Annotated in this window: 119 protein-coding genes, 2 tRNA genes and 1 pseudogene (1 of these 122 running past the window's edge); 12 read left to right on the top strand and 110 right to left on the bottom strand. The window is 41.5% G+C overall.

Going from position 1 to position 115,343, the window contains the following annotated elements:
- The 25 genes from ACESPO_RS09155 to ACESPO_RS09035 form a co-directional block, all read right to left on the bottom strand.
- A protein-coding gene (locus ACESPO_RS09155) for a S8/S53 family peptidase (RefSeq protein ID WP_499788733.1) crosses the window boundary here: on the bottom strand, window positions 1–62 show its 5' end (the start). Its footprint begins 2,641 nt before the window's first position; the window shows 62 of its 2,703 coding nt (coding positions 1–62); the start codon lies at window positions 60–62; the stop codon falls past the left edge of the window.
- Window positions 63–72: 10 nt separating this feature from the next.
- A complete protein-coding gene (locus ACESPO_RS09150) occupies window positions 73–822 on the bottom strand; it encodes a hypothetical protein (RefSeq protein ID WP_116441725.1) in 750 nt (249 codons plus the stop codon).
- Window positions 804–1,358 (bottom strand): hypothetical protein, encoded by a 555-nt coding sequence (locus tag ACESPO_RS09145; protein WP_116441724.1) that lies wholly within the window; start codon window positions 1,356–1,358, stop codon window positions 804–806. The genes ACESPO_RS09150 and ACESPO_RS09145 overlap by 19 nt, the downstream gene beginning before the upstream one ends.
- Window positions 1,355–1,819 (bottom strand): hypothetical protein, encoded by a 465-nt coding sequence (locus tag ACESPO_RS09140; protein WP_116441723.1) that lies wholly within the window; start codon window positions 1,817–1,819, stop codon window positions 1,355–1,357. Before ACESPO_RS09140 ends, ACESPO_RS09145 begins: the two co-directional genes overlap by 4 nt.
- A gap of 13 nt (window positions 1,820–1,832) precedes the next feature.
- Window positions 1,833–2,801, bottom strand: a complete 969-nt coding sequence (locus tag ACESPO_RS09135; protein ID WP_499788732.1) for a phage tail tip lysozyme — start codon at window positions 2,799–2,801, stop codon at window positions 1,833–1,835.
- Between the two features lie 41 nt (window positions 2,802–2,842).
- Complete coding sequence (locus tag ACESPO_RS09130) at window positions 2,843–4,654, bottom strand: phage tail spike protein (RefSeq protein WP_499788731.1); 1,812 nt, start codon at window positions 4,652–4,654, stop codon at window positions 2,843–2,845.
- 50 nt (window positions 4,655–4,704) lie between these two features.
- Window positions 4,705–5,385 carry a distal tail protein Dit gene (locus ACESPO_RS09125; protein ID WP_499788755.1) on the bottom strand — a complete coding sequence of 227 codons (681 nt, stop codon included), beginning with the start codon at window positions 5,383–5,385 and terminating at the stop codon, window positions 4,705–4,707.
- Window positions 5,386–5,400: 15 nt separating this feature from the next.
- Window positions 5,401–8,388 carry a phage tail tape measure protein gene (locus ACESPO_RS09120; RefSeq protein ID WP_499788730.1) on the bottom strand — a complete coding sequence of 996 codons (2,988 nt, stop codon included), beginning with the start codon at window positions 8,386–8,388 and terminating at the stop codon, window positions 5,401–5,403.
- A gap of 292 nt (window positions 8,389–8,680) precedes the next feature.
- Window positions 8,681–9,100 (bottom strand): hypothetical protein, encoded by a 420-nt coding sequence (locus ACESPO_RS09115; protein WP_499788729.1) that lies wholly within the window; start codon window positions 9,098–9,100, stop codon window positions 8,681–8,683.
- Window positions 9,101–9,112: 12 nt separating this feature from the next.
- On the bottom strand, window positions 9,113–9,703 hold the full coding sequence (locus tag ACESPO_RS09110) for a major tail protein (protein WP_499788754.1): 591 nt from the start codon (window positions 9,701–9,703) through the stop codon (window positions 9,113–9,115).
- A gap of 11 nt (window positions 9,704–9,714) precedes the next feature.
- Entirely contained in the window at window positions 9,715–10,035 is a 321-nt protein-coding gene (locus tag ACESPO_RS09105) for a hypothetical protein (protein WP_499788728.1), read from the bottom strand.
- The gene (locus tag ACESPO_RS09100; protein WP_499788727.1) at window positions 10,032–10,412 is read right to left on the bottom strand and encodes an HK97 gp10 family phage protein; all 381 of its coding nucleotides are present in this window, start codon (window positions 10,410–10,412) and stop codon (window positions 10,032–10,034) included. The genes ACESPO_RS09105 and ACESPO_RS09100 overlap by 4 nt, the downstream gene beginning before the upstream one ends.
- Window positions 10,405–10,755, bottom strand: a complete 351-nt coding sequence (locus ACESPO_RS09095; protein WP_499788726.1) for a hypothetical protein — start codon at window positions 10,753–10,755, stop codon at window positions 10,405–10,407. The genes ACESPO_RS09100 and ACESPO_RS09095 overlap by 8 nt, the downstream gene beginning before the upstream one ends.
- Window positions 10,742–11,026 (bottom strand): hypothetical protein, encoded by a 285-nt coding sequence (locus ACESPO_RS09090; protein WP_499788725.1) that lies wholly within the window; start codon window positions 11,024–11,026, stop codon window positions 10,742–10,744. The genes ACESPO_RS09095 and ACESPO_RS09090 overlap by 14 nt, the downstream gene beginning before the upstream one ends.
- 2 nt (window positions 11,027–11,028) lie before the next feature.
- On the bottom strand, window positions 11,029–12,474 hold the full coding sequence (locus ACESPO_RS09085) for a phage major capsid protein (protein WP_499788724.1): 1,446 nt from the start codon (window positions 12,472–12,474) through the stop codon (window positions 11,029–11,031).
- A gap of 11 nt (window positions 12,475–12,485) precedes the next feature.
- A complete protein-coding gene (locus ACESPO_RS09080; protein WP_499788723.1) occupies window positions 12,486–13,211 on the bottom strand; it encodes a head maturation protease, ClpP-related in 726 nt (241 codons plus the stop codon).
- A 46-nt stretch (window positions 13,212–13,257) separates the two neighbouring features.
- Window positions 13,258–14,406, bottom strand: coding sequence for a phage portal protein (locus ACESPO_RS09075; protein ID WP_499788722.1), 1,149 nt, complete (start codon window positions 14,404–14,406; stop codon window positions 13,258–13,260).
- Window positions 14,407–14,454: 48 nt separating this feature from the next.
- The gene (locus tag ACESPO_RS09070; RefSeq protein WP_499788721.1) at window positions 14,455–16,140 is read right to left on the bottom strand and encodes a terminase TerL endonuclease subunit; all 1,686 of its coding nucleotides are present in this window, start codon (window positions 16,138–16,140) and stop codon (window positions 14,455–14,457) included.
- A complete protein-coding gene (locus tag ACESPO_RS09065; RefSeq protein WP_499788720.1) occupies window positions 16,130–16,408 on the bottom strand; it encodes a P27 family phage terminase small subunit in 279 nt (92 codons plus the stop codon). The genes ACESPO_RS09070 and ACESPO_RS09065 overlap by 11 nt, the downstream gene beginning before the upstream one ends.
- Before the next feature lie 170 nt (window positions 16,409–16,578).
- The gene (locus ACESPO_RS09060; RefSeq protein WP_499788719.1) at window positions 16,579–16,917 is read right to left on the bottom strand and encodes an HNH endonuclease; all 339 of its coding nucleotides are present in this window, start codon (window positions 16,915–16,917) and stop codon (window positions 16,579–16,581) included.
- 14 nt (window positions 16,918–16,931) lie between these two features.
- A tRNA-Arg gene (locus ACESPO_RS09055) sits at window positions 16,932–17,004 on the bottom strand.
- 104 nt (window positions 17,005–17,108) lie between these two features.
- A complete protein-coding gene (locus ACESPO_RS09050) occupies window positions 17,109–17,309 on the bottom strand; it encodes a chemotaxis protein (protein ID WP_499788718.1) in 201 nt (66 codons plus the stop codon).
- A 418-nt stretch (window positions 17,310–17,727) separates the two neighbouring features.
- Window positions 17,728–17,799, bottom strand: a tRNA-Ile gene (locus ACESPO_RS09045).
- Window positions 17,800–17,887: 88 nt separating this feature from the next.
- On the bottom strand, window positions 17,888–18,370 hold the full coding sequence (locus tag ACESPO_RS09040; RefSeq protein WP_320853229.1) for a hypothetical protein: 483 nt from the start codon (window positions 18,368–18,370) through the stop codon (window positions 17,888–17,890).
- A gap of 58 nt (window positions 18,371–18,428) precedes the next feature.
- Window positions 18,429–18,614: a hypothetical protein gene (locus ACESPO_RS09035; RefSeq protein ID WP_499788717.1), complete on the bottom strand. Its 186-nt coding sequence runs from the start codon at window positions 18,612–18,614 to the stop codon at window positions 18,429–18,431.
- A gap of 80 nt (window positions 18,615–18,694) precedes the next feature.
- Here ACESPO_RS09035 and ACESPO_RS09030 point away from each other — a divergent pair, with 80 nt between their 5' ends.
- Window positions 18,695–18,877, top strand: coding sequence for a hypothetical protein (locus ACESPO_RS09030; RefSeq protein ID WP_317344554.1), 183 nt, complete (start codon window positions 18,695–18,697; stop codon window positions 18,875–18,877).
- A 61-nt stretch (window positions 18,878–18,938) separates the two neighbouring features.
- Here the strand turns inward: ACESPO_RS09030 and ACESPO_RS09025 are convergent, their stop codons facing one another.
- The 22 genes from ACESPO_RS09025 to ACESPO_RS08920 all read right to left on the bottom strand — a co-directional run bounded on the left by ACESPO_RS09025 (window position 18,939) and on the right by ACESPO_RS08920 (window position 28,978).
- A complete protein-coding gene (locus ACESPO_RS09025) occupies window positions 18,939–19,379 on the bottom strand; it encodes a hypothetical protein (protein ID WP_499788716.1) in 441 nt (146 codons plus the stop codon).
- Window positions 19,376–19,981 (bottom strand): hypothetical protein, encoded by a 606-nt coding sequence (locus ACESPO_RS09020; protein ID WP_499788715.1) that lies wholly within the window; start codon window positions 19,979–19,981, stop codon window positions 19,376–19,378. Before ACESPO_RS09020 ends, ACESPO_RS09025 begins: the two co-directional genes overlap by 4 nt.
- Window positions 19,974–20,147, bottom strand: coding sequence for a hypothetical protein (locus tag ACESPO_RS09015; RefSeq protein WP_499788714.1), 174 nt, complete (start codon window positions 20,145–20,147; stop codon window positions 19,974–19,976). The genes ACESPO_RS09020 and ACESPO_RS09015 overlap by 8 nt, the downstream gene beginning before the upstream one ends.
- A gap of 300 nt (window positions 20,148–20,447) precedes the next feature.
- Window positions 20,448–20,714: a hypothetical protein gene (locus tag ACESPO_RS09010; RefSeq protein WP_499788713.1), complete on the bottom strand. Its 267-nt coding sequence runs from the start codon at window positions 20,712–20,714 to the stop codon at window positions 20,448–20,450.
- A 90-nt stretch (window positions 20,715–20,804) separates the two neighbouring features.
- Window positions 20,805–21,077, bottom strand: coding sequence for a hypothetical protein (locus tag ACESPO_RS09005; protein ID WP_499788712.1), 273 nt, complete (start codon window positions 21,075–21,077; stop codon window positions 20,805–20,807).
- A 3-nt stretch (window positions 21,078–21,080) separates the two neighbouring features.
- Complete coding sequence (locus ACESPO_RS09000; protein ID WP_317344550.1) at window positions 21,081–21,344, bottom strand: hypothetical protein; 264 nt, start codon at window positions 21,342–21,344, stop codon at window positions 21,081–21,083.
- Between the two features lie 79 nt (window positions 21,345–21,423).
- Window positions 21,424–21,687 carry a hypothetical protein gene (locus ACESPO_RS08995; RefSeq protein ID WP_116441700.1) on the bottom strand — a complete coding sequence of 88 codons (264 nt, stop codon included), beginning with the start codon at window positions 21,685–21,687 and terminating at the stop codon, window positions 21,424–21,426.
- A gap of 152 nt (window positions 21,688–21,839) precedes the next feature.
- Window positions 21,840–22,034 carry a hypothetical protein gene (locus ACESPO_RS08990; RefSeq protein WP_116441699.1) on the bottom strand — a complete coding sequence of 65 codons (195 nt, stop codon included), beginning with the start codon at window positions 22,032–22,034 and terminating at the stop codon, window positions 21,840–21,842.
- 77 nt (window positions 22,035–22,111) lie between these two features.
- On the bottom strand, window positions 22,112–22,333 hold the full coding sequence (locus tag ACESPO_RS08985) for a hypothetical protein (protein WP_499788711.1): 222 nt from the start codon (window positions 22,331–22,333) through the stop codon (window positions 22,112–22,114).
- 194 nt (window positions 22,334–22,527) lie between these two features.
- On the bottom strand, window positions 22,528–23,436 hold the full coding sequence (locus ACESPO_RS08980) for a hypothetical protein (RefSeq protein WP_499788710.1): 909 nt from the start codon (window positions 23,434–23,436) through the stop codon (window positions 22,528–22,530).
- A complete protein-coding gene (locus ACESPO_RS08975; RefSeq protein ID WP_499788709.1) occupies window positions 23,436–24,185 on the bottom strand; it encodes a ParA family protein in 750 nt (249 codons plus the stop codon). The genes ACESPO_RS08980 and ACESPO_RS08975 overlap by 1 nt, the downstream gene beginning before the upstream one ends.
- Window positions 24,182–24,706 carry a hypothetical protein gene (locus ACESPO_RS08970; protein ID WP_499788708.1) on the bottom strand — a complete coding sequence of 175 codons (525 nt, stop codon included), beginning with the start codon at window positions 24,704–24,706 and terminating at the stop codon, window positions 24,182–24,184. The genes ACESPO_RS08975 and ACESPO_RS08970 overlap by 4 nt, the downstream gene beginning before the upstream one ends.
- On the bottom strand, window positions 24,657–24,890 hold the full coding sequence (locus ACESPO_RS08965; protein WP_499788707.1) for a hypothetical protein: 234 nt from the start codon (window positions 24,888–24,890) through the stop codon (window positions 24,657–24,659). The genes ACESPO_RS08970 and ACESPO_RS08965 overlap by 50 nt, the downstream gene beginning before the upstream one ends.
- Window positions 24,875–25,306, bottom strand: a complete 432-nt coding sequence (locus ACESPO_RS08960) for an RNase H family protein (RefSeq protein WP_499788706.1) — start codon at window positions 25,304–25,306, stop codon at window positions 24,875–24,877. Before ACESPO_RS08960 ends, ACESPO_RS08965 begins: the two co-directional genes overlap by 16 nt.
- Window positions 25,272–26,018: a rolling circle replication-associated protein gene (locus tag ACESPO_RS08955; protein WP_499788705.1), complete on the bottom strand. Its 747-nt coding sequence runs from the start codon at window positions 26,016–26,018 to the stop codon at window positions 25,272–25,274. The genes ACESPO_RS08960 and ACESPO_RS08955 overlap by 35 nt, the downstream gene beginning before the upstream one ends.
- Before the next feature lie 136 nt (window positions 26,019–26,154).
- Entirely contained in the window at window positions 26,155–26,604 is a 450-nt protein-coding gene (locus ACESPO_RS08950; RefSeq protein ID WP_499788704.1) for a sporulation initiation factor Spo0A C-terminal domain-containing protein, read from the bottom strand.
- A gap of 54 nt (window positions 26,605–26,658) precedes the next feature.
- A complete protein-coding gene (locus tag ACESPO_RS08945) occupies window positions 26,659–26,835 on the bottom strand; it encodes a hypothetical protein (protein ID WP_499788703.1) in 177 nt (58 codons plus the stop codon).
- Between the two features lie 14 nt (window positions 26,836–26,849).
- The gene (locus tag ACESPO_RS08940; protein ID WP_499788702.1) at window positions 26,850–27,002 is read right to left on the bottom strand and encodes a hypothetical protein; all 153 of its coding nucleotides are present in this window, start codon (window positions 27,000–27,002) and stop codon (window positions 26,850–26,852) included.
- Between the two features lie 84 nt (window positions 27,003–27,086).
- Window positions 27,087–27,956 (bottom strand): prohibitin family protein, encoded by an 870-nt coding sequence (locus ACESPO_RS08935; RefSeq protein ID WP_499788701.1) that lies wholly within the window; start codon window positions 27,954–27,956, stop codon window positions 27,087–27,089.
- Window positions 27,953–28,129, bottom strand: coding sequence for a hypothetical protein (locus tag ACESPO_RS08930; protein WP_499788700.1), 177 nt, complete (start codon window positions 28,127–28,129; stop codon window positions 27,953–27,955). The genes ACESPO_RS08935 and ACESPO_RS08930 overlap by 4 nt, the downstream gene beginning before the upstream one ends.
- Window positions 28,130–28,135: 6 nt before the next feature.
- Window positions 28,136–28,321, bottom strand: a complete 186-nt coding sequence (locus tag ACESPO_RS08925; RefSeq protein ID WP_116441689.1) for a helix-turn-helix domain-containing protein — start codon at window positions 28,319–28,321, stop codon at window positions 28,136–28,138.
- 486 nt (window positions 28,322–28,807) lie between these two features.
- Window positions 28,808–28,978, bottom strand: coding sequence for a hypothetical protein (locus ACESPO_RS08920; protein ID WP_499788699.1), 171 nt, complete (start codon window positions 28,976–28,978; stop codon window positions 28,808–28,810).
- Between the two features lie 97 nt (window positions 28,979–29,075).
- Here ACESPO_RS08920 and ACESPO_RS08915 point away from each other — a divergent pair, with 97 nt between their 5' ends.
- Window positions 29,076–29,399 (top strand): hypothetical protein, encoded by a 324-nt coding sequence (locus tag ACESPO_RS08915; protein WP_499788698.1) that lies wholly within the window; start codon window positions 29,076–29,078, stop codon window positions 29,397–29,399.
- On the opposite strand, the gene ACESPO_RS08910 is transcribed toward ACESPO_RS08915, so the two are convergent.
- Both ACESPO_RS08910 and ACESPO_RS08905 read right to left on the bottom strand, forming a co-directional pair.
- Window positions 29,389–29,601: a Thoeris anti-defense Tad2 family protein gene (locus ACESPO_RS08910; protein WP_499788697.1), complete on the bottom strand. Its 213-nt coding sequence runs from the start codon at window positions 29,599–29,601 to the stop codon at window positions 29,389–29,391. The two genes, ACESPO_RS08915 and ACESPO_RS08910, sit on opposite strands and share 11 nt — an antisense overlap.
- Window positions 29,602–29,610: 9 nt before the next feature.
- On the bottom strand, window positions 29,611–29,763 hold the full coding sequence (locus ACESPO_RS08905) for a hypothetical protein (protein WP_165851583.1): 153 nt from the start codon (window positions 29,761–29,763) through the stop codon (window positions 29,611–29,613).
- A 164-nt stretch (window positions 29,764–29,927) separates the two neighbouring features.
- Between ACESPO_RS08905 and ACESPO_RS08900 the strand changes: the two genes are divergently transcribed.
- Window positions 29,928–30,263, top strand: a complete 336-nt coding sequence (locus ACESPO_RS08900) for a helix-turn-helix domain-containing protein (protein ID WP_306306571.1) — start codon at window positions 29,928–29,930, stop codon at window positions 30,261–30,263.
- 10 nt (window positions 30,264–30,273) lie between these two features.
- Here the strand turns inward: ACESPO_RS08900 and ACESPO_RS08895 are convergent, their stop codons facing one another.
- A complete protein-coding gene (locus ACESPO_RS08895; protein WP_278320662.1) occupies window positions 30,274–30,396 on the bottom strand; it encodes a hypothetical protein in 123 nt (40 codons plus the stop codon).
- Window positions 30,397–30,581: 185 nt separating this feature from the next.
- The gene (locus ACESPO_RS08890) at window positions 30,582–30,755 is read right to left on the bottom strand and encodes a helix-turn-helix domain-containing protein (RefSeq protein WP_306306572.1); all 174 of its coding nucleotides are present in this window, start codon (window positions 30,753–30,755) and stop codon (window positions 30,582–30,584) included.
- Between the two features lie 328 nt (window positions 30,756–31,083).
- Here ACESPO_RS08890 and ACESPO_RS08885 point away from each other — a divergent pair, with 328 nt between their 5' ends.
- Entirely contained in the window at window positions 31,084–32,502 is a 1,419-nt protein-coding gene (locus ACESPO_RS08885; RefSeq protein WP_499788696.1) for a recombinase family protein, read from the top strand.
- 32 nt (window positions 32,503–32,534) lie between these two features.
- Window positions 32,535–33,086 (top strand): manganese catalase family protein, encoded by a 552-nt coding sequence (locus tag ACESPO_RS08880; protein ID WP_499788753.1) that lies wholly within the window; start codon window positions 32,535–32,537, stop codon window positions 33,084–33,086.
- Window positions 33,087–33,179: 93 nt separating this feature from the next.
- Here ACESPO_RS08880 and ACESPO_RS08875 read toward each other — a convergent pair whose 3' ends face one another.
- The 20 genes from ACESPO_RS08875 to rfbA form a co-directional block, all read right to left on the bottom strand.
- Window positions 33,180–34,517 carry a S1C family serine protease gene (locus ACESPO_RS08875; protein WP_008976478.1) on the bottom strand — a complete coding sequence of 446 codons (1,338 nt, stop codon included), beginning with the start codon at window positions 34,515–34,517 and terminating at the stop codon, window positions 33,180–33,182.
- Between the two features lie 115 nt (window positions 34,518–34,632).
- Complete coding sequence (gene glmS / locus ACESPO_RS08870) at window positions 34,633–36,459, bottom strand: glutamine--fructose-6-phosphate transaminase (isomerizing) (RefSeq protein WP_499788695.1); 1,827 nt, start codon at window positions 36,457–36,459, stop codon at window positions 34,633–34,635.
- A gap of 243 nt (window positions 36,460–36,702) precedes the next feature.
- Entirely contained in the window at window positions 36,703–37,854 is a 1,152-nt protein-coding gene (locus ACESPO_RS08865) for a hypothetical protein (protein ID WP_117501168.1), read from the bottom strand.
- 46 nt (window positions 37,855–37,900) lie between these two features.
- Window positions 37,901–39,439, bottom strand: a complete 1,539-nt coding sequence (locus ACESPO_RS08860) for a cohesin domain-containing protein (RefSeq protein ID WP_499788694.1) — start codon at window positions 39,437–39,439, stop codon at window positions 37,901–37,903.
- 30 nt (window positions 39,440–39,469) lie between these two features.
- Window positions 39,470–40,852 (bottom strand): LCP family protein, encoded by a 1,383-nt coding sequence (locus ACESPO_RS08855; RefSeq protein ID WP_008976482.1) that lies wholly within the window; start codon window positions 40,850–40,852, stop codon window positions 39,470–39,472.
- A 98-nt stretch (window positions 40,853–40,950) separates the two neighbouring features.
- Window positions 40,951–41,892, bottom strand: a complete 942-nt coding sequence (locus tag ACESPO_RS08850) for a glycosyltransferase family 2 protein (RefSeq protein WP_499788693.1) — start codon at window positions 41,890–41,892, stop codon at window positions 40,951–40,953.
- Between the two features lie 42 nt (window positions 41,893–41,934).
- On the bottom strand, window positions 41,935–43,194 hold the full coding sequence (locus tag ACESPO_RS08845) for an LCP family protein (protein ID WP_499788692.1): 1,260 nt from the start codon (window positions 43,192–43,194) through the stop codon (window positions 41,935–41,937).
- Window positions 43,195–43,208: 14 nt separating this feature from the next.
- Window positions 43,209–44,612, bottom strand: coding sequence for an undecaprenyl-phosphate glucose phosphotransferase (locus tag ACESPO_RS08840; RefSeq protein ID WP_008976485.1), 1,404 nt, complete (start codon window positions 44,610–44,612; stop codon window positions 43,209–43,211).
- Window positions 44,613–44,850: 238 nt separating this feature from the next.
- Window positions 44,851–46,386 carry a DUF4367 domain-containing protein gene (locus ACESPO_RS08835; protein WP_499788691.1) on the bottom strand — a complete coding sequence of 512 codons (1,536 nt, stop codon included), beginning with the start codon at window positions 46,384–46,386 and terminating at the stop codon, window positions 44,851–44,853.
- A 5-nt stretch (window positions 46,387–46,391) separates the two neighbouring features.
- Window positions 46,392–46,907, bottom strand: coding sequence for a sigma-70 family RNA polymerase sigma factor (locus ACESPO_RS08830; RefSeq protein ID WP_320853154.1), 516 nt, complete (start codon window positions 46,905–46,907; stop codon window positions 46,392–46,394).
- Window positions 46,908–47,122: 215 nt separating this feature from the next.
- Window positions 47,123–48,082 carry a glycosyltransferase family 2 protein gene (locus tag ACESPO_RS08825; RefSeq protein WP_499788690.1) on the bottom strand — a complete coding sequence of 320 codons (960 nt, stop codon included), beginning with the start codon at window positions 48,080–48,082 and terminating at the stop codon, window positions 47,123–47,125.
- Window positions 48,083–48,089: 7 nt separating this feature from the next.
- Window positions 48,090–49,931: a glycosyltransferase family 2 protein gene (locus tag ACESPO_RS08820; RefSeq protein ID WP_120091316.1), complete on the bottom strand. Its 1,842-nt coding sequence runs from the start codon at window positions 49,929–49,931 to the stop codon at window positions 48,090–48,092.
- Window positions 49,932–49,947: 16 nt separating this feature from the next.
- On the bottom strand, window positions 49,948–50,526 hold the full coding sequence (locus tag ACESPO_RS08815; protein WP_120105807.1) for a GerMN domain-containing protein: 579 nt from the start codon (window positions 50,524–50,526) through the stop codon (window positions 49,948–49,950).
- 19 nt (window positions 50,527–50,545) lie between these two features.
- Window positions 50,546–51,388, bottom strand: a complete 843-nt coding sequence (gene rfbD, locus ACESPO_RS08810; protein WP_390109636.1) for a dTDP-4-dehydrorhamnose reductase — start codon at window positions 51,386–51,388, stop codon at window positions 50,546–50,548.
- A 25-nt stretch (window positions 51,389–51,413) separates the two neighbouring features.
- Complete coding sequence (locus ACESPO_RS08805) at window positions 51,414–53,900, bottom strand: glycosyltransferase family 2 protein (protein WP_390109634.1); 2,487 nt, start codon at window positions 53,898–53,900, stop codon at window positions 51,414–51,416.
- A 19-nt stretch (window positions 53,901–53,919) separates the two neighbouring features.
- Complete coding sequence (locus ACESPO_RS08800) at window positions 53,920–54,525, bottom strand: hypothetical protein (protein WP_499788689.1); 606 nt, start codon at window positions 54,523–54,525, stop codon at window positions 53,920–53,922.
- Window positions 54,526–54,550: 25 nt separating this feature from the next.
- A complete protein-coding gene (locus ACESPO_RS08795; protein ID WP_016439999.1) occupies window positions 54,551–55,285 on the bottom strand; it encodes an ABC transporter ATP-binding protein in 735 nt (244 codons plus the stop codon).
- Window positions 55,286–55,295: 10 nt separating this feature from the next.
- Window positions 55,296–56,072 (bottom strand): ABC transporter permease, encoded by a 777-nt coding sequence (locus ACESPO_RS08790; RefSeq protein WP_008976496.1) that lies wholly within the window; start codon window positions 56,070–56,072, stop codon window positions 55,296–55,298.
- Window positions 56,073–56,086: 14 nt separating this feature from the next.
- On the bottom strand, window positions 56,087–56,644 hold the full coding sequence (gene rfbC / locus ACESPO_RS08785) for a dTDP-4-dehydrorhamnose 3,5-epimerase (protein WP_008976497.1): 558 nt from the start codon (window positions 56,642–56,644) through the stop codon (window positions 56,087–56,089).
- A gap of 37 nt (window positions 56,645–56,681) precedes the next feature.
- Entirely contained in the window at window positions 56,682–57,551 is an 870-nt protein-coding gene (gene rfbA, locus ACESPO_RS08780) for a glucose-1-phosphate thymidylyltransferase RfbA (RefSeq protein WP_008976498.1), read from the bottom strand.
- Between the two features lie 265 nt (window positions 57,552–57,816).
- On the opposite strand from rfbA, the gene ACESPO_RS08775 reads away from it, so the two are divergent.
- Window positions 57,817–59,043 carry a glycosyltransferase gene (locus ACESPO_RS08775; RefSeq protein ID WP_120091323.1) on the top strand — a complete coding sequence of 409 codons (1,227 nt, stop codon included), beginning with the start codon at window positions 57,817–57,819 and terminating at the stop codon, window positions 59,041–59,043.
- 63 nt (window positions 59,044–59,106) lie between these two features.
- Here ACESPO_RS08775 and rfbB read toward each other — a convergent pair whose 3' ends face one another.
- From rfbB to uvrB, 20 genes are all read right to left on the bottom strand, one after another.
- Window positions 59,107–60,183 (bottom strand): dTDP-glucose 4,6-dehydratase, encoded by a 1,077-nt coding sequence (gene rfbB, locus ACESPO_RS08770; RefSeq protein ID WP_008976501.1) that lies wholly within the window; start codon window positions 60,181–60,183, stop codon window positions 59,107–59,109.
- Between the two features lie 76 nt (window positions 60,184–60,259).
- The gene (locus ACESPO_RS08765) at window positions 60,260–62,377 is read right to left on the bottom strand and encodes a DUF7657 domain-containing protein (RefSeq protein ID WP_336304681.1); all 2,118 of its coding nucleotides are present in this window, start codon (window positions 62,375–62,377) and stop codon (window positions 60,260–60,262) included.
- Window positions 62,367–62,714 (bottom strand): DUF2304 domain-containing protein, encoded by a 348-nt coding sequence (locus ACESPO_RS08760; RefSeq protein WP_120091329.1) that lies wholly within the window; start codon window positions 62,712–62,714, stop codon window positions 62,367–62,369. Before ACESPO_RS08760 ends, ACESPO_RS08765 begins: the two co-directional genes overlap by 11 nt.
- A 10-nt stretch (window positions 62,715–62,724) precedes the next feature.
- On the bottom strand, window positions 62,725–63,414 hold the full coding sequence (locus ACESPO_RS08755) for a glycosyltransferase family 2 protein (RefSeq protein WP_120091331.1): 690 nt from the start codon (window positions 63,412–63,414) through the stop codon (window positions 62,725–62,727).
- Between the two features lie 17 nt (window positions 63,415–63,431).
- Window positions 63,432–64,223: a glycosyltransferase family 2 protein gene (locus ACESPO_RS08750; RefSeq protein ID WP_117576757.1), complete on the bottom strand. Its 792-nt coding sequence runs from the start codon at window positions 64,221–64,223 to the stop codon at window positions 63,432–63,434.
- Window positions 64,213–65,484, bottom strand: a complete 1,272-nt coding sequence (locus ACESPO_RS08745) for a lipopolysaccharide biosynthesis protein (protein ID WP_120091333.1) — start codon at window positions 65,482–65,484, stop codon at window positions 64,213–64,215. The genes ACESPO_RS08750 and ACESPO_RS08745 overlap by 11 nt, the downstream gene beginning before the upstream one ends.
- A 119-nt stretch (window positions 65,485–65,603) precedes the next feature.
- Window positions 65,604–68,606, bottom strand: coding sequence for a glucosaminidase domain-containing protein (locus ACESPO_RS08740; protein ID WP_336304680.1), 3,003 nt, complete (start codon window positions 68,604–68,606; stop codon window positions 65,604–65,606).
- Window positions 68,607–68,634: 28 nt separating this feature from the next.
- A complete protein-coding gene (locus tag ACESPO_RS08735) occupies window positions 68,635–70,794 on the bottom strand; it encodes an N-acetylmuramoyl-L-alanine amidase (protein ID WP_336304679.1) in 2,160 nt (719 codons plus the stop codon).
- Between the two features lie 3 nt (window positions 70,795–70,797).
- A complete protein-coding gene (locus tag ACESPO_RS08730; protein ID WP_117501179.1) occupies window positions 70,798–72,312 on the bottom strand; it encodes an LTA synthase family protein in 1,515 nt (504 codons plus the stop codon).
- A gap of 36 nt (window positions 72,313–72,348) precedes the next feature.
- Complete coding sequence (locus ACESPO_RS08725) at window positions 72,349–73,269, bottom strand: nucleotidyltransferase family protein (RefSeq protein ID WP_117576761.1); 921 nt, start codon at window positions 73,267–73,269, stop codon at window positions 72,349–72,351.
- Between the two features lie 58 nt (window positions 73,270–73,327).
- Window positions 73,328–73,591 carry an HPr family phosphocarrier protein gene (locus ACESPO_RS08720; protein ID WP_009262977.1) on the bottom strand — a complete coding sequence of 88 codons (264 nt, stop codon included), beginning with the start codon at window positions 73,589–73,591 and terminating at the stop codon, window positions 73,328–73,330.
- Between the two features lie 16 nt (window positions 73,592–73,607).
- Complete coding sequence (locus ACESPO_RS08715; protein WP_499788688.1) at window positions 73,608–74,852, bottom strand: CdaR family protein; 1,245 nt, start codon at window positions 74,850–74,852, stop codon at window positions 73,608–73,610.
- Entirely contained in the window at window positions 74,830–75,711 is an 882-nt protein-coding gene (gene cdaA / locus ACESPO_RS08710) for a diadenylate cyclase CdaA (RefSeq protein ID WP_008976514.1), read from the bottom strand. Before cdaA ends, ACESPO_RS08715 begins: the two co-directional genes overlap by 23 nt.
- A 30-nt stretch (window positions 75,712–75,741) precedes the next feature.
- The gene (locus tag ACESPO_RS08705) at window positions 75,742–76,788 is read right to left on the bottom strand and encodes a hypothetical protein (protein ID WP_336304677.1); all 1,047 of its coding nucleotides are present in this window, start codon (window positions 76,786–76,788) and stop codon (window positions 75,742–75,744) included.
- Window positions 76,789–77,184, bottom strand: a complete 396-nt coding sequence (locus ACESPO_RS08700) for a hypothetical protein (RefSeq protein WP_009262981.1) — start codon at window positions 77,182–77,184, stop codon at window positions 76,789–76,791. It lies immediately after the preceding gene.
- A 61-nt stretch (window positions 77,185–77,245) separates the two neighbouring features.
- Window positions 77,246–78,022, bottom strand: a complete 777-nt coding sequence (locus ACESPO_RS08695; RefSeq protein WP_009262982.1) for a ComF family protein — start codon at window positions 78,020–78,022, stop codon at window positions 77,246–77,248.
- Window positions 78,019–80,241 carry an SF1B family DNA helicase RecD2 gene (gene recD2, locus ACESPO_RS08690; protein ID WP_009262983.1) on the bottom strand — a complete coding sequence of 741 codons (2,223 nt, stop codon included), beginning with the start codon at window positions 80,239–80,241 and terminating at the stop codon, window positions 78,019–78,021. The genes ACESPO_RS08695 and recD2 overlap by 4 nt, the downstream gene beginning before the upstream one ends.
- A 266-nt stretch (window positions 80,242–80,507) precedes the next feature.
- Complete coding sequence (locus tag ACESPO_RS08685) at window positions 80,508–81,497, bottom strand: rod shape-determining protein (protein WP_009262984.1); 990 nt, start codon at window positions 81,495–81,497, stop codon at window positions 80,508–80,510.
- Between the two features lie 42 nt (window positions 81,498–81,539).
- Window positions 81,540–84,389: an excinuclease ABC subunit UvrA gene (uvrA, locus tag ACESPO_RS08680; protein ID WP_499788687.1), complete on the bottom strand. Its 2,850-nt coding sequence runs from the start codon at window positions 84,387–84,389 to the stop codon at window positions 81,540–81,542.
- A 25-nt stretch (window positions 84,390–84,414) separates the two neighbouring features.
- On the bottom strand, window positions 84,415–86,406 hold the full coding sequence (gene uvrB / locus ACESPO_RS08675) for an excinuclease ABC subunit UvrB (protein ID WP_336304676.1): 1,992 nt from the start codon (window positions 86,404–86,406) through the stop codon (window positions 84,415–84,417).
- Between the two features lie 247 nt (window positions 86,407–86,653).
- On the opposite strand from uvrB, the gene ACESPO_RS08670 reads away from it, so the two are divergent.
- Complete coding sequence (locus ACESPO_RS08670) at window positions 86,654–87,445, top strand: ZIP family metal transporter (RefSeq protein ID WP_008976529.1); 792 nt, start codon at window positions 86,654–86,656, stop codon at window positions 87,443–87,445.
- Window positions 87,446–87,640: 195 nt separating this feature from the next.
- Here the strand turns inward: ACESPO_RS08670 and ACESPO_RS08665 are convergent.
- The 9 genes and pseudogenes from ACESPO_RS08665 to ACESPO_RS08625 form a co-directional block, all read right to left on the bottom strand.
- Window positions 87,641–88,303: pseudogene (locus tag ACESPO_RS08665) on the bottom strand (aminotransferase class I/II-fold pyridoxal phosphate-dependent enzyme); the annotation flags it as partial.
- 8 nt (window positions 88,304–88,311) lie between these two features.
- Window positions 88,312–89,433 (bottom strand): sporulation integral membrane protein YtvI, encoded by a 1,122-nt coding sequence (gene ytvI / locus ACESPO_RS08660; RefSeq protein WP_016439399.1) that lies wholly within the window; start codon window positions 89,431–89,433, stop codon window positions 88,312–88,314.
- Window positions 89,434–89,477: 44 nt separating this feature from the next.
- Window positions 89,478–90,095, bottom strand: a complete 618-nt coding sequence (gene yihA, locus ACESPO_RS08655) for a ribosome biogenesis GTP-binding protein YihA/YsxC (protein ID WP_120105836.1) — start codon at window positions 90,093–90,095, stop codon at window positions 89,478–89,480.
- 17 nt (window positions 90,096–90,112) lie between these two features.
- A complete protein-coding gene (lon, locus tag ACESPO_RS08650; protein ID WP_336304675.1) occupies window positions 90,113–92,455 on the bottom strand; it encodes an endopeptidase La in 2,343 nt (780 codons plus the stop codon).
- 69 nt (window positions 92,456–92,524) lie between these two features.
- A complete protein-coding gene (clpX, locus tag ACESPO_RS08645; RefSeq protein WP_009262990.1) occupies window positions 92,525–93,802 on the bottom strand; it encodes an ATP-dependent Clp protease ATP-binding subunit ClpX in 1,278 nt (425 codons plus the stop codon).
- A 59-nt stretch (window positions 93,803–93,861) separates the two neighbouring features.
- On the bottom strand, window positions 93,862–94,443 hold the full coding sequence (gene clpP, locus ACESPO_RS08640; protein WP_008976537.1) for an ATP-dependent Clp endopeptidase proteolytic subunit ClpP: 582 nt from the start codon (window positions 94,441–94,443) through the stop codon (window positions 93,862–93,864).
- A 38-nt stretch (window positions 94,444–94,481) separates the two neighbouring features.
- Entirely contained in the window at window positions 94,482–95,768 is a 1,287-nt protein-coding gene (tig, locus tag ACESPO_RS08635; protein WP_009262991.1) for a trigger factor, read from the bottom strand.
- Between the two features lie 142 nt (window positions 95,769–95,910).
- The gene (locus tag ACESPO_RS08630; RefSeq protein WP_336304674.1) at window positions 95,911–96,582 is read right to left on the bottom strand and encodes a hypothetical protein; all 672 of its coding nucleotides are present in this window, start codon (window positions 96,580–96,582) and stop codon (window positions 95,911–95,913) included.
- A gap of 23 nt (window positions 96,583–96,605) precedes the next feature.
- Window positions 96,606–97,163: a DJ-1 family glyoxalase III gene (locus ACESPO_RS08625; RefSeq protein ID WP_016439402.1), complete on the bottom strand. Its 558-nt coding sequence runs from the start codon at window positions 97,161–97,163 to the stop codon at window positions 96,606–96,608.
- 151 nt (window positions 97,164–97,314) lie between these two features.
- Here ACESPO_RS08625 and ACESPO_RS08620 point away from each other — a divergent pair, with 151 nt between their 5' ends.
- Window positions 97,315–97,767, top strand: a complete 453-nt coding sequence (locus ACESPO_RS08620) for a CYTH domain-containing protein (RefSeq protein ID WP_008976540.1) — start codon at window positions 97,315–97,317, stop codon at window positions 97,765–97,767.
- 76 nt (window positions 97,768–97,843) lie between these two features.
- On the opposite strand, the gene ACESPO_RS08615 is transcribed toward ACESPO_RS08620, so the two are convergent.
- The 9 genes from ACESPO_RS08615 to ACESPO_RS08575 all read right to left on the bottom strand — a co-directional run bounded on the left by ACESPO_RS08615 (window position 97,844) and on the right by ACESPO_RS08575 (window position 108,014).
- Entirely contained in the window at window positions 97,844–99,055 is a 1,212-nt protein-coding gene (locus ACESPO_RS08615; protein ID WP_016439403.1) for an aspartate kinase, read from the bottom strand.
- 83 nt (window positions 99,056–99,138) lie between these two features.
- Complete coding sequence (locus tag ACESPO_RS08610) at window positions 99,139–100,374, bottom strand: homoserine dehydrogenase (RefSeq protein WP_008976543.1); 1,236 nt, start codon at window positions 100,372–100,374, stop codon at window positions 99,139–99,141.
- A 3-nt stretch (window positions 100,375–100,377) separates the two neighbouring features.
- Complete coding sequence (locus ACESPO_RS08605; protein ID WP_008976544.1) at window positions 100,378–100,818, bottom strand: ACT domain-containing protein; 441 nt, start codon at window positions 100,816–100,818, stop codon at window positions 100,378–100,380.
- 35 nt (window positions 100,819–100,853) lie between these two features.
- A protein-coding gene (gene prfB, locus ACESPO_RS08600; protein ID WP_147625391.1) for a peptide chain release factor 2 occupies window positions 100,854–101,973 on the bottom strand; the annotation gives its coding sequence in 2 pieces (ribosomal slippage) (window positions 100,854–101,897 and window positions 101,899–101,973; 1,119 coding nt in all).
- A gap of 104 nt (window positions 101,974–102,077) precedes the next feature.
- Entirely contained in the window at window positions 102,078–104,648 is a 2,571-nt protein-coding gene (secA, locus tag ACESPO_RS08595; protein WP_009262995.1) for a preprotein translocase subunit SecA, read from the bottom strand.
- A 264-nt stretch (window positions 104,649–104,912) separates the two neighbouring features.
- Entirely contained in the window at window positions 104,913–105,362 is a 450-nt protein-coding gene (locus tag ACESPO_RS08590) for a hypothetical protein (RefSeq protein WP_270196383.1), read from the bottom strand.
- A 42-nt stretch (window positions 105,363–105,404) separates the two neighbouring features.
- Window positions 105,405–106,178, bottom strand: coding sequence for a 4-hydroxy-tetrahydrodipicolinate reductase (gene dapB / locus ACESPO_RS08585; protein ID WP_009262997.1), 774 nt, complete (start codon window positions 106,176–106,178; stop codon window positions 105,405–105,407).
- 182 nt (window positions 106,179–106,360) lie between these two features.
- The gene (dapA, locus tag ACESPO_RS08580; RefSeq protein WP_009262998.1) at window positions 106,361–107,251 is read right to left on the bottom strand and encodes a 4-hydroxy-tetrahydrodipicolinate synthase; all 891 of its coding nucleotides are present in this window, start codon (window positions 107,249–107,251) and stop codon (window positions 106,361–106,363) included.
- Window positions 107,252–107,366: 115 nt separating this feature from the next.
- Window positions 107,367–108,014 (bottom strand): single-stranded DNA-binding protein, encoded by a 648-nt coding sequence (locus ACESPO_RS08575; RefSeq protein ID WP_120105848.1) that lies wholly within the window; start codon window positions 108,012–108,014, stop codon window positions 107,367–107,369.
- A gap of 261 nt (window positions 108,015–108,275) precedes the next feature.
- Here ACESPO_RS08575 and typA point away from each other — a divergent pair, with 261 nt between their 5' ends.
- From typA to hpf, 3 genes are all read left to right on the top strand, one after another.
- Complete coding sequence (gene typA / locus ACESPO_RS08570) at window positions 108,276–110,099, top strand: translational GTPase TypA (protein WP_008976551.1); 1,824 nt, start codon at window positions 108,276–108,278, stop codon at window positions 110,097–110,099.
- On the top strand, window positions 110,099–110,998 hold the full coding sequence (locus ACESPO_RS08565) for a phosphatase PAP2 family protein (protein ID WP_270665922.1): 900 nt from the start codon (window positions 110,099–110,101) through the stop codon (window positions 110,996–110,998). Before typA ends, ACESPO_RS08565 begins: the two co-directional genes overlap by 1 nt.
- Window positions 110,999–111,209: 211 nt before the next feature.
- Complete coding sequence (gene hpf, locus ACESPO_RS08560; RefSeq protein ID WP_008976553.1) at window positions 111,210–111,746, top strand: ribosome hibernation-promoting factor, HPF/YfiA family; 537 nt, start codon at window positions 111,210–111,212, stop codon at window positions 111,744–111,746.
- Between the two features lie 54 nt (window positions 111,747–111,800).
- Here hpf and ACESPO_RS08555 read toward each other — a convergent pair whose 3' ends face one another.
- Window positions 111,801–112,460: a YigZ family protein gene (locus ACESPO_RS08555; protein WP_499788686.1), complete on the bottom strand. Its 660-nt coding sequence runs from the start codon at window positions 112,458–112,460 to the stop codon at window positions 111,801–111,803.
- 176 nt (window positions 112,461–112,636) lie between these two features.
- On the opposite strand from ACESPO_RS08555, the gene ACESPO_RS08550 reads away from it, so the two are divergent.
- The gene (locus ACESPO_RS08550; protein WP_270665920.1) at window positions 112,637–115,231 is read left to right on the top strand and encodes a transglycosylase domain-containing protein; all 2,595 of its coding nucleotides are present in this window, start codon (window positions 112,637–112,639) and stop codon (window positions 115,229–115,231) included.
- The last annotated feature ends 112 nt before the right edge of the window (window positions 115,232–115,343 follow it).

Genomic DNA, 115,343 nt, shown 5'->3' with positions numbered 1-115,343 from the left:
TTTAGTGATAGTTTTTCTTTATTTGATAAAAGTGAGATACTTCCATGTGTTTCCACATCCATATGATCCTCCTTATTTACATGCAACAGTTTGTTTGCCTAGGTTTGCATTATCGGATTTATAGATATCGTAAGATTCTGTGTGTCCGCTTGCATTTGTAAATTCGATTGTTTTTACTTTTGTAAATCCACCGTCAAATCCTCCAACATTAAATGTTACCTCTCCATATCTTGTAGGTAAGGCGTAGTAAATATGCTGTCCTTCACCCGCAGTGACTGTGAATGTCTTCGCTTTATTAGCTTGCAGCCCTTTTGTTAGTTTTAAGACAAATCCAGTATCAGGATTAAGTGTATTTTCCGCTACCCCCCAGTACACTCCATTCAAAAATGTTACTGCGGTAGTCTTTGTTACCGTTTTATCTCTTTCATCTGTTGCCGAAAGAGTCCATGTCTTATTTGTTTTGATGCTCTGTCCTGCTAGTGTTTTTGTAGTTAAATTCACATCCAAAACTTCATTGTCCAATTTTGCTGATTTCGGTTTTTTGTTGTAATCCCATGTTAATGTGACGTCTGTGACTGTGGATCCAATTTCTACTGTATTCTTGTTGTTTGCAAAGCTGTTGATTGCAATCGGTTTGTAATTCAAATCATCCACAATCTTTTTGTATTCGTCCGTAAAGTCATTTTTTGATAAACCTTTTCCTTCCTCTTGTCGTACATATCTTGCATCATTTTTCTGTACCAGGTGTGCAAGCCCCTCCTGATCCAGATACTTTTTTCCTGCTGCCAGTGCTACAGCTTTTGTTACCTTTCTTCTTTGCATGTTTTTTTCTCTCCTTTCATAATCTCGTCAATCTCCGGTCCGGTGATCGACTCTATCTCCACAGCTGTTCCCCCGCCTTCCGGCAGTTCCACTTCGCTGAGTAGATTCTCCTCACTAAAAAGCTGCAACCGGTTTTCTTCCAGTTGTAGCTTATCTCCTTTTTTATTCAGTTTTGCAATAATCTGTCGCAATAGATCTTGTTCGTCCGGAGCATCATAGTCTTGCGGCTTTGCTCTTCTTTTAACTTCTATCTCCACTTCGTATGTTGTTTTTCCAAAATTCGGTGCAGTTACATAAACATAGACTATTATGTTTTTCCCCGCCCTTAATAATTCATTCGGAATTTTTGCGGTTATATCTCCGTCATCTACTGTTCCGATTACAATCAGTGCTTCGTTTTCTCCTCGTAGAGCAAAGTGTACTTCTATTGTTTCTGTTTGGATTTCAAGACCTGTGAGCAATACCTCTTGGCCGTAATCCCATTGCTTTAAGCTTTCTTTTGCATATTCTTCTGTTTTGCAATCAATTACAATCACATGCTCACCTCACTTGCAAGGGCATCAATCTCTTCGTTAGTAATTTCAATAGGATCAAATCTTTCAATTTTTCTCAGTGCTTCTATCAGTGCCTTATAATCGTCTGAAGAAGTGATACTCGATTGCATAATTTTATTCTCGCTCACCTCTATTTTGAATTTGAATGTCGTAATATTCTTATTTGCGCTTAAAACTTGTATTTGCCCTAGTGTATTCCCTGTTTCTGCTAGCATCTGATCTGTAAGCTCAAATGTTATGCAATTGCTGCTTAAAATAGTTGCATCAGTATAAGTCTCTTTTCCGCTTGGTTTTTTGCAATATATTCTTGCTCTTCCATCTATGTCTGTTATTCCTGCAATGTGACATCGCACGCTTCTTCCGCTATCTGCTTGCACCGCTTGGATAGTTGGAATAATGCCTTCCCGTCTTATGTCCATCTCCAATACTGTCGTCGCTTCCATTTTTTCTCCTTTCTTATCCCGGAATCCATCTTAGCAATATTGCTCCTCCGGTTCCCCCGCCGCCTCCACCGCCGGTTCCTCCCGGATAGCGGAGAACTCGATCCCACGGATAGTTGTAGTAGGAGGTGACTCCAATCTCTTGGCCAGTCTGATCTCCGGTCTGCCCTCCTGTTATTCCGCCAAACTCGTTTTGGCTTGCCTGGACAACTTGTCCATTTCCGATATGCATAGCGGTATGGTTTTGGATGTTTAACAAAACATCTCCCTTTATCATTCCTCCGCCGCCTTGTATATCTACGCTTGATGTGACATCTGTAAAACCGCACGCAATAAATACGTCGTACATATTACCCGTATAACTTGCTCCTCCGCTCTTTACTGGCACTCCTGCATTTTCCCATGCTTGGATCAATAGCGAAGAACAGTCATAGTCAGGCCCCCATCGACTTCCCTGATCGTATCCGTGGCTATTATCATTTGCAATCTGCAATGCCCAATCAACTGCTGCATTGATTTTTTCTGATCCGCCAGAATACTGCGACAAATAATCATACCAGTAGCGAGCCTGCTGCCTTCGCGCCTGTTCTACTTCCACACCTGCGCGCTCAAAATTTTTGAGAAATGCAGATGCGAGGTATTCTGGTGATTCTCCGCTTACTTTAAACTGGTCAAATGATAAAGGATATGCTCCAGTTGGAATCCACTGCCCGGCCGGAACTGTTACGGAATCAATCCATGTGAGCTGTCCATTTGGATCTGTGATCCCGTATCCATTCGCCCCCGCCCAGTTGGTGTAGTTTGTTGCTGGTGTCCATTGTACCAAGCCAAATCCTCCAGAATAATTTCCTTCTGCTAAACTCTGCCAAATTCCAGGATTGATATTCGACTCACTTTGCATGTTCCCACACAATCCCGCAATCGCATTTAAACTCCATCCCCTCGCTTCCAGGAATGCAAGCACCTCTTGGGCGTTCCCCTGCATCTGCGACATCTGCAAGTAAAAGTTACCGATTGTCCATGCCCTTAAAACGCACCTTCTTTCGTTACTCCGCCTATTAAAATTCCTTTATCAAATTTTAAATGCGTTCCATTTGAAAATACTGCCGTTCCAGTTTTTCCTTCTCCAGCAGCTGTCGTTATTTTTTTTGCGGTTATATGCATCTGCTCTTTCGCTGCCAATGTCATAGATCCATCTTTTTTCAAATGAATTGCAGAGTTTATTCCACCATAACTTTGTAAATACATTCCGTCTTCTCTGTACTCTATAAGTCCACAAAGCTCACCTTTTTCATTTTCTGTATAAATCTTTCCTTGCCAAATTGTTACAGCTCGCCCTTCTCCGTCAGCGCTTTTTATTCGTCCTCTCGACAAAATTCCAGAATTGTCCATTAATGTCATTGTATTATTTTGACCATCGAGCATCTTGAAAACTCCTGACTTGTTATCAAGTCCACCTATTTCCAAGACACCACCTCGTATGCGATCAGCTAACATTGTCCCGGCAACAATATAGTCTGCAAAGAATCCTTTCCCAGTTCCAAACGTGGACCAGTTCCAGCTTCCATCTGGATTTTTTGAATCTGCAATCATAAGTCCCATGCTTCCCCAACACATTGCTCCATAGGTTTCGCTGTCCGGATCAATGTCTTCCGCCAAAAATGCTTTTTGTGCAGTCTTATGCGCCTTGCTGCTTTGGATCTGCATTTGTGTCTTCACTCCGTCCAGTATACCTTGCACTTGCTCTCCGACAACGCTACCGTTTGGCCGGATTGCACTCTCCACCCGATTCGTCATGCTCGACACATCATCAAAATAGTCGTACTTAAAGTCTCCCAACTCTACATCTACTACTTTTTTCTGGATGGAATCATAAGTCAGCTTAATCACTCTTGCATCCGTTGTAATATCCAACTTTTTGTGCCTGCAATGTACCGTGTCTCCGATCTGTACCTCTTCCAAATCCTGCACATCTTTGTACAGTTCTGTATCTTTCAGCAGCACGAGATCTATATCTAAGTTTATTTTCGGCTTATCTATCCCCAGTTCATATTGTTCTTTGCACTTTTCTGTCAATGCTTTTTTCAACTCTTCTTTGGTTTTGCAGACGATCACCCCATTCTTTTCATCATCCTCGGAAGCATCTTCTGCCATTTTTACATCCTCAAAACTCATTACTGCATAATGGATTGTCGGATATTTTTGGATCAGTGGAGAATCTATCCACAGCTCATTTCCCTCAATCATGTGTCCATTGTAGGCTTTCGGAATAATCCTTGTCACAACTTCTCTGATGTCCACATCTTCTTTCATTCCATCCTGCGCAATATTTTTCCCATATAAGATTTCCATTCCTCTGTTTTGTCCTACATGGTCATTTATTGTAATGGTGTAATTGTCAAAAAGAATCTCACCGCCCCAGCGATTTATAAAAGAGTTTTCGTCTTCCCCGTTAATCGCTTCGATGAGATTCTTTGTCATGTAATATGCTGTTGATAGATTTTTAATATTGGATTTCCCGGTGTATTTTTTGTTTGGAGCTGTCATTAAGTCAAGTGCCTGCTGGCCAGTTTTATTTGTCGGCCGGATATCCAGCAAAAAGCAGTCATCCTTTGCATCCATAAAGATTGGCTCCATCTCTGCTTCAATTCCTGCATCTGTTTTTTCTTTCTTTTTCACCCTGAAGAGTTGGTCTCCATTAAATGACGGCATCTTTACAACCGCATTCTCTTCAATGTATTTCCATCGCCCCTCATCATCAATCGGATGACTTAGTACCCCCCGCCAGCTTCCATTTAGTATCACTTTCACTTCTGCCGCGGTAGGTATCAGGGGCATATCTCCGTTGTTCACATAATTTGTGTTTTCAGGCTTATAAATTTGTATCCTTATAAGCACCTCCAGTTCGGTATTACTTTTAATTCAAATCCCGGTGTGATTCGGATCATGTTCTCTCCTTCTCCCAAATACAGATCTTCGTAATCTCCTTTGACGGATACATTTTCCAGTTTTCCATCCTGGCGATATGTCAGCATCCTATTTGTATCAATGATCAAATGTCCGTTTACGTTGGCAATCATATTTTTATCATTTACAGCAAGGGTGCATTCTCCAACTCCTATGATTTTATAAATCGGCATGCATTCGTAATATGGATTGTACTCCACCTCTGCGACAGAATGTTCCAACGCCCCATCTCTCCGATATTGGTATCCTGCACATGTAAAATCCACATCAAACTCGCCAGACTCTTTTACCTTTCTTTCAGCCGCGTTTATTTTAATATGTTTCACTAGATAAAAATACTCTTCATTATCGCTTAATATCAGCCTGTGGTCATTCTTCTGTAAGAGCCACTTCCTTACATTTCTCAATCTTTCCTGCCAGTTTTCATGGTCTACAAAGGTAAACGGTACGTTGATCACAATATCTTTTACTTTTTTCGTTTCCCGAAAGAGAGATCCATCTCTTCCGGGTATGTTAATTTCCTCATATTCAAATTCCGGAGACGGGATACTTGGTCTCTCTCTTACAAGTACCCCAAGCTCCCTATTCCTTCTTCTGTTAATTTCAATCTGATACCTTTAATGCCCCCTTGCTCTGCGTCCTGCTTTCTGTGCACTTCCAATTCCTGCCTGGGCGGTTTTTACGATGTAGCTGTCAAAATTTTTGTTTCCAATCTGCACGTTTACAGCATTGTTTAGGTTAATGCTCATTCCTCCTGCTTCTGTAAGAAGTGACTGACTTCCCATTCCATCACTGATTGTTCTTGCCACGCGACCCACCGCATCTGATATTTTATAAACATTTCTGTCGAGTCCTTTAACCATACCGTCAATAAAATCCGGCATCCATGTTTCGTAATCTCGTAATGGTCCTTCATCCGGCCGTGAGAAGTGGAGGAGCGATCTGATCTTATCTGCAATTCCTTCGATCGTGTTGATGATTCCTTTTACTCCCGACATGATTCCTTCTTTTAGTCCCTCAATAAAATCAGATCCCCATTCCCATGCACTTGAGATAACATTTTCGATGATATTTCTGACTTTATCAAAAATTCCCCGGATCATATCTGGGATTGAAGAAATCGCATTTGAAATACCATCTTTCATGGCATTGAATCCATTTACCGCTGCCTCTTTTGTATTGTTCGCAAGGTTCGAAACCGTTGTTTTGATTCCGTTCCAAATATTTGATGCAGCATTCTTTGTTTCATTCCATATTGCAGAAACTGTATTTTTCAACGCTTCAAATCTGATTTTTACAGCATTTACAATACCTTCTACCAAAGAGGTGACAACCTGCTCAATGCCACTCCAGAATTTCTGTGCTGCCTCTTGCATATTGCTCCATATCTTTTCCGCATCCTCTCTCAGCTTATCAAAATCTCCGAGAACTAAATCAATGAGTAACAGCACCGGTCCCAGTATCGCATTTTTAATCAGTTCCCATGCTCCTGCTGCCGCAGTTTTGATTCCGTCCCAAATTCCGGATAAAGTTATTTTCAAGTTCTCAAACATTTGCGAAATGTATGTTGCAAGCGCATTTATGATCGGATTTGCCATCATAGCCGTCCAAACCTCTTCAAATTTTGTTTTTACGCTTGTCCATATACCATTCCACCATTCCGGAATCCCCTGGAAGAAACTTACTGTATTGTTCCATGCCTCTGGTATTGTCTCTGTAAAAAACTTAACGATTCCATCCCAAGCCGCAAAAAATCCTTTTTTCACAGCATCCCAAACAGCATTGACAGCATCCCGAAACCATTCGCATTTGTTGTACAGTACGACCAATGCAGCCACGATTGCTGTTATGACCGCGATCACCGGATGCGCCATGATCAATCCAAACAAACTTTTTACAAGTCCTTTCATTTTTGTGATCATTTTCATGATCGTTCCACCCACTCCGGATATTTTCGACATCGCACCGGTTATGGCGGAAATTCCGGTTGATATTTTCCCAATCACTATGAGCAGTGGTCCGATTGCTGCTACCAGAATCCCGATAATTACAATCGCCTGCTGCACTCCTTCCGGAAGCGCGGAAAATTTATTCACGAGATTCGTGATAATCTCTGCCAACTTTTGTATAATTGGAGCCAGCGTATCTCCTATCTGTATTCCAGCTGTCTCTAGCGATCCTTTTAACTCTTCGATTGCTCTGGATCCATCTCCCATCTGAGAGTTGGCCAAACGCTGTGCTGCCTCTTGATCGTTTGTTGCTTTAATGTACTTTTGCAGTCCTTTTTCTCCACTGTTCATAAGCACAGTGGCCGCTCTCATAGCATCTGATCCAAAAATTGTAGATAATGCTGCATCTCTGGACGCTGCATCCAATCCGCCTAACTTGTCTTGTAACTCTTGCGCCATTTCAGTCGCACCAAGTAATTGCCCGCTCGAATCTCTTGTTTTTAATCCTAGATCTTCGATCATGTCTGCAGCTTTATCAGATGCTGGTGCTGCCAATTTCTGTAGCATTACTTTTAAAGATGTTCCTGCATCGCTTCCTTCAATTCCCGCATCTGCAAAACGTCCCAGTACAGCAGTCGTTTCTTGTATTGTCCATCCTGCATTTTTCGCGCCTGAAGAACACTGTGCCAGTGCCTGTGTAAGAGGCTCAACATCTGTTGAGGATGCTGCTGCCGCTCCAGCTAATGCATTGGCTGCCTCTGCGGATTTGTTTGCTTCCAGTCCAAAAGCTCCCATCGCTTGTACAACTACATTCGCTGCGTCTCCCAGTCCCATTCCAGATGATGCCGCAAGATCCATTGTAGTCTGTAATGCTCCTGCTTTGATTTCAGCTTCCGTCAAGCCGCCTTTTGCAAGTTCTGTAATCGCGTTTCCAGCTTCCGTTGCCGAGAAAATAGTATCCTGGCCAGTTTTAATTGCCAGTTGCCGCAGCTCCTCCATTTCTGACATCGGTTTGTCTAGCGCACCTGCCGCCTGGCTCATTGCGTCCTCGAAATTATTGGCCATAGAGACAGATGCAACTCCAATTCCTCCGAGTACTCCAGTGAGTGGAAGCATCTTCTTTCCTGCTGCCGTTGCTTTTTCTCCAACTTTTCCAGTTACCGCGGATACCTTTGCAAGATCAGCGTTTGCACTTCCGACCTCTTTTCGCAAAGCTTTATACTCATTTGTTGTTTCAACGATTTCTCTTTGCAGCGCATCCATTCCTTCTGGACTGATCGGATGCCCAAACTCTTCGTCTACCTGCTTTTTCTTCTGTTTTAATTCTTCCAGACTCTTCGTGGATTCTTCTACTTTTGTGCTTAACTCTTTATATTCTTCTGTGTCAATTTCTCCGGCTTCTTCCATAGACTTCATTTTTTTCTTTAATGTGTCTAGCTTACCGTTGGTCTTCTCAATTTCCTGTTGGATAGGTGTATAAGCCCGCTTCCAGGCATCGTAATTTCCAGCTGTCTTCGCCGCCTGCTCACTAGCCTGCTTCAATGTCTTTAACCGTGTCTCGGTTTCTTGTATGGATTGTTGCAAAAGCTTCTGTTTTTGATTCAGCAGCTCCGTATTAGTAGGATCCAGTTTCAGCAGCTTATTGACATCTCGCAACGACGACTGCACTCCATAGAGTTTTTTATCTACACCATCCAGAGCTTTATTTAGTTTTGTGGTATCTCCTCCAATTTCAATTGTGATACCTTTGATTCTGTTTGTCCTTGTTTCCTCCTTTACAGTGCGTCTATGTCTGCTTGTGTTGCGATTTTCGGATAATCATAATCATCGTTTTTCATTTCGATGAACATGTCATTTACCATTCCAATACTTAATAGCTCAAGATCAGAAATAGAAATACCACACTGCACACACCTAAGCATGAACAGAGCGGTATTGACTTCTCGATCTATTTCCCGTTCTTTTTTTTTGGAATTGACATCTGTTTGTTTTCCATCTGCCACATATCCATGATCTCCGGCAGAATCTCATAAATATCGAATGTTTCAAATTGCTCCAGCCATTCGTCAATGTCTTGTGGCTGTTCCGGATCGCCATGCTTGTGCATTAAAAATGCAATGTTTTCAAACATTTCCAGCGATTCGATTGGAAGGCTGCTTTCAAATTCGCTCTCATCAAATTCTTTTCCTTCCTTTTCGCATTTTTTCTTCATTTCTTCTTTAAGTTTTTCCTGCACCTTGATCTGTTTTCCAATTTTCTGCATGTCGGTAAAAATATCCCTGCCAAATTTCAGACGGTAAATGCGGGGGATTGCCGCAGAACTCTTAAATTTGCATTCCACTCCGTTGATTGTTAATGTTTTCCGCATTTCAATCTCCTCCTACGCTACTTCCTGATCCGGAATATACACTTTTTCAAACCACTTGTCATAAAGATCATCGGTCGTTTCTGCCGTTGTTTTTGCTCTGACAGCCATTTTTTTGGCTTCCCCAACTGGTACAGCCGATGCGGAAATTGTTACTGTATCCGTTGTCGGCTCAATCGTATCCTCTGTTGTGCTCGATTCCGTTGTAGGACGTGTCGATGTGCAACAATAAAACCAAAATCTTGTTCCCCTTACATCTCCATCAATCTCAAACCCAAGAGCAAACCGCTTCACCTTTGCGGTAGCCTCTTCCAGCATTACTTTATTCTTGTCGATATATTCACTTAAAATCTTCTCCCGGAACTCGTCTGTGATCATCGCCACTTCCCAATCTCCTTCGTATCCACTATTGCTTGAAGAGACATAATATTTTACACCGTCGGCATAAAATGGTGTCAATTCTCCTTGCGCTTCTAACGAAAGTGATACGGATCCCGGTAGCGCAAAAGGTGTATCAAATGTAATTACTCCCATTTCATCTTCTTTTAGTAACGCGACATGCGCATTGCTGATATTAAACTTTACTTTATCTTTTTTCTGTGCCAGTCTTTCTTTCCTTACTTTCCCTCCACTTCATATAAAACTTCATACATGTTTTCTGATTTGATATACTGTTCATCTTTCTGCCAAAACAGTCCATACTTGTCGAGTATCTCCTCTACTTGTTTTTCCAGTTCAAAGTCTTTTTGATCTGTATAAAGCTCTATGTTTACTTTGTTACTTTTAAAATAGACTTTTCCGTCTGCCGAAAAGTTATTGCTTCCTGGAATCAACCAACAAATAAACGGAGGATTGACTGCTTCCTCCGTCTCAAAATGATGATATCTATATTCAATTCCTATTTCCTGCAATATTCTCTCTATCTTTTCTTGTGTCATAGGCTTCGTTTTAACCTTTCCATCAAAATTTCCTTTGCATGCTTTTCTGCAATGCTGATATGTGGAATTCCATCCACTCTTCCACCATTTCTTTTCGCATGTCCATGCTCCAATAAGTGTGTGATGCGATAGGATGGCTTTTTAGAATATACTACCGTATTAAACTTGTATCTGCCTTTCAGCTTGGCATCTCGTTTGTATGTCCAATGCTTTTTATAATCCCCATCTCTTTCCGGAGATGTCGTTCTGAGTTCAGCTGCCGTCTGCTTTGCTGTTTCTTTTACAGCTTTTTCCACCACTTCCATTACATCTTCCCGATAGGCATTCAACTCATTGATTACTGCGATCGCCAATTCATCAATATCAATTTTAGCCATATTCTCTCACATCCTCATAGAGTGTTGTAATCTTTTCCAGTGACAGAAACATGCACGGAGGTGTCTGGTCGTATTTATTCTGGATCTGTACAATTTTATACTGCATCCCGCGGATTATGCACACATCCATCGTTGATATATCCTCCATCGGCAGAACAGCTACTACCTCATCAATCTGACTTGATAGTACCTTCGCTTCGTAGAAGCGTTTAATCCCAACCGTCCGATATCCAAACCGCACATGCTCCTGCTTTGTTTCCGCGATTTTTCTCCCCTGGACTTTGCATATTTCTAAACACCCATCGTTAAATGTAACAAATTTTGTTTCCTTACGTCTTGGCATTCTTTTTCCTCCATCTGCTAATCTGTAAAGCAATAATTTCCTGTTTATAATTTTTTATAAACTCATCCACTTGACCAGCACGCGCATACATGCAGTAATTTAAAAGCAACTCTTTCTCTGGTGTCTCTTCTTCAAAATTGCATTCTCCGATTTTCCCTCTTAAATATGCTTCCCCGCGTTTAATGATCCCGGAGAGCTTTTTTTTCTCTCCGAGTTCCATTTCCCAAGTGATGTCCAGAAAATTTTTTACATCCTCCAGTAATTCCTCCATCTTTACTCCTTATTCTTTGTAACAGTAATTTGGTATGTCTTTGTCGTCTTACCATCTGTTACTTTTGCTTTCACGATATTTCCGGCTCCTTCCTGCCAGTTTACTCTGCTTCCATTTGCAATCGGCTTCTCATTCCAAGTGATCTCTACCTCCGCAGTCGTATCTGCAACCACTGCCTGCACGGTGTTAGATGCATCCGTTGTTGTTAAAGTGTATGTCAGAGTCCCTTCTGTAAATGGTGGTGTAAGTGCATGTCCTCCAACCTTAAAGTCAGCAAGGTTTGCATTCTCAACATTCTCCTCTGGCTGCACTACCTCCACTTCGTATCTGGTTGGCTGTAATGCTGTAATGTCTAATAACACAAATGCATTGTCATCCATAGCAAATCCGTGCCCATACATTTTAATTAGATATACTCTTTCATCTTCCAGGAATCTGTAATCGTCAGAGTATAAGATTCTTCCTCCGTTTTCAATTCCTGATCCCATAAAATACAGTTTTGCCATTCCGAATACCGCTTTGCCTACAGCTACCGCCGGAGACTGGATAACCTCAATCGGGAATGGAAGTGTACTCACATATCCGCCGCCTGGTGCTGGTCTCTGTGTTGCCGGAAGGACTTTACTGAAATAATCCGCTGGATTTACTACAAGAATCAGTGAATCCACTGTTCTTGACTGTCCTTTCTCATTGTTTGCCATGATTGCTGCGAGCTTTCCGAGCTGTATATCATCAAGCTTTGTGATTTTAATTGGCTTCTTTTCTGGATATTCTCCTCCTCTTACCAATACATTTTCTCCTACCTGTCTAGTCATCCCAATCGGCATATCTTTTCCAGTACCGTTTACAATACCGTCTTCTAATCCGTTTGCAAGTGCTTCGTATAACACTTCTCTAACATATCTGTCCAACCACTCTGGACCAAGATCTAGCATTGCTTTGCAAACCGGAAGGAATGCAGATAACTTGCTTAATGTTACATCTACTTCCCTAAATCCTGATGTGAGTTCCTGGATGATCTCTGCGCAGAGTTTTCCCCAAGCAGCTTTCTGGTATCCATTGGTATTCATCATCATTCTCGTCAGACCAGTCACGGAAGTAAACTGGATCTTGGACAGTAATGGGTGATTTGTTTTTAAATCCTCAAATACTTTATCCAAGATTGTAAATGGCATCACCACATCGAGGTTTTCTACTGCCTGTTTTGGGTTAGGTGCTTTCATTGCTTCAGAGAGTTTCTGATAATATTCTCTCTCTTTTGATGTCAGCTGTCTGACCCCTCTGTCAGATAAGATTTTCTGATCTGTTTCTTCTACGATCGCTTTTGCCTGCTCTAAAACATTTTCCTGGATTTTATCACACAGCTCCACAAACGCTGCTTGAAACTGTTCTGTATCTCCGTCTTTGATTGCATCGTTCATTTTCTGTACGATAGCCTTTTTTTCCATTTCAATTACATCTAAATTTTTCCTTGTATTGTTCCTCCTTTAAAAAGTTCTAAGATTTTATTTTTCTCCGGCTTCTCCAGCTGCTGCTCTTTCATTTTTGCGATCTGCTGCCGGAAGCTCTCCTGGCTGTTCAGCTGCCTTTGCATGCTTGACAGTTTTTCCAAAATTTCTTCATTTCCTGCTGTTTCTGTTTTTTTATTCATAATCTCGTCGATCAGACCGTATTCCAAAGCTTTATCCGGTGTCAGATACGTTTCGTTTTGCATCAGTTCAATCAGTTCTTCTTCGCTGATATTTGCTCTTTCCAAAAACACCTGCCGGTTTGCTTCCATCATGTCGTCAAGATCATCGGCATACTTTCTAAGCTGCGCTGCGTTTCCGGAGCAATACATCCACATATCATGGACAAGCGCTGTTGTTCCCAGACACATTTTTCTTTCATCGCATGCCTGCAAAATTAAAAATGCAACACTGTGTGCCACCCCGTCCACAATACCTACCTTTTTGTTCGAGCACTGTTTCAGCAGGTTATAGATTGCCACTCCCTCTTTCACGGATCCTCCATTGGAATTGATATGCAGCTCTATTGTCTGTCCTTCTGGAATATCCGAAAGTTTCTCCGCAAAATACTTAGCAGATGTTTCAGAGTCTTTGTATTCCCACGCATTCCAGTCAAATTCTCCATATTCTGTTACATCATCGTAGATGTACAGAAGGGTTTTATTTTCTGCCTGCACTGGCTCTATTCTCCAATTTGTAATGTTCTTCCTTTTCTCACCCCTTTCACTGAGTATCATTTTTATCCAATCCTGCAAGCAGGTCTTGAATCTTACTGTAATTCTTGGTCATAAAATGCTGATTCGCCCATTCCTCTTCAATCCGAGGTTTTCCGAGCACTTCTAAAATATCATTAATCGTAAAGGCTCCGCTTGATATTAACTTGTCCACTGGTGTCGCGATGTCAAAAATATCAATATGTTTTACCGCAAGTGTTTCAATTTTGATATACGTTCCTTGCTTAAATCCTTCGTACCCATTCCGTTTCCGGTTGATCTCCTGCTGCAACATTTTAATCAATGGATCTACGACAAAAGTCAGCAGCTCATCAATTGCTTTTCCGGTATCCTGTACATCTCCTTTTGCAAGGCTCGGCGGGAAGGAAAATCCTCTGGCAGTAAATTCGAATATATCATCTGCAAGTGATTTGATATCTCTTGTAGACTCAGTGGAATACGTCTTTCCGCTGTCCGATATATCCTGATACTCGTATCCATTAAATAATGGCAATACTGCATTTTCTTTACTGAAGAAATTTTTGAAATGTTCCGTCATGAGCTGATCGAAATTTTCGTTGAAATTATCATCTTCTTGAGCGATTGCTTCTATCTTTAAAATTCCTTTTTTCCCTCTTGATTTCTTGTATGCTTCCTGCGCATACACAATCAGTTTGGAGTACGTCTCGTACATTCCGTTCATCAATTTCCTCATGTCATTTGAGTTCAACTCAAAAAACATGACATCCGACATTTCCAATGTTTCTGATAGTTCATATCCGTCAATGACAATTCCGCTAAACTTGTAATCTTTCAAAGCAAAAATTTCTTTGCAGTAAGAATCAGCTACATACAATTTTTTGTTTACTTCCACGACAAGGCATTCATTGTTTCTATACAATTTTCCAATGAGTTTGTTCACGAATCCTGCTGCATTCTGATTTTGATTCGGCTCATAATTCCAAAGATAATACTCTGCAGCTTTAACTTCTTTTCCTTTTACGTAAGTCTTAAACTCACATTTACTCACTGCATTTGCAATTTTATTTACGCAAGTCCAAAAAGCCAGTTCTCTGAGATAGACCTCGTAGATGGCTCCCTGCACTTCTTTGTCATCCATAATGTCCTGCATGTTAATACTGATATTTCCGATTCCCAACTTCTTGATCAGCCAGTCTTTTATGCTTAACTTCCTACTCTCACCTCCTTAATAGCTATATACCATCGTTGCCGGGGTTGGCTTTGGTCTCTTCTGTGGTAACTCATCTTCTATGGTCATTGCCGCTACCAATGCCATAAACGGATCTGTCTTCCTGCTTTTTGCTTCAATTTTCCCATACACAAAATTTCCCATATCAGCATCATCTTCTTTTCCTGGCTTTCTCCCATGCCTGATCAGCTTCGCATTGTTTGTTGCCCAGCGAAGCTCCGGTGCATCCCCCCAATTAAACCACCGATTTGTAAAGCAACTATCAATTACTGGCGCAACCCTCATGACATCTGATGGCCTTATTAGTTTCAGATTTTTATTTATTTTTAAATCAAACCCTATTTCTTTTAGATATTTCGCCAACAATGCGAACCGGAAATCATCAACTGCAAGCTTTTTAATATTATACTTTTTCTTCGCTTGCTGAATATATTCCGTAATTACTGATGGATGTATTTCATTTTCATCTACCAGAGTCAGTCTTCCCATATCTGCCCATTCTTTCCATGGAGCTTTTATCCTTTCCAAGTCATTTGATTGCAAACACATCCAGGAATGGCTTATATCATATCTTTGATCTCCGTCTCTAAAATGTAGATCCACCGAAGCCCAGTCATTTAATTTTGTATAGTCCACTCCACAAGTGCAGCTCCATCGTTCCAGACACGGGAGAATAATATTGGTAGCTGCTATGTTTTCCCAATCTGTTACGCTCATCTCCTCTGCGTTTTCCGGAATATTCATTCGCTTTGTCATAAATGCTGGTAGTCTTCTTGGATTCTTCTTCCATTCCCGGTATTCCTTCCGGATCTCCTCCAGCAGGTTTGGTAAATACGGAAGAGATGGATTCGCCATTGGCCAATTTGCTTCGTCATCGACATCTTCTTTTTTATTCAGCCTGCAAATAAAAGGCAAAAGTCCATTATCCGGTTCTCCTCCCCGCAAGATTCCTTCTGCTGTTTCCAGCAGATCATCCAGTGGCCCTTCCCGGACATCTCCATTTGTAGTATAGTAAGATCTTCTCGGATGTTTCTTTTTTCCAAGACCAGTTGTAAATACGTTAATATTTTTATAATCTTCATACTGATGGATCTCGTTGAAGATACAGATTCCAGATCGCAAGCCGTCCTTTCCCTTCGGGCTGTTCGTCCTGCCTCGCATAACACTTTTCGTTTTCAGGCTCACTACTTTTTCTTTTGTCCAATAAAAAAACTTCTTTAGCTTTTTTACGACAGATGGCTGCTCAAAGGCATTTATAACATCCTGCACTGGGCGCATCGCCTGATCCTCATTGTTCGCACAAATATCAACATCGTACTCCCGGATACCATTATATGGGGACATTAAGCACGCGGATTCTACCGCAATCGTACCATCTTTCCCCGCTCCTCTCCCCAACATGCAGAATAAATCTGGCCATCTTGGCAGCCCTGATTCGCTCCAATATGTGCAATCATGCAGCCCGATTACGAACTTCTGCCAGGGGAAAATATCCTCAAATGGGAAGTATTTGGTAAGCCCCATATACTTTTCAAACTGCTCCCCATCGACAAAAATATCTTCGTTTTCAAAGCACCATTTTACATGTTTGATTAGCAGCTCCTGATCTTCGCACACTGCATAGGTTTTGCACTCAACAATATCAATCCACTCCTGGATATACGGATGGATTTTACAGCTCATCGTCATCATCTCCCGGATCTCCGGAAACTGGCTTAATTCCAATGCTATCCAGTATTTTAAGCATCTGCGCACTCACCTTAATTCTCTGATCTATGGAGTCATTTTTCTTCTGTCCTTTTTGGCCTCCGCCATTGTCGTATTTGACAACAGCCCCTCTCCTTTTTATGTCTGCGATCAGGTCATTTTCCAGGTCCCAAAAATCCATATATTTATCTACTAAGTCGATGTAATATTTCCCAGTGGTCCCATTCTTGGCCAACTGTTCCAAAAGGTCATCTTTGATTTCTTCTCTTAATATTTCTTTTCTCGTTTTTCTCGCCCTTAGACCACCCCTCCTTCACGCGCGCGCGGAAAAATCTCTTTTGTCAATAGCACCCACCGGTCTCTAACGGCCAAATTAAAACCCGATTTTTTTCGACCGGGGGTACTCTCTCATTTTTACCATCTCTCCTCTGTCAATGGCTTCTTCTTTTCTTTTTTACGGTATCCATGTACTTCTTCATGACATTCATGGCAGAGACTTATGAGATTTCTTTTTTTCTCTCCCTTAAAGTAATACCAGATTTCTAATGCTTTATCTGGATGCTTCTTTACATAGTTTACATGATGGACTGTTGTGGCTTTCTTATACTTCCCTCTCTGCTTACATATCTGGCATTCATATTTGTCGAGCTTCAGGACTTCTTCGCGTTTTGCTTTCCACTTCCCCCATGTATAAAATCTATGTATGTTTTCTTTTATACATTTTTTTACAAATGCAATGTCATGTTCTGTCATGGTACCTCCTTGAGTTGCAGGAGAAGGACTCGAACCTCCGACTTCCAGCTAAGGAGACTGGCGAGCTTCCGACTGCTCTATCCTGCTATGTATATGTGCTACATCGCACAACATAGGCATTTGCCCAGAGCCTTTTACCGTCTTTGCTCAGGACGCAGAAAAGCACCCGGCTTTCGCCAGATGCTTCACTGTTATTTGCTATTCACTTCTTCAATAAATTCTCGCATCAGCTCGCTTATCTTTCCAGCTTGGCTGACTCCCGCTTCCTTGCAGGCAGATTCAAATTGTTCTACTAATTCTCTTTTCAGTTTGAATCCTTTTGTCATCCACCCAGCTTTCTTCTGATACTTTTCTGATGCGATTGTTTGTGGTTTCGGTTTTCCTATCGGCATCTTTTCCACTCCTTCCATAATTTCGGCACTACATCTATCAATAAATAAACAGATGCCAAAATAAGCAGAATGGTTGAATAAATATCCCTATCAGATGCAACAAAGGATACCACTGCAAACAATAAAAATAGTTCCCTAAATTTTACTCTTTTCATTTCTTCTCAGATGAGCTATAATTTTATTAAAGGGTTGGGGCTTTCGCCCCATTCCCTATTTGAGAGCTTCAATAAGATTTGCAATCCCAGTTAAAAACGTCCCAAGCGAAATTAACAATTCGATTATCAATCTTGTTAAGCTCTCTTTTTTCTTGTGCTTCTTTTTGCTCATCAGCTTCTCACCACCTTCCTTACAATTATATTATAATATATGGTTTACCATATGTCAATACTTTTTCAGGAAAGTTTTTAATAATTTTAAATAGATACTACCGGAATCGAACCGGCGACACACAGTTTATAAGACTGCTGCGCTACCACTGCGCCAAGTATCCGTAACGTGAGAAGAGGCAACCTTTTCTCGGTCGCCTCGGGTAAGAGTTAAAATTCACGAAGTAGTTACTTTGTAGCAATAACATATTACTACTTTTCTTCGGGACATTGTGGGACATTTTCAAAATTTTCAAAAAATCTTTGGATTCTTTTCTTTACATTCTCATCCGTGTACTTTACTTTCCGTTTGGGGAATATTCTATTCATGTATTCTGCTACTTGTATGTATGTCATATCGTCTATAAAATACATCCTAAACATTATTCTGAGTTCACTTTTTGGAATACTCTCAATGTACTCTTCTGCTTCTGTCATCAGCTCCAACAGTTCTTCTTCCTTTTCTTCCAATTTCCTTTTATATCTTTTCAGATACGTTTTCTTTTTAACCTCTTCCGGAAATGGATAACCTGTAATCTTAATGCTTCCATACGTTCCGTCTGGTCGTGTTCCTTTCACGGAATCGGATACTACTGTTATATTTTCTATTTCTTTTTCAAGAGTTCTTATTCTCCTCTTTATATCTTTTATTTCTTCTCTCATTGCCGTGTATTCAACTAATATTGCCTTGTCCAATGTTTAGCCCCTTTCTTGTTAAATACTCCGCGACACTTAACTCTTTATACTCTCCTCTTCATCTGCGCCGTCTGAACCTTTCTTTTGTAGCCCGATCTTGGATCTCTATGCTTTTGATCCGGAATCCGGCGATCCCTGCTGCCTGCTCTAGCACATCTAATACTTGCTTGACATGTTTTGGGATGTGTTCCGCATGTGAAATCGCTCTGTCTGCTGTTGGATCTTTATATCCTTCTTTATTCATCGGCTTCCCTCCTTTACTACTTCCTCCTTGAATGTTATAATTGGCTTATCAATTCTTTTTTATCTCAAGGAGGCATTTCTATGTTCGATTATCAAAAATATGAATCTTATGAAACTTTTCTGTTATATCAAGAATTTCTTTCCATCCCAGACAATCCATTTTCTTTTCAGCTGCCCGAAGGAATGATGATGACCAGTGATATGATACATACATTCCTGCAAGCTGCCTATAACGCTAAAGGTGTGTCTATTTTGGATTCTTGATATATGGTTCTGGAAGTGGCTGCCATGCAAGAACGCATTTATAACCCTCTTCATCGTCAATCTATTTTCCATGTTCAAACTCAGCTAGTCCCGTAAAAGCTTCTTCTTGCCCACAAATCTCGCCATCTAGTGTTGCTAAATAGAATCCATCTTCTTCCGGCAATCTCTCTTCTACTGGAATCCAACCACAACGTTTGCTATTCAGGTCATTTATGATTGTCCGCAAAAAATCTATATCCCGGTTGAATGAAGCTATGTCCTCATCCTGCACCTTTCTTGGTTTATCGTTCCACAACTCTCTTCCCGCTCTTTGTCCATAAAAGAAAGATAACTTTTCAAGGATATCGTTCGCCTGTTTCGCGATATCCGGGATATCTTCCATGCAACCATGGATAATATTCTGGCACTTGTTCACTGCCCTGTTCCATTCTAAATCTTCATTACTTTCCACAACCCTGTAAATATTGCTTGTCTCTTCTAAAATCTTTTCTAGTACGTTCATTGAATCACTCCTTTCTCCTTTAACTGCTCTGTCGCTAATTTAAACGCCAGCATATACACATCTAAAATGTCTGTAGGTCTTTTTCCGATATCACTAACAAATTCCCATGCAGCACTGAAATATTCTGACAGTGCATCATATCCTTTTGAACCAACTCCTGTATCCTCAGAAAAATCTTCAAGTACACCTTCATAAAACTCTTCTAGCTTATCTTCGTCTGTTTCCCACTCATATCTATCATGTTGTAAAACCTCTTCCATCATATCCCATTCTTCCAATAATTCTTTTAAATCTTTTTTGGCATCTCTGGAATCATATGTATATATTCTTCTGTTATGGCAATCGATTTTTTCTTCAAAATAACCAATATTATTTACAAAATCCGAAAAACCTTTAAATGTCATATTGTTACAATTTGTTGCAATAAGTTCTCCTAAATCCCCAGAAATATGCAACCGGCAATAATCTTCTTCAAAAAGGAATCTGATTCTGTATTCACCGCTATCAGGCATTTTAAAATCTACAATCTTGATGTTGCCATAATCCGTGAATTTAGCTACATGATTTACAAATCTCTTTTTCTGCAATTCTAAATCAGTCATCTTTTATCTCCACTTCATTGTCATATTTCATGCACTTTCCATCTTTGTAAGCCACACATTTTTCTTTAATACATGGATTTAATACCGGTCTGACAAAATCTCCATTTCCCACACATATTGCTTTTATTTCTTCTTTACCTGTTAGATCAGGACAAAATAAAATCATTCTTCCACTCTCCTATTCCGGCCAATCAAGTTTTTGTCCGCACCGATTACAACTTTTATTTCTATCAGAGTTCACAGTATTTCCACAACTAGGACAGAACCCATCAAAACATACTAATTCGCCGTTTATGTCTCTATATTCTGTTCGCATCTCCACTTTCTTCGGCAGCTGCTTTTCCAATGCTTCGATTGCCGTATTATATAGTACTATATGTTTTTTCTTTTTGCCTCTATTACTCTCCCACAATTTTCAAGTCCTTCCAGAGTATTGATTTCCATTCTAATAAGTTCTATCGCTTCTCTAACTTTCTTCTCGTCCATTTTCTACCTCGCTCCAATCAATTTTCTGTCCGCATTGTTCGCAGTAATTCGGCATATTCCCAAGACAATACCCATCTGCATATATCGTTAATGGTATGTATCCGCAATTATGACATTTACAATGTGTTTTCTCTGGGCATCCATTCTCGTCTGGCTTCTTCTTCGTATATCGCTCTTTCAGCTCGTTCACTTGTTCCGGCGTAAGTCCGGTATCTTCATATTTTTTCAGCGCCCAGTATAATGTCATGGCATATTTTTTACTTCTCTGCCATCAACACACGTTCTTTTCATTCCCCCATCGATTTTCTCGTCCGGAATTGTTAATCTCTCCATCTTCTTATGCCCTTTCTTTAACAAATTGCCCGCATCTTGCTTTACCGCCTTTGCAAGTGCCGCCATTTAACTGCTGCCATCTGCAAGCTGTACACTCCTCGCAGATCTCTTTGCATTTGTTATGATGGTTTAAGATGTCGCATACATATTTTCCCATCTTGCATTCTGCGCATTTCTCTTCTAATTCTTCCTCGTTCAGCTGATCTGGATACTTGCAGAGATTATCGCAGATATGCTCCATCATTCTGGTTGTGATTCTGTCCATCCTTGTTTCCATTTTCTAATCTTCTCCCGTCTCTTCCTTCAGTATTCTTTTCAGTTCTTCTTTTTCCTCCGGTGTCGCTCCTTTCGAGCAAGCCTCCACCAAGTCATCTATTTCCATTTTGGCCAATGCCACCATTTTATCCAACTCTTTATCAGCATTTTCCTTTCCAATCATTTTGGCCAGACTATTCCTTACTGCTTTTGTTATTATGGTGTAATCTGCTCTGACTTCCTCCACTGTTCCTGCTATTTCTATATTTCCTTCTTTGATCCAAATCATTCTCTTTCTCCTTCCGCATCCTCTTATCAGCTTCTGCCCGGAAAGAGCCACACGGCTCTTCCCACCAGTCTGGCTCTTCTCATTTTATGTCTGCAATTATTTTTCGGATACTTTCTACAACCCGTTCTGCTTTCATTTCTATTTCCTTTGCAAAGTATTTATCTCTTTCTTCTTCGCTCATTCGCGATAATTGCATTGTTTTTTGCATCTCTTCTTCGGCTCTTTCTTTTCCTATAGTTTCTTCCAGCACTTCCCTCACTGCTACCGTGATTACTCCATAATCCGCTAATGTCTCGTATAAGTCTCCTTTGATTTCTGTTGTTCCTCTTTCTGTTTTAATCATTTTTCTTTCTCCTTCTTGATTCAAATTTTGTACATGTTTCTGCGTCACAGTCTCTTCTATGACCGGTCTTTTCTAGGTAGTCACATAAGACTGTGGATTGCAGTTTTACGCTGTATTTGCACTTTGCGCAGCGTTTCTTGTGTGGTGGTATATCAAGCTTCACTGTTGATCTCCTTTATTACCTTGTTTATAAATTTATTTATAATCTTTTCTATCTCTTCCTGGGCTTTCTCTTCTTCCGCAGAGAGGGCAAAGTCCATTCTTGCCCGCATCAGGTGCATTAATACCAACCTCTGCCAGGGCTTCCCCTTTTCCAATATCTTCTTTACCGCTTTGTCTCGTTTCATTTCAACTCCTTTCTGAGGGGCGATCTGCCCCTCCTCCGATAGGTTAATGAGTTACTGTGATATATTAAATCCTTAGATCATAAGGCTTCGTCAATAAAATGGAATCCATCTGTCCACTTTTCCTGTTTGGGTTCCGGTGTGTTATCCACAATTCCGGTCAGATTATCCTCCTGGAATTTTGCTCTAAACTCCTCTCGGGTGTGATTACACTCATAAGCCTGCTGCGCAAGTTTCCTTAAGATCAGATCATTTTCTTTATTGTTGTGTACTGCCTCCGGTCCGGAGGTGTGATGTCGCACTCAAAGATATACCTTTAATCCGGTTTCTTCGCTGTTTTGCCGGTCCGCTCCTGGAAAGATGTGGTGTTCCTGCACGCATGCATGTTTCGCGTAGTTTCCAGATAGTCGGCATAGGTAACATGTTCCGTCTTTTTTGTGCATGATGGATTTTGTCTTCTTTTTGGTCTTTTTCCTTTTCCCCGGCTTCGGGAACATCATTTCTGACACTTTCCAACCTCCTTTAGATGCTCGATCAGGGCAGTGGTGTTGGTTTTTCCATCCGCAAAATGCTTTGTGTCCGGCTTTAAGAGATACTTTTCTTTTCCTTCACTTTCTCCTTTCCAGCTGGTGTAAGGATACTCTTTTACGATTATTGCAGTTCCGTCCGGGAGGTCGTATCGGTAAAATATTTCTTCGGTGTATGTGTTTCTGCACCATACTGGCCACTTGTGGTAATCGTTTAAAAACGCTTCCCGTTCTTCTTTATTCTTTAGGATTGGAAATGCTTCTTTGTATTCCGCTTCAATTATTTCTTCTCGAGGTTCTTCCTGCTGCTCTTCGCTCAACGTTTGATGCTCCGGGAAAGGCTCTTCGGTTATTCCTTCTACCACTTCCGGATAATCGTGTATTTCCATTTGTCCCGGAATCTCTTCTTGCATTGGATTTTCAATGCTTTCCTCGGTTTTACGCAGTTCCCTGATCTCCCTTACTGTCATGTCTTTCGTGACCTGCTGCCGGGTGTCCTCTTCCAGGTAAAGCATTTCCTGCAACTGACTCTTACTAAACCGCCGATACTCCTCTTTTAGGTATGGGCTTTCCCCGTTTTGGCTAAATGCTTGATTTATGCTCATCCATCGGCTGGCGGTGCTGCGGTGCAGTCCATATTCTTGATCCGCAAACTCCCAGATGTCTTTGTATCCGTCTGCTTTATACTCCTCTGTCCTTTGGATTTTGCGGAGATAATACCCAACCTCCACAAAAGACTCCTTGATCTTGGTGATTCCGTCTCGGATTCCGGCTTTGGTCTCCTCGTAGGTCATGTTTGCGTACCAATTACTTAACTGGCCGGTCTGCGCCTGCTGCCTACTCTTGCTGTTTAATGTGTCCAGTACATTAAATCCCATTATCTCTCCCTCCTTAGATACTCCTCGATAAACTTCTTATAATCCTGGGTGGCTCCGCACCGGGAAGAGTACTGCGTTACCGGCACTTGGCAGAGCGTTGCATCCTTTGCCTGCCGGGAATGCCGTATTTTTATGCTAAAGATTCGTTTGCCATATTCTTTCCGCAGCCATTCTTCGGCTTGCAGTGCAGCTTCGGTTTTTTCAAAGTCTGTGATTAAGATTCCGGTGAGGTTGGCTTTTCGGTTGATCTCTGTGATATTCTGGATTTGATTCATCATCTCGACCATTCCATCCAGTGAGTAATTGTCCAAATTGATCGGGATTATTATCTCGTCTGATGCGATCAGCGCGTTTACCACGTTCATTCCGATGTCGGGTGGGTTGTCTATTATGCAGCGCTCATATCCCACCAACTCGGATAGTGCCTTTTGATACCGGTCATGTTGTGCTGCGTTTCCAAGCAACACTTCTTTTTCCGCTTTCTCCATGTAGATGTTGCATGGGATGATGTCTATGCATGGATTGTCGGTGTGCAGGATGTTTCCTCGGGTTTTCCCGGTCAAAAGCATGACGGAGCTTCCGATCATGCGCTCTGGAGTGTATCTTTTAAATGCCTGGGATAGATTCCCCTGCTTGTCGTTGTCAATCCCCAGCACCCTCTCTTTCCGTGAGAGGAGTTCAATCATGGCCACACTGGTTGTTGTTTTTCCAGTGCCGCCTTTTAAATTTACGATGCTTGTAATTTTCATCTGTTCTCCTCCACCTTTCTGATGATTTCATCTGCCACTTCGTCTAATCCAGCATTTCGGAGGATTTCTGCCACTGCCTCAACCGAGATGTATTGCCCTCTTGCTTTGGTGTTTTCCTCGTCAATCTGACTTAGGATTTCAAAATTGAGGTCTACATCGCATGTTTCCTTGAGTTCTGCTGCATAGTCGCTTACTCTCACATAGCTCCCTCCAAAGCGGTCCAATTCCAAACAGTCGGCGCAGACTCTATTTAATTCCTTTTCAAAGTCTCCGATTCTCTTTTTCCTCCAGCCGTATTTGTCATACAACGTCCACAGTGTTGTTGTTTTGATTGTGGATACGATCCGCATTGCAAGCATATTGTAGAGTTCTCTCATGCCGTCATAACTTTTCATCGCAAGAGGGAGTTCCAAGATTCCCCTTGCTTTCATGTCACTTTCCAATGCTTCAATTCCTTTTTCTTTTGCTACTCTAAGCGCGTAAGCCATGCCTTCTCGTCTTAGTCTTTCTTCTTTCTTCATCGCGTTTTCTCCTCTTTTCCTCTTGTTTTCGGTCGTAATCTGTTTCGTACAGATATTCCTTACCGTTATAGTAAAAGTAGTAAGTAGTACCCCTTACCTGCTCTTCCCCTATGTATTTGCCTCTGTCAGCTCCGTCATACATGGATCTGGCTTCTTTCCAGGCAGTTTCTAACTCACTTTGCATGCTCTCATCTCCTCACGAAGCTGATTGGTGTGCTCCTTGTCACTCTCAAAAAATCTAATCACATGCTGCCGTCTGTACGCACTAATCGACTGCCATTCTTCCCGGCTGGCGATGTCTCTGCCAGTCCTTGCTTTAAAATCTTTCTGCTCCCACTTGTCCAGCTCCGTCTCATACATGCTTTTTACATAGTCATTGTCGGTATAAATCGCAACTTGGCAATTTTTATTTAATTTTCCCAGTGCCTCAACAGTTGCCTTTAACACTGCCTCGTTATAGGTTAATCTGACTGATCTGAGAGTAAATCTCGTTTCTGTCCTCCCATCCTTGCGGATGTACTCCAGGAGGAAACAGTATCTTCTTTCTAATCGTTGCGGCGCTTTTTTATCCGCCTCGATGTATATGTTTACCTTGTACACTCGTATCCCCCCCTATCTTGATTAATGTGTAGTATCTATATGGGTATCCGGTTACTGGATTTATTCCCTCCACAACGGAGGTCTTGTCCACATAATAGCCTTTTGGAGGCTTAATCTCCTTTTGCCATGTCCTGCGTTTCATGACCTTTGTTTCTGGATCGCGCTCTATCATATTCCGAGATCTGGAATACGGCTCGCCCTGAGACAAATCTGATACCTTGGCAATGTACTCTGCTAAATCTTGGAAGCCTCCCTCTTCATAAAGCAGCTGCATGTGGACTCGTCCTTTTTTCCATTGTTTGCTAATTAGTAGGTCTCCTCCATCTATCCGGTTTATAATCGCATGCGCATGTATGGCTCCTCTTGCTCCCTGCTCCATCTTTAGGATCCACTTTAACTGCTTGTCCTGCTTTTTGTAGTGATACTTTAATCTGTTTAAGAGATTTGACATGTCCTTTTTGGCAGCCTCCATGTTCTTTGGTCTGTCAGTCGCTCTGTATGTAAATGTTAGCCAGTAGTCTCCCTCTGAAAAGTTCCACTTAATCAGTCTTCTTACTTTTCTTACTTTTACCCACTGGTTCTGCTTCTTGATCTGCTCCGGAGTAGCTTTCTTTTTCTTTTCCCGCTTCTGTCCCGGTGCTCCATATCTCCCGGTGTGCTTTTCTTCCACCTCCATGGAGTCCCTGAAGGTCCATATATCTCTCTTGTACATTTTTCTGCCCTCCCTTAGTCGTAAGTTTAATATCCTAATCAAGTTTAAAAAGAGGTTCTTTCCCTCTCATTTCCTTGACATTCTGCCATACAAACTTTATACTAAAGGTGATTATTCAAAGCTGTATAGCTTACCCCTACGGTTCTCCCAAATCGTAGGGGTTTTCTTTTTCCAGATTTTCCAACAATCTTTCTGCCTCTGTCTTTACAAAGCGTAGCATTTGTATTGTTTCTTTCCTGGTCTCTTCCAGGTGCTCTTTTGGAGTTTTATATTTGATCAGATTCATATATAAACTTTCCAGTAGCTTTCTGTTTTGTGTTTCGGTGGTATCTAAATACTTGGATAGCATTTTTAGGTTTCCTCTGCTTAATGCTTCTCCGAATGCGTATCTGATTGATCGCTCTACTGCTCCGCATGTCACTTTGTATTTCATGGCCACTTTTTCATATAGAATCATTGTTTTTACTGTTTTCCATTCCCAGCCTTCCTCGAATAGTTCCATGATGTATACAATGTACTGTGCGCCTTTTAAGTGCATGTCGATTCCTATTGCAGGCAAAATCTTCTCAGCTTTTTCCCTTATCATTTGACTTTCCTTCTTTTTCCCTTTATACTTAAATTGGATTATTACTTGAGCGCATTATCGGTTCCCCAACCGTGCGCTCTTTTTTACTGGCTGATTAATATTAATAAACTTCAATTCCTCCAACCCTTTCTTTTCTCGCTCCGGAAATGGAATGATTTTTGCCATCGGCGCTGTTCTCTTCTCATATGTTTCAATTTTTTCATGTTTTTTAAAAATTCCAAAAATACTCATTTCCTTTTTCTCCTTTACGCAATTTTTTCCCTTTCAAAATGTAATGTCTTCATCGTCTGGTCAAATTTGTCTTCTATGATCTTTGCAACTTCTTCCGGATTCATTTCATCCTGATTTTCCCATTTTCCATTCACTTTGATCATGCTTACAATTTCTAGTCCTTTCATTCCAACACCTCCCCTACAATCTATGTGTTGCTGCTTGTACGATTTATCTTGTCCAGGAGGATTCATCGTCCTCCTGGTCATATTTTACTTATTATCCGTCACGACAGTATCTGCTCCCTGCACTTCTACCCATCCGTGCTCTTTTCTCGCCTCTGCTTCTTTCATCCGGATCAGCTCATCTGTGATGGATTGGCTCACGATTCGGTTGGATTCTGCTTCTGCCTCTGCATTTGTGATCGTAACTGCTTTATCCGCCTCTGCTTTTGCTTTATTAGCTTCTCCTTGCGCGATAGCTGTCTGCTTATCGAGTTCTGCTTTCTCAGCATCCTGCTTCGCCTGTTCTTTTGCCTGCACTTTCTTTTGCAGTTCTTCGTCTAACTGGACATCAATAATCAGCGCAGACTGTACTTCGATTCCGTATTCACCTTTCAGTTTTTCATTCAGATATTTCGTAATCTCAGCTCCTACTTCTGATCTTTTTGTGCTGTAAATATCCATTACTGTAAACTTCGGAGTTACCTCTTTTATGTAGGCAATAATAGAGTTTTTTACTTTAGACTCTACGATCTCCTCTCCATCCATCCCATTAAATTTCTCATAGAGTGATGTCACTCTTTCTGGCATAAAGTTGTAGTTTACTGTCATATTCATTTTGACCATACCGCCATCTGCCGGGGCATCCACATGAGTATCTTTCTCCAACTTTTTCTCGTTAAAATCCGCTGCATTATTGCTTAATACAAGTTGCTGCTGAGATACCGGATAATCTTTTACTTTTGCCAGCGGTCCTACAAATTGGAATCCTGGACCTAAAGTCTTTTCCTTTACCCCACTTTTTGCAGTGTATACAACACCTACTTCTCCTTGCCCCACATAAGTTCCGGACATTGCCACGTAAACTCCTGCTGCCACAACCGCTACTGCGATGATGGCTCCTACAATTTTTGCTTTCATTCTTCCTGCTCCTTTACTTTTTCTTTAATCTTTTTATGTGTTTCTTTTTCTATTTCAAAGACACTTTCTCGTCTTTTAATAGCAATGTACACTCTGCTCCACGCCCACCAGACGCAAATTCCAGCGGATGCGAAGAGTAATGTTGTTAATGCAAATATTGCGATTCTTCCCATATCTCTTTACCTTTCCACGAAATAATCTACTGTTACCCCGAAAAACTTCGCTACTTTTGCTATGTTTTCCAATGATGGAGAGGATTTTTTCCATCCCTTTATCGTCTTGTTTCCAAAGCCCAGCTGTTTTTCAAGAGTTCTTATCTGTATCCCTCTTTCTTCAGCTAATTTTTCTATTTTTTCATATACCATTTTCTTACCTCTATGGACTTTTCTTTCATTTCTTGTTACAATGTCTTTGTTACCTTTAGATAATTTTCTAATGGCATTTGCCGGAAAGGAGCTTATTAAGGAGTAACATTTTATCAAGGGCGCAGGGAATAATCATTAAGAAAGGAGTTTGCGAAGGTACGTTTCTTATGATTCGTTATTTACTTTCGTAATAATGGTTTGTGCCATTATTACGGCAGTAAATTATCGCAAGTAGCGATAAACTTTGTATATTTCTTTTTTACCCTGCGTTATATCCCGGCAGCTTATGTTGCCGGGCTTTTTTATTTTTCTCCTCTCCGGCGATGCAGCTCTCTTTTAAAGGAGCTGCAAAGGAACAACGAAGTGTGAATATGTGTATGAGTAGATTTTAGAAGGAATTTTAACAATGGGCTTTAATGTACTATTCACTAAGGCTACCTGCTGCCTTTTCTTCGTTGTTCCTTTGCAACTCCTTTCTTATTTTTCTTACGATAATTTTTCTCTTGATAGACATTCTTCTACCTTTTGATCAATAGCGATCGGCAGAGCGGTTTCTAGCATTTGCAATTCTTTTAATGTGATTCCTTTTTTCGTACACATTTCTATAATTTCTTTTGCTAAACGCTCTGCATTTCTGTAACTTTCCATTGCGTTCACTTTTCTCACCTCACTTATTGATTTTTTCTTTTTATCCTCCTATACTTTGATTACAGGCATCCGTCAATGCTGAGTATTTATGAAAGGAGAACTAAGAATGCTTACTAAGGACGCGAAAAAGGTCTTATACATTTTGTATAAAGAATATTCCGATCGCCGTAAACACGGTTTTAGTAAATCTCAATCCCGAAATTTTTCTTCTACTTCGTCCATTCACGAACAATTTTTACCAGATTGGGATATTGATGATCTCGAAGAAGTTCTTCGAGAACTAGGTCGAAATAACTTTTTAGACAATTTCTATGCTGATGGCACTGTGTACAACTGCAATCTTTCTGACTACGCGATTTCAACTATGGAAAATCAACGAGCTGAATCATTGTTGAATGCAGCTGATTTTATTTCTAAATTTATTCCTTAAGCACATCCCAGTCATTGGCTATCAAATCATCGGCAGTCGGGTTCCAATATCTCGATTGTCGATGATTTGATCCAACCGTAAAAATAATGCAACAATCATATGTATTTGTCGGCTTTATACGCGTATTGCTCTCCAGCGTACTTTTTCTTATGATGCTGCCATTTTCTTCAATCGCTTTTCTTACAGCTTCATCTATGCGCATTTTCTCCTCCTATCCTGCTTTCCTACACATGTGCTCTGCGCATAAAGCAAATCCCTCCAATAACCTAAGAGCCTCATTTTTTCTTTCTTTCGGAATCTTCTTTATAAGTTCCGCAAATTCTCTTCCATCTTCTCTGATTTCTTCTAAGTCTTTACTTTTCATATTGTCACTTCCTTTCTTGTCCCCTTTGCCCACATTATAATCCCCTTAGACATCTTTGTCAACTCTTTTTTGTTCCCTTTGCCAACTTTTCCTCTTGACTATCAAATGCGTCAGTGTTATCCTATAACCAGAAAGAAGGTGAATGCATGACTCAAGGTGAACGAGTGAGAGAATTAAGAAAATTCTTAAACTTAACTCTCGAAAAATTTGGTAAATCTTTGGGAGTTGGAAAAACTGCTATTTCAAAAATAGAGAATAACGAAAGAAAACTTACCGAACAAATGATTTTATCTATATGTAGAGAGTTTAGGGTAAATTATTTTTGGCTTACTGAGGGTAAGGGAGAGATGTTTACCGGAACTCCAGAAAGTGTTGTTGACGAAATTGCAGAAGATTACAATTTAGATAACATTGACAGAAAAATGCTAGAGAAATATCTATCTCTTAGCAAAGAAGAACGGGATGTTATAAAAAACTTTTTCAAGGATATTTTCACATAAAAAGAACGGGCTATTCACCCGTTCTCATAATGAAAAATTTATGCACATATTTATAAATTTTTTCTAACACTTGATTGTCATTAATTTTTTCAATCATAATAATAATAAATTTTTTATACTCTTCGTTATTCATATGTACCTCCCATGTCCGAAAGAACATTTGTTCGTTTTTTATAATATAGATGATACTACACCCCCTTCTATATTTCAATAGTTTTTACGAACATTCGTTCTTTCTGTTTTATCTTACATTTAAGTAAACAAGGGAGTTACTGATAACTTATTCCAAAATGGTAAATTGTCCCAGATCTGGGACGCTTATTTGTAGGGAGAGTCGATAAGGTCATAAATTTTTACTTTTAATCCTTTTGCCAGGATTTCCAGTGTATCGGCAGATGGGGAAACTTCTCCATTTTTGATGCGGTTGATTGTGGATTTTGGTATCCCGGTCATAATTGTTACCTGCCGATTCGTTAGGTTTTTCTCGTACATGATCTTATCTAGTAGTATCTTCATAATTTTATTATAAATTATAAATAAATGGAGATGCACTGGTAAAATATGGAAATAATTAATTTATTATGCAAAAAACCGCCCCTGCGCCAACAGGAACGGTTCAAAATCACTAAACACTACGCCAATAGTGTTTAATCCTCGTAATCAATACGAGGTCGTATATAACGCACACATCTCGAAGATGCGTACAATACTCACCACATATATTGTATCATCTTCGAGCAGTCATCGCAATCGAAACATATTTTCGGTGGCTGTTATTTTTATACCCTTTTTTACATAAAATTAGCAAGGAGTGATACACATGGTAAAATATGCTTATGGTTATATCCGCGTAAGTACAGACAAGCAAGAGGAGCTTTCTCCGGATTCACAAGAAAAGTTGCTACGCGAGTATGCCGCAAAAAATAATATTATAATTCTAAAATTTTTTTATGAACTCGGTGTTTCCGGCCGTAAGGCAGACAAGCGCCCTGAGTTCCAGGCCATGATTGGACTTGCCAAATCTCCGGATCATCCGGTCGATTTGATTCTTGTATGGAAATTCAGTCGTTTTGCCCGCAATCAGGAAGAATCTATTGTCTACAAGTCTTTGTTGCGCCAGAAATCCAATGTAGACGTTGTAAGCGTGTCAGAACCTTTGATAGACGGACCATTCGGCTCTCTGATCGAGCGAATCATCGAGTGGATGGATGAGTATTATTCTATTCGCCTTTCTGGAGAAGTTCTTCGCGGCATGCGCGAAAAAGCTGAAAAAAACGGATATCAGCTGAAGCCTCCTCTTGGATACCAGGCCGTAGGTTGTGGCAAACCTTACGTCATCAACGAGGAAGAATATAAAATTTACCAATTTATTGCTGACGAATATGATTTTCATAATACAAATTTTTCTACCATCGCTCGCAAGCTTAATGCTCTCGGCTTACGTACTCGGCTTGGAAGACCGTTCGAGCTGCGTACCATAAGACGTCTTCTTCAGAATCCATTTTACTATGGATTAGTTATTTGGAATGGTGTTTCTTTTATGGGCACTCACGAAGTCCGCCTGACAAAAGAACGATTTGATTCACGCATGGAGAAAATGCAGTCTCAATATGTTCCAATACACCGCAGAGAAGTTTCTAGTTGTCAGCATTGGATTTCCGGGCTTTTAAAATGTGGATATTGTGGCGCTACTATGTGTTTTAATGGTTCTCGGACATCCGTTACCGGATTCCAGTGTTACAAGTACAGCAAAGGAATCCATAAAGAATCTTGTTTTATCACAGAGCGTAAAGTTTTGGCAGCTGTCGAAGAATACTTCGAAAAACTTCTTGATGGGATGGATTTTGAGTATACCTATCGCCCGCCCAAATTTGCAAATTCTCTTTCCGAACGCGATCCTCTTTTGCAGGAGCTTAAAAGGATAGCCGTGCGAGAAGAACGTATAAAATTAGCCTATGAAAATGGAATCGACTCCATTGAAGAATATAAGCAAAACAAGGATCGTATCAATCAAGCAAAAGCTGATATCCAGTTGCAACTTGATGAATTAGATTCCTCTATCCAAAAATCTGCTACTACAAAAGAAGATGTCCTTGCGAAAGTTAAAACCGTGTATGATGTGATTAAAGATCCTGACGTTGACATGGAGACAAAGGGTAATTTTATGCGCAGCTTAGTGGAAGATATTGTTTATGATAAGGAGAACGGTAAGCTAATTTTCCATCTTTATTCCTCGTAAAGCCCTCTGTTGTGGGCTTTACATTATATTATATGTTTTTGCATTATGGTGGTCCCGACGGCGAACTCGCTGCATCTATGCGTTATCTTTCCCAGCGATATACAATGCCATACCGGGAAGTAATCGGAACATTGACGGATATCGGTACCGAGGAGCTTGCTCATATGGAAATGATCTGTGCAATCGTATACCAACTGACGAAAGATCTGACTCCGGAACAGATCAAAGAATCTGGCTTTGACAAATATTATGTTGACCATACTCTCGCACTCTGGCCTCAGTCTGCCGGAGGAACACCTTGGACTGCAACTTATTTCCAATCCAAAGGGGATCCAATCACTGACCTCCATGAAGATATGGCCGCAGAGCAGAAAGCTCGAACCACTTACGACAATATTCTCCGGTTGGTGAAAGATCCTGAAATCTGTGAACCAATCCGTTTTCTGCGGGAACGTGAGATTGTTCATTATCAGCGTTTCGGTGAAAGTCTCCGAATCGTTCAAGATCATTTGGACAGCAAAAACTTCTATGCGTTCAATCCTGAATTTGATATGAAATCTTGCTTCAAGTGCGACACTGAATAACATTCTAAAAGAGAAAGAGCATCCTTCTAAGAAAACCATTCATGGAAATGTTTTCGTTTTCTGAAGGATGCTCTTTTTTATTATCTTCTTTTCCTATCTCTTTGGAATTGCTGTTTCAGTCTGTTTTTCACTCAAGACAACTTCCACTTCTTTTTCTTCATATGAACCGTCTTTTCCCGGCATCTCTACCGTCAGTGTCACAGTTTCTCCCACACGGTAGTAAGAAAGTAAATTCTGGAGTGTTGTCATACTGTCTACACTGCTTCCGTCAAGCTCTGTAATGACTCCGCCACGCACAAGTCCTGCTTTCTCCGCTCCGGTTCCTTCGATGACATTTCTGATATAAACACCGGTCGGCATACCGTATAATTCGGCACTTTCTGCCTCCACGTTTGTGATTTCAACTCCTAAAAATCCTCTCTCATCTTCCGGTACCTGCTCCCTTGTTTCTTTGTTCATCAAAGTTGTGATCGTCTCATTTGCATCAGAAATTGGAATTGCATATCCCATTCCCTCTACCGCATCGCTGCTTACTTTCACTGTATTGATTCCGATCACCTCTCCATTCGCATTGACAAGGGCTCCACCACTGTTTCCCGGATTGATTGCAGCATCTGTCTGAATCAATTCTGCATCAAATCCTTCCATATCAATCTGTCTGTTCAATGCACTGACAATTCCTGTTGTCACTGACTGTCCATAACCAAGTGCATTTCCAATTGCAATTACCGGCTCCCCTACTTGAAGCTTTGTGGAATCTCCCAAGGTTGCTACTTTGATTTCTCCCATCGTCTCTTCTTCGATGTTCTCCAGTGGAACCGCAATGACTGCAAGGTCTCTTGATGCATCTGTTCCTTTAATCTTTGCTTCTGCACTTGACTCATTGATGAAGCTGACAGTCAATGTTGTACTTCCTTCCACAACATGATTGTTTGTCGCGATCAAAAGTTCTGTGTCATTTTGTCCGACAATGATTCCTGAACCGCTGCTTTGTACTTCCTGACTGCTTGTTCCTCCAAAGAAACTTTGTACTTGCTGTACACTCATATTTGTGATAGATACAACCGATGGCATCACACTGTTTACTACTTCTGACACATCAGATGTCACTGTGCTTGATGTTCTTGTCAAAGATGTACTGTCGACCTTCTTCTCAGAAGATTTTTCTGTCTTTACTTTTTCTCCGAAAAGAGCATTTCCCACGAAATTGGTTGTCTGAAACGCCGCACTTGCAATCACGCCAAATGCAACTGCAAAACAGAGCCCTCCTGCAATTTTCGCTGCTTTTTTATGATCTCGCGGTTTCTTTTCTTTTTTTCTGTGAGAAAAATCCGGATCTGTCTGTCCGAAATGAAAATCCGGTCCTCCATTCCCCGTTGCCTGATTTTGAAACTGATCATTTGGTGTATTATAATTATATTGATTATCCATAAACAAGTCTCCCTTCCTTTTCACATATTCTTTCGCTTTTGTGATTATCAGTATAAGCGATATTTGTGATGGAATTGTGTTCTCTTCGTTAAAAAAAAGTGTTTTTAGATCTTGTTTATTCCACTGTCACCGATTTTGCGAGATTTCTCGGCTTATCCACATCGCATCCTCTTCCGACTGACACATAATATCCAAATAGCTGCAGCGGAATGATCGCAAGTGAATTTGTAAAGTATTTATTTGTTTTTGGGATATAGAGAACGTAATCGGCGGCTCTCTCTACTTCCGTATTGCCTTCATTTGTAATTGCAAGAACAAAAGCACCTCTCGTCCTTACCTCAACCATATTGCTGATCATTTTCTTGTACAGATCTTCCTGTGTCAATACCGCTGCCACAAGTGTTCCTTCCTCGATCAGAGAAATCGTTCCATGTTTCAATTCTCCTGCCGCATAGGCTTCTGAATGGATATAGGAAATCTCTTTTAACTTTAAGGATCCCTCCATCGAAATCGCATAGTCAATTCCACGCCCGATAAAAAATATGTCCTTTGCAGCCAGATATCTGTTTGCAAATTTCTGAACTTTCTCCTGTTGCTTTAAGAGTACTTCTACCTGTTCCGGAAGTTTTCTTAAATCTGACAACATTTCTCTCTGTAATTCTGGTGCTATTTTTCCTCTCACACCCGCAAATTTCATTGCAAGAAGATACAGTGCTGCAAGCTGAGAGGAATATGCCTTCGTAGTAGCGACTGCAATCTCCGGTCCTGCCCATGTATACATCACATTGTCCGCTTCCCTTGCAATCGAACTTCCCACAACATTGACAATCCCAAGTACCTTACTTCCTTTTCTCTTTGCTTCGCGCAATGCCGCCAGTGAATCCGCCGTTTCTCCTGACTGACTGATGATCAGTACAAGTGTACCTTCTCCAAGGATTGGATCCCGATATCGAAATTCCGATGCAACATCTACCTCGACCGGAATTCTTGCCAGCCCTTCAAAAATGTACTTGCTCGTAACACCTGCGTGATATGCTGATCCACAGGCAACGATCATAATTTTTTGAATGCTTTTGATTTCCTCATCACTCATACCTAATTCTTCAATCACAATCTGTTCTTCTTTGATCCTCGGTGCAACAGTATCTGTAATTGCTTTTGGCTGTTCATACATTTCTTTCAGCATAAAATGCTCATATCCGCCCTTTTCTGCCGCATCTACATCCCACTCAATTCTTGTTGTTGTTTTCTCAATTGGTTCTTCATCCGCTGTAAAAAATGACAGTTCTTCTTTTGTCATCTTTACAATCTCCTCATTTTCAATAAACACCACATCTCTTGTATATTTCAAGACAGCGGGAACATCAGATGCAATGATATTTCCACCGTCTGTACGCCCTACGATCAGCGGGCTGTCTTTTCTCACAGCGTAAAGTTCTCCCGGATGATCTTTGAACAAAATTCCAAGTGCATAAGAGCCTTCCATTCGATGCATGATCTTTGTAATCGCCTCCAACGGATTGCCTTTGTAATAATCATCCAAAAGATGCGCGATCACTTCCGTGTCTGTCTCCGATTGGAACTCATATCCTTTTTTCTCTAATTTCTTCTTGAGTTTCAAATAATTCTCAATAATTCCATTATGTACTACCACAATACTTTCTTCCTTGTTGACATGTGGATGTGCATTCTGATCCGATGGTGAACCATGTGTTGCCCATCTCGTATGCCCAATCCCACTTGTCCCCGGAAGACCTTTCCCCTCTTGTGTCAATTCACTCAACACATGTAATCTTCCTCTAGACTTTGCAACTGCGATCTCCGCTCCGTTATAGACAGCAATCCCCGCAGAATCATATCCTCGGTATTCCAACTTGGATAATCCATCTAACAGTATCGGTGCCGCCTGTTCATTTCCTATATATCCTACAATCCCACACATGGTATAAGTCCTCCTTTTTGCACAAACATCCGTTTTTTTTGCATTTTCGTGTTGTATTGTAGCAAGAATATCGAATTTTGTAAAGCATTTTCTCAAATAGAAAAGCTGCCGCAGAACAAAATTACACTAGAAAACTGTTTCACAGATTTTATCTATGCACACATTTTCATAATTTTTTGTTCCACAACAGCTTTTATCCTGTCATGATTGCACAGTATTAGATTCTCATACTAAAATGTATTCTTAATCAAGATCAATGAAGTCCATGGAAAATGTCTTAGAGCGATCTTCCTCATCATCAAAGTCATCCTCGAAGTCGTCCTCATCATCAAAGTCGTCTTCGTCATCGTAATCCTCTTCGTAATCATCCTCTTCATATTCATCATAATCGTCATCAAACTCAGCCTCATCAGCATCTGTTTCATAGTCTGAAAGGTCATTTTCAAAATCATCGTCTTCCTGCATACCGAACAGCTCCATCTCATCCAGTTCTCGGTTGCGTCTGTGCAATTTAATTGCAAGAATCAACACCATCAGAAGAAGGAATGCGACAACCGCAGCCACTCCGATAACTGCCTGCATCAGATGTCCTTCCAACACACCTTTGATCTTCCCTTTGATTCCCGATGCGCTGTCTTTTTTTGTCTCCGGCGCAATAAATCTCTGGTAAGTTCCCTCTTTTGAATCATACTGATATAACTGTTTTTCACCATCACTGTTTTCTGCATAGACGATGTAATAAGAAGATTTATTCTCATCCTGCCATACCGGATAAGATTTTCCATTCAATGTCAATTCTGTATCTACATAATTCTCCGGCAGTTCTGTATCCGGCTTTTCTGTGAGAAGCGTGATCTTGTATGTATCTGAAATCTCAATTGCTTCTCCTGTCGTCTGTCCTTGCTGTTCGCTGCCAGTTTGCTCTGCCACCTCTGTCTCCCCTGGAAGTGCTGTGATTGCAGAACTTCCTGTTTCCACTTCAGTCAGCTGTGCTCCCACACTGGAGGTCACCTGGTAAGATGCGACATGGATCGACAAATCTCCTGCTTTTAATACTTTAAATTTCAGAGTTGTTCTTAATTCTGCTACTGTTCCATCCCCTTTTCCCGTATAGACCAGCGATCCTTTTTCACTTCCCTCTGTGACACCTTCTGCGCCCTCAAACTGCAGCGCGCTGGCATCATAAGTCAAAGTGACATTGGCCTCTCCAATTGCACCTGCTGTAGAGGCTACCGCAAATTTAATTTCAGCCGTCTCACCTGTCTTTACGCTTCTTCCCGTTTCTTCTGTCAGGTCAGAAAACATAATACTTCCATCTGCTGCCATTACCTGAAACGGCATCATAGCAATCAGCGCAAATGCTGCTAAAACTGCTTTTACTTTCTTCATCTTCATGCTTCGTACTCCCCTTTCATTGAAACTTTTCTTTCTACACTACTGGTTAGATTAAATCGATTCCTCTTTTTTTACCGCTTCTCTTATCGAAAAATCCTTCATCCTCGTCCAGAATCTCCCGCTCCAACTCATCATCATCGTCATCATCATAATAATCTAACAAATCATCATAAGCATCTTCCGACTCATAGTCTTCTTCGTAATCATAGTCATCTTCATAATCGTCCTCGGACTCGTCATAAGCATCCTCATAAGCATAGTCATCTTCCTCGGACTCATCATAATCCTCTTCGTAATCATAGTCATCGTCGTCAGACTCGTCATAATCCTCTTCGTAATCATAGTCATCTTCGTCAGACTCGTCATAATCCTCTTCGTAATCATAGTCATCGTCGTCGGACTCATCATAATCCTCTGACGAGAACCCTCTCGCTGCACGCGGATTTTCGTCATATTCCTGATCGTAATAATCATCCAGTTCTTCATTTCTATGGCGAAGTTTTACAGCAAGGATCACAATGAGCAGCAACATCATCAGGAAAACTCCCCAAGCCCCTACCATGATTTTCGGAAGATTCTCCTCTACAAATGTTGTCACCTTATTTGCAACAGAACCATCTTGTTTCTCTTTTTCTGCCGTTGGAGGAAGAAATCTCTGGTAGGTCTTCTGTGTGCTGTCGTACTGGTATAACCCTTTTTTTCCAGCATTATCCACTGCATATACCAGACAGAAATCAGCCAATTTTGTGTCAACTACATTCTGCCATGCAGGAAATACTTTCCCATTGATCTGAATTGTTGTTTCCTCATAATCTTCCGGAATATTTGCACTTTCTTTGTCATCTGTGATCAGAATATACGAATCACTTGATAAGTCTATCTTTTCAAACGCAGAGAAATGATCTGTCTCACTATCATATAAAAACAGGTTTCCCTCACCCTGCGTATCCATCAAATAAATCATCTTCTGACCGCTTCCGGTATGCACAAGGATTGTATGTGGGCTTCCCTCATATGTGAGCTGGCTCTTCTCATATCCTTCCGGGATCAGCGCTTCTGGAATATCATCTGCAATAAAATACTGCTTTCCATCCAGCTCAATCATAGTCTGTGTGCCTGGCTGCTGTGCAGCGGCCGGCTGTGTGCCATCTCCCGCTTCAATCTTAACCGCAGATGTCCCAAGTGTCAGATTCAATTCTTCACCGCCAAACGTATACGCTGTATATCCCACTGCCTGCAAAGTTGTCTCTCCCTCTGCCAAAGCCTTGAAGGTCATGCTGTATGCGAGTTCAGAATCTGTTCCATTTCCGGATGCAGAAAGCGTAATCGTTCCTGCTTCTCCAGTCGCATTGACTCCACTGACAAATTCCAGATAGGTCGGATCATAGGTAACCTGTACCTGACCGTCCCCGATCGGTCCCTCTGCTGTGTTGATCTTGACAGTTACTTCTATCGTTTCTCCTGCTTTTGCAGTAGGATCTGAGAATGACAATGTTCCGTCCGCCGCCAGTGCAGTCAACGGCATACATTGGATTCCCAGAAATAATACCAATAAAAATGCTGCTGTTTTCTTTGCTATCTTCATCCTCTTATCCTCTTTATCGTATGTTTCTTGTTATTGCGTCATCTCTTGACCGGTTCCGGTATCAACACCGCCAGTCTCTCCGCCTCCCATACTGTCTCCTACATCTCCACCGCCGAGATCACTTCCACCTCCGTCCGGTGAAATGGTTCCGTCACCTCCCGGCAAACCTGATTCTCCTGTTCCTGATCCCTCGATACTTCCCGAAGAATCTCCTGTTCCATAATCTGGTGTCTGAGTCTCTCCGCCAGTCCATACATCCTGTTCCGGACTTCCATACTCATAATACTGCGGTTCCGAATAGAAGTTTACTTCATCTTCCACAAAATCAGATCCATCCGAACGGTCCAAAGATTTATTTCTTATTTTTTCATCTATCGCAGTCACAGTGGAAGACACTTCATACTCCAGATCCGGAAATAAAAATTCATGCAGTTCTCTGACACTCTGGATCAGACTGTCTGGAATTACTACACTTCCGACACCACTTAGTGTATCACTCGTATTGGCTTCCGGGAATCCTTTCGTAGCGCCAATCTTAAGACTGGTTCCTATTTTGGCATACTTTAACATTTCCCCAAGTTCCATACTTGTTGCCACCTGAGGGAATACTTTATCCATGATGGAATTCAACGAAGAAAAACTTACCTTTTTTGCACTCTCCGCTATTTGCTCCAGAACAAAACGCTGACGCTCTGTCCTTTCAAAATCTCCTCCGGCTGTGTAGCGGATACGTGCGTACGATGTCGCCTGCACTCCATTCAGGTGATACGTTCCTGCAACTTCTGGTTCAATCTTTGTATAAGACTTTCCTGTCACCTCCGAAGTCTCCACACAATAATTATTCATATGCACTACTTCCGCATCAGACAATGTCACATCCATGCCGCCAAGTGCATCGATGACATCGACAAGTGCGTTGAAATTCACTGCAATATAATCCTCAATATTCAGATCCAGATTTTTATTGATCATCGCGACCGCTTCTTCCGGACCTCCGAATGCATATGCCGAGTTCGCTTTGTTCAGACTTCCGTCTTCCAGTTCTAACAGCGTGTCACGATATAAAGAAACCATCTTAATCTCTTTTGTTTTATTGTTCAGACTTGCGATGATAATACTGTCACTTCTGACACCTTCGCCTAACTCCCCATCTCTGGAATCCAGTCCAAACAATGCGAGATTCGTATATCCATCTCCAAGATCAATTTCATCTGAAATACTCAATTTCTTTGTGTCCAGCTTCGTCTGCTCAAGTTTGCCAAGCTTATCTGCCGCATAGACAACACCTACCGTGATCATCAAAAGCAATGCAATGACAAAAACTAATAAAATCTTCTTTCCCAGTGACCATGTGGAAAATCCATGCTTCCGTCTTCTCCTTGCACGTCTTCTTCTTGACTGTCTCTGTGTCATAATTGTATCCTTTCTTCTTTTCCTACAACTGTTCTTCTATGTTTTTATCCGTAAGCTATCTTTTATCATATCGCACTTATCAGCGAACTACAATGACTTTATGCGTTTTTTTGTGATTTCCAGTAAGTTTTATTCATCGTGCAGCGCAAAACAAGCCATTCCGGCATCTTCTCATAATGCAGCCCCAGTTTATATCCCAGAAACTTGCACCCACTCTGTACAATCAGACCGGGAATTTCCATCCCTTTCTTATTTTTCAGTAAATATTTGACTGTTGAAATCACAAGGCGCATTCCCTCGCTCTCGGATGAGATCCCAGCAAAAATCTCCAGATGATCTTTCTGCGAAACTGCAAGATCAAAATTTCTGTGAAACTGCTGTCTCCCACTGTAATTGTGAGAGTGGATTACTTTTGCATCCGCCGCATATGCGATGCCATATCCTGCCTTTATCATTGTCCCTGCCAGAATCATATCTTCATTAAAGATCGCCCGCGGTACAAATCCCCCCAGTTCTTTATAAACTGACTTTTTATAAGCGGCACATACATTTGAACAGAAGAACGTCTTAATTCCAAGTTTATCCACATCCTCAATCGTTTTTATTCTGCTTTCCTGTGGATAATTAAAGCTTCGCGTATAGCATTCCACCATCCGGCAGTCTTTATCCGGCAATTGCCTTGCATAACTTGCTCCGACTTTTGGATCTTGGAAAGGTTCCATCAGTTTTTCGATCAAGTACTGATCCTGCGGCACTGCATCCTGTGTCATAAAAATCAGGAATTCCTCGTCAGACAGTTCTGCGCCCATCCGTCTTGTTCCTCCATGATCAAACTCTTCTGGCCTGATTTCTATAATCTGTACTGTTTCGTATTCTTTACACCACTCTAACGAGACTCCCTCTGTTTTTGTATGGATCAGAAAAATATGCTCTGCCAAATGCGTCTGTTTTCTTAACCCTTCCAACAGTTTTTTTAATTTTTCATCCGGCCTATAGACCGGAATAATGACATCAGCTCTTTTTCTTCTTTCTTCTAACATTATTACACTTGTGTCCCCTGTCTTCCTGCTCTTTTTCTCTTCTTAGTAAGAGCCTTCGTAATTTTCACTTTCATAAACATCGGTCTCGTAACCGTCAGACTCATAACCACCGTATGGTTCTTCCGAATATCCTTCATCGGTTCCATACTCATCGGTATATCCATCTTCTACAATTGCTCCTGACATCACGTCAATCTCATGGCTGATTTCCTTGACCGTATCCGATACCTGATAGTCTTTCTCATTGAACAAAAATTCATGCAGCTTTTTGACATCCCCGTCAAAATCTGAAGGAACTACATAAGAGCCTTCATATCCATCCACTACATCTGTATCTGCAATACTATATGGGAATCCCTGTGTCTCTCCCAACTGATAAGAGAGTGCATTCGCTGCAATCCCAATCAGATCTTTAGAAGAAAAGCTCGTGGATACTTGCGGAAATACGACGTCTATAATCTTATCCAATGTTTTTAAATTTGCCTTCTGTGCTTTCTCTACAATCTTCTCGATCACAAGCCGCTGGCGCTCCGCTCTCTTGTAATCTCCTCCCGCCGTGGCACGGATTCTGGCGTAGGATGTCGCCTGCACACCATTTAAATGGTAAGTTCCTGTCACTTCCGGCTCGATTCTCTCGTAATCTTTGCCAGTCACTTCTGAAGTTTCCACACAGTAATTATTCATATGTACGACTTCCTCTGCAGTCAGTTCCAATTCCATTCCACCGAGTGCATCGATCACATCCGAGAGCGCCTTAAAGTCCACACTCATGTAGTTTTTAATATCCAGATCCAGATTTCGGTTCAGAAGTGCAATCGCCTCCTGCGGCCCTCCATACGAATATGCCGCATTCGCCTTGTCAAACGTACCGTCCTGCTGTTTTAACAGTGTATCTCGGAAAATAGAAACGACTTTTACCTCATTCGTCTCATTATTGATGCTGGCGATCATCATACTGTCGCTTCGCACACCGCTCTCAATGCTCTCACCTTCCCTGGCATCAAGACCAAACAGCGCTATATTTGTATACGGTCCGGTATCCTTATATACTTCCAGCTTATCTTCATCCAGAAAATTGAAATCAAGCTTGTCCATCTTTACTGTCGCATATGCAAAAACACACAATACACTGAGGATAATCACTTCAGCCACTAAAATACCGATTCTTCTTCTCCTCTTTTTCTTCTTCGCCCGTCTCTTCTCCTCCAGCGCACGTCGTCTCCGCTCCGAGGCGGATCTTGCTGCTCTCATCTCTCTTTCATCTTCCGGATATCGTCTCCCGGACGGTCTCTTTGTTCCCATCTATAATCTCCTTACTAATATGCATTTTTATTGATAAAGCCTTTAAAGAACGTCAAAATCAATATTTTAATATCCAACCCGATAGTCCAGTTTTCAATATAATACAAGTCATATTCGATTCGCTTCATAATAGAAGTGTCCCCCCGGTAGCCATTGATCTGTGCCCACCCAGTAATCCCCGGGCGTACTTGATGTTTGACCATGTAGCGCGGAATCTCTTCTTTAAATTTCTCTACAAAAAACGGTCGTTCCGGTCTTGGTCCCACAAGGCTCATCTCACCTTTCAGGACATTGAACAACTGCGGAAGTTCGTCGATGCTTGTCTTTCTCATAAATTTGCCGATCGGTGTCACGCGCGGATCATTCTGGACGGTCCACTTTCCTTTCTCTGCTGCTTTATCCTGCACAACCATTGATCGGAATTTATACATATAAAATGGTCTGTTGTGAAGTCCCACACGCTCCTGCTTGAAAATCAGCGGTCCTTCTGATGTCGTCTTGACAAGGATTGCTGCAAGCAGCATCACCGGAGAGAATAAAATAATTGCGACGATGGCTCCGAAAATATCCATCAATCGCTTCATCCATCGGTTCAATGTGTTGCTGAGTGGTACATGGCGGATATTGATGACCGGAAGTCCCAAAAGATCCTCCGTGTACGGTTTGGTCGGAATGATGTGATTATAATCCGGAATAAACTTCGTATGCACTCCTGATTTTTCACACATTGCAACAATGGATTCCAACTTGGAATACTCATTAATTCCAAGTGTGATCGCAATCTCATCCAAACGATTCTGCGGCAGGATGATCTTTAGATTTTCAATCGTACCAATCACCTTGACACCCTTATATTCCATTCCTCTCGGCTGATTGTCATCCAGAATTCCCCGGATGGTGTATCCCCACTCTGGATTTGCCTTGATCCGGTCAATGTATTGCTCCGCTGCCCGGCTGTATCCAATCAAAATCATATGTTTCTGATTATAACCGCGCTTCCGCATATCCCGCAGGAAATGCCGCACAAGATTTCTCATAAAAATCTCTGTCACAATATTCACGCAGAAAAAAATCGCGATCATTTTTCTGGAAAAATTTGCTTGCTCTATAATATACAACACGAATGTGAACACCATCAGCCCGATCGTGTTTGCCTGCAGAATATTCCATGCTTCCAGTCTCCGTCCACGTACCCGCTTCGGCGTATAAAGCTGGAATAAATAATACAACATTAAATAGCCCGGAACAATGTAGAGAAGTGCTCCCATATATTCATGAAGAGATAAAAACCACGGATCCTGCTGAAACAGTCCGCTCTTAAACCGAAGATACCATGCCAGAACATAAGAAAAAATAATCACACATGCATCCAGCACAACATGCATCCGGTTAAAATGTTTCTGATTATCTTTGATCAAAATTCATTCACCCGTTTCTCATCTATTGTTTATTTCATTTGATTCTATATCTATTTTTTTCCATTATCCTATATATAATACAATAAAGTTTTAAAAATCACAAGAAAAAGTGTAGTCTTTGTAATATTTTTGTAACAAAAAAGAACTTATGCGATGGAGATTTTTCTTTCTTTTCTCCCATCCACACAAGTTCTTTTTTGTCATCTGAATCTTTCATTCAGATTTCTGTCTGCTTTCTTTACTGGCTGATGTCCACATACGGAGTTGTCAGATACTCTCCATTTATCTCTATCTCATTTTGCGGATAAAAATGCAGATACATATTTGAAAGCTGATCTTCGTCTACCACATAGACTAATGTATATTCCATTTCCTCCCCCGGAGCAAGCGGACAAAACAGCCTTGATTTTACTCCCTTGATTCCCTCTGTAAAATATGGCTTGTCAAAATAAATTGGGAATGATCCTCCTCTTTCTGCTCCCCATTGGAGATCATATCCTTCATTTGCCGACCAGAATGTTTCCTGCGGATACACAAGCTTTCCCGCTTCTCCTTCCTGCATCACGGTAAGAATCGGTGCAATTGACACGCCCACTGTCTTATTCAAGTCTGTCTGAAACGCAGATACATTTTTCGCTTTCATCTTCACGATGACATACTTTGAATTCACTGTCTCTGCCTCTTTGTCTGCCCGTGCATCAAAAGTCGTCTGTCCTTCCTCTTCTCCAAGCCGATATCTCTGGTGTGCTTTTAACGACGTGTCTTCGTTCATCCAGTTTTCCATGTCTGTTGTAAAATATTGCTGCGAAAATGTATCTGTCGGAAGTGTATCTGACACTGCTGTACTAAGAACAGTAAATCTGATATCCTCCTCTTTGCTCAGATAAACTTCACTCAGATAATCCGGATATGACTCTGCCATCATCTCTCTCGTTGTGTCTTTTACTTCTTCGCCAACCTGATAAACCAATTCTTCTGAAACCCCATTGCTGCTCCGATACTCCTGCTCTGCTTCGGCTTTCTTGGTTGCATCTTTGTCTTTTTCCAGTTCTTCTGCAATTTCCGCCTCAGACGGATATGGCACAGTTTCCTCTAAGACAGTGATCTCCAGCCCGTTTGCAATTTTCACTAGTTCTTCCTGCTCTAGACTGCTCTCACTCCAAATCCAGACTCCATATCCCTCTTCTTCACTAAACAGATATACATCTGTAATCTCCCTATCGCTGTCTACTTTTTCATTTTTTCTCGTAAACAGATCTAACTTCTGTTCTCCCTCGACTGCGGTATAGCTGTCTTTCCGATATTCGGCAAAAACATTCTCCTCGAGCTGCGACATCCGATAAAGTTCTGCCGCATTATAAGAGATAATGGAAATACTATCTCCCTCCGCTGTCCCGTAGAGTTTCTTTGCCGCCCCTTCTTCTGCCTGTTCTGCTTCAAATCCCTTCGGAAGATATGTCGGATTCACTTCAATCTGGTGCGCTTCTTTCTGTTCTTTATCCACTTCAATATAATATTTCAGAACCTGTCCCTCTTCTTTCAGATGAACTTTCAGATAATAATTCACTGCTACTGCTGTAATGGAAATCCCTGCTGTCAACGCGGCAACTGCCGCAGCTGCCGGCCAGATTCTCTTTCTTCGCCGTATTACCTTTTTCTCACCGGAAATCCCGATCATATCATATGCCCTCTTAATCCCCTCATCTACACATTCCGGCACATCCACATCTTCCCTCAGCTTTTTCTTTACTTCTTCGTCAAATTCTTTCTTCATCTACATTACCCCCTCTGCATACTCGGTTCCATACAATACATGTGTTCAAACTGCTTTCTTCCTCTAGAAAGCCTGGACTTTACGGTATTCACTTCCAATTCCAGGATCTGTGCAATCTCCCGTATTTTAAATCCCTCACCATAGTACAGCACAAGAATGATCCGATATTTCTCATCCAATGCATCCAGAACGTCCTCAAACTCACATCTCTCCAACTCCCTGCTCTCTCCTCTGATCTGTGCTGCTTCCTCCAAAGGACACTCCCTCCTTCCACATCTTAAGATGTCATTACAATTATTGATCAGGATCCTTGTCAGCCATGTTTTAAAGTATTTTGCCTCCCTGAGGCTTCCAATCTTTTCGTAACAATCTATGACCGTCTCCTGAATCGCATCTGCAATATCATCTTCACTATTCAGATAACTTCTCGCCACTTTATAAAGATCCCCTTTGCATCGGTCAATCAGCTCTACAAAAGCCTGATCGTCTTTTTTCTTTGCTCTTCTGACAAGCTGTATCACAATTGCCCCTCCTCCCGTTGTTTTTTCTTGTAAATGTTTTTTCTTTTCAACTATTAGACGTGCCGCAAGCGGAAAAGGTTGCATTTTATTTTTTAACCGAAACAAAAAAGGCTATTGCAGCTTTTCTTTGCCTCTTCCTGAAACGCCTCCGGCGCCCATCGTTTTTGCAAATGTTCTGCTGCAACAGCCTTTTCATTCCTTTACTTTTTATATTCCTATTGAAAATATACAAGCAGATTCTTCCACAGTTCCTTTTGAATCTGCCAGTAACTGCCAAAATTTTTTCTCTGGAAAACAATCTTTTTCTCCCGATTATTTCGAGAAAGGCGTACTCCTTCTGCAAGTCCTTTTACATAAGTTTTCCCGAATCCTTTTGCGGCAAAAAAGATCGTTTTTGTGAGAAAACCAATCAGCAAAAATGGGCTATTCAATAAAATCTGAAGGAGCGGCATATTTTTATAAATCAGATAGACATTATTTCTCGATGAATATTTCACCTTAAATTCATTGTGCCTGGAGCCGCTCGTCCCGCTTCCCACATGGTAGACAACTGCTGACGGCTCATAGACATTGTAATATCCGTGAATCCTTGCACGGTATCCGATATCAATGTCTTCCAGATATGCAAAATGCTCCTCATCAAAATATCCAATCTCCTCAAAGACCGATTTCCGGTAAATTGCCGCTCCCGCGCATGCCGCAAACACCTTCCGGGAAGTCAGAAACTTTTCTTTCGTCTTATCTTTTCCGTTTGCCGATGCCCATCCGAGCGCTGAATAAGATGTCCCCGCACTGTCAATCAGTTCTCTTCTGTGATACTGCATCATCCGAGCCTCCACCGAAAAGATCCGCTCATCCTTACTGATACGATCCAACAGATTTTTCAAAAATTCAGGCTCCACTTCTGTATCATTATTGAGAAGCACTACAAACGGAGCCGCTGCCTTTTTGATTCCTTCATTGACCGCGCGGCAGAAGCCATAATTCTGATCCAGCGACAGATAGCAGCACTGTGGAAACCTCTCTTTCGCCAGGCTGGCGCTTCCATCCTGCGAACAGTTGTCTACAATGATCGTCTCAAAGGCAACCTCTCTCTGCTTTTCCAGAGCCTCCAGACAATGCTCCAGATACTTTATTCCGTTGTAGTTTGGTATAACGACTGACACATCGTACATCTATCTCTTAGCTCCTCTGATTATTTTTCAACGAATAATCCCACTTTGTCAGTGACAGATTACAATTGTAATACGGATCGCCTTTTTTCAGAAGCCCGATCCAATGACTTCTCATATATTCGATTTCCGTCTGAAACCTTCTGATTTTCTCTTTCGTATCCTCGGCACCTCTTGTCTTCGATTCGTAATGATACAGCTCTGCATACGGATCATAGACAACAAGATACCCTTTTTCTCTGACGCGCAGGCAGAAATCCACATCATTAAACGCTACTTTCAACTTTTCCTCAAGCCCGCCGACCTGCTCAAATACAGAGCGTTTTACAAGCATACATGCTGCAGTGACTGCACTGAGATCAAGCTGGATCGATGCCTTGTGGAGATATCCTGAAAACGCTCTTGGAAGCCCTACAAAGACACTTCCTGCAACGCCTCCAATCCCGATGATGATTCCTGCATGCTGGATCGTATTATCCGGGTAATATAGCTTCGCCCCGACAATTCCCACTTCTTTTCTCTGACAGTGGGAAAGCATCTCTGTTAGCCAGTCCCCGTTAATAATCTCCACATCATTGTTGAGAAGCAGAAGATAATCTCCTCTCGCATGACGAACACCAAAGTTGTTGATCGCGGAATAATTAAATTCCCCTTCCCAGGTGACGATCTTAATCTTCTCCCCTGCAATCTTTTTATAGAAGGCAAATGTTTCCGGCTCCTCACTATTATTTTCTACAATGATAATCTCATAATTCCGATAGCTTGTCTTTTCTCGAATCGAATCCAGACATTTTTTCAGCGCTTCCGACTGATCCTTATTTGGAATAATGATCGATACAAGTGGTTCCCCGCAGACTTCATATTTTACCCGGTAAAATCCAAGATCTTTCGTATGCTGTACGGTTCCCTTTGTACGGCAGCGGACAAGATGTTCCTCAATTGCACGCTTTCCCGCATCAAACGCATACATCTTGCTAGCCGGATTATCTGCAGTTGACGCCTTATGGACACGCCAGTGATACAAAATTTTTGGAATATGCACAATCTGCTTCGCCTGCTCCGTACAGCGAAGAATCAAATCATAGTCCTGCGCTCCGTTAAATTCCGGGCGGAATCCTCCTACACGCTTGATCAGATCACGGCTGGCTACGAAGAAGTGACAGATGTAGTTGTTGGAACGGAGAAGATCTAAGTTGAAATCTGGCTTTAAGTGCGGCTGAAAATGTTCTTTCAAATCAGTGGTCACCTTATCTTCATCCGTATAGATCACTTCTGCATCTAGATGCTCATTTACCGCTTTCGCAATCTCATACAGTGCATTCGGAGCGAGAAGATCATCGTGATCCAAAAGACCGATCAATTCTCCGGAAGCAATCTCCATCGCTCTGTTTGTATTCTGCGAAATTCCTTTATTCTCCGGAATTTCTACTTCTTTGATCCGCGCATCGTTTTTATATTCCTCCAGAATCTTTTTCATTTCCTTATTTTCCGGGCTTGCATTTCCAATACAAAGTTCCCATTCGGAGTAGGACTGGTTTTGAACTGATTCAATCATTTGCCGCAAAAATACCTGCGGAGTATTATAAACAGGAACTACAATGCTGATCAATGGCTTTCTTTTCCATTTTTCGTTTTTTTGCTTTTCCAGTTCTTCGGGCAAAGCCTTATGATTCTCATACCACTGCTCATAATCGACATCATCTGCCTGGAATCGCTCCGTAAGTTTTACCCAAAATTCTTTCGGACCATAATGCCTTAAATAAAGTATCCCCTTTTTAATGTTATAAGGGGATACTTTCTTCAAGACTTTTGTCCATTTAATTTTAAATGTCTTTGTCTCTTTTTCACTCATATTTTTCTAAAACCTTCTATTCGGATTCATATTTTGACAAATATCCCGGATATTCCGCATGACCTGTCTCAAGTTTTTTCCCGTCTACGGTTATCCGTATCGACTCTCCATCAAAAGCATCCAAAAAAGTATTACAGATACACCCTACTGTCAAGTACTCTCCAGAGGAACCCTGCCCATTCAGATAAGTAGAAAATTTTTCAGACAGATCCAACTGCAATGCCTTTTCCCCATCAATAGTCTTTTCTGTACAGCTGATTACTTGCGTATCTGCCGGTACAACTCCTTTTGCCACAAGTTGTTCCCAAATCTTTTCGGCTGATACGTCTTCCATCGCAACCTCTTCCGTTTCAAAACCAGACGCATCTTTATTTGCAAAATAGATTTTGATTTCCTTCTGTGACTGGCTTCCCTGCTCTGGCTCTGCAGACTGAGTTGATTCTTCCTTCTGTTGTGTTTCCTGCGTGCTTTCTTCGTCTTTTGTATCTTCTGTCTGAGTCTGTTCTTCCTTCGGCTCCGTTTCTTTCTGTCCACATCCAATCATACTCAGGATCAATACGAGAAAAATGCACATCTGTTTCCATCTGCTTTTCATGAAAATACCTTCCTTCATTCTAGCGAATCTCGCTAAGATATCTTTCCAACGCATCCTGCCATGTTGGAAGTCGGTGGAATCCATTTGCATCGAGCTTCTCCTTGCTCATTCTGCTATTCTTAGGTCTCTTTGCTTTTGCAGGGAACATATCGCTTGTAACCGGATTTACTTTCACCTCTACACCTGCCTGTCTGAAAATCTCTTTTGCAAATTCATACCAGGTACAGAGTCCTTCATTTGTCGCATGGTATCTTCCATATTTATCGCTCTCTACCATATCCACAAGCAATACCGCAAGATCATAAGTATACGTCGGGGATCCTACTTGATCGTCCACAACATTCAATTCTTCATGAGTTTCTGAAAGCTTCAGCATTGTCTTGATAAAGTTCTTTCCATTCACACCGAATACCCATGCAATACGAACAATAAAATATTTCTCCAGATACTTTTCTACTGCAAGTTCTCCTTCGTATTTCGTCTGTCCATATACATTTAGAGGATGTCTCTCATCATCCGGTTCCCATGGTCTTTCACCCTCTCCATCGAATACATAATCGGTACTGATGTAGATCATTTTTAGATCTAGTTTTTTACATACCTTTGCAATATTCTTGGTTCCTTCTGCATTGACTCTCCGACAGATTTCCACATTATCTTCCGCAGCATCAACTGCTGTGTAAGCCGCACAGTGGATTACTGCCTCTACCTCTGCTTCCGTAATAACCCTCTCAACTGAAACAGCATCTGTAATATCCATCTCTTCAATATCAACTGCAACTGCTGTATGTCCTCTCTTCTCCAGCTCATTTACCACATCATATCCAAGCTGTCCTTTTGTCCCTGTTACTAATACTTTCATCTGCGCCCTCCATTTTTAATCTGTTTTACCCCAAAGTAAATGGTGCCTGTGTGACAGGGAAATTAGGATTATAGAATGGATCCCCTTTTTCCAATATCTCCGGCCATTTCTTTTGGAATTTTTTCACTTCATTTTCAAACCGTGCCAGCTTTTCAGGTGTATCTTCATATCCTCTTGACTTCGATTCGTAATGATACCATTCTGCAAACGCATTATAGACGATCAGCTTATCCAACGAGCGGAGCTGAAGGCAATAATCCACATCATTACATGCAACTACAAACTGTTCATCAAAGCCGCCTACTTGTAAGAACAACTCTTTTTTGGTCAACATACATGCCGCTGTCACAGCACTGTAATTACAATTGATCATCGCTCTTACCATGTAGCCATAGTCATCCCTGCCAATTCCTGTATTGACATGACCTGCATATCCTCCAAAACCTACAACAACACCTGCATGTTGCACCGTATCATCTTCATATAAAAGTTTAGCACCAACAGCTCCCACTTCTTCTCGCATACAACATCCCAGCATTTCCTCTAATGCATGCTCTGAAATCATTTCCGTATCATTGTTTAAAAACAACAAATATTCACCGTTTGTATACTTCACCCCGAAGTTATTGATCGCAGAATAATTGAAGCTGCCTTCCCATGTAACTACTTTTACATTTTCAAATTCTTCCTGAATCTTTTCGTAATAAGAAAAAGTTTCTTTCTCTGTACTATTATTTTCTACCACAATCATCTCAAAATTTCGATAACTGCTCTTCTCCTGAATAGATCGAATACAGACATCAAGATCCTTAGTGTGATCTTTGTTTGGAATCACAATAGAAATCAGTGGGTTTCCTGGTGTCTCATATTTCACATGATACATTCCCCACAGCCCTTGGTGCTCTACACTTGCCGCAATATTCATCCGCTTTAAGTGAGCCTCGATTGCGCGTTTTCCTGCATCATATGCATACATTTTACTTGCCGGATCACCTGCTACTGAATTTTGATGAATTCTCCAATGGTAAAGAATCATAGGAATATGTTTGATTTTTTCTGAATTTTCAATACATCTAAACATCAGATCATAATCCTGCGATCCATCATATTCTGACCGGAATCCCTCGATTTTGTTCATGATGGAATGCTTTACTACAAAAAAGTGTGTGATATAGTTGTGGGACCGGAAAAGATCCATGCTGAAATCCGGTTTAAAATTCGGATCATTGTGTTCTCTCCCATCTCCACTGATCTTATCCTCATCAGTATACAAAATATCATAATCATCTTCCTGCAGGGCATTGACAATCTCATATAATGCATTTTCTGCCAAAATGTCATCATGATCAAACAATCCAATATAATCTCCCGTTGCCAATTCTAATGCAGCATTTGTATTATCTGCAATTCCGAGATTCTTCTCTAATAAACGATACTTAATTCTTGAATCCTTCTTTGTATAGTCCTCCAGAATTGCTTCTACAACCGGATCCCCTTCACTGCCATCTGCAATGCAAAGTTCCCAGTTTCCATAAGTCTGATTCACAACAGAATCAATCATCTCTCTTAAAAACACTTCCGGTGTCCGGTAAGTCGGTACAATAATGCTGATTTTAGGCTGTTTATCAAAAACAGTTTTTCTCTGCTGATCCAATTCTTCTCTAGATGGCAGATTTTCTGTAAACCACTCCGCATACGACTTTTCTGTTCGGTTGACTCCCTGTATGATATAAGCTTTTAATCCTCTGACACCATTGACACGAATATATTTGACCACTTTCTTTACGGTTCTTGGATTTGTTTTTTTAATTCCCTGTTTAATAAAACCAACTGTTGATTTGATTCTCTGCTTTTTTAACAGTTTCTGCGGTTCTAAATAGACATTAATTGCATTTATTCCATCTGACAAACGCAACTTGTATCTTTTTTCTCTCTCATATGGAAATTCTAAATGAAATCCACATCTACAATTTTCCTTGGAAACAAATCCTGCTTCTATCAAATCAGTACGATTTAAGACCTGAAGTACTACTTTCTTTTCAGTCTCAGTATTATCAAACACCTGAATTTTCATTTTTCCTGTTTTTGCATTGGAAAATGCCCATCCAGATACCACAATTTTTTCACGATCAATGTAATATTGCTCTACATTGTGTGAAATCGTGCTACGATCAATAATCTCTTCTATTTCCTTCTTGTCAAGCTTTTTGATAAGTTTTTTTTCTTTCCCAGACTGGAGATAAAATCGAAAATCTTCGATGTCCTTTTGAGGATCCACATAAACTTTTATATGAAATCCACACATCTTATCTACTTTCATCTTTTTAAACTTTTCTGCCACATCCGGACGCTTGATTTTCTTTAATCTGTTTGGAACTACCTTCCCATTGATCTCAGTAATTATTTCTAATGGCTGTCCATTTTTTTCAAATGCCCATCCATTAATCCTTATATAAGCTTCTTCAGGTTTTATCCGGTATTTTATTACGTCAATACAACTTTTATACTGCATGCTTCCTCCAATCTGCCTTCTATTTCAAAAATCTGTACAACAACTTCACGAAGCCAACGACATAGAGTTGTAATCCGATCAGAACAATAAAATCTTCCCAATTAAATTCTTTTGCCTGCACTTTCATTACAAGTGCCTGATCCTGTTCCTTTCCACTTACTTTCAGCACTTCTGCACTCTCTGCCTTCTTCGTCGTAAAAATACTGATTCCTTCTCCGTTGTTGATTCCATCTGCTGCAATTGTAAAGCGATACTCTTCTCCCTTACTTTCTTTCACCTCTGGAAAAGTAATCTCTTTGTAATCATTGTCTGTCACTTCAGAAACTTTCAGTACTCCTTCTGCGATTACCGAATCATCTTTTATATTGACAAGCTCATACGTCATCTTGCTATCGTTCACTCGTCCCCATGTAGATGTGCGAACAAACAGCCCATTCATTCCGTTATACTCTGCCGTAAATTCCTGCTCAATCTTTGCTGTCCCGCTAATCTCACCCACATTCTGATATTCGGCTGCATCTACCGTTGTATCATATACCGGCTGCTTCCACTGCCCATATGCATGAACTGCACCGACAGCTACCATCAGAAGTATCATGATGATTGTTTTTACTATTCTTTTCATAATAAACCTCACTTCTGTTCTTCTTTTAGTATGCCTGTTCATAAAGAGCACAGACTTCCTCTGTCGGTCCGATCATTTTGACCTTTCCTTTTTCAATCCACACTGTTTTTGTACACAGTTTCTTCACCTGATCAATACTGTGAGAAACAAATAAAATCGATGTATCCTTCTTCATCATTTGTTGGATACGCTTCTCACACTTTTGTTGGAAACGAAAATCTCCAACAGAGAGCACTTCATCTACAATCAAAATATCCGGTGTACCAATCGTTGCAATCGCAAATGCCAGTCTTGCCAACATTCCTGAGGAAAAGTTTTTGATCGGCACATCCATAAAATCTCTCAGTTCTGAAAATTCCACAATATCCTCATAGTGTTTTTCCATAGACTTACGATCGTATCCAAGGATTGCTCCATTTAAAAACACATTTTCTCTTGCTGTAAGATCATGGTCAAATCCTGCCCCCAATTCTATCAGCGGCGCTACCGTTCCATAAACTCTCACACTTCCCTTAAACGGCTTTAAAACACCAGCAACTGTTTTTAAAAGTGTACTTTTCCCACAGCCATTTAAACCGATCAGCGCAACAGACTCTCCTTTTTCCACAGTAAGGCTGACATCCTGAAGCGCCATAAACTCATCATACTCAATCTGGTTTTTAATTTTTTTAATAATATACTCTTTGATACTGTCAATCCGTTCCCGTGATAGATGAAATTTTACAGAAACATTTGAAACTTCTACCATAATTTCCGACATATTTTCTCTCCTAAATATTAAGAATAAATTTATCCTGATTCTTGTAAAATACGAACAATCCAAGTAGGAATGTGCCGATTGCAATGGTAACACTTGTCAAAAGCTGTCCCACTGTCGGAAGCGTGTTATAGAACATTAGATTTCTAAACATATTTAAAATTCCTGTCAGCGGATTTAATTCTACGAAGAAACGTATTTTTGCCGGCAAGATAGAAATCGGATAAATAACCGGTGTCAAATAAGTTAATGCAGTAATCAATACCCCATATAAATGGATGATATCTCTGAATTTTACGGCTACTGTTGCCAAAAGCAGACCAATCCCCGTTGAAAAAATAATCAGTATCCCCATTGGAACAACAAGAAGCAATACAGTAAAGTTTAATTCAATACCAGAAAATACCATTACAACAATAAGCGCACAGAAAGAAGCCATCACATTGACAACACTCGATGCAACTCTGGAAAGTGTAAATAAGTATTTCGGAATATACACCTTTTTGATCAAAGGTGCATTATTGATGATCGATGACATCGCACTTGATGTTGACTCTGAAAAAAAGTTAAACACAACTTGTCCGCTTAAAATGTATAGCGGATAATTTTCCACCTGAAATTTGAAAATATGCGAAAATACGACCGACAATACAAGCATCATGAGTAACGGGTTCAAAAGTGTCCACAATACACCTAAAATAGAACGTCTGTACTTTGTCTTAATATCTCTTGTGACCAACTCCATCAAAAGTGGTCGGAATTTCAAAAAATTCTGTATATATACTGACACAGTTTATCCTCCAATTACTTGTCTTTCTTTAGCGTCTTGATCCCTGTCCATTTTTGATCCTTTTCAGAAATGGTCAGTTCCATTCCTTCCGGAATCGGCCACTGAATCCCGATATCCGGGTCATTCCATGCAAGTCCGCCCTCGTCATTTGGATGATAAAAATCAGTACATTTGTATGCAAACTCTGCTGTATCAGAAAGAACTAAAAATCCATGTGCAAAATCTTTCGGAATGAAAAACTGCTTCTTATTTTCAGCAGAAAGTAACACACCATACCACTGTCCGTATGTCTTGGATCCTTCTCTTAAGTCAACCGCGACATCAAATACTTCTCCGCTCACTACGCGCACAAGCTTATCTTGCGGAAAATTAATCTGAAAATGCAATCCTCTTAATACTCCCTTCTTAGAGCTTGACTGATTGTCCTGAACAAACTCCATATCGATTCCCGCTTCTTTATAATCATTGTAATTATATGTTTCCATAAAATATCCACGTTCATCTCCAAATACTGTAGGAGTAATCACTTTCAGTCCTTCAATTTCACATGTTTCTACTGTAATTTTTCCCATTGAAATTTCCTTCTTTCTTTTTATTTACAGACGAATCTTATAATCCTTCTGCCACTTCCATCAGATACTTTCCATATGCAGTCTTCAATAACGGCTGTGCAAGTTTGATCAACTGCTCTTTGTCAATGAATCCTCTCTTATATGCTATCTCTTCGATACACGAAATATACAATCCCTGACGTTTTTGGAATGCTGCTACAAAATCTGCCGCATCTAAAAGTGCATCATGATTTCCAGTATCCAACCACGCAAAACCGCGTCCCAAAGTTTCTACACGCAAATCTCCTCTCTGAAGATATGCATTGTTGACACTTGTAATCTCAATTTCCCCACGCGCAGACGGCTTTACATTCTTCGCAATTTCCACAACATCATTGTCATAGAAATATAATCCTGGTACTGCATAATTTGATTTTGGATGTTCCGGCTTTTCTTCAATCGAAAGCGCTTTTCCATTTTCATCAAATTCTACTACACCATACTCTCTCGGATCTCTTACATAATATCCAAAAATTGTTGCTCCGGACTCCCGTGAAGCCACCTCTCGTAAAATTTTCGAAAAACTCTGTCCATAGAAAATATTATCTCCTAAAATCAGAGCTACACTATCATTTCCAATAAATTCCTCTCCAATGATAAATGCATCTGCCAATCCTCTAGGACTTTCCTGAACCGCATAGGACATCTTCAATCCTAAATCCTCTCCTGTTCCAAGTAACTCCTCAAATACCGGAAGATCTCTCGGTGTAGAAATTACAAGAATCTCCCGAATTCCAGCCAGCATCAAAATGGATAACGGATAATAGATCATCGGCTTATCATAGACCGGCATGATCTGCTTTGACACTGCTTTTGTCAGTGGATATAATCTTGTCCCTGAACCACCTGCTAAAATAATACCTTTCATTTTAAGTACCTCCTACTTTTTATATACACATTTCTAACTTTTCGGTTTCCGACATGATGTAGTTTTTGGCAACTGCACATTAAGTCACGTTGTATTATAGCACTTCCTTCTGTCTTTTTCAATCTTTGAGATATTTTTCACATTTCTTTAAGATTCTGAAATTCTTCCAAGAATCCTCTTCTTCTCTTCTTCCCCGCCTATGCTCTCTTTACAAATTTGTCAGACCGTGATACGCTGACATCAATATGAAATTAGGAGGTTCTCTATGTTTTATCCAAAAATAAGTGTTTTAATGATAAACTACAATCATGCAGCCCATCTCTCACTAACAATTGAAAGTGTCTTATCGCAGACTTATCAAAACATCCAATTTATTATAGTTGATGATGGTTCTACTGATTGTTCCCAGACAATCATAAAAGATTATGCCAGTAGGGATCCCCGCATCGAATATTATTTTTTAGAAAAAAATCAACATATTTGTCACGCTACCAACTTTGGTTTTCAAAAAGTGACTGGTGAATATCTTGCGAGAATCGACAGCGACGATCTTTGGTATCCCAACAAACTGCAAAAGCAGCTAGACTTCATGCAAAAAACGCCAGATTGTAATATTTGCTTTTCATGGACGGATTTAATTGACGAACATGGAAATAGTATCAACGATTCTGAACGAGAGCTTTACAACTTATTCAACGGTAGCCATCCATCCTGTCAAGAACACTGGCTGGAATTTTTCTTCATTCACGGAAACTGCCTTTCTCATCCTTCCGTGCTTATGAAAACCGAAATCCAAAAAGAAATCGGAGACTTCAATCCGGCTTACCGACAAGCTCACGACTTTGATTACTGGATCCGCATTGCCCAAAAATATCCTATTTTTGTTATAGAGGAAAATCTGACTATCATGCGACGATTTTTATCCTCCTCCACTTTAAATACAAGTTCCACCACAGAATCTGATACAACCAGATACTTAAATGAATATTTACTGATCCGCAACCACTTTTTTGAAAATATGGATACCGAATTATTTGTACGCACTTTTCACTCTTATTTTCGTAATCCTCACGCAGCTACTCCGGAAGAACTTCTCTGCGAACAGGCCTTTTTACTTTGCGATTGCAAATATGGTGGAAAACAAAATCCAATTCTTGGAATCATGAAACTCGGAGAACTGTTAGCCTGTCCAAAAACTGCTGAAGTTCTTGAAGCTTCCTATCACTTTACTCCAATTTCCTACTATGCACTCAGTAACCAACACATTTTCTGTGACTCATTTGTTCAAACCGCTTTATTAAATGCGAAACATCACACAGATAAAATCCAATCATTGACAGAAGAGCTTCAACAATGCGAGAGTCATTTGAAAAAACTTCAGGAGCAGGTGACTTATTTATCCTCATCACTCAATACCATTACTAATTCTACTTCATGGAAAATTACTGCTCCTCTTCGTCACGCATTAAATAAACTCAGGAAAAATTTTTAATTTACTTAAAAACCGTACTTTTGTATACTATCATCTGCATACAAAAGTACGGTCTTTTAATTCTTATTTATACATTTCTTCATAATATTTCTGATAGTCACCGCTTGTGACATTTTTCATCCAGTCCTCATTTTCAAAGAACCACTTGATCGTAAGTTTGATTCCCTCTGCAAACATAGTATCCGGAACCCAGCCTACTTCCTTCTTAATTTTATCCGGAGCAATCGCATATCTTCTATCATGACCTTTTCTATCTGTCACATATGTGATCAAATTTTCACTGACAAGTTCTTTTCTCGGATCACCTTCCGGAAGCATCTCCTGAAGTGTATCAAGAATAATATGAATAATCTCGATATTCTGCTTCTCATTGTGTCCACCGATATTATATGTCTCGAATAATCTTCCTTTTTCCTGAACCATATCGATTCCCTTCGCATGATCCTCTACATATAACCAGTCTCTGACATTTTTTCCATCTCCATATACAGGAAGTGGTTTCCCTTGAAGGGCATTATTGATGATAAGTGGAATCAACTTTTCTGGAAACTGATAAGGTCCATAGTTATTGCTGCAATTCGTAATATTTGCAGGGAATTTATAAGTATCCATATAAGATTTCACAAGCATATCAGAAGATGCTTTACTTGCTGAATATGGGCTGTGTGGATCATAAGGAGTTGTCTCGTAGAAATATTCTCCTTCTTCTTCCAGTGATCCATATACCTCATCTGTAGATACATGAAGGAACTTTTTATCTTCTTTGAATGTTCCATCTTCTAACTCCCATGCAGCCTTTGCCGCATTGAGCATCACTAATGTTCCAAGTACATTTGTTTTTACAAACACATCTGGATTCTTAATACTTCTGTCAACATGACTCTCTGCCGCAAAATGTACAACGCGGTCAATATCATTCTCCTCAAAAATCTTATTGATTGCTTCTGCATCGCAAATATCTGCTTTTACAAATGTATAATTTTCTCTATCTTCTACATCTTTCAAATTTTCAAGATTTCCTGCATAAGTAAGCTTGTCAACATTAATGATCCGAATTTCATTGTCATACTTCTTAAACATGTAATGAATGTAATTTGAACCAATGAATCCTGCTCCACCTGTTACTAAATATGTTCTCATAGTTATCCTCCATCTTCAAACTTTCTTATAGTCATTATACTCACATAACATCCTATATTCAAGTTTTTTTCCTTATTTATCCTTGCGATTTATAAATCACTTCATAAATCCAGCATCCATCTTCACCATATATTTCTGAAAATTCTATCTTCTCATTACTTTCTACCGGGACTTGTGAAAAAACATATTTAACCTCTGTCTTTTCTATATCACTGTATGCCAATTTTATTCGAATTGCATCTGGGCTAACTTCTTGAAATCTTGTTACTCCCTCTACAAAGTCAATATCGATATGCGCATATCTATTGTAAATTCTCTGGTAATTGTGATTTACATCTAATTTTTCCCAAAGTTCCATATTAGGATAAAAATTCACAAAATTTATAGTTTTAGCTCCACACATAGTTATAAAAGAAGCGTTTCCTGTCCCGTCGAGAGCAATCCATTTAGCATCTGGATCTTTTTTCGTAATTTTTTCTATTTGCTGAGCTACTGGTTTTTCATAAATGGTATCCAAACCTTTTGAAATAGGTCTGATATAAATACCAGTAATAACCGATATTATAATCATTCCTATACAAAAAATTTTGCTTATAGTTCTCTTAAAATTAGATAATAGAACTATACCTCCCGCACTAATGATACACACCATTATCAGCAGTGACCACCCAGATAAATATTCTGGATAGCTTTGTTTTGAAAAGAATACTGCGCTACCAGCTACAGCTATAGCAATAATACTTGCTGTGCCTATTGAAAATTTTCTCTTTTTTGCATAACGAGACATTAGAATTACAATAAAATATATTTGTATATATCCTATAATATCAACTACTCTTTCTGGCATACTATAACTTAACAATGTAATATTAGCTATAGTTGCAGGCAATCCTACAGTTGTATATATAAGCATAGGAATACTAATCAGCAAAAGCCCTCCTACAAGCCAATCTTTCTTTTTTGATTTTATCCAACAATATCCTGCTACTAATGTGGGGATTGGGAAAAAACTAAAAAACACACCTGCTTCTGACGCATTTCCCACATCCTTATAAGCATAAAATAGTGACTGGACATAATAAAACACTTTATTAATACTAAATCCACCACTCTGTCTTCTATCTCCTGGGTATGCCGTTTGCATAATCGCTTGTATATATTCAATATTATCAAAAAAATAGGAAAAAATTAGTCCAATAGATACTAGAATACTTATTATTATGATTCCCCACTGTTTCCAATTTAACGCCTTTATTTCATCCCATTTTTCTCGAATCACCCATATAGCAATCACTAAAAACAAATATCCAAGTGGGACTTGCCATGCTGGATACAAGTTTACCACAAAATTACTAAACGCTAATGAAAATCCAATTGCAAATAAAATTTTCTTCCATACCACTTTAGATTCCAAAAGATAATATGTACATATGATACTAGCCTCTCCTGCTATGAATATGAATGGAAAGCTCCACCAAAGCCAAAAAGCTGAAGATACAACTAAAAATGCTCCCATCGTAGAAACCAGTGCATTCTTTCTCGAAATAATCATAAACAATTCAATCGTTACAAGGAATGCTAAAATAATAGGAAAATACCAATAAAAACTGAAGGCATATTCTAATGGCAATATAAGAAATACTAATTTCCATGGCGCCTGTGCAACTGTTCCTAATCTAGCACTAACCCCATATACACCGTTTACTGTTTTTGTTCCTCGTGCGATATCTGTATACTGACCGTATGGATTTTCTCCTTTCCCCGATGATAATACTGAAGGCGAATTCACTCTGTACTCATCTGATCGTATATATCTCTCCTCTCCAATAAATGGCTTCCCCAATTCTGTTTGAAAATTAGGTTGAATATAATTATAACAAGCCAATGAATCCCCATTATATTTGTTTATAACAAGAAATACTAAGACTATTCCTCCCAAAATCCATCTATATCGAAATATTTTTGTATACAGTGTATTTATATCAACTACGAAATGAAGCTCTATAAAAAAGATAATTGGACTTAGCACAATCGCTCGATTTAACATAATCTGTTTTCTCATATCTCTTAATGCGATTATGATAGAAGCACTTTCCCACATATGGCTTGTTATAAATGTAGAAATTGCCAACGACAGCAAAATCGCCACAAAAAAAGCTACAATTATTTTACTTCCTTTTTTTCTATTTTCCATCTATTTCACCTTTATTTTCCATTAGTGCAATTTCTTGTGCAAGTCTCTTTACTTTCACTGTAAGTTTTGATACAACAACAGTCAGAACAAATATAACCATTAAGGAAAAACAAAATCCAAAGAAGAATAGCATATTAATCGGTGTTCCTATTCCCATAATTTCAGACAATTCTGTAATTAAATCTGGAAAACAATCAAGAATAAGTATCCCTACACCAAGCACAAACCACGATAAGGCATATCTTAACTCTAATTGCTTATTTCTAATCATCATAACCACAATTCCCATTGCAATAGCAATGATAACCACTACAATCAACTGTATTTTGATATCCATTTTTCTCCTCCTATTTTCTAATCCTTTCAATCAAAATTGCAAGTGATACTTTTATCATATAATACACTGATTTTTTCATTGAGATAGAAGACACTCCCCCACTTCTTTCTCTCATAATTACAGGTAACTCTAACACTTTTTTCTTTCTTCTCAAAATAGCTACAACACTTTCAGGTTCCGGATAATCTTTTGGGTATTCTTCCGCAAAAAATTCTATTATCTCTCTGTTTACCATCCGCAACCCCGACGTTGGGTCTGTTATCTTTGCTCCTGTAAGTAACTTTATTAACATTGTAAAATATTTAATTCCTACACGCCTTGCCCCTGATGACTGAAACCCTTCTTTATTAATAAATCGAGAGCCAATTACCATATCTGCATGTTCAGCTTCTATAAACTCTGCCATTTTACTTAAAAACTTTGGATCATGCTGCCCATCTCCATCTACTTGGACAGCAATATCATATCCATTTCTTGCGGCATATAAGTACCCTGTCTGAACCGCACCCCCAATTCCCAAATTCACAGGTAAATGCACAACATTAAACTTTTCTGTCTCACAAATTTCTTTTGTCCTATCAGTAGAGCAATCATTGATTACAATATAGTCAAACTCCGGTGCATTTTTTATAATATCTTCGACTGTCTTCTTTATACTTTCCTGCTCATTATAAGCTGGAATAATAATTAATTTTTTCATATGTTCTCCCATCCACATTACGACAACTCATTTGACTTTTCACTTTCCGCATACCACCTTGCCAATATTTTGGCAATCGGCTTTGGCCAAAATTTGCAGAACATCGTATAGTCTTCTTTATTTCTCGCATTGTTCCCTAAGATTTTTGATGTTTCGGATTCTTCATGAATTCTATGTCCTACCAATATTTCTTTGTCATATATAAATTCACCTTTGAATCTGGATATGTATTCCCATGCCTCCCAGTCTTCATCCGAAGCAAATCCCGGCTTGAATACTGTTTCCGGCAGATTTTTCTTCGCAAAAGCAACCGATGGACAGCAGATTGGAGAACCTAACGACAAGATTCTTCTTCTCACAAATCTACTTTTTCTAAACACTTTCACTTTTAAGGGCAGAAGCATGAGGCGTTTTATTCGGAGCAGTCTGTTATCCGTCACTTTTTCTCCATTACGCATTTCTGCATAGTCTGTAAAGAAAATCAATGGCTTTGAAGATTTTTCAAATTCTCTCACTACATGTTCCGCATATTTTTCAAAATACACATCGTCCTGATGAGTAATTGTCACAAATTCTGTCTGCGCCTTTTTATAAGCAAAATTCCAGTCCTGAACAATTCCAGCTTCTCCGGTATTCACATATACAGGAATTCCATATTTCTCCGCTGTTCTGTCAATATAACTGTTAGGAGTTGATGTTATAATAAATATTTCACTCTCAATCGACTGGTTCTTTAAAGACTTGATACATTCTTCCAAAAAACTACTTTCTTTATATGCACAAATAGCAAATGTATGTTTATTTTCCATTTTCCTTTTTCCCTCTCCATATATTATAGATCATAAATAGCACAAAGATTGTCAATAAAACGGTTACCGCTATCAGATAACTCACACTTGCTCCTCTGATTGCATACTTTCTGACTAACCAATCCGAAATGACAAATGCTGCCACCGCTTCCATTCCATAACCAATCAACGCATATTTTTGTTTTCTCATAATAGTCAAAATATAATACATAAAAAATGCCAATGCATTAATCCCACCTGCAAGAAGCAGAATCAACAGATCAATTTTATATGCTCCCAAATTGATGCCATATAAAATAGACAATACCGGAATTCCTAGCAAATAAGCACCTATCTCACAGACTACCGTAACTGCAACAATAATTGCACACACTTTAACAATCATGAGAAAAAACTGTCTTTTTCTCTTCTGTTCATAGTCTTCTGCCATAACGGAAAGCAACGGTTTAAAAACAAATGTGCTAAATAGATTAATGATCATTACCGGCATAAAGATTGCCGCATAATACAACTGATACCTTGCATCCAGCACTTTATCCACGGACATTCTTGAAGCACTGTATACATAAGTGTTCAAAAAACTGCTGAGAAATAGAGGAAGACATTCTATCAAGACAGTCCCTACTTCTTTTTTCCTAAATGTCAGCTTCCCTTTTTCAAAAACTCTAAGTGCTTTTTCATTTACAACAAAAATCATCAATAAAGAATATACAATCATGGCAATAACCGCCACGGTCAGATTTTGTGTAAGTAAAATCCCTGCAGTCAGAATCAAAATTCCTCCGGCAACTCTCCAGAACAACAATTTCCCTGCAACGTCAATCCGACCATACCTCTGAAGTTCTCCTTCGTACAGATCTGAATATCCATCCAAAATTTTATAAATGCAAAGCAGAAAGATAAAGAAAGCCTTCTCCACTGTTCCTCCACGGAGCATTATATAACCGCCTCCTGCCAGCACCGCCAGTATACAACAGAAAACTTTTGCATAAAAATATTCAGCGTACGAGTGCCTTCTTGCAACATCGGTTACCTGAAATGTTCTGAGTTCAAAATATGCAATTGTTCCAATCCATTGTCCGATTGTAAGTGCAAAAGAAAACAGCCCTCCTGCTTTCTCTCCTGACAGATGTGCCACAATCACAGTAAAAAGCATAGTAGCTGCGGCCAACATTCCCGTTCCAATCGTATTCCACAAAAAATTACTTTTTGTAGTTGTCTCATCTGAGATAAATATCTTTTGAATGATTGTTTTCTTCATTTTTTCTCCATTTTTTTAATCTTTTCTACACTAACAAGTTATTATACCATTGTTTTCATTGATTCTCAATAAAGAATCACAACAAAAAATGACGGATATTCACCGCCATTTTTTTGCTTTTATTTCTTTTTAAAGGCAGTTCCACCGCTTGATGGTCCCTGCTCTCCTTTTTTGACCAGTTTGATCTCTATAGCTTCTATATTTTTTGCATACCCTTCTGATCCTGCTGACTCGCCATTTTTCGCCCAGCCAAGCCATCCAAAATCTCTACAATGCGTTCTGTAATAAATGTCATATTTTTCTGACAACGCTCCTGTCAGGCGAATATTCACCGCTTCCATCGGAAGTGCCCTTCCGGTTGTACCGGTCTGCGCTCCATTTTTCACCCAACCTTGCCATCCAATATCCTGCACATGTGCACGGTACTCTATATTTCCTCCTGCTGTTGCATTTACAAGGGAAATATGCATTGCTTCAATCGCTTTTGCCTGTCCGGTCGTGCCACTCAACTCGCCATTTTTTACCCAGTTCTGCCAGCCGATGTCTTGTACATGTGATTGATATTGTATTTCCATCCCTTTCTCTTGAAAAGCATTCGCCGTCTTCCCTGGTGCAGCACTTCCTTTTGGCATAATAATAATCTGAAGAGATTCCACATGGTATGCATACCCTGCGCTTCCTGATGCTGCTCCATTTTTCGCCCAATCGAGCCAGCCAAGATTTTGCACATGTGTTCTGTAGTAAATATCATAATTAGCCGCTGCCGATCCGGTCAATTGAATCTTAAGAGCTTCCACTGAGAGTGCTCTTCCCGTTGTTCCTGCCGTCTGGCCGTCTTTTACGTAATCCTGCCATCCAATATCTCTTACATGAGCACTGTACTTTATTCCTAAATTGCCCGCATTTTTCACTGCAATCTGAAGAGCCTCTACCGGAAGATTTTTACCTACCGTTCCTGCAAGTGTTCCATTTCCGACATACTCCTGCCACCCAATTTCAGATACATGTGCACGGTACTGAAGATCTACGGATTTCACTTGAAACGGAGTATCTGTTTTCCCTGGTGCACTACTCCATTTTGGAAGCACTGCGATTTGAATCGCTTCTATATGATAAGCATATCCTTGACTTCCTGCAGCGGTACCATTATCCGCCCAATCAAGCCATCCAAAATTTTGTACATGAACCCGGTAGTAAATATCATAATCTGCCGCTTTTTCTCCTGTAAGTTCAATTTTAATAGCTTCGATCGGCTTCGCCTGTCCCGTTATTCCTCCAACACTTCCGTCACTCACATATTCAAGCCATCCCAAATCTCTCGTATGTGTACTGTATTTCACACCTAGCCCTGCCACACCGCTTGTCTGAATTTTAATCGCTTCCATCGGAAGATTTCTTCCGTTTGTTCCTGCCATCACACCATTTGATACCGCATCCTGCCAACCGATATCTTGTACATGAGCTGAGTAACTGATCACATTTTTCAGAGCCTCCGGCACTGACACGGGATCCACTGATGTTCCTCCATTGTTGCCTCCAGAATTTCCATTACCAGAATTACTGTTTCCTGAATCCCCGTTTCCGATAGAAACTTTTGTAATATAATCGCTGCTTACATAAGCATACATGTTTGTAAAGTCATACCGACCACTTCCGGAATGAATTCCGCTTCTGCTCCCATTTAATACTGGATCTGACTGAATTTTATAAAAGCCGGATGTTGGATTTTGTTCGAGTAGAATAAACGCATGGCTGGACTGTGTGCCGGTGGAATATACTTTTGTTGCAGAAGCGCTTCTCTCCTGTCTCACATTCAGATCTGTATGCTGATTACTGAGCGTATCTTTGACTCCAATTGTATATTTCCCCGCATCTCTGTTACCATTTGCCTTATCTAAACTCCAGGCTACATTTGCAGCTTTCTCACCCCAGTACGGATCGGAGGCATATTTTACATTCACTCCGCTCGCTTTGTTTCCTAGAAATCCTCCAAAATAACGCCAATCCTGTGGATTCATATATCCTTTTGAAAGAAATGTCTCTGTGAATTCATTGACACACTGTGTCGGACTGGCAAAATAATTTGCGCTCTGTCCTGGCGAAGTATCAATCGCATTCAGACCGAATAAGTTATTTTTATTCTGTGCAATCCAGCTGGATCCCCATGCACTTTCATTGGCTGCTACTCCAACAGCAATCAATGCATTGATTCCATATGTATTCTGCGCATTGATAAACGAATTTCCCAGATCTCTCATTTTTGAACTTGCAGTTACCCTCGCATTAATCATCGCATTCAGATCACTTCCATAATTCGTTGTGCTTCGAAACGGAAGATATTGATAATAATTGTAATATGGCGCACTTGCATTTACCGATCTGCTTCGGTTTCCATTTTTATAATCCTCCAACATCTGTTGAAATGCTGATTCTGGATAAAAGTAATGTCCATCATAGCTGTAATACTTTGTGCCCTCTGACAAATAAGACGGAGCCGCCCCATTATCGAGTACACTCGCATAGGAACTTTTATTTACATTTATCGTAATATAATGAATCAGTCTTCCTCCTGTGACAGCATAATAACTTACAGATTGTGCTGCTGCTGCACTGACAACCTGAACTTTATTGGCATCTACAAGGCCAATAACCCCAGACAGCATAAATCTTACTTTCCCGCCGCTTGTCCCAAGGTAAGCGGCATCCGCTCCATACGATCCATGTGTATATCCTGAAGTGTTTGTCCCCTCTTCTACATATTCTGTCACACCACCGCTTCCTGTATTGAAGTTGACAATCTGTCCTCCCCCAATCCTTGCCTTTTCTGCAGCGTAACTATCTACTGTTCCATCTTCGATTACAACTTCTGTAACATTTCCATCAAGATCCATACTCGTAATAGTTTGATTACTTTCCGGATTTTCTCCCTGAAACTCGACTGTCTCCTGCTCTTCAACAGATTCTGCCTGTTCTTCCTTTTCTTCCTGAACAACCTCTTGACTTTCCTGTTCCTGATTAGATGGTTCCTGCACCTCTTGTGCATATGCCGACATAGGAATACTCGTCAGACTCATCCCCACAGCCAACAAAAATGCCGCAACTTTTCTTTTTGTTTTTTTCATATTACCTCCTATCTAATGGATTTTACTTTTATCGCTCTTTAAAAGCTGTACCTGATGTAGACGGACCCGCCTGTCCTTTTGGAATCAATTGGATTTCTACTGCCTCTATAGATTTTGCATACCCTGCACTCCCTGACTTTCCACCATTTTTTGTCCACGCAAGCCATCCAAAATCTCTACAATGCGTCCTGTAATAAATATCATACTTCGCAGCCGCATTGCCAGCCAGTTTCATCTCCAATGCTTCCATCGGAAGTGCTCTTCCGGTTGTTCCTGACATCTTTCCATTTGTCACATTACTCTGCCAACCAATCTCAGAGACATGTGCACGATACTGAATGCCCGATATTCCACTTAAATTCACTTTGAGCGCTTCTATCGGAAGTGCTCTTCCAACTGTTCCCGCAGTTACTCCGCTTCCCACTGCATTCTGCCAGCCAATCTCAGAAACATGTGCCTGATAAGAAAGTGTCACCGCTGGCTGTTCCTGTGTTTTGTCTAAAAACGGCCTATTTGTTGCTCCCGGCGCGGCGCTTCCTGCCGGTACAATCCGAACCTCAACCGCTTCTAACTGATAAGCATATCCCTGTGTTCCCGCTGCCTGTCCGTCTTTTGCCCAGTCAAGCCATCCTATGTTGGAGGCATGTCCTCGGTAATATATATTATACTTTGTTGCGTTGCTTCCGGTCAATTTAATTTTCAATGCTTCTATCTGTAAATTTCTTCCTGTTGTTCCCGCTGTCTCACCATCACGGACGGTTCCCTGCCATCCAATGTCACGAACATGGGCACTATACTCAATCCCCACGCCTTCCATTCCGGCAATGCTCATCTGAAGCGCTTCTAAGCCAAGTGCTCTTCCAGTTGTTCCACAGAGTTCTCCATCTCCCACAGTACTCTGCCACCCAAGTTCTTGTACATGTGCTTTCAGATTCAGCCCCTTCTTTGATTCGTTCCCTTTCACCAGCCCATATTTCTGAGCAATTCCTGTCGCATCTGCAATCCCTAACTGTCTCAAGAAGTTTTCATCCTGAAGTTTTGCCGCATCATATCCATGATCGAGGAACGCATGCTCTACAATAATTCCTGTCAGTCCAAGTTCTTTTGCCAGCACATTTGTCGTAAAATAATCCGCCTTACTTCCATCCGGATACTGCCCGGACGGTCCCGCCAGTGTACTGTCCTTGATCTTGGCTCCCCGGTTTGGAAGTCCCAGCGCAGAGAGCTGCTCTAAAATTTTATTTGACACACTGAGTCCTTCTTCCGACAAGTCCGGACGGTAGTTTTTATTTGGATAGTAAATCTCTGCTCCGGTTCCTCCACCACTGTTAAAGTGAAGGTCTACATAAAGATCTGCTCCGGCATTTTTTGCATCTTTTACTCTCTGGTTCAGACAATAGCTTGATGTTGAATTATAAGGACAGCTTTCGCTTTCTCTGATCATTACAACTCTGACCCCACGATACTGTGACAATTCCTGCTGGCAGTATCTTGCCACTTTCAATGTCAGCACTTCTTCCCGCAATCCATTTGCAGATGCTCCCGGATGGTTTGCATCATGACCTGCACCGATTGCAACAACTACTTCTCTTCGCTCTCCACTTCTGGCACTTAGGACAGCTGCCTCAGTAACTCCCGCCTCATCCAGCGTTTCTGAAATTGCGGCCTCCGCTGTCTCTGCTCCTGCCTGCACCATCTGCTTTCCCTCATTCATCGAATAAGTTTCCACCTGAGCGCCCGACTCCGGAACGAACAGTGCCTCATCCTGCACTACTTGAAAAGAAGCTGTGATTCCTTTTTCTGTAAATAAAATCGTCTGTTCCGCACCTGATCCATCAAGATATGCAATTCCTGTGATCTGATAGGTCCCGATTGCTTCCATCCCCTCCTTCTGAAAGAGAACGGTGTTATTTAAAATCTGTGCAGCTTCCACAATACCCTCAGTTCCGGATGCCGTTTGATAGAATAATCTGGCACCCCCAATCACCATTTCTTCCTTTTGAAAACCGACAACGATATTTTGTACTCCTGATGTGCCCACAACATCTTCGTCCAGATATACATACGCAATTTCTTCCGGTCCTGCCGCCTTTACGGACATTCCAAAAATAAGTGTTGCCGCGATGATACACAGCAGACCGAGCATTCTCTCAATTGATTTTCTCCCTATTATTACTACACTCCTCATGAATTATTCTTCTCCCTCCACTTTGATATCACTGACAAAATTATCAAAGAATTTTGATTCTTTCACCAGTTCTTCATCGATTGTTTCTATTCCGTACTGCTCTGCCAGCGTCGGTTCTGCTGAAAACAGATTCGTACCGAGTCCCAGACGTTCTCCCTGAATCGTCACACCCATACTTGCAAGTGTAGACGGAAACATGTCCATCGTCGTGAACTGTCTGTTCTTTGTCTGTACTGGCATAACTGCCGGATTGATAAACGCATTATACACCGTTCTTTCATATGACGGATCAATATTCAAACAAAAATCACTGTCCATTGTCAAGTGATCCCCTGACAGAACGATCGTTGTATTCGGATAAAAGCTCTGCTGTTGGATCCATGTAAGAAATTCCTGAAGCTGATGGCTCGCACACAAGTATACATTTGCATATTGATTCTCAGTCACAGGCTGACATTTTTCACAATAATATCCATCTTCAAAATGTGTATCAACAGTCAGCATTGTAAAGTTAAACGGCTGCCCTGTCATCGAAATCTCTGTCAGCTTTTCCTTCGCGATATCAAACAGTTTTTGGTCTTCATATCCCCACCACACACGGTAATCCGGCGGAATTTTCCCATTTGCATTCGCCCATCCGTAATCCAGCATCTCATAATTTCCATGCTGCTCAAAATAATTTTTTCTTCCGCCAAACTCCGCATCGGAACCAATCAGAAGTGACTGTCGGTATCCCTGCTCTGCCAGGATATCTCCAATACTTGTAACTGCCGGCATAAATAAATCCTGATTAGACATCGCATTTCCATCAATCGGAATCTTCAACGGAAGTCCTGAAGTCTGTGCAAACATTCCTCCCATCGTCCACGTAGAACCAAATGCCGGATAGGCACCTCCTGCCAGCAAATCTGAATTGGAAAAACTAATATTATTTCTTGCAACCTCCGTCAGTTCCGGGATCACATTTTGATCAAAGGCTCCTCCATCTTCTTTTCCCATAAAGGTCGCCTCTGTAGATTCCAGGAAAATATAGATCAGATTCCTCTTCTGCTCCGGGAAAATGAGTTCTGTATTTTTCACATCTACATAGTGATCCTGGATAAATGTCGAATCTTTCCCCTGTGTTTCCAGATATGTTCCAATATCCAGATTCACCCAGAGATAATTTGCCGCACTCACCGATAAGACAACTGCCCCAACGATTCCTGCCGTGCAAACTACAGCATATTTTTTTCTCCTTTTTCTGAAAGCAATAAAAATTGCCAGTTCTAATAACATTACCAAGATTGCAGCCGGAAGACACTGATTGATAAAATCAAATATCATATCCGTATTTGTTCCCTCCATCGGTACCTTCAGATGAAAAATAATCTCATCAAATGTAATCAGCCCCCACGTATCCATCACCCATCTGGATGCATTGAACAATACAATTCCCAAACCACTCAAAACAATTACAAGGATTGACAATAAAATTGCCAATCCTTTCCAAACAGTATTTTTTATTTTTGTATGCATGTATTTTCTGCCTTCTACTTTCTTTCTATCTAGTACTTACCCGAATAATTTTTCCGGATATACCCCATTTGCCACAAGGCTCCTGATCGCTTCTACAACTGCCTCTTTATCTTCTTTGTAAGTAACCCCAAACCACTTATCATGTGATTTCAGCACTTTTACTTCCACCTTCTGCTCTTTTAACAGTTCACCAATGATCGTTGGAAGAAGATATTCTGCTTTCAGATCCGACTCTGGTATTTGAGAAAGGAACTCCTCAAAGCCTTCTTCTAAAATATGGAAAAATTCTGGAGTCAGTCCCCACATGTTCATTGACACCGGAGACTCGATATCAATCGGCTGCATTCCTTCCTCTGTACGCACTGCCGCCCCTTCCGGTACCATTTCAATCTGATGTGTCTCCACAATATCTGTCAGCATTCCCTGTTCGTCTACTTTGCAGATTCCTCTTGTCACACCGCCATTTTCGCTTAATGTGTTCTTCAGAACAAATCCCACCATACACAGCTTTTGCTTTTCTGATTGTTCCTTCTCTGCTGTCAGATATCCGAAAGCTTCTGCATATGCTTCTTTTCCATAATAATCATCTGCATTTATCACAAGAAACGGTTCTTTTACAACATCCTTACAGCAAAGAATTGCCTGTCCGGTTCCCCACGGCTTTGTTCGCTCTGCAAATCGTTCGCGATACTGTTCTGGGATATCTTCTCGCTCCTGATAAGCATACGCTACATTTACCACTTTTTCAATTCGATTTCCAATGACTTCTTTAAAATCTTTCTCTAGATCCTTTCTAATCACAAATACGACTTTATCAAAACCTGCCTCCATCGCATCCGCAATCGAATAGTCCATGATAATCTCACCATTTGGTCCGACTGGCTCCAACTGCTTGATTCCGCCACCGAATCTACTTCCAATACCCGCCGCCATAATTACCAATGTCGCTCTGTTCATTTTTCTTCTCCTTTTCTTTTGCAAAAATAGTCGAGCATTTATCTCGACTATTTTTATCTTATTCTCCTAAACCACTTTCGATCATCTCTATAATCTCTCGGGCTGCTGCTTCTTCATCTTCACCTTCAAATATAAATTCTACCTCATCTCCAGATTTCACACAAGCCCCTAAAATACTCAGAACACTCTTTGCATTCCCAGTAGAATTTTTCGCCTGAAATGTGATCTTGCATTCAAATTGCATTGCCGTCTTACACAGAAGTCCGGCGGGACTCAAGTGAAGCCCGGTTGGATTCTTGATTGTCACTACCTGCCTGATCATCTCTGCCTCCTGTTTTTTACTTTTTCTTTTCGACTGTAATATTGATCTTCTCACCCTTATACTGGCAGTCTCCATATCCTTCCACGACTGGAACTACTTGATATTTTCCCGGCGTATTATAATCTTTCATATCAATATAGACATTGATCTTGCTTGCATCAAGTTTCTTCAAATTCTCTTCGGAACCTGTAAATGCCAATTCAATCTGTTCAGAATCAAAGCTGACTTTCAGTCCCTCTTCCAGTTCTCTCGGAATGATCGAAGATACCGGTATATGGATTCTTCTGCTTCCACCTTCGCTGACAGAAATCGTCACTGCAATATTTTTCTGACTCTCATCTACCAGTTTTGTATTTTCCGGAAGATATGGCGTCACATCGATTCCAACTTCCGTACGACTGCTGATCTCTGTATTTTCCAATGCCTCTGCCGGTATTGTGATCTTATCGATTTCCTTTAACACATCCGGTCTTCCTGCAATCTGTACCTCAGCCGGTTCGATCAAAGCTTCCTCTACCACATATCCCTCTGCAACGGCATCATTATATAGTACATCCAGCTTTACGTTTTTCGTATCAAGCAATTCCACATCAACAGATACTCCTTTTTCTCCAAGGTTCGTTTCAAACTGGAACTGATCAATGACTCCTCCGCCGGCATCATAAAGAATCAATTCTGCCGGAACTTCTCCATCGTTTGACATCCCCGACACGTCTGCTTTTGCCACAACTTTGTTAATCTGATTGATAGCGCTGACACCACCTTGGATTGTAATATAAGCCGGATTCGGCGTGACTGGTCCGAGCACATATCCATCTCTCACAGTGCCTCTCGTCTCTGCGACAATAGGAAATCTCTTGGACAGATAATTCTCAATTTCTACTTCCAGATTTCTCGGATTGGTATAGGCCTCCTCATACTCATCCTCATATCCGCTGATACTTACCTCTACTGGAATCAAAGCCCTGTTTTCCAGATTTTGCATATCTGCATATGCGGTTATCTTTTCTGGATGTTCCTTCAGATCACTCAAAATAGATTTTTTTGCCTTAACCGTGACTTCCACAGACTGCTCTCCGACAACCGAATACGTCTTCCCTTTGGATGTGATAATATCATCATTCCGTATTCCAACAGAAATTCCCTTAAAAGTCCGTGTATCAATCGGATCTTCGACATTCATAACAACAAGCCACAAAACTATTGTGAAGAACACTGCGATGAATTTCAGCCCCAAATTATTTGTCAGTCTTTCTTTCATCTTTTCGCCTTCCTTTCCATGGAATCAGACGTTTCCGCTCTACCGTACGATCCTGCACATCAAGCAATCTCTCTGTGAGCCGTTCCGGGCGTACATTACGCTCCAGACGTCCTCCCATCGCAATGGAAACTGCCCCGGTTTCTTCTGATACTGCAATGATCAGCGCATCGCTCACTTCGCTCATTCCCACTGCCGCACGGTGTCTTGTTCCAAGATCCTTGCTTAACTTCATATTGTCTGAAAGAGGAAGATAACAGGTTGCTGAGACGATTCTGTCTCCTCTGATAATGATCGCACCATCATGGAGCGGTGTATTGTGTTCAAAAATATTGATCAGCACCTGACTGGAAACAAGACAATCCAAACGGATCCCTGTGCTTTCATACTCCGTCAGTTTGATCGCTCTCTCTACAACGATCAACGCTCCTGTCTTAACTTTTCCCATCTCAAAGCATGCTCTGACAATACCATCAATAGTCTCTGTGCTAAATCTGACAGACTCTTTCTTCTTATCCAAAGGCACAACCGAAGACAAAATATTTTTCTCTCCGAGTTTTTCAAGTGCCCTTCGAAGCTCTGGCTGAAAGACAACAACTGCCGCCATCGCCAGCACATCGATTGCATGGCTCGCCAAGAACAAAATGGTATTCATCTCAAAAATTGCAGCGACAAGAATGAATGCACAAAGTACAAGCATTCCCTTCAACAGCATCCATGCTTTTGTATTTTTTATCCACACCATAATCTCATAGACCAATACCGAAATAATGATGATCTCAATAATATCGACAACTTTAATCTCTGGTATATACCATGCGGAAATATATTTTTCAAGGAATCTCTCAAACTGTGCCCCCATCTTATCACCTCCTGTACTTATTTTTGAAGACTATTTTTCTAATTCTTTTTCAATCATTCTCTGAAGATCCTGCTGATCCTCCTCTTCATTTCTATCAAACACTTCCCCTGCTCCTCTGATTTCATCCGCCGGAAGTGTTGTTGTCTCTTGTCTCTCATTGATCTTTTTCACTGTCTTTCTTGGAGCCGGCACTGAAATCTTCGGAACTGCCTTGATGTAGTAATAATACTCATCATCTTCAAACTGAATCTGTTCCGTCCGGGAATAGTCCACTGTAAATACAAAAAATTCCAACACAACTGCAATCAGTCCTGCTACTATATTCCCACCGATCATACCACCATATGGAATATGTACATCAAAGACAAGTTCTCCGCTTACAACGAGCACAACATTGGCGATAATCCCAACAGCGATCGCCACTTTCCATGCATAGTCAAAGGAACTTCTGCGGATTGCATACACAATCAGCAGGCACACCGAAAATGCAAGTACAAATATCAACATCTCTTTGTTAGTAAAAATCTGTTTTGTAAATTCTGTCACTGCATTCATCAATCCCTCTGCGCCTGCACTGCCTTTAAATGCAGTCGCTGATGACGATACAAAATGCAACATAAAATAAACAATTGTCCCACATGCAACCGGTACAACATAGACCGGAGTTCCGATCAATCCATAGACAACCGGGATAATATACGGAACTTTTAATACAAATGCCAGAGGTGTCAGCAACAAAATAGTCGCCGTCCCCGGTGCGAATCGAAAATAAAAAATAAACATCATCAAAAACACGGCTGCCGTTACAGCAAACACTGCCATTGACAACGAAAACAAATGCAGCAAAATCAAAACTGCTGCTGCCACCGCCATATACACTGATGGCAAAAATGTAAAGAACACTGTCAGACCTACCGTCACATATTTGGATGCCGCCAGTTCCATATAGCCAAGCTTAGAGTTGATCATCCCAAATACGAGAATTCCAAGAATCAGCTGAAGTACTTTATCGATATATTTTGCATACCGCGCATATAATTTCTGCATCTCTTCTTTCCACACGTATAAACTATTCATCTACATATTCTCCTTTTTATACATCTTACTCAGGCGCGATAAATTCCTGTAATATCTCTTTACTCTCAATTTTGCTTCATTGTGTTTCTTTTTGTAATAACTTCCAGCCATCATCCCATAGATGATCAGCACTGCAATATATCCGATCACAACCAGCACACCAAGCAAAAAAAACTTTGCAAGTGTCAGGTCTTCAAAAATCCTCTCCAAATTCACAAGAAAAAATAATCCGACTGCCAATCCATACCCAATCGTCGTCCAAATCAATGTGACAATTGTACGGAAACTCACATAATCTTTTCTATAATAGCTGTTCACTTTAAAATCTTCTTTTCCCTGTCCTTCTTCATAAGAGGCCAGCTTTATCATCATCTTGACTCGTTCCTCATTTAACATCTCGTCACCTCTGTCTCTGTTTTTCCCCTCAGCCAAACACTATTTTTAGTATAGCATATAATCAGAAACCTTGTCCAACACTTATAGTCAGAAAATATACTTTTTGTACCCCATTTTCTTTCAATATGCGGGCAAGCTCATCCACAGTACTTCCCGTTGTATAGATATCATCGACCAGAAGTACTTTTTTCTTTGGCTTCCAGTCATCCTCCACGGCAAAGGCTCCGGAAAGTGCCCTCCTTCTCTCACTTGGATTCATCTCTTTCAATGCATTTGTTTTTTGAACTCTTCGGACTGCAAATGCCTCCATAGGGACCTCCAACCGTCCGGAAAGCTCTTTTGCCAAAACTTCTGCCTGATTGTATCCTCGTTTTCTCCGCTTACTTTTATGAATTGGTACAGGAATGATTACCTCGATCTGCCATTTTCTTAACAGATCTGCAAACTGTCCTGCCATTTGTTCCGCATAGTACTGTGCAAATACGCGGCGATTTCTATACTTAAACTGATAAATCGATTGCGAAACCGGCATTTTATGGAGCCACAGACTCCTTCCCTGCTCATAGAAATGTATGATTTTCTGACAGTCATAGCAGTATTCCTGCTCCTCATAGCGCACTGGTTTTCCACATTTTTTACAGAGAGGCTCCTGCAGTATCTTTACTTCCTTCCGGCAGCTTTCACAAATCCCCTCAGAAGCTACTGTTCCACAAAACACACAAGTGGTCGGATAAAGTAATTCTAAAATCCTGTGCCATATAAGTTTTGCTCTCCATTTTTCTGCTGTTTTTCTTTCTCTGTTCTTCTGTTTCTCTGTTTTTTTCATTCTTTGTATCACAAGATACTTTCATACCGCTCACGAATCGCTTCCGCCAGACTCGTATACCGTTTTTGCTCACTTTGATTTTCAATCATCTCATAAAAAGTATGCTCATCTCCTACCAGTGTAACACACTTTTTTGCCCTTGTAATCGCTGTATATAATAAATTTCTGTGATACAGCAGTCTTGGTCCCGGCAGAAGCGGAATCACAACCGCCGGATACTCGCTCCCCTGGGATTTATGTATCGTGATCGCATACGCCAACTCCAACTCCTCCAGCATTTTAAAGGAATATTCTACCTGCTTTCCTTCTTCATACTCCACCGTCATGAGTTCCTGGTAATGATCGATTTTCTTGACGATTCCCATATCTCCGTTAAAAATGCCAACTCCTTTGTCCACAGTCAGCCCATATTTCGTTTTGACTTCCCACTCCAGCTGGTAATTATTCTTAATCTGCATGACCTTGTCGCCAACCCGGAATTTCTTATTTCCATATTCTTTTTCTTCTTTCTTTCGATCCGGCGGATTCAGATATTCCTGTAAGATCACATTAAGCCGCTCTACCCCGATCAATCCTTTTTTCATTGGTGTAAGCACCTGGATCTCATGCATCGGAGCATCCACATACTTCGGCATTTTTTCCTTTACAAGCTGGATGACGATGCTGATGATCACGTTTGCATCCTGCCGTTTTAGGAAAAAGAAATCTCTTCCTTTGTTTTTCAGTTCAACCGGCTCTCCATTGTTAATCTTATGCGCATTGACTACAATATCACTTTCCCCCGCCTGGCGGAAAATCTTATTGAGCCGCACAACAGGAAAACATTCTGATTTGATCATATCCTTCAACACACTTCCCGGTCCCACTGATGGAAGCTGATTGACGTCCCCCACAAGGATCAGATGAGTCCCAACCATCACCGCCTTTAAAAGCGCATGAAACAAAGATAGATCCACCATTGACATTTCATCTATGATGATCACATCTGCCTCCAGCGGATTCTCTTCATTTCTTCCAAATCCTCCTGTCTGTTCCCCCTCTGGATTGCCATTGACCTCCAGCAGTCTGTGTAATGTCTGCGCCTCGCAGCCAGTCGCCTCCGTCATTCTCTTTGCCGCACGTCCGGTCGGTGCCGCCAGATAAATATTCAGCCCTTCGCTCTCAAAAAAATGAATCATCGCATTGATTGTCGTTGTCTTTCCAGTTCCTGGCCCTCCAGTCAACACAAGCAGACCATTTTTTACTGCTTCTTTTACTGCTGTCCGCTGCAATTCATCCAAAGATAACTCTGCATACGCCTCAATCTTGCTCAGGCGCTTTTCCAGATAATCTTCTCCCACTTCATTTTTGATATCTAGATCGTACAACATTTTTGCAGTATTTAATTCCAGATAATAGAAATGAGAAGCATACACTCTCTTTCCCTCTGGCTTCTCCTTGACGACGATCTTCTTTTCCATACACAGATCCATCAGATGCCGCTCCATATCTTCAATTTTCACCTGCAAAAGTTGGCTTGTTCGCGCAAGCAGTGTCTGTTCCGGAAGGTACACGTGGCCTTCCCCAACTGCCTGAAGCAACGTGTAAAAGATACCACTCCGGATTCGGAAATCAGAGTCTGTATGGATCCCTACCTTTGCTGCGATCTCATCGGCAGTCTTAAATCCAACCCCCTCTACATGATCTGCCAGCTGATACGGATTCTGTTCGACCACGCGATAAATGCTCTGTCCATAATGCTGATAAATCTTTGCCGCAAGTGTTGTTGAAATACCATATTTCTGCAAATACAACATTGCCTGTCGCATTTCCTTCTTCTCTTCTACCTGCACTGCAATCTCTCTTGCCATTCTCTCGCTGATCCCTTTGATCTCTGCGAGACGTTCCGGCTCTTCTTCGATGATGCGGAAGGTATCCCCTTTGAATTTTCTTACAATTCTGCCTGCCAGCGCACTTCCAAGTCCCTTGATTGCTCCGGAACCAAGATAAACTTCTATAGAATGAAGATCTTCCGGCTCTTTTACCCGATACTCCTGTACTTGAAGCTGTGATCCATACACCGCATGATTCGTATATTCTCCGGATACCTCCAGAAACTCTCCCTCGCTAATATAATGAAACATCCCGACACAAGTCAGATCCCCATCTTCATTGTGCAGATGAAACACCGTATAACCATTGTCTTCATTGCGAAACACAATGTGCTCCACATATCCGATTATTTTCTCCATGTTCCTGCTCTTTTCCTTTTCTGTTAAATCTGTTTTTATCGTACCATGTTCTTAAAAGCATGAAAACTCCTTTGTAGATTGCTTTTCAGAAAATACATATGCTCCTTCTATCACACAAAATATATGAAAAAAACTGCCGTGAACTAAAGCTTTCATCCAAACTTTTTCACAGGATTTCCCTTCCTCTGTCTGTTCTTCCGAATTCCTTACTTCCCGGCAGCTTATGCTCTATTATTTTCAATGTTTTTTGTAAAATCTAAACCTGACTAAGAATTTCTTCTCATCCCAGTAACTTCTGCAAATTGTCCACTTCCCACTGCAACAACTTTCATCGGATCTTCTGCTGCCATCGTCCGGATTCCCGTCTTCTCCTCCATCAGTGTATCCATCCCCCGCAGAAGTGCACCTCCTCCGGTCAGCATAATTCCACGCTCCAAAATATCCGCTGACAATTCCGGTGGTGTCTGCTCCAGTACATGTATCACCGACTCTACAATTTGGTCTGCCACTTCCCTCAGAACAGACTCTGTCTCTGAGGAAGTCACCGTAACCGTTTTCGGCAATCCCGTCACAAGATTCCGTCCTCTGATCTCTATCTCCAGTTCCTCTTCAAGCGGATAAACCGTTCCCACTTTGATCTTAATCTCCTCCGCTGTACGATCACCAACCAGCAGATTCTGCTTTTTTCTCATATAGCGTGCAATTGCCTCATCAAAATCATTCCCCGCCGTCTTCACAGAAGTATGGACCACTGCTGCCCCCAGCGAAATCACCGCCACATCCGTTGTTCCGCCGCCAATATCTACGATCATATTGCCAAATGGTTTCATAATATCCAAACCAGCTCCGATCGCTGCCGCCACCGGTTCTTCCACAAGACAGACTTCTCTTGCTCCTGCTGCATAAGCAGCCTCCTCCACGGCCTTCTGTTCCACTTCTGTGATCTGACACGGAACACAAATGCTGATTCTAGGTTTCTTTAACATCCTTCTTCCGAGCGACTTTTGCACAAAATATTTAATCATCTTCTCTGTGACCGTATAGTCTGATACAACACCTTTTTCCAAAGGTCTGATCGCGATGATATTCCCCGGTGTCCTTCCAAGCATCAGTCTAGCTTCTTCTCCAATGGCTTTTATCTCTTTCGTATCCCGGTCAAGTGCCACGACAGAGGGCTCCTTTAGTACAACCCCTTTGCCTTTTATAAACACGAGTACGCTTGCAGTTCCCAGATCAATTCCGATATCTGCCGACATCTCGATTCCCCTTTCCTCATTTTCGTCTGTCTGATTTTTTGTTTATTCCCCCTGCCGCAACAGCGGTGCAATATACTTTCCGGTGTAAGAGCATTCGGAAGCGGCAACCTGTTCCGGTGTTCCTTTTGCGATCACCGTCCCTCCTTTGTCTCCTCCTTCCGGACCGATATCGATTAGATAATCAGCCGTTTTAATCACATCCAGATTATGCTCAATGACTACCACTGTATTTCCATCTGCAGACAGCTTCTGCAAAATTTCTGTAAGCTTATGCACATCTGCAAAATGCAGTCCAGTTGTCGGCTCATCCAAGATATACACTGTTTTTCCGGTGCTGCGCTTACTCAATTCCGCCGCCAATTTGATCCTCTGCGCTTCTCCTCCCGACAATGTGGTGGATGGCTGTCCAAGACGAATGTAAGACAGTCCGACATCATACAACGTCTCCATTTTCCTGCGTATGCTCGGCACATTTTCAAAGAAATGAAGTGCTTCTTCCACAGTCATATTGAGTACATCATAAATACTTTTTCCTTTATATTTTACCTCCAACGTCTCACGGTTATACCTTTTTCCATGACAAACTTCACATGGTACATAGACATCCGGTAAAAAGTGCATCTCGATTTTCAGAATCCCATCTCCACTGCACGCTTCACATCGTCCTCCCTTGACATTAAAACTGAATCTTCCTTTCTTATACCCTCTGGCCTTTGCGTCTGCTGTTGCCGCAAACAGATCACGGATCAGATCAAAGACTCCCGTATAAGTTGCCGGATTCGATCTCGGCGTCCTTCCGATTGGAGATTGGTCTATATTGATTACTTTATCTACCTGTTCCAGCCCTTCGATCCGCGTATGCTTTCCAGGAATTGTCCGGGCGCGGTTCAGTTCTTTTGCCAGTGCTTTATATAAAATCTCATTCACAAGAGAACTCTTTCCAGATCCCGAGACTCCTGTCACACATGTCATGACCCCCAGTGGAATCTCCACATCAATATTTTTCAAATTGTTTTCTCTTGCTCCAAGAATCTTAAGAAATCCTTTCGGCTCCCTTCTTTCTTCCGGTACCGGAATCTTCTTCCGACCGCTCAGATACGCGCCCGTCACAGATTTTTTATTTTTCATAATCTCTTTTGCCGTGCCTGCCGCTACAACTTCTCCGCCGTGCTCTCCTGCCCCAGGACCGATATCGACAATATAATCCGCTTCCTTCATCGTATCTTCATCATGTTCTACAACAATCAGTGTATTTCCAAGGTCTCTTAAATGCTTCAACGTCTTTAACAACTTGTCATTGTCTCTCTGGTGCAGTCCAATGCTCGGCTCATCAAGGATGTAGGCCACACCTACAAGTCCGGAACCGATCTGGGTCGCCAGTCGGATTCTCTGTGCCTCACCGCCGGAGAGTGTTCCTGTCGCCCGAGAAAGGGTAAGGTAATCCAGCCCAACATCCATCAGAAAATTTGTCCTCGCTTTGATCTCCTTTAGAATCTGTCCGCCGATCAGCTCCTGTGTCTCTGTCAACACGAGTTCTGCAAGAAATTTTTGCAATTTTTCGATTGATAATGCGGTTACCTCCGCAATATTCATTCCGCCGACAGTCACTGCAAGCGCATCCTTCTTCAAACGCTGTCCCCCACAAGTATGACACGGGGTAATCCGCATAAAAGATTCATATTCTGCTTTCATCGTCTCAGAGCCAGTCTCCCGGTATCGGCGCTCTACATTCCTTAGCAGTCCCTCAAACGCGACATCATAAACACCTTCGCCCCGCTGTCCTTTATAGTATACTTTCACTTCCCTTCCATCTGTACCATGAATCAGCACATGCTGCACCGCTTCCGGATAGTCCTCAAACGGCGTATCCATATCAAACCCGTACTCTTTGCAGAGTGCCTCCAGGATTGCTCTTGTAAAACTCCCTTTATCTGTGCAAGACTGCCATCCGATCACCGTAATCGCTCCGTCATTGATACTGAGTGTTTTATCCGGGATCATCAAATCAATATCAAATTCCATCTTATATCCAAGACCATAACAATCCGGACATGCTCCAAAAGGATTATTGAAAGAAAAGCTTCTCGGCTCAATCTCTTCGATACTGATTCCACAATCTGGACAGGAAAAACTCTGGCTGAAATTTAATGTTTCTCCGCCGATCACATCTACCTGAAGCAATCCTTCCGCCAATGTCAGTACACTCTCAATCGAATCTGACAGTCTTTTTTCAATCCCTTCCCGTACGATCAGACGATCTACAACAATTTCAATATTATGCTTGATATTCTTATCCAGTATAATCTCCTCGGTCAGTTCATACATACTTCCATCCACGCGCACACGAACATATCCACTCTTCTTCGCTTTCTCAAACAGTTTTGCGTGAGTTCCCTTGCGCCCTCTGACTACCGGAGCAAGTAGTTGAATCTTCGTTCCTTCCGGCAGTTCCATAATCTGATCTGTCATCTGATCCACTGTCTGCTTTTTAATCTCTTTTCCACACTTTGGACAATGTGGGATACCAATCCTCGCATACAGTAATCGAAAATAATCATAAATCTCCGTCACCGTTCCAACTGTCGACCTCGGATTTCGATTCGTAGATTTCTGATCGATCGAAATCGCCGGGGAAAGGCCTTCGATACTCTCTACATCCGGCTTCTCCATCTGTCCTAGAAACTGTCTCGCGTAGGAGGATAATGACTCCATATACCTTCTCTGTCCCTCTGCATAAATCGTATCAAATGCCAGAGAAGACTTTCCAGAACCACTCAATCCTGTCAATACTACAAGCTCATTTCTCGGAATATCCACATCAATATTTTTCAGATTGTGTTCGTTTGCACCTCTAATCTTAATATACTGCTTCTTTTCTGCTTTGCGTGCCATTTCTTACCTCTTCTTTTCTTTGTCCTTATGATTCCTCTATCTCCAACAGCTTTTTCTTAAATTCTATCAGCTGATCTCTTAGTTCTGCTGCCACCTCAAAATTCAGTTCTGCTGCGGCTTTTTTCATCTTCTTATTAATATCCTTAATTGCAGCCTGTAATTCCTTTTCACTCATAGATTCCGGATCTTTTTCTAGCTTCATCTCCTCGGAAGACACCTTTTTTGAAATACTGATCAGATCCCGTACGGATTTGTGTATTGTCTTCGGCGTAATTCCATGCTTCTCATTGTATTCCATCTGTACCTGACGTCTTCGCTTTGTCTCTTCAATGGCAGCCTTCATAGAATCTGTCATCGTATCCGCGTACATGATCACATGACCCTCTGCATTTCTTGCAGCTCGACCGATCGTCTGGATCAGCGATGTCTCCGAACGAAGGAATCCTTCCTTGTCTGCATCGAGAATCGCAACAAGTGTGATCTCCGGAATATCCAACCCTTCTCGCAAAAGGTTGATTCCCACAAGAACATCGAACACATCCATACGCATATCGCGGATGATCTCTGTCCGCTCCAAGGTATCGATATCCGAATGAAGGTATTTCACCCGGATTCCAAGTTCTCGCATATAATCCGTAAGATCCTCTGCCATACGCTTCGTCAGCGTTGTGATCAGCACCTTATTTTTCTTCGCAATCTCTTTATTCACTTCGCCAACAAGATCGTCTATCTGCCCTTCCACCGGACGTACTTCCACCTCCGGATCAAGAAGTCCTGTCGGACGGATTACCTGCTCTGCCCGCAGAAGTTCATTGCGTTCCTCATACTCTCCCGGCGTAGCAGAGACAAACAGCATTTGATTGACCTTACTTTCAAATTCTTCAAAATTCAGCGGTCGGTTATCCAACGCCGAAGGAAGCCTAAACCCATAGTCCACCAAAGTCTTCTTGCGGGAGCGGTCCCCCGCATACATTCCCCCAATCTGCGGAATTGTCTTATGTGACTCATCGATCATAATGATGAAATCATCCGGAAAATAATCAATCAATGTGTGTGGCGCTTCTCCCGGTTTTAATCCCGTCAGGTGTCTGGAATAATTCTCAATTCCCGAACAGAACCCAGTTTCTCTCATCATCTCGATATCAAAATTCGTCCGTTCTGCGATTCTCTGTGCCTCCAGCAGCTTGTCCTCACTCTTAAAGTACCGAACCTGCTCCTCCAGTTCTTCCTCGATTGCCTTCGTTGCCCGGTCAATGCTCTCCTTCGATACGACGTAGTGTGATGCCGGAAAAATTGCAACATGGCTCAGTTCGCTCTTAATCTCTCCTGTCAGAAGATCAATCTCCGTGATCCGTTCAATCTCATCTCCAAAAAACTCTGCTCGGATTGCATAATCTTCCGAGATTGCCGGAAAGATTTCCAGTACATCGCCTCTTACACGGAAGGTTCCACGCTTAAAATCCATATCATTTCTATCGTATTGAATCTCAATCAACTTTGCAATGACCTCATCTCGGTCCTTGATCATACCTGGCCTCAGCGAGATCACCATCTCCTGATAATCAATCGGTGAACCCAGTCCATAGATGCAAGATACACTCGCCACAATAATCACATCTCTTCGCTCCGACAGTGCAGCTGTCGCAGAGTGTCGAAGCTTATCAATCTCATCATTGATGGCAGAATCCTTTGCAATGTAGGTATCCGAAGATGGGACATAGGCTTCTGGTTGGTAGTAGTCATAGTAGGATACAAAATATTCTACCGCATTATTAGGAAAGAACTCTTTAAATTCGCCGTATAACTGAGCAGCCAAAGTTTTATTGTGGGCGATAATTAATGTTGGTTTGTTTAATTGTTGAATGACATTCGCCATTGTGAATGTCTTCCCCGAACCGGTAACTCCAAGAAGCGTCTGGCATTGGTTTCCTTCCTGAAAACCTTTGACAAGCTGCTCGATGGCTTGTGGCTGGTCACCGGTTGGGGCATATTCTGATACTAATTCAAAATGATCCATTATTTCTCCTTTATGTTCTCACCGTCATTCAAATTTTTCGAATAACCGGATTCTTCGTAATACTATTATCTTCTTTCTTTTACGCTATTATATCAGAATATAAAATAAAAGTACAGAAGAAATCGAATGTTTGTTCTGTTTCTTCTTTTTCCATTGCCATTGACATTTTTCACACTTCACAATATGATAACAATATAATTTTTTCCATTAAACATTTCATTTTTATCAAAAAGTACAAGGAGGTTCTATGTTAGATTTTAATACAATTGCAGGGGTTTCCATCCCATTTGTCGGAACTACCCTCGGCGCAGCTATGGTGTTTTTTATGAAAGACAAAATCCATCCTCTTTTGCAGAAGGCTTTGCTCGGATTTTCTTCCGGGGTGATGATGGCCGCATCCGTCTGGTCTCTGCTGATTCCCGCAATGGATCTGTCTACCGAAAGAGGCATGGGAAAGTTCAGCTTCCTCCCAGCAATATCCGGTCTTCTGATCGGCATCTTGCTCCTGCTTCTCTTTGACCGCCTGATTCCACATCTACACCTCAATCAAACGCAACCGGAAGGACCAAAGAGCAGTCTTCAAAAAACAACTATGATGATTCTTGCAGTCGCAATCCACAATCTGCCGGAAGGGATGGCAGTCGGTGCCGTATTTGCCGGACTGAAAAATGCCGGTACAGAGGTAACTCTTGCCTCTGCTTTTGCTCTCTCTGTCGGGATTGCGATTCAGAATTTCCCAGAAGGGGCAATCATCTCCATGCCACTGAAATCAGAAGGAATCAGCCGCAGAAAATCATTTCTCTACGGTACGCTTTCCGGTCTGGTGGAACCGTTTGGGGCAATCGCAGTAATCCTGCTCTCCGATTTTCTGATTCCACTCCTTCCATACCTGCTAAGTTTTGCGGCAGGAGCTATGATTTATGTAATCGTAGAAGAGATCATCCCTGAGGCAAGTGAAGGAACACATTCCAACATTGCCACAATCGGATTTGCAGTCGGCTTCTGTGTCATGATGATTCTGGATGTAGCACTCGGTTAACTTTTCCCTTTATTTTAGAAACACTCCTATAACAAAAGGACCACACCTATCTGGGTTCCTCATTCCCCCCTGATAGGTCGCAGTCCTTTTCTTTCAAATCGAATATTCTGTTACAGATCCATATCCCAATTTCCTCTACGGTCGCATTTCCTTTCTGCAAACTAGCAGGAAATCTAAACTATCACCGCTTCTATCTTAACAAAATACATGCTCTGCAAATCTGTCAAATGCCTCTTTTACCCGGCTAAATGGAAGTGCCAAATTCATACGAATTGCACATGGACCGTGGAATGCACGCCCATCCTGCCAGACAACACCTACTTCATATCCTTTGGTCTGCACTTCATCGATCGTAGTTCCATGTTCCTTACACCACTCCGTACAATCTAAAAACAGCATATACGTTCCCTGCGGTCTTGACACTTTTACCCCAGGGAAATGTGCTTCAATAAAATCACATGCGTATGTTACATTTTCACCAAGCACCTCGCGAAGCTCATTTGTCCACTCTGCACCCTCTTCACAATAAGCTCCCATCAGCGCATACATCGATAAGAGGTTGATCGAATTGTAATGGCATAAGGAAGATTCTTTTTCCACACGCTCGCGGATATATTTGTTATAGATAATATGGTAACTTCCTACCATTCCCGCAAGATTAAATGTCTTAGACGGAGCATACAGAGCTACTGTACGATTTTTCGCGTCTTCAGATACAGACTGTGTCGGAATATGCTGATTTCCATAGAGAACAAGATCAGACCAGATTTCATCGGAAATCACATAGACGTCATTCTCTTTATAAATCTCCATCGCCTTTTCTAATTCCCATCTTTCCCAGACACGTCCGGTCGGATTGGTTTCCCTTAAGGCTCTCTGAGCTTTTGAATCCCTTTGAGCAATATTTTCACATCATCTAAAATATAATCAAAGGCTCCTGCTTTGTACATATTAATAACGATCATTCCTGCCGGAACTGCCAGTATCATGCCAAATACACTTCCCATCTTGTAACCAACATAAAGCAGAACCAATGTCACAAGCGGCGTCAGTCCCATGCTATCTGCCACAAGCTTAGGCTGAATCAGCTGTCTTACAAGCTGTGTGGTAGCATATAAAATAATCAGACCGATTGCAAGTTTATAGTCCCCTGTCAGAAACTCGAATACAGCCCACGGTATCATTGCTGTCCCGGTTCCAAAAAATGGAAGGAAATCAAGCAGTGCAATCAAAATTGCACAGAGTAACACATACTTGACTTTTAGGAATGCCAGGCCCAAACTCAAGATCAGTGCAACAACGATCATAATCTTAAACTGCGCTTTAAAATATCCCCCCACTGCACATTTAAAATTGTCCACAACCATCGTCATTTTTTTCTGAACTGCACTTGGAGCGATCTTCTTGCTCCACACAATGATCTCGTCACGTTCCGCAATAAAAATGTAAGCAGAAATGACCGTCACGATTACTGCAATCAAAATAGATGGAAGACGCTTTGCAAAGTTTCCTGCTGCAGTCACTGTCGGCTCGCTGATCCCCGTGATCAAATCTGCCATTCCCTGATCCATATTGTTGACCATCTCATCCCAGCCCACCTGCAGTTCTGCTGGCAACAAATGAAAAATCCCCTGGAATTCTCTTCCGATCTGTCGAAAATCTTCCTCGAACTGCTGATACATCTCCGGAAAATTGTCAATAAAAATTTTGATTTCCGTAAACGCCTTGCTGAATCCAAAGTAAAGTCCTGTCACAATCAGACCGAGCACCATTACAATAATAATCGCTGATCCCAGCTTTCTTACGATCTTCAACCGCTTTTCCAGCCATCGCACGACCGGATTGGCAATCATTGCGATTACCCACCCAATCACGAATGGCATAAAATACCTCATCAGTTGAAATCCTACCACCACAAACACGACTGTTCCAATCAGACTGACCAAAAGACTTGCCGCCACTTTCCAGTAAGGTCTTCTGTCTTCCATATGCTCCACCTCTTTTTTATGAATCAGTAAGCTTTCTTTGCTTCTTAGTTTTCAGTTTCCTGTAATCTCTCTTCGTCATTTAGAAATTCTCGCTCGACCAGGTCCCAAATCTCATCTCTTCCCTGTTTTGTCTCCGAAGAGAATGGAATAACTGTCGTTCCCGGCACAAGCTGCAGACCTTCTTTTATCATTTTAACATGTTTTTGCACCTGGCTGCGCTTGATTTTATCTAATTTTGTCGCAATAATAATCGGATTATATCCTTGATCCACGATCCACTGATACATCATCTTATCATTAGCCGATGGTTCATGCCGGATGTCGATCAGAAGAAACACTGCCCGTAACTGTTTTGATGTATGCAGATATTTTTCAATCAATTTTCCCCACTGGATTTTCTCTTTCTCCGACACTTTTGCATATCCATATCCCGGGAGATCCACAAGGTACATCTCTTCATTGATATTATAAAAATTAATTGTCTGCGTCTTTCCTGGTGTGGCTGAAATTCTTGCATAGGATTTGCGGTTCATCAGCGCATTGATCAACGAAGATTTCCCCACATTTGATTTCCCTGCAAACGCAATCTCCGGCTTATCATTTTCCGGCAGCTTACTTGTGATCCCGCAGACAGTCTCTAAATTAATATTTCTGATAATCATAATTTTTCCTTTCCTTCCTATTCCCGAACAAATGCATGTTCTAACACTTCTTCCATTTGTTCTACCGGAATGATTTCCAGTCCTTTTGTAATCTCTGTTGAAAGTTCTTCCACATCTCTTTTGTTCCTTGCTGGGATCAGCACCTTCTTGATCCCGGCATTCTTGGCCGCCAACAATTTTTCTTTCAGTCCTCCAATCGGAAGCACTCTTCCACGCAGTGTGATCTCTCCTGTCATCGCAACATCTGCGCGCACTTTTCGATTCAGAATTGCCGAAAAGATTGCCGTCGCCATCGTGATTCCGGCAGATGGTCCGTCTTTTGGAACAGCCCCCTCCGGAATATGTACATGGAAATCATGTTTTTCAAAATAATCTGCCTCAATTCCATATTTTTCACTGATCGAGCGAATATAGCTGATCCCGGCCATCGCCGACTCTTTCATGACATCCCCAAGCTGTCCGGTTAAAAGTAATTCCCCTTTTCCCGGCATCAGATTCACTTCAATCTGAAGTGTATCCCCTCCGACACTTGTCCATGCCAGCCCGCGCACAATTCCGACTTCGTCTGTTTCATTTGCCATCTCATACGTGAAGATTTCTTTTCCAAGATACTTTTCAATATTCTTCTCCGTCACCCGGATTTTCTTTCTGTCCTTCTCAAGAATCTCTTTTGCAGATTTCCTGCAAATAGCCCCAATCTTTCGCTCCAATTGGCGCACCCCTGCTTCTTTCGTGTAAGAACGGATCATCTTTCCTACGGCATTCTTACTGATCTGAAGTTGTTCCTCGGATAATCCATGACGTTCCAATTGTTTCGGAATCAAGTGTCTGTCTGCAATATGCTCTTTTTCATTTTCTGTGTAACTGCTGATCTCAATGATCTCCATACGGTCTAACAGCGGTCTCGGAATAGTTTGGAGTGAATTTGCAGTTGTGACAAACAATACTTCCGAAAGATCCACTGGAACTTCAAGATAATGATCCCGGAACTTATAATTCTGCTCACTGTCAAGCACTTCCAAAAGTGCTGAGAAAGTATCCCCCTTATAGTCGGAACTTGCTTTGTCTATCTCATCTAACAGCATCAACGGATTTTTGACTCCTGCTGTCTTCAACCCATTTGCAATTCTTCCTGGCATTGCACCGACATACGTCTTCCTATGTCCCCTGATTTCCGCCTCATCTTTGACGCCGCCGAGCGAAATTCTCACATATGGTTTGTGGAGAGCTTTTGCAAGCGACCGTGCAATGGAAGTTTTTCCAGTTCCCGGAGGTCCTATCAGACACAGAATCGGTGTGTTCCCTTTCTGTGTGAGTGTACGGACTGCAAGATATTCCAACACACGCTCTTTGACTTCCTCCAATCCATAATGTTCTTTTTCCAGAACCTCTTTTGCGTAGCTTAAGTCATAACTTTCTTCTTTCTTCTTATCCCACGGCATCTCCAGCATAGTCTCAATATAAGTTCGGATGACCGAGGTCTCTGCCGCACTTCCCATAGAATTTTTAAAACGCTTGATTTCTTTCATCAGCTTCTCTTTGACTTCTTTGGATGCTTCCAGTTTCTTTGTCGCAGCCTCGAATTCTTCAGCATCACTCATTGTCGTATCATCACCGAGTTCTTCCCGGATCAGCTTTAACTGTTCTCTTAAAATATACTCTCTCTGGTGCTTATCGACACGCTCTTTGACTTTGACCTGAAGTTCTTCCTTAATATTCATAATCTGAAGTTCATTGACCAACTTAAAACTAAGCAGCTCGTAAAGTTTCCATGGATCTCCTTCATTCAATAGTTCCTGAAGTTCCCGATAAGGAAGCGGAATATTTGCACAAATCTGTCTGATCAGCTTTTTGGGATCGTCAATATCAAGAATCTGTGCAACGGTCTCTTTGCTGACTTTCGGACTTTTCACCCCTAATTCTGCAAACATTTCTTTCAGATTTCTCACAAGTGCTTCTGTCTGCGGATCCTGTTCCTGGATTCCTTCCTCCTCTGGCAACTCTTTTTTTTCTTCACGCTCTACTTCCACAAGCGCCCTCATGTATGGCTCCCCGCACTCAATATTGCGAAGCATTGCCCGCTCTTCTCCTACTACAAGAATCCTCAAAATCTTTTTCGGAAGCTTGATCACTTGCTTGATTGTACCAATCGTCCCGATCTCAAACAATTCTTTTTGCTGTGGCTCTTCGGTTTCCACTTCCCGCTGTGTCACTAAAAATATTCTCTGATCTCCCACCATCGCTTCCTGCACGGCTTCGATCGATTTTTTCCTGCTGATATCAAAATGTACGACCATCTCTGGAAGGATCGTCATGCCGCGAAGCGGAATCATCGGCAGGCTTTCCAGTATTTTCTCCATATTTCCTCCAAATGTTATCTATTATAAAACAGGACAGGAGAATCCGCTTCCCCCGTCCCTTTCTCTTTTCTATGCACTTTCTGATGCCACTTTCTCCCTCTTTGGAAGAAGTACACGCTCATATCCATATTCTGGATCTTCCAGTCCTTTTACTACATTTTCTGTAATTCTGCATGTCTTGATCTTATCATCTGATGGCACTTTAAACATTGTGTCCATCATGACATTTTCCAGAATTGCACGAAGGCCTCTCGCACCAGTCTTTCTAGAAAGAGAAATCTTCGCAATCTCTTTCAGTGCATCTTCATCAAATTGAAGATCTACACCATCAAGTTCTAGCAACTTCTGATACTGTTTGACGATCGCACTCTTTGGCTCCGTCAAAATGCGGATCAGCGCATCTTCGTCAAGCTGTTCTAAAGTTACCGTCACCGGAACTCGCCCTACAAGTTCTGGAATCAATCCAAATTTCACAAGATCCTGCGGAAGCACCTGACTTAACAGCTTGTCTTTATCATGCTCATTGGCACCTGTCATCTTAGAATTGAACCCGATTGATTTCTTATCCACGCGAGACTCTATGATCTTCTCAATGCCCTCAAAAGCTCCTCCGCAAATAAACAGAATATTTGTCGTATCGATTGGGATCAGTTCTTGGTGAGGATGTTTTCTTCCTCCCTGTGGCGGAACAGAGGCAACCGTTCCCTCAAGGATTTTTAAGAGCGCCTGCTGCACTCCCTCACCTGATACGTCTCTTGTAATCGATGGATTTTCTGATTTTCTCGTGATCTTATCAATCTCATCGATATAGATAATTCCATACTCTGCGCGCTCAATATCTCCATCTGCCGCCTGAATGATCTTCAGAAGAATGTTTTCCACATCTTCTCCTACATATCCTGCTTCTGTCAACGCAGTCGCATCTGCAATCGCAAACGGTACATTCAGAATCTTTGCAAGCGTCTGTGCGAGAAATGTCTTTCCACACCCGGTTGGTCCTAACATCAGAATATTACTCTTCTGCAGCTCCACTCCCAGGTCTTTCTCTGCCATAATTCTTTTGTAATGATTGTACACGGAAACTGCTAACACTTTTTTTGCTTCGTCCTGTCCGATTACATAATCATCTAAAAATGCTTTGATCTCTTCCGGCTTTAACAGATTGATTCCGCTAAATTTACTCTCGTCCTCGTAAGCAAATTCTTCTTCTATAATTTCTGCACATACATCAATACACTCGTCACAGATATATGCCCCGTTCGGGCCTGCAATCAGCTTGCGCACCTGCGCCTGTGTCTTGTTGCAGAACGAACATCTTATCAGATCATCGCTCATTTTTCCTGCCATATGCTCACCTCATTTTTACACGGAAAGGGGATGCCCACCCGGAACAACCCCTCCTTAGTCTAATGCTTAATAATTACTTCGTCAATCAGCCCATATGCCTTTGCTTCCTCAGCAGACATATAGTTATCTCTCTCTGTGTCTACTTCGATCACAGATAAATCCTGACCAGTATTTTCTGCTAAAATTTTATTTAATTTTGTGCGGGTCTTTAAGATATGGTCAGCTACGATCTTAATATCTGTTGCCTGTCCCTGTGCACCGCCTGACGGCTGGTGGATCATGATCTCCGCATTCGGAAGAGCGTATCTTTTTCCTTTTGCTCCTCCGGCTAATAAGAAGGCTCCCATACTTGCCGCCATACCAATACATGTTGTCGATACGTCACATTTGATAAACTGCATTGTATCATAGATTGCCATTCCTGCCGTTACCGAGCCACCCGGACTGTTGATGTAAAGATGGATGTCTTTCTCTGGATCCTCTGCCTCTAAAAATAATAACTGGGCAACGATCACACTTGCAGACACATCGTTTACTTCTTCTCCGAGAAAAATAATTCTGTCTTTTAATAGTCTTGAATAAATGTCGTAAGAGCGTTCTCCACGGCTTGTTTGTTCAATGACATAAGGTACTAAGCTCATGTATATCCCTCCTATTTTTTTTGCAATGCCAAAATGAACTAAGCTTCTACTGCCGATTCTACTAAGAATGTAACAGCTTCCTGAACTGCCATATCAGCTTTCATCTGTTTCTTCTCAGCTTCTCCCATGAATTCTTTCAGTTTTTCTACTTCCATCTTGTAAGCTTCTGCCATTTTAGCTAATTCTTCATCTAATTTTTCATCGCTGATCTCAATGTTCTCAGCTTTTGCGATTGCTTCCAGAACTAATCTTGTCTCAATACGTTTTACAGCCTGTGGACGAAGTTCTTCGAGCATCTTCTCTGCTGTCATTCCTGTGAACTGGAAGTACTGTTCCATAGTAAGTCCTTGCTGCATGATTCTCTGTGAGAAATCATTTGCCATCTGTCTTACCTCAGTGTCGATCATCGCATCCGGAATCTCCATTGTAGCGTTTGCAACTGCTTTTTCTACTGCCTGATCTTCTTTCTTTCTTCTTCCTTCTGTGTTCTTTCTCTCTTTGATCTTTGCTTTCACATCTGCTTTGTAAGCGTCTAATGTATCAAATTCAGAAACCTCTGCTGCGAATTCATCATCTAATTCCGGAAGTTCTTTTGCTTTGATCTCGTGTACTGTACACTTGAACACTGCCGGTTTTCCTGCTAATTCTTCTGCATGATATTCTTCTGGGAATGTCACATTTACTTCTACTTCTTTTTCTTTTTCAGCACCTACTAACTGCTCTTCAAATCCTGGGATGAAAGATCCTGATCCGATTGTTAACGGATAGTTTTCTCCTTTTCCACCTTCAAATGCAACACCATCAACAAATCCTTCGAAGTCTAATACAACTTCATCTCCGTCCTGTACTGCACGGTCTTCTACTTCAATTGTTCTTGCATTCTTTTCCTGTTCTTTTTTGATCTCTTCTTCAACTTCTTTTGCAGTTACTCTGTTAGAAACTTTGTCTACTTCAAGACCTTTGTACTCACCGAGAGTTACTTCCGGTTTTACTGCAACTTCTGCTGTGAAAATAAATGGTTTTCCTTTTTCTAACTGAACTACTTCTACTTTTGGCTGAGAAACGATCTCTAATCCACTTTCATCATAAGCATTGGAATATGCTTCCGGAATGAGTGCGTTTGCAGCATCATCATAGAAAATCTCTGCTCCATACATTTTCTCGATCATCTGACGCGGAACTTTTCCTTTACGGAATCCTGGTACGCTGATTTTATTTTTCTGTTTTAAGTATGCACCCTGGATTGCTTTTTCTAATTCTTCAGCGGACACTTCGATTGTAAGCTTCGCCATGTTCTTTTCTAAATTTTCTACTTGTAAACTCATTTACAGTTTCCTCCTTATATATGGTAACTTTTGTTTTTCACTTCGTATAATTACTCCTACTCAGAGTCACTAAAAAATTATAGCATAAAGTATCTGAAATTACTAGTGTGTATTTCAAATTATTTTGCATTTCCCTGCCAGGTCATTTCACTTCATCAAGTCTGAGTATTGCTGTAAGAAAGTTTGAAAAGCTTTCTTCTTCAACTGCAAATCCCTTTTTCTCCTTATTGCTGATCGTCAACACTACCGTTTCTTTTTTGCCATTTTGCGCTCCCTCGAAACTCTCTTCTAAGAGCGTATAGGAATATTCTAAAAACTCGCTTTGCATTTGGGTCTTGATTTCTTCCTCAGTACCTTTATACTCACCATTTTCTGCCTTCTGGATCATTTCATCTGCAGGATGTTTTAATTTTTCTGAAAAAGTCACAAATATATCCGTCGGATAAATATACACATTCACATCATAAGTATTCTTATCCTTCTTTTCGGCTTTCGCCGTTTCATACTTCAGACTTTTAAAAATTTCGGAACACAATGCCGTATATTTTTCTGTCAATTCTTCTCCCATCGACACATCCTTTGTGATATATCCCGCAACAAACGTCTGCACTTCTTTCTCGTACTGTGCGGTCAGTTCTTCTTCTGACATCTCCTCGGTAAGTCTGGCAATTGCTTTTGTATCCCCCGAAAGCCGCTGCTTTAAAACTGCCTCCGTATAGGCTTCTGCATCAAATCCTTTCAATACTCCACAGCCGACCAAACTCATGCCGAGCAGCAGACAAAAACATATCATGATCCTTTTCTGTTTCCGCATAGATACCTCATTTCCATTTTGTTTTATTCCTGCGCAGAATATACGATAGTCTCTCTGACTTTCTCTTCCTGTTCTCTGCCAAACAATACTTCTGTCAACCTCAACGCAAAATCAATTGCAGTGCCCAGCCCTCTTCCGGTAATGATGTTTCCCGACTGTACTACCTTCTCCTCCCGGCAGACAGCCTTGCACATGTCTTTTTCCATCCCCGGATAGCAGGTTGCCTCTTTTCCTTCCAACAGCCCCATATCCGCAAGCACGGTAGGAGCCGCGCAGATTGCAGCCACAACCTTTTCTTTGGCTGCCCTTTTTACAACACTTCTTACTCCTTCATGTGCTTTCAAATGGAGTGTTCCCGGCATGCCTCCCGGAAGAATCACCACATCTGCCTCCTCATAAGTCTTTTCTCCAAACACTTCATCTGCCTGCACGCAAATTTGATGAGAACCTGCCACATACTTCTTGCCGCTGACTGATACCATACGAACAACGGCTCCCGCCCTGCGCAGTACATCCACAACTGCCAGTGCTTCCACTTCTTCAAATCCTTCTGCAAGAAAGATCACAGCTTCTTTTTTCATATCAACCTTTCCTTTCCCTACGTATTTTTTCCATGACTGCTTTACATTTTCATTTATCTGTACTATGATACCGAAGAGTATTTTGAACTGTTATTTTAAACAACCGACACAAATTTGTCGCTGTATGTAAAAATCACTGGAGGTATTTTTTATGGAAATCGAACGTAAATATCTGATCCACACAATCCCTTTCGATCTATCTTCTTTTCCTTTTCGCACGATTGAACAGGGCTATCTCTGCACAAACCCCGTCGTGCGTATCCGAAAGGATAACGACCGCTATGAACTCACCTACAAATCCCGCGGCATGATGATCCGAGAAGAACACAATCTTCCTCTGACCGCTGAAGGCTACGAACATCTTAAGACAAAGATTGACGGAATCTGCATCGAAAAAACTCGCTATATGATTCCGCTCTCCGACTCGCTTACCATCGAACTGGATATTTTTTCCGGCAAGCTCTCCGGACTCCAAATTGCAGAAGTTGAATTTGCAGATGCAATGTCCGCTGAACATTTCACTCCGCCTGACTGGTTTGGCGAAGATGTAACGTTCTGTCCACAATATCACAACAGCGCTCTGAGTCAGATGAAACTGCTCTGATCTTAGCAAAATCTTTTTGCAAATACACAAGAGAGGGTCCTACTTCACCCTCTCTTTTTTGTTTTCCCTCTCGTTCTTACACATCTCCAAGTCCAAACCCATCATGGACTGCCTGCATTGCCTTGTCAATTTCCTTCTCATCGATCAGAACCGTAATACGTATTTCTGAAGTAGAGATCATGTTGATATTGATTCCATTGTTGTAGAGCGATTCAAATAACTTTGCCGCAACCCCCGGATTGCTCATCATACCCGCTCCCACGATTGATATTTTTGCAACAGTATCCTCCCACTTGATCTCCCGGATTGTCATTGGCTCCTGATATTCCTCCAGGATTGCCAGTGCCGGCTTTAGATCTTCCTGAGAAACAGTAAAAGAAATGTCCTTTGTCCCTTCCCGTCCGACAGACTGAAGGATGATGTCCACATTGATATTATTTTTTGCCAACGTGTGGAAGATCTTAAATGCCACTCCCGGTTGGTCACTGACTCCAAGTACTGAAATTCGTGCTGTATTCTTATCCCCTGCTACCCCACTGATCAACATTTTCTCCATCTTCGCTACCTCCTTCACAGTCGTTCCTTCTTCTAAATTCATGCTAGATCTGACTACCAGCTGTACGCCATATTTTTTTGCCATCTCCACAGAGCGATTATGAAGCACTTTCGCCCCCGAAGTTGCTAATTCCAGCATTTCATCATAGGTAATCTCTTTTAATTTTCTCGCATTTTTTACAACACGCGGATCTGCTGTGTATACTCCATCTACATCTGTATAAATCTCACACGCATCTGCGCGCAATGCCGCTGCAAGCGCCACTGCAGTTGTATCCGAACCACCTCTTCCAAGTGTTGTATAATCATCATATTTATTGACTCCCTGAAAGCCGGTGACAATGACAATCTTCCGAGAATCCAATTCGTGTCTGATCCGTTCTGAATCAATTCGCTTAAATCTTGCATTTCCATATCTAGAGGTGGAATGCATCATAACCTGATACGCATTCAGAGAAACTGCCGGCACTCCGAGTGCGTGCATTGCCATCGCCATCAATGATACAGAAACCTGTTCTCCTGTCGTCAGAAGCATATCCAGCTCTCTCTTTGGTGCATTCGGATTGATGTCAGCAGCTTTTGCAAGCAGTTCATCAGTCGTATCTCCCATTGCGGACAGTACAACTACAACATCATTTCCCTTCTTATATTCTTCTATACATCGCTCTGCGACCCGAAAGATCCGCTCCTTGTTCGCAACGGAACTGCCGCCAAATTTTTTCACTATCAGCATATCACTTTTCTGTCCGCTTTCTATTTTACACGAACAGACTCTCCTTTCTCCTTGTTCTCGTACCAGACATTCCGAAGAATCTTTTACTCTTTGGACCCGCTCTGCTCCTGCATGCGGATCATACGGATAATATTCGGAAATTTTGCCGCACACTCCTCATATGCCCGCTCCGTCATGCGCCCTGTGAGAAATCCAAACTCTTCCTCCACATCCGGAAGCATCACAATCTGAACCGGTCCGAAAATACTCTCGATATAAGTCTTCATCGCCTCCGCATTTCCTGTGATCCGCACAAAAAATCTTCGGATTGTATCGCCTTTATCCTGAAGTTTTAGCTTATCACTCTTCCACATGGTCATAACATTGCGGTTCAGATTCTTTGCTTCCTCCACAACATCTGCCACAACTGCACTCGCGGTCGGAAGTTTTCCCGCGCCACTTCCATAAAACATCGCATCCCCAAGTACATTTCCATGTACAAAAATCGCATTAAATACTCCATTGACTCCAAAAAGAGGATGGGTATTCTCAAGAAGACATGGTGCCACGATCGCGCTTAAGCATTCGCCGCTTCTTCTACTGCTCGCAAGCAGCTTAATCGTCATCTGCATCTGCTTTGCGTACTCCATATCCCTCTCTGTGATTTCTGTGATCCCTTCTGTGTAAATATCCTCAAAATCAACTTGATGTCCCGAGATCAGAGAGGATAGGATTGCAATCTTACGACATGCATCATAACCTTCTACATCTGCTTCCGGATTCTTCTCTGCATATCCGTTTTCCTGCGCCTGCCGGAGCACTTCTTCGTACCCTGCTCCTTCATAGAACATCTTCGTCAGCATATAGTTTGTTGTTCCATTTAAGATCCCTGTAATCTCTTCAATCTCATCTGCGGTCATAGAAGAATTGAGCGGGCGGATAATCGGGATTCCTCCTCCCACACTTGCCTCAAATAAAAAATTGATCTGCTTTTCTTTTGCGATTGATAAAAGTTCTGCTCCGTGCTTTGCTACAAGCGCCTTGTTCGATGTCGCCACACTCTTTCCAGCGAGAAGCGAGCGCTTCACAAAAGTATATGCAGGCTCAATCCCTCCCATAACTTCTACAACGATTTTAACATCCTCATCCCGGATGATTTCCTCAAAATTATGGACCAGTATGTTCTGTACCGGATCTCCCGGAAAGTCTCTGAGATCCAGCACATATTTTACCCGGATTTCTTCTCCGACTCTCTGGCTGATACACTCTCTGTTTGTGTCGAGCACTTCTACTACCCCGGAGCCTACTGTTCCATATCCTAATACTGCAATATTTATCATAGTCTACTCCCTGCCTACAATTTTCAGATAATGGACGCCTTCATTTTCTTCCATCTCGTCCACCATCTCCGATATATTTCCTGTTGTCGATAAAATTTCTATACTAAGTGTCAATGTTGCAATTCCGTTGATCGGAATACTCTGATGAATAGTCAGGATATTCGCACGATACTTTGCCGCCTCTCTGAGAAGTTCTGCTAAAAGTCCCGGTGTATCATCCATCTGAATGACCATCGTCACTGTCTGCCCTTTTTCATTTTCATGAAACGGAAATATATCGTCTTTGTATTTGTAGAAAGAGCTTCTGCTGATTCCGATTCGCTCTGTCGCTTCCTGAATGGTCAGCCCCCGCTCAGCAGCAAGAAGCCTTTTTACTTCTACGACTTTTAAAAGTACTTCCGGAACAGCCTTTTTCTTTAATACATAATACTTTGTCTTATCCATAACGTTCCACTCTCCTTGTCTGGATCACCAGACTTTTATTTTTCTTCCTTTTTTGCATTTCGCATCTTTAGATAAGCATTGATAAACGGATCCAGATTCCCATCCAGCACACTTGTAACGTTTCCGCTTTCCTCATTCGTTCTGTGATCCTTCACAAGCGTATAAGGCTGCATCACATAGGAACGGATCTGGTTTCCAAACCCGATCTCCTTTACTTCACCCCGGATTCCCGATACTTTTTCTGCCTGTTCTTGTTCCTTCAGCAGATAAAGCTTCGCCTTTAACATCTGCATTGCCTTTTCCTTATTGCTGTGCTGGGAACGCTCATTCTGGCATTGTACCACGATCCCGGTTGGCAGGTGTGTCAGACGAATCGCGGATGATGTTTTATTGACATGCTGTCCGCCGGCGCCGCTCGCTCGGTAAGTATCAATTTTCAATTCATCTTCATTAATCTCAATATCAATGTCATCTTCGAGATCCGGCACCACATCACATGAGGCAAACGAAGTCTGTCTTTTATTTGCTGAATTAAACGGAGAAATCCGTACCAGCCTGTGCACTCCTTTTTCTGACTGCAAATATCCATATGCATTCTCTCCATTGACCTCAAAGGTTACTGTCTTGATCCCTGTAATATCCCCGTCAAGATAATCGAGCACTTCTGTTGTAAATCCTTTGCTCTCAATCCAGCGATTGTACATTCGGTACAGCATATTCACCCAGTCACAAGCCTCTGTACCGCCCGCTCCCGCATGTAAGGTAACAATTGCATTATCCTTATCATACTCTTCTGACAGAAGCGTCTCGATCCGCAGTTCTTCATATGTGCTCTCGATCTGCTTTAACTCTGTATCGATCTCTTTGATCATACTCTCATCGTTTTCCTCGTATGCCATATCAATCAAAATCTGAATATCCTCATACTGCCGGTACAGTTCCTCAGTTCTTTTCACCGAATCTTGCAGGCTTTTCAGTTCTTTCATCACTTTTTGAGAATGTTCTGCGTCATCCCAAAAGTCTGCCTCTCCGATTTTTCTTTCTAATTCCTCGATTCTCTGCTTCTTCCCTTCCGGGTCAAAGTGAATCCCTCAGTTCTTTCAGCGGTGCCTCATATGTATTTAAAATACTCTTAATCTCATCCAATGCTACCACCTTGATCACCTCTTTCCAATTTTCAAAATTTTTATCTAAAAATCTGTAAAAAGAAATTTCTCCCGCGAAGGCAGATATCTGCCCGCAGAGAAATTTCCTTTCTTTTATGCTTTACGACCACAGCACTGTTTATACTTTTTGCCGCTTCCACACGGACAAGGATCATTCGGATATACTTTCTTCTCCTCCCGCTTCATCGGCGTATGTGCTGCACTTTCATCTTTATTTGTTCCAGTCACTTTTGCAACCTGTTCACGTTCTACTTTCTGTTCAATTCTTACGTTAAAGAGGAGACGTACTGTATCTTTTGCAATTGCCGCTGTCATCTCTCCAAACATATCGTAACCCATCATCTTATACTCTACAAGTGGATCTCTCTGTCCATACGCCTGAAGCCCGATTCCCTGTCGCAGCTGATCCATATCGTCAATGTGATCCATCCATTTTGCGTCGATAACCTTCAGAAGAATCACACGTTCAATCTCTCTTAAATGCTCCGGCTCCGGAAATTCTGCTTCCTTCTCCTCATAAGCTTTTACGGCACGCTCTTTCAAAAGATGCTTTAATTCTTTCTGGTTCATACCTTTGACATCTTCGATTGTCGGAATCTTGATCGGGAGTGTTGCATGCAGGTTGACATCCAGCTCGGTCAGATCCCATTCTTCGTAATCTACATCCGGAGAAATGCAGGAATCCACAACATTTTCCACGTATTCCGTGATCATATGATAAATAGAATCTCTCATACTTTCTCCGTCAAGTACTCTTCTTCGCTCTTCGTAAATGATCTCTCTTTGTTCATTCATAACTTGATCGTACTCAAGTAAGTTCTTACGGATTCCAAAGTTATTATTCTCAATCTTCTTCTGAGCCTTCTCAATCGCACTGGACAACATCTTATGTTCAATCTGCTCTCCATCCTCCACACCGAGTGTGTTAAAGACATTCATCAGTCGTTCCGAACCAAAGAGTCTCATCAGATCATCTTCCAGCGAAATGTAGAATCTGGATTCTCCCGGATCTCCCTGTCGTCCAGAACGTCCACGCAGCTGATTATCGATACGTCTTGATTCATGCCGCTCTGTACCGATGATCTTCAGTCCTCCTGCTTCTCTCGCCGCATCGTCCAGCTTAATATCAGTACCACGACCGGCCATATTCGTAGCGATAGTTACAGCGCCATGCACACCTGCATCTGCTACGATTTCCGCCTCTTTCTCGTGGAATTTGGCATTTAACACCTTATGTTGGATTCCTCTCTTCTTCAGCATCTTACTGAGAAGTTCTGATGTCTCAATCGTGATCGTACCGACAAGAACTGGCTGACCTTTGGCATGTGCCTCGATAATCTCCTCGATCACCGCTTCAAATTTTTCTTTCTTTGTCTTATATACCGCATCGTTTAAATCAACTCTCTGCACCGGTCTGTTCGTCGGAATCTCAACAACATCCATACCGTAAATATCGCGGAATTCTTTCTCTTCTGTCAACGCAGTACCTGTCATACCGCTCTTTTTCTCAAACTTATTAAACAAGTTCTGGAAGGTGATTGTTGCCAGCGTCTTACTTTCCCGTCTTACTTTTACATGTTCTTTTGCCTCAATGGCCTGATGGAGTCCATCGGAATAACGTCTTCCCGGCATAATACGTCCGGTGAACTCATCAACGATCATTACCTCTCCGTCAGAAGTCACAACATAATCCTGATCTTTAAACATTAAGTTGTGCGCACGCAAAGCAAGAATAATGTTATGCTGAATCTCTAGATTCTCCGCATCTGCAAGGTTCTCAATGTTGAAGAACTTCTCTACCTTCTTCACACCTTCTTCTGTCAGGTTGACATTCTTTTCTTTCTCATTGACGATGAAATCACCTGTCTCCTCGATTTCCTCTCCCATGATCGCGTTGATCTTGGAAAATTCACCGCTTGCCTCTCCTTTTACAAGCTGTCTTGCAAGAATGTCACAGGCATCATAAAGCTTTGTAGACTTTCCGCTCTGTCCGGAAATGATCAACGGTGTTCTCGCCTCATCAATCAATACCGAGTCAACCTCATCGATAACCGCAAAATGCAGTCCTCTCTGCACAAGCTGCTCTTTATAGATGACCATGTTATCTCTCAGATAATCAAATCCCAATTCATTGTTGGTCACATAAGTAATGTCACAGTTATATGCCTCTCTTCGCTCATCATTATCCATCGAGTTAAGTACAACCCCGACTTTCAGTCCTAAAAATTCATGCACCTGCCCCATCCACTCTGCATCACGCTTTGCCAGATAGTCATTGACTGTTACAATATGAACTCCCTTTCCAGTCAAAGCATTCAAATATGCAGGAAGTGTAGAAACCAATGTTTTACCTTCTCCGGTACGCATCTCCGCGATTCTTCCCTGGTGAAGAATGATTCCACCAATCAGCTGTACTCTGTAATGCTTAATATGTAAGGTACGGGAAGCTGCTTCTCTTACGACTGCAAATGCTTCCGGTAAAATATCATCTAATGTCTCGCCCTCTTCCAGACGTTTCTTAAACTCCGCTGTTTTCCCTTTCAGTTCTGTATCGGATAATTGCTGCATTTCTTCATCCATCGCCTCAATTCTGTCAACGATCGGATAAATACGCTTCAATTCATTCTCACTGTGCGTCCCAAATATCTTCTCTAATAAACCCATGACCTACTCCTTAATTTATCCAAATTTACTCTGTTTCTTATTTTAACACTATCCTTTCGCTTCTTCAACAAGTTTATCAACTGTTCATAAACTCTTCCCATCTTCTTTACACCTTTGTTAAATTTTTTCCACAAAGCATTCTGTTCTCCCGCAAAATATCCCCATTCTTTTTTGAGTTTTCATCATTTTTCTGCCATCTCTGCAAGAATGCCCCACGGCATACAGCCGCAGGGCGTCCAAAATCAAAAAAATATACAGTTTCTGCTATCTTGCCGTGTTCGTTTGTCCGGTATTGTCCGTCGCACCGTTCATTGTATCCGCATTTCCGCCATCCTTGTTATCGTCTATACGTTTTTCCGTACGTCCGTCATTCTGGTCTGTTCCGTCAAGGACATCTTCTACTCCGTCTTTGACATCTCTTGCTCCATCTTCCACGGCATCCCCTACATCTTCAAGCACTCCGTCACGCGGCGCCTCTCCATCTGTATTTGTTTCTTCCCGCTTTCTTTCACTGTCATTTTTCTTCTCTTCATTTGTTCCCGTTGCAGTATTATCATCTGCCACATTATCTTTGTTTCCCCTTGCACACGCTGTCATGCACAAAAGAACACTCACACACAAAATACTGAGTATCATTTTCTTTGCTCTCTTCATCTGGCTATCTTCCTTTCCTGAAATGTAGTAAGAATTGCTTCTCGCCAATATTGTCTGCATTCCCTGCCATTCTATACATTCGGAAAGTAATGGTAATTTTTTCTATTGATTTTCAGAAGAAGATTCAATCACATCACTCATGTCATAAAGTCCGGCTTGTTTCCCTGCAAGGTATTTTGCCGCTTCCACAGCACCTTTTCCAAAGACTGCTTTCGAGTATGCCGTATGCTTAAATTCAATCACTTCATCTGCTCCGGCGAAAATCACTTCGTGTTCTCCTACAATCGTTCCGCCGCGCACTGCCGAGATTCCGATTTCTTTCTTTTCTCTTTTTTTGCGTTCTTTGCTTCTGTCGTAAACGTATTCATACGCATTTCCAAGCGCTTCATTTACGCTGTCCGCCAGTGCAAGCGCTGTCCCGCTTGGGGCATCTACTTTCAGATTATGGTGCTTTTCCACCAGTTCAATATCAAATCCTGCCGGAGCAAGAATTTTGGCAGCATCCTGAAGAAGCTTTAACAGCATATTGATTCCCAGCGACATATTTGCCGATTTCAGCACTGCTGTCTTTTCAGAAACACACTGTACCTGTGCAAGCTGCTCTTCAGACAATCCAGTAGTACAAAGTACCACCGGAAGCTTTTTCTCTCCACAGTAAGAAAGCAGTCCGTCCACTGCAAGTGCATTGGAGAAATCAATCACGACATCTGCCTCCACATCACAGTCCGCAATATCCGTAAAAACCGGATATTCATTTTTCACACCTGTATATTTATCAATTCCTGCAACAATCTCAATCCCATCATCTTCCTTTACAAGATTGGAAATTACCTGCCCCATTTTCCCATTACATCCGTGCATAATTGCTTTTACCATCATCTTCTCCTCCATTTTCTTATGTTTTACAGCCCTCACAGCGAATGTGCGAGGTTTTGCGATACAATTGACAAAAGGGGCTGCCACAGAATGACTGTCCGGACAGAATGCAGTTCTTTTCTTCCTACAATACTACATTCTTCCGACAGCTTCCATCCTATGGCAGCTCCTCTATGCTTTCTCTATGCGAGCTGAATTCCAAACGCTCTCATTGCCTGTGCCAATTTCTGTGCATTTGCTTCTTCCATCTCTGTCAGCGGCATCCGCAGTCCACCGGCTTCCATTCCCATCAAAGAAACTGCCTTCTTAACAGGGATCGGGTTAACTTCACTGAACAGTGCATTGATCAGCGGAATCGCTTTTAATTGAAGTTCTCTGCTTCCTGCAATATCTCCTGCAAAGAATTTTGCACAGATCTCATGCGTCTCTCTTGGAGCCACATTGGATAATACAGAGATAACTCCCTTTCCTCCCAGAGCCAAAATCGGAACGATCTGATCATCATTTCCAGAATACAGATCGATATCTCCCTGTGTCAGCTGCATGATCTTTGCCACCTGTGAAATATTACCGGAGGCTTCTTTCACGCCCACAATGTTATCGACTTCTTTTACCAACGCCGCAACTGTCGCCGGTTCAATATTACACCCGGTACGGCTTGCCACACTGTACATGATGATCGGCGCATCTGCTTCTCTTGCGATTGCCTTATAATGTTCGATCAACCCTTTCTGCGTCGCTTTATTGTAATACGGAGTTACAACAAGGAGTCCGTCTGCTCCTGCTTTTGCAGCCTCTCTGGACAGCTCTACCGCTGTTGCAGTACAGTTTGATCCCGTCCCTGCAATCACCGGAATCCTTCCTGCAGTAAAATCAATCGTGCGTTTAATACACTCCAGATGTTCTTCCTCCGTCATTGTCGCAGATTCCCCTGTTGTTCCGCAGATTACGATACTGTCTGTTCCATTCTCACAATGATAATCCACCAGCTTCTTTAACTGATCATAATTAATACTTCCATCTTCATGAAACGGCGTTATGATCGCTACTCCTGCTCCTGTAAAAATTGCCATATTTATCCTCCTAAACATCAGTTTTACTTTGATTTTTTTCATTTCATCAGCGATTTCTTGTCTGAAATTTTATCATCATTTTTTTCTAATGTCAATGGAGCCACAGCTATTCCTACTACTCTTCTTCACTTATTTCAGCACCGATACATTCCAGCTTGCTGACTGACACTTCGTATGCCACACGTTTTTCTGTCTCTGTCTCAGACAATTTTTTCACATATTCTCTGCTTTGGATCCTTCCTAAAATCTGCACATGTTCTCCCACTGCAAATCCGGAAGCATATCTTGCATTTCTTCCCCAACAGATACATGGTATGTAGTCAGATTTCCCATATGGTCTGTTCACTGCAAGCAGAAGATCTGCAATTTCTCTCCCAAGAGGGGTTTTGCGGTAAACAGGTGCTTTACAGATGTATCCATCTAAAAGAATATTATTTGTCTTCGCCCCATCAAGTTCCTCATCCACAAATGCTACCTCCCGAACAAACACGGAAAGTACAAGATGATTCTTATGTTCCTCGTGTCTGTTATACGACCGGAACTGTCCACTTGCCATGATAAATTCCCCTGTATAATCTTTGGTCACATCTATCAGACGCTCGGAAATCATAAGTGGAATCCGATCTTCAGAATTGCTAAGTCTCTTAACGAGGACATCTACCATATAGAATCCTTCTCCAAATACTTCATGACTAAATGTGAATCTGGATGCCACCTCTCCCATAATTGTTACCTGGTTGTTTTCAATAATCTTATCGGACATAATTTATCTCTCTCCTCTTTGCTGTATTTTTTTGTCTTTATTATTTTATTCTATGATAACGGATTTATAACCATCCGATTGGACATTCCCCGGACTTTTCATCGACAGAAATCGACCGCAAGATATGCTTCCCTCAATTTTTCTGTGTTCTTTCCATATTATGTGTTTTTTTAAAAAGGACTTGTAATCTATTGCCAATGTGGTAAACTGTATGAGTTATTAGTGCTTATTCATGGATTTATAATAGAAAGAAGGTTATTTATGAAAACAAAAAGAGAAGATATCCGAAACATCGCAATCATCGCCCATGTTGACCACGGAAAAACAACACTGGTCGACCAGCTTTTAAAACAAAGTGGTGTATTTCGTGCCAACCAGGAAGTGGCAGAACGCGTCATGGATTCTAACGACATTGAAAGAGAACGTGGAATCACGATTCTCTCAAAAAATACTGCCGTATACTATAAGGATACAAAGATCAACATTATCGACACACCAGGACACGCTGATTTCGGCGGTGAAGTAGAACGTGTACTGAAAATGGTAAATGGGGTTGTTCTTGTTGTAGATGCTTTCGAAGGTGCAATGCCACAGACAAAATTCGTTCTGAAAAAAGCGCTCGAGCTTGACCTTCCGGTCATTGTCTGCATCAATAAGATTGACCGCCCGGAAGCACGCCCAGACGAAGTAATCGATGAAATCTTAGAACTTTTCATGGATCTTGACGCATCTGACGAGCAGCTTGACTGTCCATTTGTCTATGCATCTGCCAAGGCTGGTCATGCAATCCTTGATCTGACAGACAATCCTGAAAACATGATCCCGCTCTTTGAGACGATCATCGATTACATTCCTGCACCGGAAGGCGACCCGGATGCAGATACACAGGTACTGATCAGCACGATCGACTACAATGAATATGTTGGACGAATCGGTGTCGGAAAAGTCGACAATGGTACGATTGCCGTCAATCAGGAAGTCATGCTTGTCAATGCCCATGAGCCGGACAAACAGAAACGTGTAAAGATCAGTAAATTGTATGAATTTGACGGACTGAATAAAGTAGAAGTAAAAGAAGCAACGATTGGTTCTATCGTGGCAATTTCCGGAATCGCAGACATCCATATCGGAGACACTTTATGTTCCCCGGAAAATCCGGTTGCAATTCCTTTCCAGAAAATTTCCGAACCGACAATCGCTATGCAGTTTATTGTAAATGACAGCCCGTTTGCAGGACAGGAGGGAAAATATGTTACCTCCCGACATTTGCGAGACCGTCTGTTCCGTGAGCTGAATACCGATGTCAGTCTGCGCGTAGAGGAATCAGAAAATACAGACAGCTTCAAAGTATCTGGCCGCGGTGAACTCCACCTTTCCGTTCTGATTGAAAATATGCGCCGGGAAGGATATGAATTTGCAGTCAGCAAGGCAGAAGTCCTTTACAAAGAAGATGAAAACGGTAAGCTGTTAGAGCCGATTGAAACGGCCTACATCGATGTCCCAGATGAATTTACCGGAACTGTCATCGACAAATTAAGCCAACGAAAAGGAGAACTTCAGAATATGGGTGTGTCTAACGGTGGCTATACTCGGCTCGAATTTTCAATCCCTGCAAGAGGACTGATCGGCTACCGCGGAGAGTTTATGACAGATACAAAAGGAAACGGAATCTTAAATACTGCCTTTGACGGTTATGCACCGTACAAAGGAGATATTCAGTACCGCAAGCAAGGTTCTCTCATTGCTTTTGAGACTGGTGAATCTGTCACTTACGGATTGTATAGCGCACAAGAACGCGGAACGTTATTCATCGGCGCCGGCGAGAAAGTCTACGCCGGAATGGTCATCGGACAGAATGGAAAGGCAGAGGATATCGAGCTGAATGTCTGCAAGACAAAGCATCTTACCAATACCCGTTCTTCAGGAGCAGACGATGCCTTGAAACTGACAACTCCTAGAACACTGAGTCTTGAGGAGGCACTGGACTTCATCGACACAGACGAACTTTTGGAAGTAACTCCAGAGACATTGCGCATCCGCAAAAAAATATTAGATTCAAAGATGAGAAAACGAGGAAATAAATAATGGACTTCTTACACGTTCTGGCAGAACTGCGTACTCCTTTCGGGGAACATTTTTTTCAGTTTGTCACTTATTTGGGGCAGGAAGTCATCATCATAGCGGTTATCTGCACACTCTACTGGTGTGTGGATAAGCGCTTTGCTTATCAGCTGGGATTTACTTACTTTCTTGCCGGTCTGTGTGTACAGGCATTAAAGATCACATTCCGGATCCCACGGCCCTGGATATTAGATCCAAGCTTTTCTCCAGTGGAAAGCGCCGTACCTGCTGCGACCGGCTACTCCTTTCCAAGCGGACATACCCAGGGTGGTACTTGCCTGTTCGCTCCATTCATGTTCAAAAGCAAACGCTGGCTTTCTAAGCTCCTGTTTGCCTTTATGTTTTTACTGATTGGATTTTCCCGCATGTATCTCGGGGTACACACACCGAAAGATGTAGTTGTATCTATGGCAGTTTCACTTTGTACTTCCTTTGCCGTGTATAAAGCAAGCGATTTCCTTCTGGATTCCACGCGATACAGAAGGCTGATTCTTCTGTCACTCCTGCTCCTTTCTTCTGCTGTCAGTATCTATGCCTTATTCCTACTTTCCCGTGGGGATATCTCACTTTACTACGCATCTGACTGTTGCAAAGCATCTGCTGCAGGGATTGGATTCGGTGTCGGCTGGTATCTTGAAAATCGCTATGTGAATTTTTCCGTCAAAGGATCGATCCCGTTTCAGATTGGAAAACTCATTATCGGTCTTCTCGTCGCCGTTTCCTTCAAAATCGGGATAGAATTTCTGTTCGGCGACTCCCTTCCGGCAGATATGTTCGCTTACTTTCTTTTAGTTCTATGGGTAATCTTCCTCTATCCATGGATTCTAAAAAAATTTCATCGATCATCTTCCACTCAAAACTAATTTACTTCAGGTGTCCAAATGGACACCTGATTTCTTTTCTGCGAACACTATCCATAAAACCTTTCTTTTGTCAGTCTTTTATTATTTTTTTATATTTTTATCAAATATTTTATTGCTCTTCGCGGAATTTTGATGTATAATACAAACATACTACAAATAACTCATTTTTATTTCTATTATTTGTAGAATATACCGAAAAGGGGTTGGCAGCATGAACTTTATCATTAGCGGAAAAAACATCGATGTAACACCAGGTTTAAAGAGTTGCATTGAACAAAAGTTAGGGAAACTAGAAAGGTATTTTACTCCTGAAACAGAAATTATCGTAACACTAAGTGTAGAAAAAGAACGTCAGAAGATTGAGGTCACAATTCCTGTCAAGGGACATATCATTCGTTCTGAACAAAGCAGTAATGATATGTATGTATCAATTGATCTCGTAGAAGAGGTGATTGAGCGACAGCTTCGCAAATATAAGAATAAATTAGTTGCCAGAAATCAAGAAGGCAGCAACTTCAAGCAAGAATTTTTTGAATCAGAAGATACTTCTTCAGAGGATGATGAGATTAAGATCATCCGTACAAAACGATTTGGAATCAAGCCAATGTTCCCTGAGGATGCGTGTATCCAGATGGATTTACTTGGACATGATTTCTACGTATTCTTCAACGCAGAGACAGAAGAAGTCAATGTTGTATACAAGAGAAAGAATGGTACTTTCGGTTTGATCGAACCGGAATTTCAGTAGACATTTCCTTCCCTCCCGGCAATGGATATCCCTTTCCATTACCGGGAGGGATTTTTATTCTGTATCAAACACTTTCATCTCACCATCAACTGTTCCAAAATAGCAGCTTTCCTTCTGTGTCATCTTTGCTTGTCCGTTTGTCCCCTCTGTGATCTCTGCTATCACCTCCTGATTCATCTCTTCAGGAATGAGCGCAATCAACATCACATTCTCTGCATAGGCAGAATCCAGAACCGTAATCCCCCTCTGTCCAAGGATATACTGTATTTTGCCAAGTCCGGTATAATCTGTCTGTATTTCCAGTTTAATCCCCCAGTTTTTGGTAATAATCTTACTGGCTTCCAATCCTGCTTTGACTGCTCCGGAATAAGCCCTCACAAGCCCTCCGGTTCCAAGTAACGTACCTCCAAAATATCTTGTCACTACGACTGCTGTATTGTGTATCTCCTCCCCCAGCAACACATCGAGCATCGGTTTTCCTGCTGTCCCCTGCGGTTCTCCGTCATCACTGCATCTTTGTGTCTCAAATCGCTCCCCGATCACATAAGCATAGCAGTTATGAGTGGCATTCCAATATTTTTTCTTCATAGACTCGATAAATTCCAGCGCCTCTTCCTCGCAGGTGACCGGAAGTACTGTCGCAATGAAGCGGGACTTCTTCTCAATGATTTCTGCTTCTCCCCCCTCATAGACTGTATGAAATTTACTTAACATATACTATCACCCTTTTTCTAATTACATTTTATCTGAAACTGTTTATACTATATCAACAGAACTCTGTTTTCACAAGTTTTTCTTAAGTTTTTGCCTTGAAATATGAAGATTTTATTTTATGCTTTATTTCAATACATAAATTTGATATAATTACCTGATAAAGGAGGAAACCATTCATGAATTATGGAAAACGAAATTCTGTCAAAAAACAGAAGAAAATATCTTCAAAATCAAAGATGAAGAAAAAACGAGCAGGTGTCCGGATTTTCAAAGGATTTTTAATTGTTTTTCTCTTGCTCATTATCATCGGTATGATTGGCGGCGGTCTGTTCTTGAAGAAAATTCTTGACAAAGCTCCGAAGATCTCTCCTGCTTCTGTCAAACCGAGTGGATACTTCACAACTGTTTATAACGCAGACGGTTCACAGGAATTAGAAAAGTTTGTTACTTCCGGTTCCAACCGTATTTATAAAACAATCAACGAAATACCGGAAGACCTTCAGGACGCTTTTGTAGCGATCGAAGATGAACGTTTTTACAAGCATAACGGAATCGACCTGCAAGGAATTCTTCGTGCCGGTCTTGTCGGCATCACAAGCGGTGACTTTTCTGAAGGTGCCAGCACGATTACCCAGCAATTGATAAAAAATAATGTCTTTCCGAATTTCTCACAGGAAAAGACATTCTTAGACAGTGTCGAACGTAAAATTCAGGAACAGTTCCTTGCTCTGGAGTTGGAAAAGCAGATGAGCAAAGAAGAGATTCTGGAAAATTATATGAATACGATCAACCTAGGACAGAACACACTCGGAGTTCAATCCGCTGCCAAACGCTACTTCAACAAAGACGTATCGCAGCTGACACTCTCAGAATGTACCGTGATCGCCGGCATTACTCAGAATCCTGGAAGATATGACCCTACAGTCAACCCGGAAGAAAATGCCAAGCGGCGCAAACTTGTTCTCGGCAACATGTTAGAACAGAAATATATTTCCCAGGAAGAGTACGATACTGCCATGGCTGATCCCGTTTATGACCGGATTCAGGTTACAAATGCCGATACATCCACAGACACTCCATACACTTATTTTATCGATGAGCTTTCTAAACAAGTCATTTCCGACTTACAGACAAAGCTGGGATATACGGAGACACAAGCCTATAATGCTCTTTACAGCGGTGGTCTTTCCATCTACGCAACTCAGGATGCAAGAATTCAGCAAATCTGTGATGAAGAGTTTTTAAACCCGAATAACTATCCGTACAATACAGAATTTGGCCTGATCGACTATCAGCTCACGATCACACGCTCTGATGGAACTGTCGAAAACTTCAGCAAAGAGATGCTCGAGCAGTATCTGCGTCAGACAAGAAATGACTCTTATCCGCTCGTCTTCTCTACCCCTGAACTTGCTCAGGCGGCGATTGATGAATACAAATCAACAATCTCCCGCGAAGGAGACACTCAGGTGGAAAAAAAGACGATCGTTCCACAACCACAAGCTTCTTTTGTGATTATGGATCAATACACCGGGGAGGTAAAAGCAATCGTCGGAGGACGCGGCGAGAAGACGGAAAGCCTTTCTCTCAACCGTGCGACGGAATCTGCAAGACAGCCTGGTTCCTGTTTTAAGATTGTATCAACTTATGCCCCTGCACTTGATATTGGTGCAATGGGACTTCACACCTCGATCAAAGACGAACCATACCGCTATAAAAACGGAAAAGAAGTCAATAACTGGGATTTTTCCTACAAAGGTTGGGTGACTGTAAGGAAAGCGATCGAACAGTCTATGAATGTCGTTGCAGTCAAAGCACTCACTGAGATTGGAGAGCAGACTGGATTTGATTACCTGAAGAGCTTTGGATTCTCCACTGTTGTAGATCAGGAAGTAATCAACGGACAGACTTTCAGCGATATCCAGCAGGCAACTGCGCTCGGAGGTATCACGCACGGTGTCTATAACCTCGAGATGACTGCCGCCTATGCGTCCCTTGCAAATAACGGAACTTACACAAAACCGAAGTTCTATACGAAGATTCTCGATCATTCTGGAAATGTACTGATTGATAACACTTCCGAGACGCATCAAGTCGTAAAGGCTTCTACTGCCGGACTGCTGACAAATGCAATGATAGATGTTGTGACAAAAGGAACCGGTACCGGTGCTGCACTCAGCAATATGCCAGTATCCGGTAAGACTGGTACAACTTCCGATAATGTAGATATCTGGTTCTCCGGATATACTCCATACTACACTGCTTCTGTCTGGGGTGGATATGACTCCAACAAGCCTATGGATAATACTTCATGGCACCTGACACTGTGGAACAGCATTATGGAGCGAGTACACGAAGGTCTAGAATACAAAGATTTTGTGATGCCTGACACAGTTGAAAAGACTGCCGTCTGTGCAAGTTCTGGAAAGCTGCCGTTGTCCAGCTGTCCACAAGTGACAGAATATGTTGCAACAGATTCCGGTCAAAGATGTGATGGAAAGCACGAAGGCTACTATATGCCTTCTACTAACACTCACTCAGACAGTTCCGCTGAGGACGAGTCAGAAGACGAATCAACTGACAATGAACCAGTAACACCTGACCCAGAAAATCCAAATTCCGGAAATCCAAATGGAAACAACGGTTCTGGAAATGGAAATAATGGATCTGAGAGTGGAACTGGCAGCGAAAACGGAAATGGCGAAGACCACGGTGGTGGAGAAACCTCCCCACCTGATCAGGGGGATGGCTCTATCACGCCAGAGGAATAGTATTCCCGGATTTCAAAATCAATTTTCTATACACGAATCGGGTAGGAGGTAAATAATTATTTTATTTACCGTCCTCCCACACCACCGTACATACGGTTCCGTATACGGCGGT

The organism is Coprococcus sp. HPP0074 (genome assembly GCF_964238105.1).
GTDB classification, from domain to species: Bacteria; Bacillota; Clostridia; order Lachnospirales; family Lachnospiraceae; genus Faecalimonas; species Faecalimonas umbilicata.
The sequence above is the reverse complement of the archived record's forward strand: the minus strand, read 5'-3'. Positions and strand labels throughout refer to the sequence as shown.

Bases quoted from the DNA above. Each gene is read 5' to 3' on its own strand.
- ACESPO_RS08705 (WP_336304677.1), bottom strand. From the start codon at position 76,788: ATGAATAGTTTATACGTGTGGAAAGAAGAGATGCAGAAATTATATGCG.
- ACESPO_RS08930 (WP_499788700.1), bottom strand. From the start codon at position 28,129: ATGGGAAGAATCGCAATATTTGCATTAACAACATTACTCTTCGCATCC.
- rfbC (WP_008976497.1), bottom strand. From the start codon at position 56,644: ATGGGAAAAATTACAGTAGAAACATGTGAAATTGAAGGACTGAAAGTG.
- ACESPO_RS08765 (WP_336304681.1), bottom strand. From the start codon at position 62,377: ATGGAAAATAGAAAAAAAGGAAGTAAAATAATTGTAGCTTTTTTTGTG.
- ACESPO_RS08820 (WP_120091316.1), bottom strand. From the start codon at position 49,931: ATGAGTGAAAAAGAGACAAAGACATTTAAAATTAAATGGACAAAAGTC.
- hpf (WP_008976553.1), top strand. From the start codon at position 111,210: ATGAACTTTATCATTAGCGGAAAAAACATCGATGTAACACCAGGTTTA.
- ACESPO_RS08740 (WP_336304680.1), bottom strand. From the start codon at position 68,606: ATGAAAAAAACAAAAAGAAAAGTTGCGGCATTTTTGTTGGCTGTGGGG.
- dapB (WP_009262997.1), bottom strand. From the start codon at position 106,178: ATGGTAAAAGCAATTATGCACGGATGTAATGGGAAAATGGGGCAGGTA.
- ACESPO_RS08990 (WP_116441699.1), bottom strand. From the start codon at position 22,034: ATGAAACGAGACAAAGCGGTAAAGAAGATATTGGAAAAGGGGAAGCCC.
- ACESPO_RS09130 (WP_499788731.1), bottom strand. From the start codon at position 4,654: ATGCCCCTGATACCTACCGCGGCAGAAGTGAAAGTGATACTAAATGGA.
- ACESPO_RS08885 (WP_499788696.1), top strand. From the start codon at position 31,084: ATGGTAAAATATGCTTATGGTTATATCCGCGTAAGTACAGACAAGCAA.
- ACESPO_RS08615 (WP_016439403.1), bottom strand. From the start codon at position 99,055: ATGCTGATAGTGAAAAAATTTGGCGGCAGTTCCGTTGCGAACAAGGAG.
- ACESPO_RS09115 (WP_499788729.1), bottom strand. From the start codon at position 9,100: ATGCGGAAAACATTAACAATCAACGGAGTGGAATGCAAATTTAAGAGT.
- ACESPO_RS08755 (WP_120091331.1), bottom strand. From the start codon at position 63,414: ATGAAAAAATTAATTATTATTCCAGCTTATAATGAGCAGGAAAGTATA.
- ACESPO_RS08850 (WP_499788693.1), bottom strand. From the start codon at position 41,892: ATGTTAGAAGAAAGAAGAAAAAGAGCTGATGTCATTATTCCGGTCTAT.
- ACESPO_RS08865 (WP_117501168.1), bottom strand. From the start codon at position 37,854: ATGAAGATGAAGAAAGTAAAAGCAGTTTTAGCAGCATTTGCGCTGATT.
- ACESPO_RS09050 (WP_499788718.1), bottom strand. From the start codon at position 17,309: ATGCCGATAGGAAAACCGAAACCACAAACAATCGCATCAGAAAAGTAT.
- ACESPO_RS08935 (WP_499788701.1), bottom strand. From the start codon at position 27,956: ATGAAAGCAAAAATTGTAGGAGCCATCATCGCAGTAGCGGTTGTGGCA.
- ACESPO_RS09060 (WP_499788719.1), bottom strand. From the start codon at position 16,917: ATGACAGAACATGACATTGCATTTGTAAAAAAATGTATAAAAGAAAAC.
- ACESPO_RS08975 (WP_499788709.1), bottom strand. From the start codon at position 24,185: ATGAAAATTACAAGCATCGTAAATTTAAAAGGCGGCACTGGAAAAACA.
- tig (WP_009262991.1), bottom strand. From the start codon at position 95,768: ATGAGTTTACAAGTAGAAAATTTAGAAAAGAACATGGCGAAGCTTACA.
- lon (WP_336304675.1), bottom strand. From the start codon at position 92,455: ATGGAGAAAATACTGGAAAGCCTGCCGATGATTCCGCTTCGCGGCATG.
- ACESPO_RS08670 (WP_008976529.1), top strand. From the start codon at position 86,654: ATGTTAGATTTTAATACAATTGCAGGGGTTTCCATCCCATTTGTCGGA.
- ACESPO_RS09070 (WP_499788721.1), bottom strand. From the start codon at position 16,140: ATGAGCTGTAAAATCCATCCGTATATCCAGGAGTGGATTGATATTGTT.
- ACESPO_RS08715 (WP_499788688.1), bottom strand. From the start codon at position 74,852: ATGAAAGAAAGACTGACAAATAATTTGGGGCTGAAATTCATCGCAGTG.
- ACESPO_RS08610 (WP_008976543.1), bottom strand. From the start codon at position 100,374: ATGATAAATATTGCAGTATTAGGATATGGAACAGTAGGCTCCGGGGTA.
- ACESPO_RS08620 (WP_008976540.1), top strand. From the start codon at position 97,315: ATGGAAATCGAACGTAAATATCTGATCCACACAATCCCTTTCGATCTA.
- ACESPO_RS09135 (WP_499788732.1), bottom strand. From the start codon at position 2,801: ATGCAGGGGAACGCCCAAGAGGTGCTTGCATTCCTGGAAGCGAGGGGA.
- ACESPO_RS08905 (WP_165851583.1), bottom strand. From the start codon at position 29,763: ATGAAAAGTAAAGACTTAGAAGAAATCAGAGAAGATGGAAGAGAATTT.
- ACESPO_RS08725 (WP_117576761.1), bottom strand. From the start codon at position 73,269: ATGAACAGAGCGACATTGGTAATTATGGCGGCGGGTATTGGAAGTAGA.
- ACESPO_RS08950 (WP_499788704.1), bottom strand. From the start codon at position 26,604: ATGATAAGGGAAAAAGCTGAGAAGATTTTGCCTGCAATAGGAATCGAC.
- ACESPO_RS08890 (WP_306306572.1), bottom strand. From the start codon at position 30,755: ATGTACGAGAAAAACCTAACGAATCGGCAGGTAACAATTATGACCGGG.
- ACESPO_RS08555 (WP_499788686.1), bottom strand. From the start codon at position 112,460: ATGTTAAGTAAATTTCATACAGTCTATGAGGGGGGAGAAGCAGAAATC.
- ACESPO_RS09105 (WP_499788728.1), bottom strand. From the start codon at position 10,035: ATGACACAAGAAAAGATAGAGAGAATATTGCAGGAAATAGGAATTGAA.
- ACESPO_RS09010 (WP_499788713.1), bottom strand. From the start codon at position 20,714: ATGACATTATACTGGGCGCTGAAAAAATATGAAGATACCGGACTTACG.
- typA (WP_008976551.1), top strand. From the start codon at position 108,276: ATGAAAACAAAAAGAGAAGATATCCGAAACATCGCAATCATCGCCCAT.
- ACESPO_RS08855 (WP_008976482.1), bottom strand. From the start codon at position 40,852: ATGACACAGAGACAGTCAAGAAGAAGACGTGCAAGGAGAAGACGGAAG.
- ACESPO_RS09035 (WP_499788717.1), bottom strand. From the start codon at position 18,614: ATGAATAAAGAAGGATATAAAGATCCAACAGCAGACAGAGCGATTTCA.
- ACESPO_RS08955 (WP_499788705.1), bottom strand. From the start codon at position 26,018: ATGTACAAGAGAGATATATGGACCTTCAGGGACTCCATGGAGGTGGAA.
- ACESPO_RS09150 (WP_116441725.1), bottom strand. From the start codon at position 822: ATGCAAAGAAGAAAGGTAACAAAAGCTGTAGCACTGGCAGCAGGAAAA.
- ACESPO_RS08845 (WP_499788692.1), bottom strand. From the start codon at position 43,194: ATGGGAACAAAGAGACCGTCCGGGAGACGATATCCGGAAGATGAAAGA.
- ACESPO_RS08915 (WP_499788698.1), top strand. From the start codon at position 29,076: ATGCTTACTAAGGACGCGAAAAAGGTCTTATACATTTTGTATAAAGAA.
- ACESPO_RS08760 (WP_120091329.1), bottom strand. From the start codon at position 62,714: ATGGATATCAAAATACAGTTGATTGTAGTGGTTATCATTGCTATTGCA.
- ACESPO_RS09020 (WP_499788715.1), bottom strand. From the start codon at position 19,981: ATGACTGATTTAGAATTGCAGAAAAAGAGATTTGTAAATCATGTAGCT.
- ACESPO_RS08625 (WP_016439402.1), bottom strand. From the start codon at position 97,163: ATGAAAAAAGAAGCTGTGATCTTTCTTGCAGAAGGATTTGAAGAAGTG.
- ACESPO_RS08750 (WP_117576757.1), bottom strand. From the start codon at position 64,223: ATGGAAAATAAACATACATTTGCTATTTGTGCATATAAAGAAAGTAGT.
- ACESPO_RS09005 (WP_499788712.1), bottom strand. From the start codon at position 21,077: ATGGAAACAAGGATGGACAGAATCACAACCAGAATGATGGAGCATATC.
- uvrB (WP_336304676.1), bottom strand. From the start codon at position 86,406: ATGGATCATTTTGAATTAGTATCAGAATATGCCCCAACCGGTGACCAG.
- ACESPO_RS08700 (WP_009262981.1), bottom strand. From the start codon at position 77,184: ATGTTAAATGAGGAACGAGTCAAGATGATGATAAAGCTGGCCTCTTAT.
- secA (WP_009262995.1), bottom strand. From the start codon at position 104,648: ATGGGTTTATTAGAGAAGATATTTGGGACGCACAGTGAGAATGAATTG.
- rfbB (WP_008976501.1), bottom strand. From the start codon at position 60,183: ATGAGAACATATTTAGTAACAGGTGGAGCAGGATTCATTGGTTCAAAT.
- ACESPO_RS09000 (WP_317344550.1), bottom strand. From the start codon at position 21,344: ATGATTTGGATCAAAGAAGGAAATATAGAAATAGCAGGAACAGTGGAG.
- ACESPO_RS09095 (WP_499788726.1), bottom strand. From the start codon at position 10,755: ATGCCAAGACGTAAGGAAACAAAATTTGTTACATTTAACGATGGGTGT.
- clpX (WP_009262990.1), bottom strand. From the start codon at position 93,802: ATGGCAGGAAAAATGAGCGATGATCTGATAAGATGTTCGTTCTGCAAC.
- ACESPO_RS08550 (WP_270665920.1), top strand. From the start codon at position 112,637: ATGAATTATGGAAAACGAAATTCTGTCAAAAAACAGAAGAAAATATCT.
- ACESPO_RS08735 (WP_336304679.1), bottom strand. From the start codon at position 70,794: ATGAGGAGTGTAGTAATAATAGGGAGAAAATCAATTGAGAGAATGCTC.
- ACESPO_RS08895 (WP_278320662.1), bottom strand. From the start codon at position 30,396: ATGAATAACGAAGAGTATAAAAAATTTATTATTATTATGATTGAAAAA.
- ACESPO_RS08835 (WP_499788691.1), bottom strand. From the start codon at position 46,386: ATGAAGAAAGAATTTGACGAAGAAGTAAAGAAAAAGCTGAGGGAAGAT.
- recD2 (WP_009262983.1), bottom strand. From the start codon at position 80,241: ATGGAGAAAATAATCGGATATGTGGAGCACATTGTGTTTCGCAATGAA.
- rfbD (WP_390109636.1), bottom strand. From the start codon at position 51,388: ATGAAAGTATTAGTAACAGGGACAAAAGGACAGCTTGGATATGATGTG.
- glmS (WP_499788695.1), bottom strand. From the start codon at position 36,459: ATGTGTGGGATTGTAGGATATATAGGAAATGAACAGGCGGCACCGATA.
- ACESPO_RS08860 (WP_499788694.1), bottom strand. From the start codon at position 39,439: ATGAAGATAGCAAAGAAAACAGCAGCATTTTTATTGGTATTATTTCTG.
- ACESPO_RS08685 (WP_009262984.1), bottom strand. From the start codon at position 81,497: ATGTCGGCAGATATCGGAATTGATCTGGGAACTGCAAGCGTACTCGTG.
- ACESPO_RS08605 (WP_008976544.1), bottom strand. From the start codon at position 100,818: ATGGATAAGACAAAGTATTATGTATTAAAGAAAAAGGCTGTTCCGGAA.
- ACESPO_RS08970 (WP_499788708.1), bottom strand. From the start codon at position 24,706: ATGAAGAAAGAAGAAAGACTAAGACGAGAAGGCATGGCTTACGCGCTT.
- ACESPO_RS09025 (WP_499788716.1), bottom strand. From the start codon at position 19,379: ATGAACGTACTAGAAAAGATTTTAGAAGAGACAAGCAATATTTACAGG.
- ACESPO_RS08965 (WP_499788707.1), bottom strand. From the start codon at position 24,890: ATGCAAAGTGAGTTAGAAACTGCCTGGAAAGAAGCCAGATCCATGTAT.
- ACESPO_RS08730 (WP_117501179.1), bottom strand. From the start codon at position 72,312: ATGCATACAAAAATAAAAAATACTGTTTGGAAAGGATTGGCAATTTTA.
- ACESPO_RS08575 (WP_120105848.1), bottom strand. From the start codon at position 108,014: ATGTCCGATAAGATTATTGAAAACAACCAGGTAACAATTATGGGAGAG.
- ACESPO_RS08945 (WP_499788703.1), bottom strand. From the start codon at position 26,835: ATGAGTATTTTTGGAATTTTTAAAAAACATGAAAAAATTGAAACATAT.
- ACESPO_RS08590 (WP_270196383.1), bottom strand. From the start codon at position 105,362: ATGCAGACAATATTGGCGAGAAGCAATTCTTACTACATTTCAGGAAAG.
- ACESPO_RS08805 (WP_390109634.1), bottom strand. From the start codon at position 53,900: ATGCAGTATAAAAGTTGTATTGACGTAATAAAATACCGGATAAAACCT.
- ACESPO_RS08775 (WP_120091323.1), top strand. From the start codon at position 57,817: ATGTTTTATCCAAAAATAAGTGTTTTAATGATAAACTACAATCATGCA.
- yihA (WP_120105836.1), bottom strand. From the start codon at position 90,095: ATGATTATCAGAAATATTAATTTAGAGACTGTCTGCGGGATCACAAGT.
- ACESPO_RS08825 (WP_499788690.1), bottom strand. From the start codon at position 48,082: ATGTACGATGTGTCAGTCGTTATACCAAACTACAACGGAATAAAGTAT.
- ACESPO_RS09140 (WP_116441723.1), bottom strand. From the start codon at position 1,819: ATGGAAGCGACGACAGTATTGGAGATGGACATAAGACGGGAAGGCATT.
- ACESPO_RS08800 (WP_499788689.1), bottom strand. From the start codon at position 54,525: ATGAAAAGAATAGTAAAAACAATCATCATGATACTTCTGATGGTAGCT.
- ACESPO_RS08940 (WP_499788702.1), bottom strand. From the start codon at position 27,002: ATGAAAGGACTAGAAATTGTAAGCATGATCAAAGTGAATGGAAAATGG.
- ACESPO_RS09100 (WP_499788727.1), bottom strand. From the start codon at position 10,412: ATGGCTAAAATTGATATTGATGAATTGGCGATCGCAGTAATCAATGAG.
- ACESPO_RS08880 (WP_499788753.1), top strand. From the start codon at position 32,535: ATGTTTTTGCATTATGGTGGTCCCGACGGCGAACTCGCTGCATCTATG.
- ACESPO_RS09015 (WP_499788714.1), bottom strand. From the start codon at position 20,147: ATGATTTTATTTTGTCCTGATCTAACAGGTAAAGAAGAAATAAAAGCA.
- ACESPO_RS08720 (WP_009262977.1), bottom strand. From the start codon at position 73,591: ATGATCAGGCAGGTAGTGACAATCAAGAATCCAACCGGGCTTCACTTG.
- ACESPO_RS09030 (WP_317344554.1), top strand. From the start codon at position 18,695: ATGTTCGATTATCAAAAATATGAATCTTATGAAACTTTTCTGTTATAT.
- uvrA (WP_499788687.1), bottom strand. From the start codon at position 84,389: ATGGCACGCAAAGCAGAAAAGAAGCAGTATATTAAGATTAGAGGTGCA.
- ACESPO_RS08995 (WP_116441700.1), bottom strand. From the start codon at position 21,687: ATGATTAAAACAGAAAGAGGAACAACAGAAATCAAAGGAGACTTATAC.
- ACESPO_RS08630 (WP_336304674.1), bottom strand. From the start codon at position 96,582: ATGCGGAAACAGAAAAGGATCATGATATGTTTTTGTCTGCTGCTCGGC.
- rfbA (WP_008976498.1), bottom strand. From the start codon at position 57,551: ATGAAAGGTATTATTTTAGCAGGTGGTTCAGGGACAAGATTATATCCA.
- ACESPO_RS08815 (WP_120105807.1), bottom strand. From the start codon at position 50,526: ATGAAAAGCAGATGGAAACAGATGTGCATTTTTCTCGTATTGATCCTG.
- ACESPO_RS09085 (WP_499788724.1), bottom strand. From the start codon at position 12,474: ATGGAAAAAAAGGCTATCGTACAGAAAATGAACGATGCAATCAAAGAC.
- ACESPO_RS08745 (WP_120091333.1), bottom strand. From the start codon at position 65,484: ATGAAGAAAACAATCATTCAAAAGATATTTATCTCAGATGAGACAACT.
- cdaA (WP_008976514.1), bottom strand. From the start codon at position 75,711: ATGGGGGCACAGTTTGAGAGATTCCTTGAAAAATATATTTCCGCATGG.
- dapA (WP_009262998.1), bottom strand. From the start codon at position 107,251: ATGGCAATTTTTACAGGAGCAGGAGTAGCGATCATAACGCCGTTTCAT.
- ACESPO_RS08910 (WP_499788697.1), bottom strand. From the start codon at position 29,601: ATGCGCATAGATGAAGCTGTAAGAAAAGCGATTGAAGAAAATGGCAGC.
- ACESPO_RS09090 (WP_499788725.1), bottom strand. From the start codon at position 11,026: ATGGAGGAATTACTGGAGGATGTAAAAAATTTTCTGGACATCACTTGG.
- ACESPO_RS08875 (WP_008976478.1), bottom strand. From the start codon at position 34,517: ATGGATAATCAATATAATTATAATACACCAAATGATCAGTTTCAAAAT.
- ytvI (WP_016439399.1), bottom strand. From the start codon at position 89,433: ATGGAAGACAGAAGACCTTACTGGAAAGTGGCGGCAAGTCTTTTGGTC.
- clpP (WP_008976537.1), bottom strand. From the start codon at position 94,443: ATGAGCTTAGTACCTTATGTCATTGAACAAACAAGCCGTGGAGAACGC.
- ACESPO_RS08925 (WP_116441689.1), bottom strand. From the start codon at position 28,321: ATGGTATATGAAAAAATAGAAAAATTAGCTGAAGAAAGAGGGATACAG.
- ACESPO_RS08795 (WP_016439999.1), bottom strand. From the start codon at position 55,285: ATGTCGGAAATTATGGTAGAAGTTTCAAATGTTTCTGTAAAATTTCAT.
- ACESPO_RS08565 (WP_270665922.1), top strand. From the start codon at position 110,099: ATGGACTTCTTACACGTTCTGGCAGAACTGCGTACTCCTTTCGGGGAA.
- ACESPO_RS08980 (WP_499788710.1), bottom strand. From the start codon at position 23,436: ATGGGATTTAATGTACTGGACACATTAAACAGCAAGAGTAGGCAGCAG.